The sequence below is a fragment of the Ureibacillus thermosphaericus genome, from assembly GCF_002370195.2.
GTDB lineage: Bacteria > Bacillota > Bacilli > Bacillales_A > Planococcaceae > Ureibacillus > Ureibacillus thermosphaericus.
Genome location: NZ_AP018335.1, coordinates 57672 through 173014, shown reverse-complemented (window position 1 = coordinate 173014; position 115343 = coordinate 57672). Strand labels below are relative to the sequence as shown.

108 protein-coding genes, 13 pseudogenes and 1 riboswitch (1 of these 122 only partly in view) are annotated in these 115343 nt (G+C 36.7%); of the genes and pseudogenes, 90 read left to right on the top strand and 31 right to left on the bottom strand.

Annotation, left to right across the window (positions count from 1 at the left end; genetic code table 11):
- The 15 genes from UtA1_RS00860 to cydS all read left to right on the top strand — a co-directional run.
- Positions 1-1477: the 3' portion of an adenine deaminase C-terminal domain-containing protein gene (locus UtA1_RS00860; RefSeq protein ID WP_096549745.1), read on the top strand. Its footprint begins 257 nt before the window's first position; the window shows 1477 of its 1734 coding nt (coding positions 258-1734); its start codon lies beyond the left edge, outside the window; its stop codon occupies positions 1475-1477.
- Positions 1478-1494: 17 nt separating this feature from the next.
- Complete coding sequence (locus UtA1_RS00855; RefSeq protein ID WP_016838757.1) at positions 1495-2547, top strand: DUF3048 domain-containing protein; 1053 nt, start codon at positions 1495-1497, stop codon at positions 2545-2547.
- 16 nt (positions 2548-2563) lie between these two features.
- Positions 2564-2881, top strand: coding sequence for a YerC/YecD family TrpR-related protein (locus UtA1_RS00850; RefSeq protein ID WP_016838756.1), 318 nt, complete (start codon positions 2564-2566; stop codon positions 2879-2881).
- Between the two features lie 269 nt (positions 2882-3150).
- On the top strand, positions 3151-3843 hold the full coding sequence (pcrB, locus tag UtA1_RS00845; RefSeq protein ID WP_096549744.1) for a heptaprenylglyceryl phosphate synthase: 693 nt from the start codon (positions 3151-3153) through the stop codon (positions 3841-3843).
- 65 nt (positions 3844-3908) lie between these two features.
- A complete protein-coding gene (gene pcrA / locus UtA1_RS00840) occupies positions 3909-6161 on the top strand; it encodes a DNA helicase PcrA (RefSeq protein ID WP_096549743.1) in 2253 nt (750 codons plus the stop codon).
- Positions 6162-6196: 35 nt separating this feature from the next.
- On the top strand, positions 6197-8200 hold the full coding sequence (gene ligA, locus UtA1_RS00835; RefSeq protein ID WP_096549742.1) for an NAD-dependent DNA ligase LigA: 2004 nt from the start codon (positions 6197-6199) through the stop codon (positions 8198-8200).
- 14 nt (positions 8201-8214) lie between these two features.
- On the top strand, positions 8215-9363 hold the full coding sequence (locus UtA1_RS00830) for a CamS family sex pheromone protein (protein ID WP_096549741.1): 1149 nt from the start codon (positions 8215-8217) through the stop codon (positions 9361-9363).
- Between the two features lie 202 nt (positions 9364-9565).
- The gene (gatC, locus tag UtA1_RS00825) at positions 9566-9859 is read left to right on the top strand and encodes an Asp-tRNA(Asn)/Glu-tRNA(Gln) amidotransferase subunit GatC (RefSeq protein WP_016838752.1); all 294 of its coding nucleotides are present in this window, start codon (positions 9566-9568) and stop codon (positions 9857-9859) included.
- 104 nt (positions 9860-9963) lie between these two features.
- A complete protein-coding gene (gene gatA / locus UtA1_RS00820) occupies positions 9964-11424 on the top strand; it encodes an Asp-tRNA(Asn)/Glu-tRNA(Gln) amidotransferase subunit GatA (RefSeq protein WP_096549740.1) in 1461 nt (486 codons plus the stop codon).
- A 2-nt stretch (positions 11425-11426) separates the two neighbouring features.
- Positions 11427-12872 carry an Asp-tRNA(Asn)/Glu-tRNA(Gln) amidotransferase subunit GatB gene (gene gatB, locus UtA1_RS00815; RefSeq protein ID WP_016838750.1) on the top strand — a complete coding sequence of 482 codons (1446 nt, stop codon included), beginning with the start codon at positions 11427-11429 and terminating at the stop codon, positions 12870-12872.
- Between the two features lie 917 nt (positions 12873-13789).
- Positions 13790-14353: a thioredoxin family protein gene (locus UtA1_RS00810; protein ID WP_096549739.1), complete on the top strand. Its 564-nt coding sequence runs from the start codon at positions 13790-13792 to the stop codon at positions 14351-14353.
- Between the two features lie 142 nt (positions 14354-14495).
- A complete protein-coding gene (locus UtA1_RS00805) occupies positions 14496-15410 on the top strand; it encodes a diacylglycerol kinase (protein ID WP_096549738.1) in 915 nt (304 codons plus the stop codon).
- Between the two features lie 227 nt (positions 15411-15637).
- On the top strand, positions 15638-16987 hold the full coding sequence (locus UtA1_RS00800; protein WP_096549737.1) for a cytochrome ubiquinol oxidase subunit I: 1350 nt from the start codon (positions 15638-15640) through the stop codon (positions 16985-16987).
- Positions 16984-18012: a cytochrome d ubiquinol oxidase subunit II gene (locus UtA1_RS00795; protein ID WP_096549736.1), complete on the top strand. Its 1029-nt coding sequence runs from the start codon at positions 16984-16986 to the stop codon at positions 18010-18012. Before UtA1_RS00800 ends, UtA1_RS00795 begins: the two co-directional genes overlap by 4 nt.
- Positions 18013-18026: 14 nt before the next feature.
- Positions 18027-18137, top strand: a complete 111-nt coding sequence (gene cydS / locus UtA1_RS17970; protein ID WP_408647308.1) for a cytochrome bd oxidase small subunit CydS — start codon at positions 18027-18029, stop codon at positions 18135-18137.
- A gap of 25 nt (positions 18138-18162) precedes the next feature.
- On the opposite strand, the gene UtA1_RS00790 is transcribed toward cydS, so the two are convergent.
- On the bottom strand, positions 18163-18657 hold the full coding sequence (locus tag UtA1_RS00790; protein ID WP_016838743.1) for an HXXEE domain-containing protein: 495 nt from the start codon (positions 18655-18657) through the stop codon (positions 18163-18165).
- Positions 18658-18818: 161 nt separating this feature from the next.
- Here UtA1_RS00790 and rlmD point away from each other — a divergent pair, with 161 nt between their 5' ends.
- The 8 genes from rlmD (at position 18819) to UtA1_RS00750 (ending at position 27523) form a co-directional block, all read left to right on the top strand.
- The gene (gene rlmD, locus UtA1_RS00785; protein WP_096549735.1) at positions 18819-20186 is read left to right on the top strand and encodes a 23S rRNA (uracil(1939)-C(5))-methyltransferase RlmD; all 1368 of its coding nucleotides are present in this window, start codon (positions 18819-18821) and stop codon (positions 20184-20186) included.
- Between the two features lie 193 nt (positions 20187-20379).
- On the top strand, positions 20380-20619 hold the full coding sequence (locus UtA1_RS00780; protein WP_096549734.1) for a single-stranded DNA-binding protein: 240 nt from the start codon (positions 20380-20382) through the stop codon (positions 20617-20619).
- A gap of 20 nt (positions 20620-20639) precedes the next feature.
- On the top strand, positions 20640-21383 hold the full coding sequence (locus UtA1_RS00775) for a response regulator transcription factor (RefSeq protein ID WP_096549733.1): 744 nt from the start codon (positions 20640-20642) through the stop codon (positions 21381-21383).
- 1 nt (position 21384) lies between these two features.
- Positions 21385-22764 (top strand): sensor histidine kinase, encoded by a 1380-nt coding sequence (locus UtA1_RS00770; RefSeq protein ID WP_096549732.1) that lies wholly within the window; start codon positions 21385-21387, stop codon positions 22762-22764.
- Between the two features lie 182 nt (positions 22765-22946).
- On the top strand, positions 22947-23726 hold the full coding sequence (locus UtA1_RS00765; protein ID WP_096549731.1) for an ABC transporter permease: 780 nt from the start codon (positions 22947-22949) through the stop codon (positions 23724-23726).
- Entirely contained in the window at positions 23719-25212 is a 1494-nt protein-coding gene (locus UtA1_RS00760; protein ID WP_096549730.1) for a hypothetical protein, read from the top strand. Before UtA1_RS00765 ends, UtA1_RS00760 begins: the two co-directional genes overlap by 8 nt.
- 19 nt (positions 25213-25231) lie before the next feature.
- Positions 25232-25870, top strand: coding sequence for an ABC transporter ATP-binding protein (locus tag UtA1_RS00755; RefSeq protein WP_096549729.1), 639 nt, complete (start codon positions 25232-25234; stop codon positions 25868-25870).
- A 534-nt stretch (positions 25871-26404) separates the two neighbouring features.
- Positions 26405-27523 (top strand): RNA-guided endonuclease TnpB family protein, encoded by a 1119-nt coding sequence (locus UtA1_RS00750; RefSeq protein WP_096549728.1) that lies wholly within the window; start codon positions 26405-26407, stop codon positions 27521-27523.
- 415 nt (positions 27524-27938) lie between these two features.
- On the opposite strand, the gene UtA1_RS00745 is transcribed toward UtA1_RS00750, so the two are convergent.
- Positions 27939-28643, bottom strand: a complete 705-nt coding sequence (locus tag UtA1_RS00745; protein WP_096549727.1) for a hypothetical protein — start codon at positions 28641-28643, stop codon at positions 27939-27941.
- Positions 28644-28887: 244 nt separating this feature from the next.
- Here UtA1_RS00745 and UtA1_RS00740 point away from each other — a divergent pair.
- The 3 genes and pseudogenes from UtA1_RS00740 to UtA1_RS00735 all read left to right on the top strand — a co-directional run.
- Positions 28888-30291, top strand: a pseudogene (locus tag UtA1_RS00740) (alkaline phosphatase); the annotation flags it as partial.
- 27 nt (positions 30292-30318) lie between these two features.
- Positions 30319-30840 (top strand): S-layer homology domain-containing protein, encoded by a 522-nt coding sequence (locus UtA1_RS17560; protein ID WP_331855313.1) that lies wholly within the window; start codon positions 30319-30321, stop codon positions 30838-30840.
- Positions 30841-30974: 134 nt separating this feature from the next.
- A pseudogene (locus tag UtA1_RS00735) lies at positions 30975-31320 on the top strand (transposase); the annotation flags it as partial.
- 169 nt (positions 31321-31489) lie between these two features.
- Here the strand turns inward: UtA1_RS00735 and UtA1_RS00730 are convergent.
- Positions 31490-31879, bottom strand: coding sequence for a hypothetical protein (locus UtA1_RS00730; RefSeq protein WP_096549725.1), 390 nt, complete (start codon positions 31877-31879; stop codon positions 31490-31492).
- Positions 31880-32059: 180 nt separating this feature from the next.
- On the opposite strand from UtA1_RS00730, the pseudogene UtA1_RS17965 reads away from it, so the two are divergent.
- Positions 32060-32173: pseudogene (locus UtA1_RS17965) on the top strand (IS3-like element ISBce13 family transposase); the annotation flags it as partial.
- Here the strand turns inward: UtA1_RS17965 and UtA1_RS00725 are convergent.
- The 4 genes from UtA1_RS00725 to UtA1_RS00710 form a co-directional block, all read right to left on the bottom strand.
- Positions 32134-32355 (bottom strand): hypothetical protein, encoded by a 222-nt coding sequence (locus tag UtA1_RS00725; protein WP_197722735.1) that lies wholly within the window; start codon positions 32353-32355, stop codon positions 32134-32136. The pseudogene UtA1_RS17965 and the gene UtA1_RS00725 sit on opposite strands and share 40 nt — an antisense overlap.
- 142 nt (positions 32356-32497) lie before the next feature.
- Positions 32498-32872, bottom strand: coding sequence for a YwqH-like family protein (locus UtA1_RS00720; protein ID WP_172597796.1), 375 nt, complete (start codon positions 32870-32872; stop codon positions 32498-32500).
- 114 nt (positions 32873-32986) lie between these two features.
- On the bottom strand, positions 32987-33745 hold the full coding sequence (locus UtA1_RS00715; protein WP_096549723.1) for a hypothetical protein: 759 nt from the start codon (positions 33743-33745) through the stop codon (positions 32987-32989).
- Positions 33746-33820: 75 nt separating this feature from the next.
- Complete coding sequence (locus tag UtA1_RS00710) at positions 33821-34405, bottom strand: hypothetical protein (RefSeq protein WP_096549722.1); 585 nt, start codon at positions 34403-34405, stop codon at positions 33821-33823.
- Between the two features lie 79 nt (positions 34406-34484).
- Here UtA1_RS00710 and UtA1_RS00705 point away from each other — a divergent pair.
- Positions 34485-35032 (top strand): annotated as a pseudogene (locus UtA1_RS00705) (DJ-1/PfpI family protein).
- 265 nt (positions 35033-35297) lie between these two features.
- Positions 35298-35441: a hypothetical protein gene (locus UtA1_RS16905; protein WP_172597795.1), complete on the top strand. Its 144-nt coding sequence runs from the start codon at positions 35298-35300 to the stop codon at positions 35439-35441.
- On the opposite strand, the gene UtA1_RS00700 is transcribed toward UtA1_RS16905, so the two are convergent.
- A complete protein-coding gene (locus UtA1_RS00700) occupies positions 35430-36560 on the bottom strand; it encodes a CdaR family transcriptional regulator (protein WP_096549721.1) in 1131 nt (376 codons plus the stop codon). The two genes, UtA1_RS16905 and UtA1_RS00700, sit on opposite strands and share 12 nt — an antisense overlap.
- 134 nt (positions 36561-36694) lie before the next feature.
- Here UtA1_RS00700 and glcD point away from each other — a divergent pair, with 134 nt between their 5' ends.
- Positions 36695-38107 (top strand): glycolate oxidase subunit GlcD, encoded by a 1413-nt coding sequence (gene glcD / locus UtA1_RS00695; RefSeq protein WP_063386437.1) that lies wholly within the window; start codon positions 36695-36697, stop codon positions 38105-38107.
- Positions 38107-39423, top strand: coding sequence for a (Fe-S)-binding protein (locus UtA1_RS00690; protein WP_096552345.1), 1317 nt, complete (start codon positions 38107-38109; stop codon positions 39421-39423). The genes glcD and UtA1_RS00690 overlap by 1 nt, the downstream gene beginning before the upstream one ends.
- Before the next feature lie 655 nt (positions 39424-40078).
- Here UtA1_RS00690 and UtA1_RS00685 read toward each other — a convergent pair.
- Both UtA1_RS00685 and UtA1_RS00675 read right to left on the bottom strand, forming a co-directional pair.
- Positions 40079-40417: a thioredoxin family protein gene (locus UtA1_RS00685; protein ID WP_096549720.1), complete on the bottom strand. Its 339-nt coding sequence runs from the start codon at positions 40415-40417 to the stop codon at positions 40079-40081.
- 841 nt (positions 40418-41258) lie between these two features.
- Positions 41259-41782 (bottom strand): annotated as a pseudogene (locus UtA1_RS00675) (type II toxin-antitoxin system PemK/MazF family toxin).
- A gap of 1170 nt (positions 41783-42952) precedes the next feature.
- Here UtA1_RS00675 and UtA1_RS00665 point away from each other — a divergent pair.
- The 10 genes and pseudogenes from UtA1_RS00665 (at position 42953) to UtA1_RS00620 (ending at position 54089) form a co-directional block, all read left to right on the top strand.
- Entirely contained in the window at positions 42953-43216 is a 264-nt protein-coding gene (locus tag UtA1_RS00665; protein WP_096549718.1) for a hypothetical protein, read from the top strand.
- Between the two features lie 18 nt (positions 43217-43234).
- Complete coding sequence (locus UtA1_RS00660) at positions 43235-44731, top strand: TIGR02677 family protein (protein WP_096549717.1); 1497 nt, start codon at positions 43235-43237, stop codon at positions 44729-44731.
- 47 nt (positions 44732-44778) lie between these two features.
- Positions 44779-45909 (top strand): TIGR02678 family protein, encoded by a 1131-nt coding sequence (locus UtA1_RS00655; protein ID WP_096552343.1) that lies wholly within the window; start codon positions 44779-44781, stop codon positions 45907-45909.
- Positions 45899-50050 carry a TIGR02680 family protein gene (locus UtA1_RS00650; protein WP_096549716.1) on the top strand — a complete coding sequence of 1384 codons (4152 nt, stop codon included), beginning with the start codon at positions 45899-45901 and terminating at the stop codon, positions 50048-50050. The genes UtA1_RS00655 and UtA1_RS00650 overlap by 11 nt, the downstream gene beginning before the upstream one ends.
- 12 nt (positions 50051-50062) lie before the next feature.
- The gene (locus tag UtA1_RS00645; RefSeq protein WP_096549715.1) at positions 50063-51355 is read left to right on the top strand and encodes a TIGR02679 family protein; all 1293 of its coding nucleotides are present in this window, start codon (positions 50063-50065) and stop codon (positions 51353-51355) included.
- A 198-nt stretch (positions 51356-51553) separates the two neighbouring features.
- On the top strand, positions 51554-51697 hold the full coding sequence (locus tag UtA1_RS17885) for an ImmA/IrrE family metallo-endopeptidase (protein ID WP_331854851.1): 144 nt from the start codon (positions 51554-51556) through the stop codon (positions 51695-51697).
- A gap of 445 nt (positions 51698-52142) precedes the next feature.
- Positions 52143-52325 (top strand): annotated as a pseudogene (locus UtA1_RS00635) (hypothetical protein); the annotation flags it as partial.
- Positions 52326-52345: 20 nt separating this feature from the next.
- A complete protein-coding gene (locus UtA1_RS00630; protein ID WP_331855312.1) occupies positions 52346-52612 on the top strand; it encodes a DUF2703 domain-containing protein in 267 nt (88 codons plus the stop codon).
- A gap of 5 nt (positions 52613-52617) precedes the next feature.
- Positions 52618-53670, top strand: a complete 1053-nt coding sequence (arsB, locus tag UtA1_RS00625) for an ACR3 family arsenite efflux transporter (RefSeq protein ID WP_061857590.1) — start codon at positions 52618-52620, stop codon at positions 53668-53670.
- Positions 53671-53687: 17 nt separating this feature from the next.
- Entirely contained in the window at positions 53688-54089 is a 402-nt protein-coding gene (locus tag UtA1_RS00620) for an arsenate reductase ArsC (protein WP_014097261.1), read from the top strand.
- A 99-nt stretch (positions 54090-54188) separates the two neighbouring features.
- Here UtA1_RS00620 and UtA1_RS00615 read toward each other — a convergent pair whose 3' ends face one another.
- Positions 54189-54473, bottom strand: a complete 285-nt coding sequence (locus tag UtA1_RS00615; protein WP_172597794.1) for a transposase — start codon at positions 54471-54473, stop codon at positions 54189-54191.
- Positions 54474-54543: 70 nt separating this feature from the next.
- Between UtA1_RS00615 and UtA1_RS00610 the strand changes: the two genes are divergently transcribed.
- From UtA1_RS00610 to UtA1_RS00555, 13 genes and pseudogenes are all read left to right on the top strand, one after another.
- Positions 54544-54801 carry a hypothetical protein gene (locus UtA1_RS00610; protein WP_445684098.1) on the top strand — a complete coding sequence of 86 codons (258 nt, stop codon included), beginning with the start codon at positions 54544-54546 and terminating at the stop codon, positions 54799-54801.
- Between the two features lie 259 nt (positions 54802-55060).
- Positions 55061-56554 (top strand): annotated as a pseudogene (locus UtA1_RS00605) (phage tail tape measure protein); the annotation flags it as partial.
- A 54-nt stretch (positions 56555-56608) separates the two neighbouring features.
- Positions 56609-57103, top strand: a pseudogene (gene rraA / locus UtA1_RS00600) (ribonuclease E activity regulator RraA).
- Positions 57104-57152: 49 nt separating this feature from the next.
- Positions 57153-57344: riboswitch (cobalamin riboswitch) on the top strand.
- Between the two features lie 125 nt (positions 57345-57469).
- Positions 57470-57868, top strand: coding sequence for a (2Fe-2S) ferredoxin domain-containing protein (locus UtA1_RS00595; protein ID WP_096549713.1), 399 nt, complete (start codon positions 57470-57472; stop codon positions 57866-57868).
- A pseudogene (locus tag UtA1_RS17550) lies at positions 57865-58356 on the top strand (energy-coupling factor ABC transporter permease); the annotation flags it as partial. The gene UtA1_RS00595 and the pseudogene UtA1_RS17550, both read left to right, overlap by 4 nt.
- 58 nt (positions 58357-58414) lie before the next feature.
- Entirely contained in the window at positions 58415-58603 is a 189-nt protein-coding gene (locus UtA1_RS17545) for an energy-coupling factor ABC transporter permease (RefSeq protein ID WP_232019882.1), read from the top strand.
- Between the two features lies 1 nt (position 58604).
- A complete protein-coding gene (locus tag UtA1_RS00585) occupies positions 58605-58889 on the top strand; it encodes an energy-coupling factor ABC transporter substrate-binding protein (protein ID WP_015863803.1) in 285 nt (94 codons plus the stop codon).
- Entirely contained in the window at positions 58886-59371 is a 486-nt protein-coding gene (locus UtA1_RS00580; RefSeq protein WP_232019881.1) for a CbiQ family ECF transporter T component, read from the top strand. The genes UtA1_RS00585 and UtA1_RS00580 overlap by 4 nt, the downstream gene beginning before the upstream one ends.
- Positions 59372-59680: 309 nt before the next feature.
- Positions 59681-60763 (top strand): FecCD family ABC transporter permease, encoded by a 1083-nt coding sequence (locus UtA1_RS00575; protein ID WP_408647333.1) that lies wholly within the window; start codon positions 59681-59683, stop codon positions 60761-60763.
- The gene (locus UtA1_RS00570) at positions 60760-61527 is read left to right on the top strand and encodes a heme ABC transporter ATP-binding protein (RefSeq protein ID WP_096549712.1); all 768 of its coding nucleotides are present in this window, start codon (positions 60760-60762) and stop codon (positions 61525-61527) included. The genes UtA1_RS00575 and UtA1_RS00570 overlap by 4 nt, the downstream gene beginning before the upstream one ends.
- 45 nt (positions 61528-61572) lie before the next feature.
- Positions 61573-62577 carry an ABC transporter substrate-binding protein gene (locus tag UtA1_RS00565; RefSeq protein WP_232019880.1) on the top strand — a complete coding sequence of 335 codons (1005 nt, stop codon included), beginning with the start codon at positions 61573-61575 and terminating at the stop codon, positions 62575-62577.
- A gap of 146 nt (positions 62578-62723) precedes the next feature.
- On the top strand, positions 62724-63020 hold the full coding sequence (locus UtA1_RS00560) for a transposase (RefSeq protein WP_096549711.1): 297 nt from the start codon (positions 62724-62726) through the stop codon (positions 63018-63020).
- Between the two features lie 8 nt (positions 63021-63028).
- The gene (locus UtA1_RS00555) at positions 63029-63253 is read left to right on the top strand and encodes a helix-turn-helix domain-containing protein (RefSeq protein ID WP_232019879.1); all 225 of its coding nucleotides are present in this window, start codon (positions 63029-63031) and stop codon (positions 63251-63253) included.
- 384 nt (positions 63254-63637) lie between these two features.
- On the opposite strand, the gene UtA1_RS00550 is transcribed toward UtA1_RS00555, so the two are convergent.
- Complete coding sequence (locus UtA1_RS00550) at positions 63638-63862, bottom strand: hypothetical protein (RefSeq protein ID WP_096549709.1); 225 nt, start codon at positions 63860-63862, stop codon at positions 63638-63640.
- Between the two features lie 287 nt (positions 63863-64149).
- On the opposite strand from UtA1_RS00550, the gene UtA1_RS00545 reads away from it, so the two are divergent.
- The 6 genes from UtA1_RS00545 to UtA1_RS16900 all read left to right on the top strand — a co-directional run bounded on the left by UtA1_RS00545 (position 64150) and on the right by UtA1_RS16900 (position 68722).
- Complete coding sequence (locus UtA1_RS00545) at positions 64150-65502, top strand: transposase (RefSeq protein ID WP_096549708.1); 1353 nt, start codon at positions 64150-64152, stop codon at positions 65500-65502.
- Between the two features lie 183 nt (positions 65503-65685).
- A complete protein-coding gene (locus UtA1_RS00540) occupies positions 65686-66210 on the top strand; it encodes a hypothetical protein (RefSeq protein ID WP_096549707.1) in 525 nt (174 codons plus the stop codon).
- 78 nt (positions 66211-66288) lie between these two features.
- Positions 66289-66654: a hypothetical protein gene (locus UtA1_RS17880; protein ID WP_331854826.1), complete on the top strand. Its 366-nt coding sequence runs from the start codon at positions 66289-66291 to the stop codon at positions 66652-66654.
- A 13-nt stretch (positions 66655-66667) separates the two neighbouring features.
- On the top strand, positions 66668-67489 hold the full coding sequence (locus UtA1_RS00535) for a hypothetical protein (RefSeq protein ID WP_331854824.1): 822 nt from the start codon (positions 66668-66670) through the stop codon (positions 67487-67489).
- Positions 67486-68211 carry an IS21-like element helper ATPase IstB gene (istB, locus tag UtA1_RS00530; protein ID WP_096549706.1) on the top strand — a complete coding sequence of 242 codons (726 nt, stop codon included), beginning with the start codon at positions 67486-67488 and terminating at the stop codon, positions 68209-68211. The genes UtA1_RS00535 and istB overlap by 4 nt, the downstream gene beginning before the upstream one ends.
- 310 nt (positions 68212-68521) lie before the next feature.
- Complete coding sequence (locus UtA1_RS16900) at positions 68522-68722, top strand: hypothetical protein (RefSeq protein WP_172597793.1); 201 nt, start codon at positions 68522-68524, stop codon at positions 68720-68722.
- Positions 68723-68761: 39 nt separating this feature from the next.
- Here the strand turns inward: UtA1_RS16900 and UtA1_RS16895 are convergent, their stop codons facing one another.
- The gene (locus tag UtA1_RS16895; protein ID WP_172597792.1) at positions 68762-69325 is read right to left on the bottom strand and encodes a hypothetical protein; all 564 of its coding nucleotides are present in this window, start codon (positions 69323-69325) and stop codon (positions 68762-68764) included.
- Positions 69326-69650: 325 nt separating this feature from the next.
- Between UtA1_RS16895 and UtA1_RS00520 the strand changes: the two genes are divergently transcribed.
- From UtA1_RS00520 to UtA1_RS00500, 5 genes are all read left to right on the top strand, one after another.
- On the top strand, positions 69651-71255 hold the full coding sequence (locus tag UtA1_RS00520) for an ATP-dependent nuclease (RefSeq protein WP_096549705.1): 1605 nt from the start codon (positions 69651-69653) through the stop codon (positions 71253-71255).
- Positions 71239-72357: a UvrD-helicase domain-containing protein gene (locus UtA1_RS00515; protein ID WP_096549704.1), complete on the top strand. Its 1119-nt coding sequence runs from the start codon at positions 71239-71241 to the stop codon at positions 72355-72357. The genes UtA1_RS00520 and UtA1_RS00515 overlap by 17 nt, the downstream gene beginning before the upstream one ends.
- A gap of 388 nt (positions 72358-72745) precedes the next feature.
- Positions 72746-73717 (top strand): DUF3800 domain-containing protein, encoded by a 972-nt coding sequence (locus UtA1_RS00510; protein ID WP_096549703.1) that lies wholly within the window; start codon positions 72746-72748, stop codon positions 73715-73717.
- A 249-nt stretch (positions 73718-73966) separates the two neighbouring features.
- Complete coding sequence (locus UtA1_RS00505) at positions 73967-75091, top strand: IS4 family transposase (protein ID WP_096549702.1); 1125 nt, start codon at positions 73967-73969, stop codon at positions 75089-75091.
- Positions 75092-75095: 4 nt separating this feature from the next.
- Positions 75096-75389, top strand: a complete 294-nt coding sequence (locus tag UtA1_RS00500; RefSeq protein ID WP_096549701.1) for a hypothetical protein — start codon at positions 75096-75098, stop codon at positions 75387-75389.
- Positions 75390-76377: 988 nt separating this feature from the next.
- Here UtA1_RS00500 and UtA1_RS00495 read toward each other — a convergent pair.
- The 4 genes from UtA1_RS00495 to UtA1_RS00480 all read right to left on the bottom strand — a co-directional run bounded on the left by UtA1_RS00495 (position 76378) and on the right by UtA1_RS00480 (position 81449).
- Entirely contained in the window at positions 76378-77340 is a 963-nt protein-coding gene (locus UtA1_RS00495; protein WP_033826666.1) for a VanZ family protein, read from the bottom strand.
- Between the two features lie 655 nt (positions 77341-77995).
- Positions 77996-78910 (bottom strand): NAD(P)/FAD-dependent oxidoreductase, encoded by a 915-nt coding sequence (locus UtA1_RS00490; RefSeq protein ID WP_096549700.1) that lies wholly within the window; start codon positions 78908-78910, stop codon positions 77996-77998.
- A gap of 548 nt (positions 78911-79458) precedes the next feature.
- Complete coding sequence (locus UtA1_RS00485; RefSeq protein WP_033826668.1) at positions 79459-79860, bottom strand: Rrf2 family transcriptional regulator; 402 nt, start codon at positions 79858-79860, stop codon at positions 79459-79461.
- 464 nt (positions 79861-80324) lie between these two features.
- The gene (locus UtA1_RS00480; protein ID WP_096549699.1) at positions 80325-81449 is read right to left on the bottom strand and encodes an IS4 family transposase; all 1125 of its coding nucleotides are present in this window, start codon (positions 81447-81449) and stop codon (positions 80325-80327) included.
- Between the two features lie 612 nt (positions 81450-82061).
- Here UtA1_RS00480 and UtA1_RS00470 point away from each other — a divergent pair.
- The 5 genes from UtA1_RS00470 to UtA1_RS00450 all read left to right on the top strand — a co-directional run bounded on the left by UtA1_RS00470 (position 82062) and on the right by UtA1_RS00450 (position 86915).
- Positions 82062-83627, top strand: a complete 1566-nt coding sequence (locus UtA1_RS00470) for a recombinase family protein (protein WP_096549698.1) — start codon at positions 82062-82064, stop codon at positions 83625-83627.
- Between the two features lie 140 nt (positions 83628-83767).
- Positions 83768-84010, top strand: a complete 243-nt coding sequence (locus tag UtA1_RS00465) for a single-stranded DNA-binding protein (protein ID WP_096549697.1) — start codon at positions 83768-83770, stop codon at positions 84008-84010.
- 18 nt (positions 84011-84028) lie between these two features.
- Positions 84029-84727, top strand: a complete 699-nt coding sequence (gene vanR / locus UtA1_RS00460; protein WP_033826681.1) for a VanR-ABDEGLN family response regulator transcription factor — start codon at positions 84029-84031, stop codon at positions 84725-84727.
- Complete coding sequence (gene vanS, locus UtA1_RS00455) at positions 84705-85850, top strand: vancomycin resistance histidine kinase VanS (RefSeq protein ID WP_197722734.1); 1146 nt, start codon at positions 84705-84707, stop codon at positions 85848-85850. The genes vanR and vanS overlap by 23 nt, the downstream gene beginning before the upstream one ends.
- Positions 85851-85946: 96 nt before the next feature.
- Complete coding sequence (locus UtA1_RS00450) at positions 85947-86915, top strand: D-alanyl-D-alanine carboxypeptidase family protein (RefSeq protein ID WP_096549695.1); 969 nt, start codon at positions 85947-85949, stop codon at positions 86913-86915.
- Positions 86916-87238: 323 nt separating this feature from the next.
- On the opposite strand, the gene UtA1_RS00445 is transcribed toward UtA1_RS00450, so the two are convergent.
- The gene (locus UtA1_RS00445; protein ID WP_096549694.1) at positions 87239-87448 is read right to left on the bottom strand and encodes a DUF6366 family protein; all 210 of its coding nucleotides are present in this window, start codon (positions 87446-87448) and stop codon (positions 87239-87241) included.
- Positions 87449-88088: 640 nt separating this feature from the next.
- Between UtA1_RS00445 and arr the strand changes: the two genes are divergently transcribed.
- The 3 genes and pseudogenes from arr to UtA1_RS00430 all read left to right on the top strand — a co-directional run.
- Entirely contained in the window at positions 88089-88502 is a 414-nt protein-coding gene (gene arr, locus UtA1_RS17960; protein ID WP_408647332.1) for an NAD(+)--rifampin ADP-ribosyltransferase, read from the top strand.
- A gap of 486 nt (positions 88503-88988) precedes the next feature.
- On the top strand, positions 88989-90389 hold the full coding sequence (gene abc-f, locus UtA1_RS00435; RefSeq protein ID WP_232019878.1) for a ribosomal protection-like ABC-F family protein: 1401 nt from the start codon (positions 88989-88991) through the stop codon (positions 90387-90389).
- A 446-nt stretch (positions 90390-90835) separates the two neighbouring features.
- Positions 90836-91530 (top strand): annotated as a pseudogene (locus tag UtA1_RS00430) (lipoate--protein ligase family protein); the annotation flags it as partial.
- A gap of 249 nt (positions 91531-91779) precedes the next feature.
- Here UtA1_RS00430 and UtA1_RS00425 read toward each other — a convergent pair.
- Together UtA1_RS00425 and UtA1_RS00420 are read right to left on the bottom strand one after the other, a co-directional pair.
- On the bottom strand, positions 91780-93213 hold the full coding sequence (locus UtA1_RS00425) for a DDE-type integrase/transposase/recombinase (protein ID WP_096549692.1): 1434 nt from the start codon (positions 93211-93213) through the stop codon (positions 91780-91782).
- Positions 93214-93617: 404 nt separating this feature from the next.
- Positions 93618-95054, bottom strand: a pseudogene (locus UtA1_RS00420) (DDE-type integrase/transposase/recombinase).
- A gap of 302 nt (positions 95055-95356) precedes the next feature.
- Between UtA1_RS00420 and UtA1_RS00415 the strand changes: the two are divergent.
- Positions 95357-95647, top strand: coding sequence for a DUF4064 domain-containing protein (locus UtA1_RS00415; protein WP_096549691.1), 291 nt, complete (start codon positions 95357-95359; stop codon positions 95645-95647).
- 351 nt (positions 95648-95998) lie between these two features.
- Here the strand turns inward: UtA1_RS00415 and UtA1_RS00410 are convergent, their stop codons facing one another.
- Entirely contained in the window at positions 95999-96412 is a 414-nt protein-coding gene (locus UtA1_RS00410; RefSeq protein WP_096549690.1) for a hypothetical protein, read from the bottom strand.
- Positions 96413-96491: 79 nt separating this feature from the next.
- Between UtA1_RS00410 and UtA1_RS00405 the strand changes: the two genes are divergently transcribed.
- Positions 96492-96746 carry a hypothetical protein gene (locus tag UtA1_RS00405; protein ID WP_096549689.1) on the top strand — a complete coding sequence of 85 codons (255 nt, stop codon included), beginning with the start codon at positions 96492-96494 and terminating at the stop codon, positions 96744-96746.
- The gene (locus UtA1_RS00400; RefSeq protein WP_096549688.1) at positions 96747-97106 is read left to right on the top strand and encodes a hypothetical protein; all 360 of its coding nucleotides are present in this window, start codon (positions 96747-96749) and stop codon (positions 97104-97106) included. It begins immediately after the preceding gene.
- 48 nt (positions 97107-97154) lie between these two features.
- On the opposite strand, the gene tnpC is transcribed toward UtA1_RS00400, so the two are convergent.
- From tnpC to tnpA (UtA1_RS00385), 3 genes are read right to left on the bottom strand one after another with little or no spacing between them, the layout of a single operon-like run.
- Complete coding sequence (tnpC, locus tag UtA1_RS00395) at positions 97155-98732, bottom strand: IS66 family transposase (RefSeq protein ID WP_126434373.1); 1578 nt, start codon at positions 98730-98732, stop codon at positions 97155-97157.
- A 59-nt stretch (positions 98733-98791) separates the two neighbouring features.
- Complete coding sequence (gene tnpB, locus UtA1_RS00390; protein ID WP_096549687.1) at positions 98792-99148, bottom strand: IS66 family insertion sequence element accessory protein TnpB; 357 nt, start codon at positions 99146-99148, stop codon at positions 98792-98794.
- Positions 99145-99468: an IS66 family insertion sequence element accessory protein TnpA gene (tnpA, locus tag UtA1_RS00385; protein WP_096549686.1), complete on the bottom strand. Its 324-nt coding sequence runs from the start codon at positions 99466-99468 to the stop codon at positions 99145-99147. Before tnpA (UtA1_RS00385) ends, tnpB (UtA1_RS00390) begins: the two co-directional genes overlap by 4 nt.
- Before the next feature lie 139 nt (positions 99469-99607).
- Between tnpA (UtA1_RS00385) and UtA1_RS00380 the strand changes: the two genes are divergently transcribed.
- On the top strand, positions 99608-100249 hold the full coding sequence (locus UtA1_RS00380) for a S1 family peptidase (RefSeq protein WP_331855311.1): 642 nt from the start codon (positions 99608-99610) through the stop codon (positions 100247-100249).
- A gap of 109 nt (positions 100250-100358) precedes the next feature.
- Positions 100359-100535 carry a hypothetical protein gene (locus tag UtA1_RS16890; RefSeq protein ID WP_016839467.1) on the top strand — a complete coding sequence of 59 codons (177 nt, stop codon included), beginning with the start codon at positions 100359-100361 and terminating at the stop codon, positions 100533-100535.
- 836 nt (positions 100536-101371) lie between these two features.
- On the opposite strand, the gene UtA1_RS00375 is transcribed toward UtA1_RS16890, so the two are convergent.
- Complete coding sequence (locus tag UtA1_RS00375) at positions 101372-102844, bottom strand: recombinase family protein (RefSeq protein WP_096549684.1); 1473 nt, start codon at positions 102842-102844, stop codon at positions 101372-101374.
- A gap of 206 nt (positions 102845-103050) precedes the next feature.
- On the opposite strand from UtA1_RS00375, the gene UtA1_RS00370 reads away from it, so the two are divergent.
- The 6 genes from UtA1_RS00370 (at position 103051) to UtA1_RS00335 (ending at position 108867) form a co-directional block, all read left to right on the top strand.
- The gene (locus UtA1_RS00370) at positions 103051-104166 is read left to right on the top strand and encodes an IS4 family transposase (protein WP_096549683.1); all 1116 of its coding nucleotides are present in this window, start codon (positions 103051-103053) and stop codon (positions 104164-104166) included.
- A 168-nt stretch (positions 104167-104334) separates the two neighbouring features.
- Entirely contained in the window at positions 104335-104637 is a 303-nt protein-coding gene (gene tnpA / locus UtA1_RS00365) for an IS66 family insertion sequence element accessory protein TnpA (protein WP_096549682.1), read from the top strand.
- A complete protein-coding gene (gene tnpB, locus UtA1_RS00360) occupies positions 104627-104983 on the top strand; it encodes an IS66 family insertion sequence element accessory protein TnpB (RefSeq protein ID WP_096549681.1) in 357 nt (118 codons plus the stop codon). Before tnpA (UtA1_RS00365) ends, tnpB (UtA1_RS00360) begins: the two co-directional genes overlap by 11 nt.
- Before the next feature lie 711 nt (positions 104984-105694).
- Entirely contained in the window at positions 105695-105928 is a 234-nt protein-coding gene (locus tag UtA1_RS00350) for a single-stranded DNA-binding protein (protein WP_096549680.1), read from the top strand.
- Between the two features lie 271 nt (positions 105929-106199).
- The gene (locus UtA1_RS00340; protein WP_096549678.1) at positions 106200-106994 is read left to right on the top strand and encodes a MerR family transcriptional regulator; all 795 of its coding nucleotides are present in this window, start codon (positions 106200-106202) and stop codon (positions 106992-106994) included.
- On the top strand, positions 106972-108867 hold the full coding sequence (locus UtA1_RS00335; protein ID WP_232019877.1) for an ABC transporter ATP-binding protein: 1896 nt from the start codon (positions 106972-106974) through the stop codon (positions 108865-108867). The genes UtA1_RS00340 and UtA1_RS00335 overlap by 23 nt, the downstream gene beginning before the upstream one ends.
- A 472-nt stretch (positions 108868-109339) precedes the next feature.
- Here the strand turns inward: UtA1_RS00335 and UtA1_RS00330 are convergent, their stop codons facing one another.
- Positions 109340-109696, bottom strand: coding sequence for a transposase (locus UtA1_RS00330; protein ID WP_197722733.1), 357 nt, complete (start codon positions 109694-109696; stop codon positions 109340-109342).
- A gap of 141 nt (positions 109697-109837) precedes the next feature.
- Between UtA1_RS00330 and UtA1_RS00325 the strand changes: the two genes are divergently transcribed.
- On the top strand, positions 109838-110053 hold the full coding sequence (locus tag UtA1_RS00325; protein WP_096549676.1) for a hypothetical protein: 216 nt from the start codon (positions 109838-109840) through the stop codon (positions 110051-110053).
- Here UtA1_RS00325 and UtA1_RS00320 read toward each other — a convergent pair.
- Positions 110036-110185 (bottom strand): annotated as a pseudogene (locus UtA1_RS00320) (ATP-binding protein); the annotation flags it as partial. The gene UtA1_RS00325 and the pseudogene UtA1_RS00320 overlap by 18 nt on opposite strands.
- A 170-nt stretch (positions 110186-110355) precedes the next feature.
- Positions 110356-110598, bottom strand: a complete 243-nt coding sequence (locus tag UtA1_RS00315; RefSeq protein WP_096549675.1) for a hypothetical protein — start codon at positions 110596-110598, stop codon at positions 110356-110358.
- Positions 110599-110930: 332 nt separating this feature from the next.
- Here UtA1_RS00315 and UtA1_RS00310 point away from each other — a divergent pair, with 332 nt between their 5' ends.
- Entirely contained in the window at positions 110931-111467 is a 537-nt protein-coding gene (locus UtA1_RS00310) for a hypothetical protein (RefSeq protein WP_096549674.1), read from the top strand.
- Between the two features lie 107 nt (positions 111468-111574).
- Here UtA1_RS00310 and UtA1_RS00305 read toward each other — a convergent pair.
- Positions 111575-111718 (bottom strand): annotated as a pseudogene (locus UtA1_RS00305) (transposase); the annotation flags it as partial.
- Positions 111719-111869: 151 nt separating this feature from the next.
- Between UtA1_RS00305 and UtA1_RS17410 the strand changes: the two are divergent.
- The 3 genes from UtA1_RS17410 to UtA1_RS16885 all read left to right on the top strand — a co-directional run bounded on the left by UtA1_RS17410 (position 111870) and on the right by UtA1_RS16885 (position 113981).
- Positions 111870-112064, top strand: a complete 195-nt coding sequence (locus UtA1_RS17410) for a hypothetical protein (protein ID WP_197722732.1) — start codon at positions 111870-111872, stop codon at positions 112062-112064.
- 262 nt (positions 112065-112326) lie between these two features.
- On the top strand, positions 112327-113319 hold the full coding sequence (locus tag UtA1_RS00295) for a lipoate--protein ligase (RefSeq protein WP_096549673.1): 993 nt from the start codon (positions 112327-112329) through the stop codon (positions 113317-113319).
- 518 nt (positions 113320-113837) lie between these two features.
- Positions 113838-113981 carry a hypothetical protein gene (locus UtA1_RS16885; RefSeq protein WP_172597780.1) on the top strand — a complete coding sequence of 48 codons (144 nt, stop codon included), beginning with the start codon at positions 113838-113840 and terminating at the stop codon, positions 113979-113981.
- Between the two features lie 116 nt (positions 113982-114097).
- Here UtA1_RS16885 and sspO read toward each other — a convergent pair whose 3' ends face one another.
- Positions 114098-114253: a small acid-soluble spore protein O gene (gene sspO / locus UtA1_RS00290; RefSeq protein WP_016839463.1), complete on the bottom strand. Its 156-nt coding sequence runs from the start codon at positions 114251-114253 to the stop codon at positions 114098-114100.
- 230 nt (positions 114254-114483) lie between these two features.
- Here sspO and UtA1_RS00285 point away from each other — a divergent pair, with 230 nt between their 5' ends.
- Positions 114484-114639 (top strand): DUF1540 domain-containing protein, encoded by a 156-nt coding sequence (locus tag UtA1_RS00285; protein WP_016839462.1) that lies wholly within the window; start codon positions 114484-114486, stop codon positions 114637-114639.
- Between the two features lie 101 nt (positions 114640-114740).
- Here the strand turns inward: UtA1_RS00285 and UtA1_RS00280 are convergent, their stop codons facing one another.
- Entirely contained in the window at positions 114741-114974 is a 234-nt protein-coding gene (locus UtA1_RS00280; RefSeq protein ID WP_096549671.1) for a hypothetical protein, read from the bottom strand.
- Between the last annotated feature and the right edge of the window lie 369 nt (positions 114975-115343).

Sequence of the window (115343 nt, the reverse complement as noted above, 5' to 3'; positions counted from 1 at the left end):
CCATCCGTTTCAATTATATAATCCTGTAACATTTGCAGATTACGCAGCACAATTTGGAACAACAATGTTTATAAGCGATAATCTACATTTTGCGTTACAACTCCCTAATACGAAAGCGTTTTCACTTCTAGATGAATTGAAAAAGATGCCGTTTTCTTATTATTGGTGGACTCGTTATGATGCGCAAACCGAATTGGGTAATGAAGATCAAATATTTACGAATAAATCTATTTTTGAATGGATTGGAAGAGATGACGTTTTACTTGGAGGCGAGTTAACTGGTTGGCCACGTCTTTTACGTGGTGATGACCAAATGCTTTATTGGATTCAGTCTTCAAAGAAGAATGGGAAGAAAATTGAAGGACATTTTCCAGGTGCATCTGATAAAACCCTTGTCAGAATGAAATTACTTGGAGCAGATGGTGATCATGAAGCAATGACGGTTGAGGAAGTTGAAAAACGGATTTTTCATGGTTATGGTGTAACGCTACGATATTCTTCCATCCGTCCTGATCTTCCAAATCTATTAAAAGGAATACTAGATAAAAAGTTAAATATATTTGACCATTTAATGATGACAACAGATGGTTCAACACCTTGTTTCCATCGTGAAGGTGTCATGAATTTATGCATCCAAATTGCACTTGAAGTAGGAGTCGACCCTATTGATGCATATAACATGGCTTCATATAATATCGCGAAGTATTATAGTTTATCTCATTTACATGGTTTGATTGCGACAGGAAGATTTGCTACTTTAAATATTTTAAAAGATGAATTTACTCCAAATCCGGAATCGGTATTATCAAAAGGTGTTTGGTTAAAAAAAGATGGACAAAAAGTACAAACATTACCAGAAATCGATTGGAATAAGTATTATCCATCTCTTGAACTAGAATTTGAGTTAAACGAGGAAGATTTCCAAGTATCTACACCAATTGGAATTGAATTGGTTAACGATGTCATAACAAAACCATACTCTGTGAATTTCCAATTGCATAAAAATGAAATTCTTGTAAATTCCGATGAAAGTTTATTAATGCTTATAGATAAAAACGGAAAATGGCGAATTAATGCAATCTTAAAAGGTTTTGCAACAAATGTAAAAGGATTTGCTTCCTCATACTCTAATACAGGGGATATCATTTTAATAGGTAAAAATGAGCAAGATATGATGCTTGCTTTTAATGAAATGAAAAAAATGAAGGGCGGCATTGTCCTTACAGAAGACAATGAAGTTATTATGTCTCTACCATTGACTGGAGCAGGTAACTTTTTCACTGGAAAGATGGAAGACTTAATGGAAAATGAGGCGGCATTAACAGCGGCATTGCGAGAAAGAGGTTATAAGCATAGCGATGCGATTTATACATTGTTCTTCTTACAATCAACTCATTTACCTTATATCCGAATCACACAAAATGGAATTGTTGATGTCATGAAAAAAGAAGTAATGATTCCATCAGTGATGCGCTAGCTGAAAGGATGAAGATTATGTTTCGAAAAAAAACATTGCTTTGTGTCTTAGCAAGTATCTCACTTCTTGCAGCATGTGGAGATGGTAGTGAAAAAAGCATAAGTGATAAACCAATTGAACCAGTTCAAGAAGAACCGAAAGAAATATTATATCCGACACCATTTACTGGAGAACTGATTTCTAATGAGATTACAATGAGGCCTGTTATTGCTACGATTAACAATCACCCTGCTGCCCGTCCGCAATCTGGTATTGCAAGTGCTGATGTAGTTTATGAAATGCTTGCAGAAGGGGATGTTACAAGATTTTTGGCATTGTTCCAATCGGAAATTCCTGATAGCATCGGACCAATTCGTAGTGCAAGATCCTATTTTATTGAATTAGCGGATGGACTTGACGCCTTTTACATTGCACACGGTTTCAGTCCAGAAGCAAAACAGATGCTCGAAAATGGCATCGTTGATAACATTAACGGTATGTATTACGATGGTTCCTTCTTCAAACGTTCTAAAGATCGGGTTGCACCACATAACTCATATTTTATGAGCGATAACCTAGAAGCTGCTGCAGAAAAAGTGAATGCTTCACTTCTCTATCAGAAAAAAGTATCGTATACTTATTATGATGATGAGGAAAGTGTTAAAGTAGGTGCGCAAGCAGATCGTATACATGTCCGTTATAGTAATAATGAAAACTTTAACAGCACCTATTCATATGATCCAGTGAGCAACACTTATTCCCGCTCTTCTGGTGGAACGGTAACAACAGATTTATTGACGGGAGAACCGATAAAGTTATCCAATGTGTTAGTCTTGGAAATGGATCATCAGGTGATTGACAACAAAGGCCGTAGAGAGATTGATATTTATTCTGGTGGGAGAGCTTATATTTTCCAACAAGGGATGATGCGAGAACTGCGTTGGGAAAATATTGACGGCGTTTTAACAGCGGTAGAAATCGACGGCAGTGAAGCAAAACTTATGCCAGGTAAAACATGGATTCATTTTGTACCAACAAATCCGGGAATTGCTACTTCTGTAACTTATTCAAATTCTGAGCAGCAAAGTTGAAAGGATGAGGAAGAAAATGCAGGTAGATAAAATTCGTGGTCCTCAAACAGATCAGCTTTTTAGAGCGATATTAGAATTGAGAGACCTTGAAGAATGCTATAAATTTTTCGATGACTTATGTACGATTAGTGAAATTCAATCGATGGCTCAACGATTTGAAGTAGCTCATCTATTACGTTTGAAAAAAACTTATGAAACAATCAAAAAAGAAACCGGAGCTTCTACTGCAACCATTTCACGGGTGCGTCGTTGTTTCGATTATGGCAATGATGCTTATGAAGAAATGTTAAGTCGACTTTATCCAAATGAAAAACCATATGAACCAAAAAGATAAGTTTGTTAAAATTGGGATTGTTTAGAAGTAAAAATTATCACTCAGTTTAATTGGGTGATAATTTTTTGTTTGTCGATTTTCGATTTCGTGGATGCTTTCTTCATTCCTCATACTCTCTTTTTCGGTCAAGGACAACTGAACGAGGATTGAGAAAAGTTTCTTATATAAACAGCGATTTCACTTACAGGAAAGTAGGTAGGAGTTTTCGGTAAAAGCTACTTTGAGATATACTTATAAGCACAAAATAAATAGGAATAGGTGAGGACTTTATGGACTATAAAAATTGGAGACATGTATTTAAAATTGACCCTTCAAAAGAACTTTCAGATGAAGCATTAGAAAAGGTGTGCGAATCTGGCACAGATGTCATTTTAGTAGGAGGGACAGATGGGATTACTTTAGATAACGTGCTCGAACAACTCGTTCGAATCAGAAGATATTCTGTTCCAATTGCCTTAGAAATATCAACAATTGAATCTATTACCCCTGGATTTGATTATTATTTGATACCTACTGTCTTAAATAGTACGAATACAAAATGGGTAAAAGACCTTCATCATGCGGCCATTAAAGAATTTGGTGATGTCATGGTATGGGATGAACTAGTTGCAGAAGGCTACTGTATATTAAATCCAGATTGCAAAGTAGCAAAAGCAACGGAGGCCGATACAAATTTAACAAAAGAAGACGTAATTGCATATGCCCGACTTGCTGAAAATTACTTTAAATTGCCTATTTTTTATGTAGAATACAGCGGTACATATGGTGACGTAGAAATTGTTGCTGGGGTAAAAGAAGTATTATCAGAAACTCGACTATTTTATGGTGGAGGTATCCGCAACGCTGAACAAGCAAAAGAGATGGCCAAATTTGCAGATACTGTTATCGTTGGAAACGTCATTTATGAGGATTTAAAAGAAGCGCTAAAAACCGTTGTGGCAGTAAAAAGTGTAACAAGATAAACGGTGCGAAAATGATCTCTTTGTAGTATAATTGAGAACAAATGTTTGTAATAGTGAGGTGCACCATGGAACACATAACAAAAAATTTATTGGATGGAATGAATCCACAACAAAAGGAAGCGGTCAAAACAACGGAAGGTCCCCTTCTCATTATGGCTGGTGCAGGTTCAGGAAAAACGAGAGTGCTGACTCACCGGATTGCATATTTAATTGTTGAAAAACAAGTATACCCTTCAAATATTTTAGCGATTACCTTTACGAATAAAGCTGCAAGGGAAATGCGTGATCGAATTGATGCTTTACTGGGAAGCGGTATATCCGAAAGCATGTGGGTTTCTACATTTCACTCCATGTGCGTTCGCATATTAAGAAGAAATATTGATCGCATCGGTATCTCAAAAAACTTTACGATTCTTGACTCATCCGACCAATTAACAGCAATAAAAAACGTTTTTAAACAACTCAATATTGATACGAAACGATATGATCCAAGAACGGTTTTAAGCACGATTAGTTCTGCTAAAAATGAATGCATCACTGCAGAAGAATATAAAAAAATAACCAATTCACATAATCCTTACGAAAAAATCGTAGGAGATGTGTATGAGGAATATGAAAAAACCCTTCGTAAAAATCAATCCCTTGACTTTGATGATTTAATTATGATGACGATTACTTTGTTTGAACGCGTACCGGACGTATTAGAATACTACCAAAATAAATTTCAATACATTCACGTCGATGAATATCAAGATACGAACCATTCTCAATATAAACTTGTCAAAATGCTCGCTTCAAAATTTAAAAATATTTGCGTTGTAGGGGATTCTGATCAATCCATTTATAAGTGGCGTGGTGCAGACATTCGAAACATCTTATCTTTTGAAAAAGATTATCCGAATGCAAACGTTATTTTGCTTGAACAAAACTACCGCTCCACAAAGAGAATTTTGCAAGCAGCAAACGATGTCATCTCAAACAATGAAAGCCGTTATCCAAAGAAGCTGCGCACAGATAATCCTGAAGGCGAAAAAATTGTATTCTATACCGCTCGTGATGAAAGAGATGAAGCGCAATTTGTAGTTAAAACAATTAAAGAATTAATGGAAAAAGAAGGGCGTAGTTTAAAAGATTTTGCTATACTTTACCGCACAAATGCCCAATCCCGTGCAATGGAAGAAGTTTTAGTGAAATCCAATTTGCAGTATACGATTGTTGGGGGTACGAAATTCTACGATCGTAAAGAAATTAAAGACTTACTTGCTTATTTGCGATTAATTGCCAACAATGATGATGATTTATCACTGGCCCGCATCATCAATGAACCGAAACGAAGCATTGGTCCATCAACTTTCGATAAAATTGCGACTTATGCAATTGAAAACGATATATCCATTTTTAAAGCATTCAATGACATTTCCTCCATCGGGTTAACACCTAGGGCAATGAACGCAATTGAAAAATTCCGTGAATTAATTGAAGGATTGACGAAAATGCAAGATTATTTATCTGTCACGGAATTGGTGGAAGAAGTCATTGAGAAATCGGGATATCGTGCAATGCTTGAGAAAGAAAATACGATTGAATCTCAAAGTCGATTAGAAAACATTGAAGAATTTTTATCTGTAACAAAAGCCTTTGAAGAAAGAAGCGACGATAAATCCCTCGTTGCATTTTTAACAGATCTCGCATTGATTGCAGATATTGATTCGCTAGATCAAGAAAGCGATTCAAAAGAGAGCATTGTATTAATGACGTTGCATTCCGCGAAGGGATTAGAGTTTCCGGTTGTATTCATTATCGGTATGGAGGAAAACATTTTCCCTCATTCCCGCTCAATTGGAGATAAAGCTGAAATGGAAGAAGAACGCCGCTTAGCTTATGTGGGAATCACACGGGCAGAAGAACGGCTATACTTAACTTGTGCCTCTTATCGCACGCTTTTTGGCCGCTCTAATTCAAACTTACCGTCCCGTTTCATCAAAGAAATTTCGGATGACATCATTTATCCAATTTCGAAATCATATAGCTTTGGTGATGTGGAAGAAAAATTGCCTTTCGCAGGTCAGCAGAGAGCTTCAAGTTACAAAAGAAAAATTGGTGTTGTTCAATCAAAATCGCAAATTGCTACTCTCCAATCGACTGGTGGAGAACAATTCCAATGGAAAGTTGGAGATAAGGCGATTCATGGTAAATGGGGTACAGGTGTTGTTGTTAGTGTAAAAGGTGAAGGTGACGATATGGAGCTGGATATTGCCTTTCCAGACAAAGGCATCAAAAGGCTACTTGCCAAGTTTGCCCCAATTACAAAAGGTTAAATAACATTTCACTTAACAATTAGTGGAGGATTACGATGAAAGACCTTGAAAAACGTGTAGCTGAACTAAATAAGCTTTTACATGAATATGCTCATGCCTACTATGTACTAGACAAGCCTTTAGTTCCTGATGCGGTGTATGATCAGCTAATGCAAGAATTAATGGCAATCGAAAAGGAACATCCGGAATTCATCTATCCGGATTCACCTACTCAACGGGTTGGTGGAAAGCCGCTTGAAGGGTTTAACAAAGTAACTCACAGATACCCGATGTTAAGCCTTTCGAATGCATTTTCCGAAGATGATTTGCGGGATTTTGATCGAAAAATTCGTCAAGCGATTGGCGATCGATACAACTATGTTTGTGAACTGAAAATAGATGGGCTTGCCATCGCATTAAGATATGAGAATGGAATATTTGTACAAGGCGCTACCCGCGGTGATGGTACAGTCGGCGAAGATATTACAGTAAATTTAAAAACCATTAAAGACATACCATTGCGATTAAAAGAGCCGGTAACAATTGAAGTGCGCGGAGAGGCTTATATGCCTAAAAAATCCTTTGAAGAATTAAATAAACAGCGAGCGGAAAATGGAGAAGATCTTTTTGCTAATCCTCGGAATGCAGCTGCCGGATCACTGCGCCAACTCGATTCAAAAATCACCGCTTCTCGAAACTTAGCAACATTTATCTATTCAATTGGTGGAGATGGAGAAGCATACGGTATTGATAGCCATGCAGAAATGCTTGAATACTTAGATTCGATTGGTTTCCGTGTCAACAAAGAAAGAGCAGTTTGTGAAACAATAGATGATGTATTAGCGTTTATAAATAAATGGACAGCGGAACGCCCAAACTTGCCCTATGAAATCGATGGTATTGTAATCAAGGTGAATCGATTTGCTCACCAACAAGAACTCGGATTTACAGCAAAAAGTCCTCGTTGGGCAATCGCTTATAAGTTCCCAGCGGAAGAAGCCATTACGAAAATCATCGATATTGAATTAACAGTAGGACGCACAGGTGTTGTAACTCCTACAGCAATTCTAGAACCTGTCAGAATTGCAGGTTCTACAGTGGGTCGAGCTTCCCTTCATAATGAAGATTTAATACGTGAAAAAGATATCCGAATTGGTGATACGGTCATCGTTCATAAAGCAGGAGACATTATTCCGGAAGTCGTTAGCGTCATTTTAGAACAGCGGCCAGAAGGTACTGTACCATATAAAATGCCTGATCATTGCCCTGTTTGTGAAAGCGAACTCATTCGTATTGACGAAGAAGTAGCAATTCGCTGTGTAAATCCTGCCTGTCCTGCTCAAATTGCTGAAGGAATTAAGCACTTTGTTTCTAGAAATGCAATGAATATCGATGGTTTGGGAGAGAAAATAACGGAACAGCTTTTAAAAGAAAACTATATTCGTGATGTAGCGGATTTATATCATTTACAAGTAGAAGAGCTGGCGAAATTGGAACGCATGGGGCAACTTTCTGCAACAAATTTAGTCAATGCTATCGAACGTTCAAAAGAAAATTCATTAGAACGGTTATTATTTGGCCTTGGAATTCGCCATGTTGGTGAAAAAGCAGCAAAGCTCATTGCGGAAGAATTTGAAACAATGGATCGCATCATGGAGGCAACAGTAGAAGAGCTGACGAATATTCATGAAATCGGTGAAAAAATCGCTCAATCAGTTGTTTCTTATTTCCGAAAAGATGAAGCGAAACAATTAATCGCCCGACTCAAAGAAGCCGGTGTCAACATGGTGTATAAAGGGAAGAAGAAGTCTCAAGCAGCAATTTCAGATAGCCCATTTGCAGGGAAAACGATTGTTTTAACTGGAAAATTGGAAAGATTGACACGCAATGAAGCTAAAGCGAAAATAGAAGAGTTGGGTGGTAAAGTGACAGGAAGCGTCAGTAAAAAGACAGATCTTGTTATTGCAGGAACAGATGCAGGCTCTAAACTTACGAAAGCACAAGAATTGGGTATAGAAGTTTGGGACGAAAACCGCCTTATTGAACAATTAGAAAAGTAAAGGGGATTCATACAATGAACCGATTTCGCTGGATAACGGCGATGGTCGTTGTCGCTGTGCTTAGCGGTTGTACGCCTTCTTTTCGAGAAGATACGGAAGTAGTAGGACCAAATAAAAAATCTGAAGCAGAAGTTGAAACGACTATCATCCCAAATATGCAACTGGATGAAAGATATTATAAAACATTGATTCCATATAAAGAGAGTGCAAGCAGAGGTCTCGTCGTATCAAATATTTATACGAAATACGACATTAAAGAAGCAGAAGAAGGGTTAATGCGTATTTCGCAAAACGAATTCAGCACAGATAAGTATTATTTCCAAGAAGGACAATATTTAGATAGTGATACGGTCACCAGTTGGCTTGCACGAAGCAACCAAACGGAAGATGGGTTAAATCCCCCTGCTGAAAAAGACATGGATCCTGTAAAACGGGCAAAAGAAGCGCCTGTATACTTAGCGCATATTATCGAGCAAAACTACTTAACAAAGACGAATGACAATAAAGTGACGCTTGGCGGAATCTCCATTGGACTAGCATTAAATTCCATTTATTACTATCAGAAAGAACAATATGGCGAATGGTATGATGAACCAATACCTCCTGCACAACTAGAGAAAAAAGGAAAAGAAATAGCGGAAGAGGTAATTCGTCGTTTACGTGCCCGTCCGGAGTTACAAGATATTCCTATTCTGATTGCATTATTTAAACAGGAAGCACGTAACTCCATCGTTCCGGGAACTTATTTTGCATATAGTCTATCCAAGCCAGGACAAAATAGTTTAGAAGAATGGACGTCTATCAATGAAAAATATGTAACGTTCCCTATGACAAATCCAGAGGATATTTATCGAGAAATCAATACAAACTTCCTAAACTTCAAACAAGATATACAAGATTATTTTTCAAATTATACAAGCGTCATCGGTCGAGGATTTTACCAGAACGACCAATTAGTCAGATTAAATGTGGAAGTGCCGATTCAATTTTATGGAACGACGGAAATAATCGGTTTTACTCAATATTTAACAGGCGTATTAATGAAAAGATTCCCAAATAGCCTTGATATTGAAGTGAGCATTACTTCCATTAATGGACCGGAAGCACTTATTCTAAAAGATCGCAATGATCAGGAGCCATTTGTTCATATCTATGATTATTAATGAAAAACAGTGTTACGATTGCGTAACACTGTTTCAAATTGGTTGTTTTCTCTTTGATAATGATGTTTGAAAATATGCAGTTTTTGGAGATAATTGAAAAGTAATATTTAACTGAAGGGAATTTCCTATAAAAGTGTGATTTTTCAATAAAAAAATGGTATTATTATTGCCAGGTTTACGAAATGTGGAGGTGTAATCATCAATGTCAAAATTGACGAAGGAAGAAGTAAAGCACGTAGCTCACCTTGCTCGTTTAGCAATTACAGAAGAAGAAGCTGAAAAATTTGCTGAACAGCTTGGAAAAATTACGGAATATGTACAAACATTAAATGAATTAGACACAACAAATGTAGAGCCAACGTCACACGTTTTACCGATCGTTAATGTAATGAGAGAAGACGTAGCTGAAAAAGGATTGGATCGGGAAAAAGTGTTATTGAATGTAAAAGAACATGAAGATGGTCTTGTTAAAGTTCCACCAATTTTAGAAGAATAAAAGTTAATGGATGGATTTGTTAATGGCAAAAGCCATTATTTTTTGTGTAAGTCACTAGCGAGGCTTGCATTGTTCAATATACCCATATTAAAGGAGGGAACTTCATGACGTTATTAGAACGTTCATCTAAAGAATTACAAGAAGGTTTACATAATGGCGATTTTACAATTGTTGATTTAGTGAATGAATCTTATAAAAGAATCGAAGAAGTTGATGGAGATGTGCAAGCGTTTCTTGCTTTAAATAAAGAAAAAGCGCTTGAGGAAGCAAAAGAAAAGGATCAAGTACCAAAGAACGAACGCGGCCCATTGTTCGGTCTACCAATTGGAATTAAAGACAATATCGTGACTGAAGGACTTGAAACGACTTGTTCTTCTAAAATCTTAGAAGGTTTCATTCCAATCTATGACGCGACAGTTGTGAAGAAGCTTCGAGAAGCTGGCATGATTACAATTGGTAAGCTCAACATGGATGAATTTGCGATGGGTTCATCAACGGAAACTTCATATTACAAAAAGACGAAAAACCCTTGGGATCTTGAACGTGTACCAGGCGGTTCTTCAGGTGGATCAGCAGCAAGTGTTGCAGCAGGAGAAGTTCCATTCGCATTAGGTACAGATACAGGTGGTTCAATTCGTCAACCTGCCGCATTCTGTGGTGTAGTCGGAATGAAGCCAACTTATGGCCGTGTTTCCCGTTTTGGTGCAGTTGCCTTTGCATCATCTCTTGACCAAATCGGACCAATTACACGCAATGTGTATGATAATGCGTTATTACTAGAAGTGATTGCTGGCGTGGACCCTAATGACTCTACAAGTGCTGATGTGCCAGTGCCAAACTACGTATCTAAATTAGATGGAGATATTAAAGGACTTCGCATCGCAGTTCCGAAAGAATTTTTAGGTGAGGGTGTAAGTGAATCTGTACGCAAGTCTGTTTTAGATGCTCTTGAAGTGTTCAAAGGACTTGGTGCAACAGTTGATGAGGTTTCACTTCCTCACTCTAAATACGCTTTAGCAACTTACTACATCCTTTCATCTTCTGAGGCTTCATCTAACCTTGCTCGCTTCGACGGAATTCGTTACGGCTTCCGTGCAGAAGGCGTGAAAAACTTAATGGAATTATATAAAGAAACACGTGCACAAGGCTTTGGCGATGAAGTAAAACGTCGTATCATGCTTGGTACGTATTCCCTTTCTGCAGGAACATATGATGCTTACTATAAAAAAGCACAACAAGTTCGTACATTAATTAAGCAAGATTACGATAAAGTATTTGAAGATTATGATGTAATCGTTGGTCCAACAACACCATCACCAGCATTCAAAATTGGTGAAAACATCGATGATCCATTGACAATGTATGCGAATGATATTTTAACAATTCCAATTAACTTAGCGGGTGTACCTGCAATTTCGATCCCTTGTGGCTTTGACAACGGCTTGCCACTAGGTTTACAAATCATTGGTAAGCACTTTGATGAAGAAACAGTTTATCGCGCTGCTTACGCATTTGAAAAAGCAACAGATTTCCATAAACAATCTCCTAGATTGGGGGGTAAATAATCATGAATTTTGAAACAGTTATTGGTTTAGAAGTACACGTTGAATTAAAAACAAATTCTAAAATTTTCTCTGCAGCACCTAACCAATTCGGTGCAGAGCCAAACGCAAATACAACAGTTTACGACCTTGCTTATCCAGGAGTACTTCCGGTTTTAAATAAAACTGTTGTTGAATATGCAATGAAAGCTGCTCTTGCATTAAACATGAAGATTAATCAGCATACAAAATTTGACCGTAAAAACTATTTCTATCCAGACAATCCGAGCGGCTATCAAATCTCTCAATATGATAAACCTATCGGCTATGATGGATGGATTGAAATCGAAGTACCTGCAAAAGATGGACAACCTGGATATACGAAGCGAATCGGTATTACACGTCTTCATATGGAAGAAGATGCTGGTAAATTATTACACGGAGATGGCTACTCACTTGTTGACTTTAACCGTAAAGGAACGCCACTCTTAGAAATCGTTTCTGAACCAGATATCCGTACTCCAGAAGAAGCGTATTTATACCTTGAAAAATTAAAGTCCATTATCCAATATACAGGCGTTTCTGATGTGAAAATGGAAGAAGGTTCATTGCGTTGTGACGCAAATATTTCCATTCGACCATACGGACAAAAAGAATTCGGTACAAAAACAGAATTGAAAAACTTAAACTCTTTCAACTTTGTTCGTAAAGGGCTTGAATACGAAGAAAAACGCCAAGCAGAAGTTTTAATGAGCGGTGGGGTAATCAAGCAAGAAACACGCCGTTTCGATGAAAAAACAGGAAAAACTATCTTAATGCGTGTAAAAGAAGCTGCTGAGGATTATCGTTACTTCCCAGAGCCAGACTTAGTTCATCTTGAAATTGATGATGAATGGTTAGAGCGCGTGAAAGCTTCCATCCCTGAGCTTCCAGATGCTCGTAAAAAACGTTACATTGAACAGCTTGGTTTAACAGAGTACGATGCAAATGTACTAGTAGTAAATAAAACGATTTCAGACTTCTTCGATGAAATGGTTAAACTCGGTGCAGATGCAAAACTCTCTGCTAACTGGCTAATGGGTGACGTTTCCGCTTACTTAAACGCAGAACAAATTGAAATTACAGAAACAAAATTAACGCCTGAAAACTTGGCTGGATTAGTAAAACTTATTTCTGATGGTACAATTTCTTCCAAAATTGCGAAGAAAGTATTTAATGAGTTAGTGAAAAACGGTGGAGATGCTGAAAAAATCGTGAAGGAAAAAGGTATGGTTCAAATTTCTGATCCAAACGTACTTCTTCCGATTATTATTGAAGTGCTTGACAATAACCCACAATCTATCGAAGACTTTAAAAATGGTAAAGATCGTGCTATTGGCTTCTTAGTAGGTCAAATTATGAAAGCAACAAAAGGACAAGCAAACCCACCAATGGTTAATAAAATATTACTTGAAGAAATTAATAAACGATAAATAATATGTGCCGCATAAGCTTCTTTGGCTTATGCGGATTTTTATATTAGTGGTTACAGCATGAATGAGGTGCTTGTGCAAAAGGGTGTCTAGTTGTGAAAATAGGGTTTCCATTTGTGTGGATGGGATGTACACTTGTGCAGATATGATTTCTACATGTACATAGGAGTGCTGCTTGTGTGTATAGAGAATGAATATGTGCGGATAGGAGTGCTGCTTGTGTGTATAGAGAATGACCATGTGCGGATAGGAGCATCACTTGTGCGGATAAAGTGTCATTCGTGCGGATAGGAGTACCGCTTGTGTGTATAGAGAATGACCATGTGCGGATAGGAGCATCACTTGTGCGAATAAAGTGTCATTCGTGCGGATAGGAGTGCTGCTTGTGTGTATAGAGAATGAACATGTGCGGATAGGAGCATGAGCAGCATCACTTGTGCGGATAAAGTGTCATTCGTGCGGATAGGAGTGCTGCTTGTGTGTATAGAGAATGACCATGTGCGGATAGGAGTATCACTTGTGCGGATAAAGTGTCATTCGTGCGGATAGGAGTACTGCTTGTGTGTATAGAGAATGAATATGTGCGGATAGGAGCATCACTTGTGCGGATAAAGTGTCATTCGTGCGGATAGGAGTGCTGCTTGTGTGTATAGAGAATGACCATGTGCGGATAGGAGCATCACTTGTGTGGATAAAGTGTCATTCGTGCGGATAGGAGTGCTGCTTGTGTGTATAGAGAATGACCATGTGCGGATAGAAGTGCTGCTTGTGTGTATAGAGAATCAACATGTGCGGAAGGGGTGTGCAAAAGTCATAGCACTTCATTTTTTGCAGATGCAACATCCCTTTATATAATCAAAAACATTGTAATTCTAAACTTTTCCATGCAATATAGTAACAAAAGGGAGGTTGATGACATGAAAACAGAACAACAATATTTCGAACAGGGGATTTCCATGGCAGAATACATGGAGCAAATGAAAACAAATTTAAAAGAGGGAAGTTTTGAAATATATCACAACTTCAAAATCGATGAAAATGACGAACTGATCCCGCTGCTTAAAGAGAAAAAGCCACATATTTTAACTATTACGGAAGATTGGTGTGGAGATGCCATGCTCAATAATCCCATCATGCGTAAAATTGCTGAAGCAGCCGGGTTGGACATTCGATGTGTATTCCGAGACGAAGATACAGACTTAATTGACCGCTATTTAACAAACGGAGGAAGAGCGATTCCAATTTATTTATTCCTAAATGAAGAAGGACAAGTCATAGGAAAATGGGGACCTAGAGCTCCAGAGCTGCAACAATTAGTAGTGGAAGAAAGAGCAAAATTGCCGGCTAAAGATAACCCAACATTTGAAGAAAAACAAAAAGAGTTGTATACTACTTTGCAGGAGAAATTTGTAAAAGATCCACAATGTGCAAAGTGGGTATATGAAGATATGAAAAAAGTTATAATGGAAATGTTATCTTAATTTCAAACCAAAGTTTGTTAAACTAAGAAAATTCCCTTTCGTTGGATTGGGAATTTTCTCTTGTTAATTTCATTCATCATAAGGAACATTCAAAGATACATAAACGTTTTTAATTTAAAAGAATAAATAGGATGGCGAAAACATGAAAAGAGCGAGAATTATTTATAATCCAACATCAGGTAGAGAAACTTTTAAAAAGCACTTGCCTGAAGTGCTAGAAAAGCTGGAGATTGCTGGGTATGAAACATCTTGCCATGCAACAACTGGCGCAGGTGATGCAAAAGCTGCTGCAGAAAAAGCTGTTGAACGTGGATTTGATATAGTTGTTGCTGCTGGTGGAGATGGGACATTAAACGAAGTCGTTTCGGGAATCAGCTCTTTTGAAAAACGTCCAAAGCTCGGTGTCATTCCAATGGGAACAACAAATGATTTTGCTCGTGCCCTTCATATTCCTAGGAAAATTGAAGATGCGGTTGATGTGATTGTAAAAGGTGATACAATCCCAGTCGACGTTGGATTATTAAATGAGGAACGCTATTTTATCAACATAGCAGCAGGTGGACGCATCACAGAGTTAACCTATGAAGTACCAATAAAAATGAAAACGGTTTTAGGGCAACTAGCATATTACATCAAAGGAATTGAAATGCTTCCTTCCATCAAAGCAACCAATATGCGATTTGAAATGGACGGAGAAGTGTATGAAGGCGAAGTGATGGCCTTTTTATGTGCACTCACGAACTCAGTCGGTGGGTTTGAAAAAATTGCCCCAGATTCAAGTATTAACGATGGCAAATTTACGATGATGATATTAAAAAAATGTAGTTTAGCTGATTTCATTAAAGTCCTTACGTTGGCACTTCGAGGAGAACATTTAAGTGATTCACATGTAATTTATCGTAAGGCAAGTGTCGTGAAAGTATCATCGGATGAGGACGTGTTGATTAACTTAGATGGGGAATTAGGTGGAAAAGCGCCAGTAACATTTAAAAATCTAAAAAGACATATTGAAGTTTTTGTACCAATTGATGATATTCGCGAACAAGATCGCGTTTAGTTTGACTCGAAAAAAATGTGCTAAGAGTCCTTACACCTATGCAAATGTTGTTATACAAGCATTTGCATAGTTTTTTTTTATTTACACAAAATAACTGGAGATGAAAGGAGTTTATATGAAATGTATAAAAAGCAAGAAAAATGCTTGGTGTATTTAACCTTTGGAGTGGCTATCATTATGTTTCTTTCGATGATCGGAAGGATTTTCGGTAGTTAGGAGGATGACTTTTGATGAACGAGTCCGCTGTATTTTGGAGTCGAATGTTAACGGAATTAACATTATCCTTTCACATTATTTATGCAACCATTGGAGTCGGCGTTCCGCTTATGATTATGATTGCTCAATGGGTAGGGATGAAAAATAATGATGAGCATTATATTTTGCTTGCAAGGCGTATTACACGAGGGTTTGTCATTACGGTTGCAGTTGGCGTCGTGACAGGGACGGCAATTGGGTTGCAACTATCACTGTTGTGGCCGAACTTTATGCGATTGGCTGGACAAGTGATTGCATTACCGTTGTTTATGGAGACTTTCGCCTTTTTCTTTGAAGCTATTTTTTTAGGAATTTATCTATATACGTGGGATCGATTTGATAATCAAACAAAACATATGCTGCTCCTTATCCCTGTGGCGATTGGTGCATCGATGTCTGCCGTATTTATCACCGTTGTGAATTCTTTTATGAATACGCCACAAGGATTTGAATTGGTAAATGGGGAGCTAGTGAATATTCAACCGCTTGTTGCGATGTTTAACCCATCAATGCCAACAAAAGTAGCCCATGTATTAGCCTCTGCCTATATGACATCCGCCTTCTTACTAGCATCCATTGCCGCTTTTCGTCTACTTAAAGGTTCAAACCACATCTATTATAAAAAATCGTTGTTTTTGATGATGAAGTTGGGACTAATCTTTTCGATTGCTACGGCGGTGATTGGGGACTTTTCAGGAAAGTTTCTAGCAGAATATCAACCTGAAAAATTGGCTGCTGCAGAGTGGCATTTTGAAACAGAAGAAGCAGCATCGCTTATATTGTTAGGATTTATGGATCAAGAGGAAAATATAAAGCTTGCCATTCGAATTCCTTACGCTTTAAGCATATTAGCTCATGGAAATCCAATGGCAGAAGTGATTGGTCTAAATGAATTTCCTGAAGATGAAATTCCTCCGCTTTATATCCACTATTTGTTTAATATCATGGTATTTATTGGAATGTTTATGACGTTACTTTCAATACTTTATGTTGCTGGTGTATGGAGAGGATGGCAATTCATTAAAAAGGCATGGTTCAGATGGTTGACCGTTTTAGGAGGACCATTATCCATTATTGCGATAGAAACTGGTTGGTGGCTTGCAGAAGTAGGGAGACAGCCATGGATTTTAAGAGGATATATGCGAACTGCACAAGGAGCTACAACGAGTGAACATGTCGATATGATGTTTATTTTATTCTGTATTTTGTACATCGTTTTAGGAATTGGAAGCATTGTCGTATTAAGTAGAATGTACCGTGCTAATCCAATTGAACAGGAGATCCAAGACCGAATGGCTGAAGTGGAAGGGGGCGTACGATGAATCTAGAAGTGTTAGGAATTATCGTGTTATGGATTTTCCTTTTCGGGTACGTCATTGTCGCTTCAATCGATTTTGGAGCAGGATTTTTTAACGCTTATAGTTTATTAACGAACAAATCACATATTTTATCGAATATTATTCAACGATATTTATCCCCTGTATGGGAAGTGACGAATGTTTTTTTAGTATTTTTCTTTGTCGGCATAGTTGGTTTTTTTCCGCAAACTGCCTTCTATTACGGAACGGTATTGCTCGTACCTGTAAGCATTGCAATCATTTTATTAGCGGTACGAGGTTCATATTATGCCTTTGAATCGTACGGATCAAGAGGCCATAAAGGATATGCATTTGCTTATGGAGTATCAGGCTTACTCATTCCTTCATCCCTTTCTGTTGTGTTGACGATTTCAGAAGGTGGATTTGTTGATATAATTGATGACCGCCCTCAGTTGGATTTTTGGGCTCTGTTTACAAGCCCCTTAACTTGGAGCATCGTTCTTTTAAGTATTGCCAGTGTGTTATATATATCTGCCGTGTTTTTAACATGGTATGCATGGAAAGCGCAAGATTGGGAAGCTCATGAATTAATGAGAAAGTATGCGCTCATTTGGGCAGGACCGTTAATTTTTATGGCCGTTGCAATCATCATACAAATGCAACAGCATAACCCGGACCGATTTCGAAATATGATTTCTATTTGGCCGATGTTTGGCATCTCTGGGATGTTATTTTTGATGACGGTTTGGCTGATTTGGAAGAAACGGGGGCTAGGGCTTTCAGTGGGGTTGTTGATTCTTCAATTCTTATTTGCTTTTTTTGCATACGGCATTTCCCATTATCCATATTTACTCTATCCCCATTTAACGATTTATGAAGGGTTTACGAATCAAGAAATGGCTATTTCTCTTGTCATAGCCTTTATTGCAGGACTATGTTTGCTTATTCCGTCCCTCTATTTACTGTTTCGATTGTTTTTATTTAATAAAGAATACGTTACTGGGAATCAAAAGGATTTTCATGCCTAATAGGAGGGGTTGCCATGAATGAATTCATGATATTTGTAGCGCCGTTTTTGACGGTTCTACTTTCTCTCATTATTGCCTTTTTCACAGCGCCTCTGGATAAAGGGGTTAGGGAAGAAGAAAAATAAACTCTCGCGCAGCTGCGAGAGTATTTTATTTTTGTTCACGGGAAGAAGCAATTCTTCCGCCCACTTTAAATAATAACGGTATCAGTGACAATAAAAGAGTTCCAACCACAATGGTTGATATGATAAGCTCTTTCCATGTAAAATAACTTTTTTGGAATATTTGAACGATGATGAATGAATTGATTGGAATGTTTAGGAATAAACCAGTGAGAAGTCCCGGTGCATACTTTTTCATTAAAATCGTTGCTATAAGGTGCGGAAAAATCGCATTCACAATCATGGAACCTAAAAATCCGATGAAAAACCATTTTGCCAATTCTGATGCCTGATTATAGAAAAAATAAAATGCGGATAAATAAGCCAGCATAGTAATGACAAACACTGCAAAATGAAATTCACTTGGGGTGACGGGTTTATGAAACTTCGAAGCTTGTTGTGACCATTTCGGCAACCAAACGGCTTCTTCCATGTTATGAAGGGTAATGGCAAAACAAAACAATGCGACAAGATAAAAGTCCATCATCATCCACCCGATACATATTGATAGTTCTATTTTACAAGCGGTTCGAAAAAAGGTGAAATTTAAATATATCCATTTCCTATTTTGAGGTAGAATAATATTTGTTTGATTTTAATAAAAACTCCGTGCGACAAAGAAAAACGAAATGGAGGACGGAATGTATGACAGCACCCGTAAAGAAAAATGATCGAGTAACGGTTTATATAGAAGATTTAACCCATGATGGCCTGGGCGTGGGAAAAGTGGATGGTTATCCATTATTTATCCATGGAGCGTTGCCTCAAGAAACCGCGGAAGTGCATGTATTAAAAACGTTAAAAAGCTACGGCTTTGCGAAATTAGTTGAGATAAAAGAACCTTCTCCTGACCGTGTAGAAGCGCCTTGTAGTTATTTCGAAAAATGCGGTGGATGCCAATTGCAACATTTATCTTATGAAGCCCAGTTGCAATGGAAAGAAAACATGGTTCGCAATGTCATGAAACGCATTGGAAAAATTGATGCACCAGTACGACCAATCAAAGGAATGGAACATCCATGGAATTACCGCAACAAATCGCAAATTCCTTTTGCTATGAGTGAAACAGGTCCAATTGCAGGTTTCTATAAAGCGAGAACCCATCAAATCGTTGATATGGAGCGCTGCCTCATTCAAATGAGTGAAGCGGATATCATCATGGCCAATTTGAAAAAAGAGTTGGAAAAGATCGGGATCGAGCCTTACAATGAAACGACTCATCAAGGAATGCTCCGCCATGTGATTGTGCGGACAGGAAGAGCCACTGGCGAAGTGATGGTGGTGCTCGTTACAAAAAAACGCAAATTTCCTCAGAAGGATGCGGCGGTGGAAGTGATTCGAAAGCTCATTCCGCATGTTACATCCATCGTACAAAACGTGAACAGTGAAAAAACGAATGTCATTTTAGGAAAAGAAACGATGACGCTTTGGGGGAAAGAGACAATAGAAGACACAATTGGCGATATCCGATTTGAAATCTCTGCCCGCTCCTTCTACCAAGTAAACCCGATTCAAACGGAAGTATTATACAACCAAGCTTTGAAATATGCAGGGTTAACGGGAGAAGAAACAGTGATTGACGCCTATTGCGGCATCGGAACAATATCCTTGTTTTTAGCAAAAAAAGCAAAACAAGTGATGGGGGTTGAAATTGTAGAGGAAGCCATTGAGGACGCAAAACGGAATGCGGAACTGAACGGATTTACCAATACGTATTTTGAAGCAGGGCCAGCAGAAGAAGTAATCCCTCGTTGGTATAGCGAAGGAAAAAGAGCAGATGTCCTCGTTGTCGACCCGCCGCGCAAAGGCTGCGACCAGGCATTGCTCAACACGATTATCGAATACAAACCAAAACGGGTAGTCTATGTATCCTGCAACCCTTCCACCCTCGCGCGGGACTTACGAATTTTGGAAGACGGCGGCTACAAAACGATGGAGATTACACCGGTGGACATGTTCCCGCAGACGACACACATGGAGTGTGTTGCCTTGATGTCTAGGGTGGAGAAATAAGGTCTATTCAAAGTAATTATTCTTAGTCTCGAAAACCCTTTTTTATTTATTAAGGAAACATATCGACTGTGGAAATGGGCAAAGGGTTGAGGAGATAGGATGGATAATTTTGTAGGGTGTGGAGATAGGATAGATGTAATAAATAACAAATGTCCAAACTATATCTGTTCGAAATGAATAAGGAGATGACAACATGATAGATGTTAACCAGTTACTAGAAGAAGCTATCAGAGAAACTGAAAATTTGAACGAAGGTGAAGTCTTTCTGGTTAAGGACTTATTTAAAGGTTACGTGTGGAACAGAATATCAAGAAAAGATCGACTTTTGCTTGGAACGTTATTTCTTAACCACGTAAATAAGATGAATGGCAATCTAAAGGCTATTGAAAAGACCTCATCCAACCAACAAAGATATAAAAAGATTAAAAGTTAGGCCAAGGAGGAAATGATTTTATGATAAATATTAATTCTTCGAATTTAAATAATAAGAAAATCCTATTAATCGATGACGAAAAAGATATCCTGAACTTATTGGAAACTGTCCTTATAAAAGAGGGGTTTAAAGAAATTTATGAAGCAGAAAATGGCAACAAAGGGATAGAATTATGCGAGAAAATTAATCCTGATATTATTGTGCTTGATATTATGCTTCCAGACATTGATGGATATGAAGTTTGTAAGAGAATTAGAGAATTTAGTATGTGTCCTATAATATTTCTATCTGCAAAATCTGATGATGTTGATAAACTCTTAGGCCTTGGGATAGGCGGAGATGACTATGTTACAAAACCCTTCAGTCCAAAGGAAATTGCATTTAGAATAAAGGCCCACTTTAGAAGACTTGAGCATATGCAGTTTAAAGTAAATGAAAGAAAAAGAGATGACTATAAAGAAATTATTAAATTTAAGGATATTGAAATAAATGAAAACAAGGCAGAGGTTAAAAAGTCAGGAGATGTCTTAAATCTAACTGCCAAAGAATATCAGCTACTACTGTACTTGGTTAAAAACCCGAACATGATATTAAGCAAAAACTCATTAATCGAGAACATATGGGGTAGCGAATATGAAGGGTATGATAATACCCTAATGGTTCATATTAGGCATCTTAGAGAGAAAATTGAAGATGATCCTTCAAGGCCTGAATATATTACTACTTTTAAGGGTCTAGGATACAAATTTATAAAAGGTGATTAGTTTGAGAGGAAAAATAACCCTAAGTTTTTTAGGAGTGGCAATTTTATCAATATTATTAATAATATTGATAACTATTGGAGGAATTTATTATTTTTTCTTTACAAAGGATGTTATTACCACAAATTATCCTCCAAACCTCGCATTAAGTTTTAAATTATATATTGAAGAAGATGAAGACGGTATTTCAATTAGTAGGGAAGGTCAAGAACTTCTAAAGAAGAATAAAGCTTGGATACAAGTACTGAATGAAAATGGAAATGAATTATATGAATTAGGTAAGCCAGTAGATGCTCCTAACCACTATTCGCCAGCAGACATTGTCCATTACCATATGTACCCAGATACAATAGATGGATATACTTTATTTGTTTCATCTAGTGGTAGTGATAGTAATTTTGATTATGTTATCGGCTTTCCTAGCACAACTATCAGTAAGCACATATTCGAATACGAATCCAGTACATCTGCACTTATTATAAAATCTATTTTTATAGCTTTTTCTATCTCTATCGCAGTATTTTTGATTATGGGTTTTATATTTGGAAATAAGCTTACTACACCTTTGCTTTATATCATCCAGGGGGTGGATTTTTTATCCCAAGATAAATATATAATCGACTATGAAGAAAAAGGAGTTTATGGTAAAGTATTTAGAAGTTTAAATAAGCTTACAGAAAACTTAAGAATAAATAGGAGAGAAAGAGCCAAAAATGAAAAGATGCGGGAGGAATGGATTGCTAACATTTCTCATGATTTAAAGACCCCCCTTTCTTCTATAAAAGGGTATGCTGAGATTTTGGCAAATAAGGATTATGAAATTTCCGATAAAGAAATTATTCAATATTCCAATACCATTTTAAATAAAGCAAATTATATGGAAGAATTAATAGAGGAACTAAGGTTGCACGAAAAATTAAAAAATAACGCTCTAGAAATTAACAAACGGAAAGGAAATCTCACTGAATTAATAAGGAGAATAATAATTGAAATATTAAACCATCCAGATTACGAAAACAGATTAATATATTTTAATCCCCAAAATGAGAAAATAGAATTTGACTTTGATGAAAATCTCATGCGTAGATGCATATCAAACCTTATATTTAATGCTTTAATTCATAATAAGGAAGGCACAGAAGTTGTTGTAGATATTAGAAACCAAGATAGGATAAATATTGAAATTAAAGATAATGGAAAGGGCATTAATGAAGAGGATTTAAGGAAGTTATTTAATAGATACTATAGAGGAACCAATACAGAAAGCCATAAAGGATCTGGTCTTGGGATGTCTATAGCAAAGGAAGTAGTAGAAGCCCATGGAGGAAATATATTTGTTGAAAGCGAATTAGGCAAAGGGACATCTATAAAAATAGAGTTGTAATTCATTGGAAAGGGTAGCATAAATCGAATAGCTACCTTTTTTATTTTATTCTTTACTCTTGATTATTAAAAATTAAGGAAGAATTAAGGAAGATAAAATTCTAAATTAAGATTCGTCTTCTATACTTATATTTGTAAAAAGCAAGAATAACAAACAGAATATTAAAGAGGAAGGTGAGAATTTTGAAACATTTAATTTCTATTGAATTCAAAAAAGCATTAAATAAGAGATTTATTATCTTTAGTTTAGCTCTCATATTTTTGCCGCTTATTGTCATTTTACCAATTATAAATGGTTCATATGTATTTCACAGGGCTATAGATGTACACGCCCAATTATTAACTAAATCCCCAATACCACTATTATTTCCATTACTTTTAGTACCGCTTTATGCTGGTTCTTATGCTAATGAGAAAAAAGATAATTACCTTCAGTATGTAAGGCCCAGAACCATAATATCTAAATATGTATTGGCAAAGGGGATTGTTAATGCTTTTCTAACTTTTTTAGTAGCGTTTCTAATGATTTTTGTTCCATTTTTATTCATCCAATATATAGATCCGATGATTGGTTATATATATTATGAGACAGAATTTTTTAATCCTGTTTCTATAGGAACATTTGAGGTTGTTGCCCAAAATTCGGTTTTACTTTATGGCATAGTATATTCATTATGGGTGGGCATTAATGGAGCAATATATATGACTATAGCTTACTTGCTTACAATATGCCTTAAAAACAAATTTGTTGCATTATCCATCCCTTTTCTGTGGTGGTTTATTATGAACTTTGTAACAGCAGTTCTATGGATAGAAAGATTTTCTCCTGTTTTCACAGTTTTTCCTTTTTCCATTACTGCACAGCCAATGTGGACAATATTTATTCCTTTTATAGTTTTAATCTTAATTATTGCAACTTTGATTGTTTATATAAAGAAAACTAGGAAGGTTTGGAATGAGTAGTATGATAAAGGTAAAAAACAGAATTATTTCGTGGAAATACTTAATAGCTGCTATCCCAATAGTCCTATATGCTTTAAGCAATAGGCAATCAATGCCATTCTTCGAAGAGCTTCATAATGTAACTGCTAACTTTTGGGATTATATATTTATGTCATTTAGTGATGTGTATTTATTATTATTTTATTTTTTTCCTTTGATTTTATTTATATCAACAGTGTATATAAATAGAACATTTGAATACATCGAGCTTATTCGCTTAGGTTCGTATAAAAAATGGATTTTTACGAGGTTAGAACAGTTATTTAAAATAGACATTTTCTTTATATTAATGTTTTTGGGTTCAATATTACTAACTTCATTCAATACTTCATTTTCGATGGAATGGAGTAGTGTCGGGATAATTAATGTATCAGGGAATGAGATTCTATATTATTTGCGCCATTATTTCCCTACACCTTTTGTAGCGTTGGTGTTACAGATAGGATTGTTACTATTGACAACAATAACATTTCAATTAATGCTATGTATCCTTTATGCGAGATTTAAAAAACCATCGCTATTGTATCTATTAAATGGGCTAATGTATTTATATGGCTCAATTAGCTTTAAAGTATTTCCAGCTTCAATGAAATTAATTGTAATGCCTAATTATTTAAGCTTATTTCATGGAGTTGCTTCTTTTGATAGTATAATTATGCCGTTTGTAATAGTACTTTCTGTGTTACTGTTCTTAATATTTATAGCTAATAATATAGATCGAGATTACAGAAATAGTAGAAATTATCTAGTGAAAAATTTACCTGTATTAGGATATGGATTGCTATGCCTAATGGGAATTTTGTTTCATATAAGTAAACAATCAAATGGGGAATTGTCAATTTGGGACGGTTTTATAGTTACATTTATGGGAACCACTAATGAAATATTTACCCTTATCTCCTTCACATTTTATATAGTGGTTTTTTTAGGGGCGGTTTACTTCGTTCAACTACGATTACAAAGGTATTTATCAGAGATGAGCTACTATACCATGATAAGATACCGCTCTATTAATAAATGGTTTTTAAGCTGGTTTCCGGGAATCTTGAAAATAATAATGATACTTCTCCTAACACTACTTGCTGGAACAATATCTATAGCGATGCTAAAAGGGTACTCTATTACTGTGCCAGAGAATTTATTTGAAATCCTATATCATTTTATTGTTAATGGATTTTTACAGCTTCTATTTTATGTAATTTTCGTTATCATAATATCATTTGCTACGAAGGATGTATTTAAAAGTTTTATAACTCTTTTGACGCTAACGGTATTTATGCTTCCAGGTTTTAGACTAAACAATCTAATGCCAATAGGATTAAATAGCATGGGCTATGTACTTGAAGGGTATCCAGTTTTTTTAATATCAATTAAATTAGCAGTTTATATCGCAGCTGAAGTAATAGTTTTACTATACCTATTTAACAAGAAAGACTATATTGTGTAAAAAGGAAAGGTGAGTAACGATGAGTTTGATAGAATTAAGGAATGTAAGTAAATCATTTAAAGGATTATCTTTATTTGAGAATTTATCAGTATCCTTTGAAAAGGGAAAGATATACGGAATAGTGGGCCATAACGGTTCTGGAAAATCAGTGCTCTTTAAAATGATGTGCGGTTTTATTTTTCCAGATCAAGGAAGTGTTATTGTAAATGGTGAAGAGCTTGGGAAGAATAAAAGATTTCCGGAAGGTTTTGGAATCATTATAGATAAGCCAGGATACTTAGGTGACAAAACTGGCTTTGAAAATTTAAGATATCTGGCCGATATACAAAACAAAATATCTGATGAAAAGATAAAAGAAATTTTGGAAAAGGTAGGACTTAGTCATACTATAATGCAAAAGGTTAAGAACTATTCTCTTGGAATGAAGCAAAAATTAGCTATTGCGCAAGCAATCATGGAGGATCAGGATATATTATTACTTGATGAACCTTTTAATGGTTTAGACGTTGATAGTGTAGAGAATATTAGAGATTTGCTAAAAAGTTTAAATAACCAAGGAAAAACAATTTTTTTAACTAGCCACAATAACGAGGATATAGATATTCTTTGTGATCATGTGTTTAGGGTAAGAAATTATTCCTTGGAACAGCTGAAATAATATTATTGATATGTTCCCGTCTACCGATAGTGCAAAAAATGTCGTGGATATGTTCCCGAGAACGGACATACTCAAATGACATTCATTCTGTCCTCTCAAGCCATGTGGAGTGTGTAGCGAAAACTAGCCTTGAAATTGTAGAAACGGAATAAACTTGTGCGAAAATGAAAATAAAGTTTTGCGAGAAAAAAGGGAAAGGGAAGGGAAATCCTTATTTCTCAAGCCCTTTCCCCTTTTCCATGTCAAAAGTTTATTTTTCGGTCTTTATTCTGTTTGACAACACTTTTCGAAACCATCATAAATGCAAAACGAGCGAAAACTAAAACTATAAGTTAAAGTTAATGAGTTCTGCTGCTCAACAAACATTAAAGCAATTTAACTTTTTCCGACAGAAGTCTCCCATCCTCAAGGAATGTGAAGGGCGATAGCCCAATGAGTAGGTGGGAGATGAATGTCGGTTGGCGATAGCCAAAACTTATGGTACAATAAATGAAAAGGGAACTAGTGTTCGTGATTAAAGTGAGGTGATTTGATATGACCAAGCAAAATAAAGCCTTCAAGTTTCGCATATATCCAAATAAAGAACAGAAAGAGTTATTGGCAAAAACGTTTGGTTGCGTTCGTTTTGTCTACAATAAGATGCTGGCAGAACGTAAAGAAATATATGAAAAGTTCAAAGACGACAAAGAGAAACTTAAAGAACAAAAGTTTCCGACACCAGCAAAGTATAAAGATGAATTTCCATTCCTAAAAGAAGTGGATTCTTTAGCTTTAGCCAACGCACAAATCCATTTACAAAATGCTTATAAGAACTTTTTTGAAGGTCGTGCAGAGTTTCCTAAATTCAAAAGTAAAAAACACAAGCAATCCTATACAACCAATATGGTCAATGGAAATATTAAGATTGAAGATGGTCATATCAAATTACCAAAGTTCAAAAATCCGATGAAAATGAAGCAACATAGAGAGATTCCTACTGACCATAAAATCAAATCTTGCACTATTTCTAAAACAAAAACAGGTAAATACTATATTTCAATTTTGACAGAATATGAGAAAGATATCCGTCCAGTAAAAATTCAGAAAGTAGTTGGTTTAGATTTTGCGATGGATGGTCTATATGTCGATAGCGAGCAGGGTGAGAAAGCCAATTACCCACGTTACTATCGGCAAGCTTTAGACAAATTAGCAAAAGCACAACGAATTCTTTCTCGAAGAAAGAAAAGTTCTGCGCGATGGGAAAAGCAACGCTTAAAAATAGCTAAACTGCATGAAAAAACAGCGAATCAGCGCAAAAACTTTCTTCATCACAAGTCAAAAGAATTAGCCGCAAACTATGACGCTGTGATTATTGAGGATTTAAACATGAAAGGCATGTCTCAAGCCCTCAACTTTGGAAAAAGCGTTCATGATAACGGATGGGGCATGTTCATTACATTCTTAGAATACAAACTAAAAGAACAAGGGAAGCAGCTTGTGAAAATTGATAAGTGGTTTCCTTCTACTAAAAAATGTTCATTTTGCGGCAAGGAAAAAGAAATTGCGTTGTCTGAACGCATATATAAATGTTCTTGCGGTCTTGTATTAGATCGTGATCACAATTCAGCAATCAATATCAAAAATGAAGGATTGCGCTTGTTAGAATTAGCATGAAAATACAAACTCCCGGAACAGGAGGGTTAGCTCGGTCAATTTCCTGTCAATAGATGGGATTACCCGAGAAGCCCCCACTTCAAGCAACCCGAAAGGGTGGTAAGTGGAGGGTAGTTCACTAAAGACGAATTTTTCGAATGAAGTTATTCGCAATTCAAATACAAAAAGGCAGAACATTTCATATTCCAATGTCACCGGCTTTTAAGAAAAAGCAAGTTGTAGATGATCTATGCAAAAGAGTATGAAAGTCGGACAATTGAGAGGGAAAGTCCTCTCTTGTCTAAAGCTGATTCATTCTGACGGCAAGATGACAGGTTTTCTTGGCTAAACTTCTATAAACAAGTACACCTATTTCATTCAGCTTTCAGGCTGATCAATGAACTTCACTCTTCTTTTCAAAGTTAAAGTCGCACTATTAGAATTTTATTTCTATTATTTTTTTGCCGGCAATTTCTTTATGTTCTTTATTTAGCACTTCACTTGTCATTAGTTTGATCCATTCTAAATGATTACTCTTAGCTTTGTCTTCTTGCCCATGAACATGGTTATTTAAAGGAAATCCCATGTTGCCTATCTTCTCTTCGCTGCCGCTATACATGCCGTTTAATTCTTCAAGATAAAAATCATTTTCCCAAGTCATCTTTTCCCCTGAGCTTGTTTCTAATAAAGCGATTGGTGCGAAGTATACTTCTTCATTTGTTGTATTTTTAATCTTCATCTGCACTCTTATAAAATCAAAGTCTTCTGCTTCATGTGTAAATCCATGGAAAAAATCAATTAAGTTATATGCTGGAAGATAATGAAGTACTTTGACATCTAATATGGTTAACTCTATAGGACCGATTTTATACGTTTTGTTCACCTCTTTTATGTCTTCTAATATCAATTTTCCTTTTTCATCCCAAAACGAATCACCGGCTTTTTGTAATGACGAATCGTCTGTAACTTGAGGATTACCGCTATATTCTGTCTTTGAATACTCGGTCTTATTTGCTTCGTTTTCTCTTATTTCGCTTTGATTAGCAGCTTTTGCCCGGGTTATTTCTTCTTTTTTATCTTGATTGGCTGAACATCCAAATAACAGCATAAAACTTAAAATCAATGGAACATATTTCACCATTCGTGTTCCTCCTAAAACGAAATTTTTAAGTAGCATAAATTTATGATAATAAAGAAATATGAATTTTCTTTTAATATAAATTAAATGAATGTAAATTGGTGTAAAAATAATGGCATATCTCTTTGAAGCTTTACGTTTAGAATGAACAGTTTTTGTACAGTTGGTCAAGTTTAATTGTTATTGTATTTTCGGAAATTTTACAAATATTAATAGAAAATTCATAATCTATTAATACAATCGTTGTATGTTTATTATTGATATAAAACATTGTAAGGAGGTTTTGTATTTGGACAAGAAGAAGTTTTTTAGAGGATTAACGGCGTTCACGTTAGCTTCTAGTTTAGGAGTCAGCAGCTTAGTAACGAATCATGATGTTGTCAAAGCTGAGACAAAACCGAAGCAAGTTAAAAATATCATCTTTATGATAGGGGACGGAATGGGGGTTTCTTACCTAACAGCACATCGTTATATGAAAGATAACCCTGATACATTTGTTGTCGAAAATACAACATTTGATGACTACTTAATTGGTATGCAATCTACATATCCAGAAGATGAACATCAAAATATCACGGACTCTGCTTCTGCAGCAACAGCGATGTCAGCCGGTATTAAAACGTATAATGCGGCTATCGCGGTTGATAATGATAAGACGGAAGTAAAAACGGTATTGGAAGCAGCAAAGGAAAAAGGAATGTCGACAGGTCTTGTAGCGACATCAGAAATTACGCACGCAACACCGGCTGCTTACGGTGCCCATGATGTGAACCGAAAGAACATGAATGCGATTGCGGATGACTACTATGACGAATTAATCAATGGCCAACATAAGATTGATGTCATGTTAGGCGGAGGACTTAAGAACTTCATTCGTGAAGATCGGAGTTTAGTCGAAGAATTTAAAAAAGATGGATACAGTTTTGTGACAAATGAAGATGAATTGTTAAAAGACAATAACGAACGTATTTTAGGATTGTTCGCTGAAGGCGGTCTTCCTAAACGTATTGACCGTACTGAAGAAACTCCGGATCTAGAAGAAATGACAAGAGAAGCGATTGAACGTTTAAGTAAAAACGAAAATGGTTTCTTCTTAATGGTTGAAGGAAGCCAAATTGACTGGGCTGGACATGATAATGACATTGTAGCGGCAATGTCTGAAATGGAAGATTTCGAACAAGCTTTTAAAGTAGCTCTTGATTTTGCGAAAAAAGACGGTGAAACCTTAGTCGTATTAACAGCAGACCATTCTACAGGGGGATTCTCATTAGGAGCTAATGGTATTTATAACTGGTTCCCAGAGCCAATCAAAGCAGCGAAAAGAACACCTGATTTTATGGCAGAAAAAATCGTCAATGGTGCAAATGTGAGAGAAACATTAAAGAAATATATTGCTCTTGATTTAACGGAAGAAGAAATTAAATCCGTAGAAGACGCTGCGCAAACGAAAGACCTTAGAACAATTGATGATGCGATTGAAGCAATTTTTAATACCCGTTCTGTTACTGGTTGGACAACAGGCGGTCATACTGGAGAAGATGTAGCGGTTTATGGATACGGACCGCAAATTGAACGTTTTGCTGGTAAAATTGACAACACTGATCATGCGAAAATTATTTTTGACATTTTAGAAAATAAAAAAGTGAATAAACCAAAAACAGGACAAACTCCTGCCGATATGAAAGAGGGTCAATTTGCTTATAATGAAATTCAACATTTAATCAGTCAAAATGTCATTTCTCTAGATGATAAAGGAAACTACTATCCAAACAAAGCGATTACACGCGCTGAGGCAGCTGTTATGTTGCAGAGTGCATTAAATCTTGAGATTCCAACTGATTTAAACGCTTTTAAAGATGTGAATGAAAATCATCCATATGCTAAAGAAATTGCTGCAACAAAAGCAAAAGGCATTTTTAAGGGAAAAGCAGATGGAACATTTGGTGTTAATGATGTATTAACCCGTGAACAAATGGCGACTATTTTAGTTCGTGCGTTTTCTTTAAAAGCTCAAAACCATGTTCAAGTAAAATTATCTGATTTAAAATCCGCTTCGCCTGCTCATCAAGAAAATATAAAAATCCTTTATCAAAATGGGGTAACAACTGGTAGAAAAGGTGGAATGTTTGATCCACGTTCTAAAACGACACGAGCTGAATTTGCAGTGTTCTTATATCGTGCGTTAAATTTAAATAATTAAGGTACATGATAGATTATAGAAGAAAGCCTGAAAACCTTAGTTCCACTACACATATAGGGAACTAAGGTTTTTATTTGGTTATATGTAAATTATTAGGTGTTGGATATGAAGTGTACTTCTTTTATGTTAGGCCCATCCTCCGGCGTTTTCGCTATTTTCAGCGAGCTTGCGGGCTTCGGGAAGTCCCTCCTCGTTTTTCCGCGCGGCGAAGTGGTTGAGAACAGGGATTTCCTGTTTTTCGCGCACAGCTGCTCAAAGATTTAGAAGTACGGTATCCCCAAATTGTGTGGATCCGACAGCACGGAACTTCGAAGTAGTTTTTACGATTCGCAAGCAAAATGAGGAGCGGCCACCCGATACCACTGGTTTAAAGGATATAAGCTCCATCTCTTCACCACTGCCGAGGGAATCATTTTATCTCCTGTGTTGACCACAGCGAATCGGAATGATGCGGCAGTAGCACCAGAATTGCTTGTTTCAGGATATAGTTCTAAAGAAATAACATCTTGAACACGGGTATTAAGAAAACAGCAAACACTATCCACTTCTGAATAATTGTTCTTACTGTATAGTCAACACACGTTGAGTGCGTTTCGCAGATAGTTTTAAAATGAAAAAAATGAGGCAAGATAAGGTTTCTCTCTTGCCTCTATTCAATTTTTGGTGTGGTAAACCGGTAATGAATTATTGGTGTACCGTCCTCTTTTACCTCGATTCGATTAATCAGTCGATGGAGAATATCCTCGGTTAATTCATCGAAATTTAGGAATTGAAGTAATTCCTTTTTGAGCTTTTCAATTGTTTCGATTACATCCTCGCTTTCCATCAATGAAAGAAGTTCATTTTTCTGTTCCATTAATTCAGTTAAATCCTTGTTCGTTGCTTCAATACTCTCTTGATATTCTTCATTGGTAATGATTCCGTCAGCTAACAGGTTGATGAATTTCCTTTTTCGATTTTTTAAAACATCCATCTGTTTGTTAATCTTATTGATTTTCTTTTGAGAATCCGATTTTGTACTTTTCGATTTTCTCTCCATCTTCTTTATATATTTCTCTTTATCAACTTGTTGAATTAAGGTTTGGATGTCATCTAGGATTGTTTCTTTTAGAAAATCCTCTTTTATCGTGTGGGCGGTACAAGTAGATGTAGTATAGATTTATGGACACAACTTGGTTAAGTCATTAATATTAAACTAACGAAAGGTTGTGTCCAAATCATGAGTCAAAAACGGTATAATCAAGAATTTAAACAAACAGTAGTTGAGCTTTATCGCTCAGGCACTCCAGTCAGTCAACTCTCTAGCGAATATGGTGTTTCAGAAGTAACGATTTTATCTAAGAACTTCGCCTTTTTTATCAAGCGGATCGCTCTCGCTTTTTCTCTTAATCTTATTTCCTCCTTAAGTAGCCCATACAAGAATTGTTCCGGAGTTTCAAACGGTATTTGCTCGTATACATCCGCAACATAAGCTAACCTCAATGACTTACACAATTCTTTAATGTCCTGTTTCAATTGACAGCCTCCTCTCTAGGAGCTAATGAATCGTATTTACTCCAGTCCACTTCATAAGGATTATTATCACTAGGTAGCTTATCCTGTGCAATTAATTCATAGAACTCTTCATTAATCTTCTTCATGTTTTATTTCACTCATATTAATTCATTCCCCCCTCGTTTTTTAATTTTGTCCTTAGATTATATAAATCACTTCTTCGGTTTTCGTATTTATTAATATCTTCTTTTAAATTTTGAATTTGTTGATTTAAATCATTAATTTTTGTTTCTATTTTCGATACAATGTCACTTAATTGATTTTGATAAAGGTATCGATAATTTGAAACTAAATCTCCCAGACGAAATGAATGGAATTCAGTAGCTAATTTTCCGTGCCAAGTGGTTGATGTGAATTCTGGTTCTTTTGTTCGACGTTCATAGTTAGAGAACTCACCTTTGATATCTAGTAATTCTGACTTTACATTCTTTAATCGTTGTATTTTTTCCTCTTTATTCCCAATGCTTACGTTAGTCAAAGATATTAAATGGTTATAATATTGAATTTGCTAATTTACATAAGATAATGACATAAGAATCACCACTTTTTTATAAAGCTACTTTTTTAAATTATTTATGTTTTACAGATTTAATTACTTAATAATAATTTCTTTCCCTTTTTTTCGCATTTCTTTAATTTCGCTTTTAGAAGGTTTTAATAAATGAACGAAACTAGGGTTTGCTTTCATGAAAAAATATCGGTGGAAAAACTTAGCGCCAATGTATGCATAAAAGAAGGACATTAAATAAAAGATTAAAACAAGAATCCCAAGTGCTAAATCATCAGATTTAATAATCCAATTATGTGCAACAAAATAACCTAAAGCAGGAAAAATAGCTGCAACTGAATAATACTTTTCTTTTCTTGCTTTAATAAGTTCCTCCAATGCCCTTTCTTTATTGTTGACTGGTTTTATATTTGAATATTTTTTTATTTGATAAATAATCAATGAAACGACGGAAATAATAAATATAGCAAAGGAAATGAAGTAATAAATGGGTTCTGTGATATTTACGTAGTGATACGCCATTTTAAGCGCAAGTAAATAATAAGTATAGGAACCAATCGAACCAATCGAACCAATGAAAAGAATCAGTTCATATTGAATGGAGTAGCTATTCTTAAATAGTAGTCTTATCGCCCAAATATTAATGAAAATTAAAAAAGGCAATAATACAAAATGAAATAAGTTATTAGTTGGGTAAAACAAAGGAACTGCGATCAACACATCCAGCCCTGCAAAGGTGATTCCTGCAACTAAGCCGTTTTTTTGGAGCGAATCAAAAAACATTAAATGTTCTTGAACATATGTTGGTAAATGTTCTTTTTTTATTTCTGTATCGATTTTCATTGTCATCCACCTTTAATATTAGTATTACAAAATTGATTCCGTGGTTATATTGCTGTATCAGGCTCAATAATTTTTTTAAAATCCAAACCAACCAGCAACCGTACTAACAGCATTTTTTGCACTATTAGCTATAGAATTAACGGCATCTTTAACATGGTCGGTGATACTCTTTCCATTAATTTTGACACTTTCAAGTAATACAGAAATTCCTACGGATACTGCAGCAGCTACACCTGCACCAACAATAACTGGAGCCCCTAAAGTCCCAGCAACTCCTGCAACAACTCCACCTAATACCAATGTTCCTGCACCGATACCAACATCAACCGCTGCATCCCCAATAATTCTTGTTGCATCTTCACCATTATTTACATTTTCAACTACATTTTCTACAGTTGAAATCCCTATACCTATCCAACCTGCTTTACTTTTTAATGCACTTACTGCACTTGCTCCAGGACGAACATATGAAGACACTTTTGGTGGATTGCCCTGTCTTGCTTTTGCCTTTAAATCATCTTCCCAATATATTTTTGATTTCCTTCCATTTCTCGGAGGAGAAACGCCGATCAATTCAGGTTTATATAAACGATACTGGACTCTATTGTTACTTTTTACAATTCTTTCAATCTTAAATCCTTTTCGTACCTTATCATACACTTGATAAAATGCAATTGCCTCAGCAGTTATTCCAAACTGTTCACCTTTTTCATCAAAAGCTGCTTCTAGTTCAAAATCAATTGAAAAATTTTCTTCTTTCTCTGCAACTTTTTATCCTTATTATCGTTGTATTGAAGAAAATATTAATTGTACAATTGCCTCACCTGTTAAAAAGAAGCTCCAGACGGTTGTCCATGATTTCCTTCCTGAAATGGAGACTTTTACAGAAAAATGGGCATATAAAATCGAATCTCATGCATCAGTAGATGAGATTAATCCTGCCGACTATGATGGATTAATTATCCCAGGAGGGCGTGCGCCTGAATATATTCGTATGAATCCAAAGGTTCAGGAAATTGCTGCTCACTTTTTAAAAGAAAATAAACCTCTTGGGGTGATCTGTCATGGACAATTAGTCTTAACAACTGTAAGAGAATATATCAAAGGAAGAGAGATGACAGCTTACACTGCTTGTAGACCAGAAGTGGAAGCACAGGCGCTACTTATGTGGAAAAAATGCTTCATGTGGATGGGAACATTGTATCGGGCCACGCTTGGCCGGATTTACCGGGATTCATGAGAGAATTCTTTAAATTGTTGAATGTAAGAGAAAAGTCTGCTGTTTAAAACATAAAAGGGCTGATGTATTTGAAAATGCAACCCGAATATCGGATACTTGAAAAAAGTTCGATATTCGGGATTTTTTGTTTCATCAGGAAAAATACGTTTGTCATCGAATCCAAGATGTAAGCGGAGGAAATCCAATGAGGATGATTTTGAGTGACGTTCAAATGAGACAGTTAGAGAAAATCATTGGAATGTCAAACATGTGTCCAGACGTTCTCCACATTTAGAGCAGTTCTTAATTACTTGTCTAAAAGGAAATTGCCCATTGAAAGACACTATGGAATTAATGCTTGCTGTATGGCAGCAATCCCAAAGTTTTCCTGCCGGTCGTCTCCCCGAACAACATTTGCCGATTGTCTTTTTTCATTCACTCCCGTTTCGATCAAATTATACGGACTTAACGGTTTAAAGAATTTAATAACAGTAACGATATATAAAATATGACAATTCCTTCTGTTGTTTTAGGGTTAATTCCTGTCAGCTCTTCGATTTTATTTAAACGGTAGTGCAGTGTATTAATATGGATATTCATTTCCTCTGCCGTTCTTTTGATCGATTGATTATTGTTCATATAGTGTTGTAACGTTTCGATTAGAATTTGATCTTTTTCCATCATATGAATGGTTTGCTTCAAAAAATCCTTTTGCATCTCTGTTGGGATATCATCCAAGATGATTTCTAATATAAGATCCTCATAAAATACAATGCCTTTATTTTTTCGCGCTACCTTTAATGCTTTTTGTGCTTCTTTAAAAGATTTATTGATCATGTGTTTGCAAGCTGTTTTTCCTATGCCAATAGCTAAAGTGCTTTTGTATCTGTTTTCGAATCTTTTTTTTAAATCGTTTAACTGACTGTAAAAATAATTTTGTTTATAAGAAGCATCCATCTTTTTTAATACTAAAAAGCGCTCTTGCCCCCATCGAACAATAAAATGTTTTTCTTTCCCGAAGATAGAATAAAACAATTCTATGATTTCTTTTTGAATTCGATGAATATCGTAATTATTTAATGTGTGTATCTCCAATTCCATGAGTGTGCAAACATGAGTGTCATACACAGGAATGCCTAACATAAACCCGCGCTCTAAAAAATCTTTATCCACAGATGAAGCATTGATCCATTCATAAAGATACGATTCTATTCCTCTTATTTCCCATTCGTTTCTTTCAGTATAATATGCTTCTTGTATAATGAGCTCTGTCATTCTTCTAATTAAGTCCGCATAAGGCTCCACTTGTTTCGGTTCGCCAGTTATTCCGATCACTCCAATTACCTTCTTATGAAACATAATGGGCATATTGATTCCTACTTTGACTCCTTTCAGCACTTGTGCTTTGATTTGATCAATGTAAAGCTTTTGTTTGGACTTAATAACAATCGTAGCTCCTTCATGAAAAGAGCCGATCCGACTCTCATCAGTGGAGGATATGATGATCCCATTAATATCAACTAATATAATATCCTCTTTGACTACGTCCTGAACCTCTGAAATAATTTTAGCAGCCAGCTTTGGGGATAATTGCAACTCGTATCACCACCCTTTTGGTTAAAAAGACAATAAAAAAGGCATTTTTGGTATGTTAATTATATCATCATACATAGATAATATGACTCTCATTCTTTATAATAAAACGAAAAGAATAAAAGTGAGGGGTTTGAATGATTGCTCCTGATATAAAGAGGGAATTCATAAATATTGTAGGAGAAGAAAATTTTGAAGATTCGGAAGTTGAAAGGTTAGTATATTCGTATGATGCGACTCCAAATTTTCAATCGATTCCGGATGCGGTCGTTTCGCCTAGAAATACAGAGGAAGTATCTAAAATATTGCAATTATGTAATGAAAATAAAATACCGATTGTTCCGCGGGGCTCTGGTACGAACTTATGCGCCGGCACTTGTCCTGTTGAAGGAGGAATCGTTCTTCTATTTAAACATATGAACAAAATTTTAGAGATCGATGAGGAAAACTTAACCGTCACATGTCAACCGGGAGTTATCACACTTGATTTAATCCATGCGGTGGAACAAAAAGGTTTGTTTTATCCACCAGACCCAAGCTCAATGAAAATATCTACAATTGGGGGAAATATTAACGAAAATTCTGGAGGATTAAGAGGACTGAAATATGGAGTAACTCGTGATTATGTGCTGGGGCTAGAGGCGGTTCTTCCTAATGGGGAAATTGTTCGAACAGGAGGAAAGCTAGCGAAAGATGTGGCAGGGTATGATTTAACGCGCTTATTTATAGGTTCTGAAGGAACGTTAGGAGTGATTACAGAAGCGACATTAAAGCTGATCCCACTGCCTGAATCAAAAAAGACAATGCTTGCTTTATTTCAAGATTTAGAAGCTGCTGCGCGTTCCGTATCGAAAATTATTGCCAATAAAGTAATTCCGGCAACTTTAGAGTTTTTAGATCAGCCGACGCTAAAAGTAGTGGAGGACTATTCACAAATCGGACTGCCAACAGACGTTCAAGCCGTATTACTGATTGAACAAGATGGAACGCCTGAAAATGTGAGTAAAGATATGAAGGTCATGGAAGAAATATGCAGGAGTGAAAACGCCGTATCTGTACAAATTGCCCAGTCAGAAGAAGAAGCTGAAGCTTTACGAACAGCGAGACGCACCGCTTTGTCCGCCTTAGCCAGACTAGCACCAACTACCATTTTAGAAGATGCGACTGTTCCAAGATCAGAAATTGCCAAAATGGTCAAAGCCATTAATGAAATAGCCGCAAAACATAACGTAAAAATATGCACGTTTGGTCATGCGGGAGACGGAAACCTTCATCCTACCTGCACGACAGATATTCGGAAGAAAGATGAGATGGAACGGGTGGAAAAAGCTTTTGCTGAAATATTTGCAAAGGCCATTGAACTGGGAGGAACAATTACTGGAGAACATGGAGTAGGAGCCATGAAAGCGCCTTATTTAGAATGGAAGCTGGGGAAATCTGGCATCGATGTGATGAAGTCGATCAAAGCTGCATTGGATCCAAACAATATTATGAATCCTGGGAAATTATTTGCAAAGGATACACGAAAACGAGTGGTGATCTCAAAATGATGACAGAATCAGAAAAGCAAAATATCCAAAGAGATTTCAAGGAACGCATGGACGAAGATGAGCTGTTAAATTGTATGAGATGCGGTTTTTGTTTGCCATCTTGCCCAACTTACATTGTGTCTGGATATAAAGAAAGCCAATCACCAAGAGGAAGAATTGCCTTAATGAAGGCAGTTTATGATGGGGTCCTTCAACCGGATGATGAATTTGAAAAGTCTTTAAACTTGTGTTTAGGATGTCGTGCGTGTGAGCCGGTTTGTCCATCAGGTGTGAATTATGGACATTTATTAGAAGAAGCAAGAGACATAATTAACCAAAATAAAAAGCATTCTTTACCTGTGCGGGCAGTTCGAAATGTGGTTTTTAAACAACTATTTCCTAAAAAAAGTAATTTAATCAACATAACTAGCTTAGTTGGATTTTATCAAAAATCTGGACTTCAAAAAGCGGCACGTAAAATAGGATTTATGAAACTGTTTCCAGATCATCTCCGGGAAATGGAAAAAATATTGCCTGATGTTCCTGAGAGAAAGACACTGAAACAGCGATCTGAATATTTCCCGCCAAAAGGAGAGAAAAAAGCAACTGTTGCTTTCTTTTCCGGATGTTTAATGGACACGTTGTTTCTCGAAACAAATCATGCAACCATTCAATTATTGCAAAAAGCCGGGTGTGAAATTGTTATTCCTAAAACACAAGCATGCTGTGGAGCTTTGCACGGTCATAGCGGAGAAAAAGAACTAGCGAAAGAATTAGCAAAACAAAATATTGAAGCGTTTGGAAAAAACGAAGTAGATTATATTATAACAAACGCAGGTGGCTGCGGCGCTTTCTTGATTGAATATGATCACTTATTAAAAGATGATCCGCAATGGTCAGAGCGCGCTGAAAAATTTGTTGCAAAAATAAAAGACATTACGTCCATTTTATATGAGCTTGATTTTCACAAACAATTTCGCCTTTCACTTCCTGAACAAGTCGTCACATATCAAGATTCCTGTCACCTGAGAAACGTCATGAAAACGTCAAAAGCTCCTAGAGAATTGCTTCGTTCAATTAAAGGAGTAACATTCACAGAAATGGAAAATGCCGATAACTGCTGTGGCTCTGCAGGCATTTATAACATTGTCGAACCGAAAACATCCATGGAAATTTTAGATCAGAAAATGGAAAAAATGAAAAAAACCAAAGCCACTACAATAGTAACAGCTAATCCAGGATGTTTCATGCAAATGAAGCTAGGAATTGAAAGAGAAGGATTAAAGGATGTAAAAGCTGTTCATATTGTGGATCTATTGTTAGAAGCAGCGAAATAACGAACAAGCACTATATTTGATGTAATTTTGAAACTTAATGTGAATGTTTAATTGCTAAGCTGCAGTTTTTTGTTCAGATGATTATGGGGGGAGGACTTTCTCTAAGAAGTGGACTTGTTTGAAGTAGCTTCTACTCAAGTTTCTCAGACCTTCGGAAGCATCTGTGTCTGATTTTAAGTTAAATTCAACATAAAATGAAGAAAAGAAACGGAATGTACCGCGCATGCATTCCGTTATTTCAACCGCCATCAAGATAGATTTTACGGTTGTGAGAACATATAGATTTTTCATGAATGAAATAACTAAACGTTTCTTTTTATTCCAGATTTCATTTTTATCATTGGAGATTTTTCTTGCGGCGTTGGCAAGTTTGCTTTCGTTTGATGATCCAGTCTAACTTTAAGCAGGCTCATTCCCTTTTAGAACAAGAATATTTTTTTGGGCTGTCCAGAAAGTCAAAATCCACTGAAAATGAAACATCATAAGCATTGATATATCAACGTTTCTAAAATATTAAAGGGGCGTCTATAAGCCGGAAAATCGACTTATTAGACAGCCCCTATGTGTAGAAGACTCCGCTCATGGAATACATTAGTTAGCATTCCGCCTCTGTGAAACATCTCAGCCAAAAGGTGCCTATCACCACGCAAACAAGTTACGATTGTTCCGCTAAAAAATAAATTTTCTTCACTTTCTCCTTAAATTGTTCAACATGAACAAACCTCTCTTCTCGCAAAACCTCTTTTCCATCGACATACAAAATTAAAACAGGTGCGGTAAATATGGATAAGTGACCGGCTATGCTCGGAATATCATCGACGTTGATAAAGCCCATTTGAATCTTTGGAAACTCAGCCAGCACTTTTTCCACCTTTGGCAGCAAAGCATGACAAACACTGCAATTTGTTTTGGATATATATAAAAATGCCAAATGATGACTATTAATAAATTGCTCGACATCTTCTATGGAAAATAAATCATGGTTTGTCTGCAAAATTCATTTCGTCTCCTTTCATGATCAAAAAACTTACTTCATTATACCATAGGAAGGTATAAAGAAATTGAACAGATGCTTCACACGTTGAGAAGCAGGAGATTCACTTGGAGGGGCTTTAGAAGATGTGTATTGACGGCTTCTATTCTTTAATCGTTTGAATAGAAATATTTGAAAAACTGATTATGAACAAAAACTGGAAGTGATGAATCAAATTTGAGAGTAAACGTTCGATGATTTCAAATTGTGCGGATGATATCGCTTACCTTAACAGGAAAGAACACGGAAAAACGAATTGATGTTAGAAGTCTTTCTTGTATATAACAAAGAAATTTTAACTTATTGCCCTTTGTATTGTTCTTGTTCGTTGATCTGCTGGGCAAAAATACCTTTTTCTATTTATTAGGCAGCTGGCAGCAAAATCAACGGATGCTCTTTTCTACCCCTTGTAAGTGAACACGTACATTAATTATGTTGAATTACACAAGTCATTCAGCTGCTTTGATACGAAATTATTCAACATTGCAGACCTTTATGTAAATTTTCTTCGCAAGAAATCTTCTCCAATAAATACATTAACCCCCAGCACCTAAGTACTGGGGCAATAACCATGAATCCCCCGCTGACGGGGTGAAATGGCCTGCGACGCGGCAGGCAACTTATCATTAAGTTATGAGTTTATTGTTGATATTATGCAATGAGAGAAACCATTTAGGGCTCCTCTCCGTTGAAAACACAAACGAATCCACGTTTTTTTCACGTGTGAAATGGTCTGTGACGAGACAGACAACTTATTTTGTATTCTAAGTATAGAAAAATCTTGGGAAATGTCAATACATGATCAATACACTGTCAATACGTTACAGATAAATACCCATTTTACACGGTTCATAATCTTATTTAAATCATCCTTGTTTATATTGCCGATATGTTGCTTTAGCCTTACTTTGTTAACTGTCGTTAATTCTTCCACCTTTACGGCAGAAGTCTGCGTTAAAAACGGATAGACTTCCTTTTTGAGAAAATAATGTGTCGCAAGTTTTGGCGATACCTTTGTTTTTCCTTTCCGATCTGTTATAGTTTTGGTTTTTAACTTTGTAGTCAGCGGAGCTATCTTAACATTACCGGATGTACGGTTAATTCTGTTATTAGAAAGGACAAGCACCGGTCGTTCTCCGTTTTGCTCTGTGCCGATATTTTCCCCGAGTTCACAAGTGAAAATGGCCCCTTGAACGATCAGTCGTTTCATTTGCGTTTGCTCATTCTCAATCCATTCATTAGCTAATGTGATCTTATTGGGATACATTCGTCTAGTTTAGCTTTTTTTAAACGTAATCGTTCACGTTTTACTGCATCTGATTCCATCTTCTTCTCCCTTTCCCTTTGTTTTATACCGTTACACTCATGATTGTATCACGTCATGATCTTAAAGTTTGTTAAAGCTTCAATATTTTTTCGCTATACATTCCCATCATTTTGTCGCTTGCAGGGTATGCCGAAACAGCAATAGAATGATTATATAACAGTGTAATAACAGAATGTATCGGTGTTTTGACTAGTGATATAGACGAAGGACTAATATTGATTGAATCGAGAGACGTGTGTACCTAATTAAGAATGAAGGAATCTGCTTTAAGAAAGTATGCTCTCATTCTCCAAGCAAGACGCGGGTGGGAGCGAGGCTATTTAGAAAAGACATTATATTCTCTTGAAGCGTTTTATGGAGATAAAACAGAGCAGCGATATGACGCCAGAAACAAGCGGCAGAAGCAGTAATGGCATGTGTTCGACAATCAAACGTAGCAGTTTGCGAAATGAAGACAAAACGGGAATTAGATCGTTATAACGATAATATACAAAAGTGATGGTGCCAAACAAAACGATCTGCTAAAGTACTCATGATGAGGTTAGATCAACAACAGAAATACATAAAGGAAAGGGATGAACTTCTCACGCGGTTTCTAAAGGAATCCATGGAGACACGCAAAATGATCACTGTGGCCAAAGAGGAAGAGCAAAAGAAGAAAAAGTGTTTTGGTCTCTTCATCTCTTTTGTGATTGTTCATTTCGCATGCATCCTCTTTTCCCTCAAGTTCAGTATTCATGCGAGAATCAAAATTGTACATTTATTAAATTAGCATTCATATGCATTTTCGCTCTGTATGAGTAAAATGTTTGTTGGAGAAAGATAAGATCCTTCCGTTAGAAGCAGGAGTTTCTCTTAAATGGTAGGGGGAAAGGCAAAATAAATGCAAAAAGGACTCTCCTCCTGTATTGTGATAAGTGCACAAACCAAACACAAGGAGAAAAGAGAGGTGGGCAAACATTAAAAGAGATCGAAATGGAATTATTTTCGATGATTCAAGAAACCTTCGGGGAACTGCTTCAACAGGTGTTGGAGTACATCGATCATGAGTGCCCTTGGTAAACAAACGTCACTATGTGCATCAGACGAAATGAGCCGGTGTAGGAAGGGCTTGAAAGGTTTATGATGGAAGAATACAGCTATGACCCGATGATGGACTGGTTTTCTCAATGGAGATAGAACCGCGTGAATCACCGCTTGCCGGGAGTATTTCGGAAAACGGCAGGAACACCGATTTACAAGCATTAAAAGTGTTGAAAGGATTTAAAAAAACAAAAGAGGCACATACAAACAGGATGAGATGGTTGGCGAACGCTTACAAAACAGATCGTAAAAACGAAATATACCCAAAAAATCAAAACAGCAAAAAAATCCCCATCAAAATCTTGTCTCAATCTCTCTGCAAATCTATTACAATAGAAATAAAAACATAATTTATAAGGTGATGCTTAATGGATTCTTCATGGCTGAAGCCGATTTCTGAGGCAAAGTATTTGGCAACGGACAATGCTTATCGCTATCGGGCGATTTTACGATATTTTTATATGCAGCATGAACGAATGCGGCAATATTTGTTTCCTGAAGAAGTATTTGCATTTTTAAAAGAACATAAGGAGTTTCAGAACTATACGGAAGACGATCTCCAGCAGGATTTAGATCAGCTTGTCAAATGGAAAAACTTAATTGCTCGGCAAGAGACGGTGAATATTCGCACAATCGAAGAATTTAAAAAGAAACGGTTTCGTTATCAATGCAGTCCTTACACGGTTGAAATTGAGAGGATGATCCGCACGTTAGAGAAGCTAGGGGATTCATTCGGAGGATCTTTAGAAAAAACTCGTTTTGACCGTTTATACTCTTCACTCGTTCGAATAGAAAATATTATACAAAACGATTTTCAAGAAAAACGAGAAGAGATTAATCAAATTTGGGAAGAAACATTCGATTATTTCAAAAAAATCATTCAAAATTCTGCGGATTACATCGCTTACCTTAACAGTGAGAACACGGAAGAACGAATGATGTCGGAAGCCTTTCTTGTATATAAAGAAAAATTTACGACATATTTACGCGATTTCATCGTTGCCTTACAGAAAACATCGTTAAAAATTGAAAAGTTGTTGGAAGATATCGCAGAAGATGATGTTCACAAACTAGTCGCAATTGTTGCTGATTATCAAATGACGATTCCTCGATTAGAAGAAATGGAAGTGACGAAAGAACAACTTGAAGAAGATTTATTCGAAAAGTGGAGAGGTCTAAAAGAATGGTTTTTAGGCAGAGAAGGACGTGAAAGTGAATTGTATTTTCTTCAGCACCAAACGAATGAAGCCATTCGCCGCATGACTCGGGTCGTGCAAAGGCTGGGGGAACGTCATCACAATTTCCGCAGCCGCAAGAAAGATTTTCTCCATTTAGCAAAGTGGTTTTCCGAGCTTCCGAGTTTAGTAGATGCCCACCGACTATCCTCTGTTGTTTTCGGCTGTTTCCATACAAAGCATCTCATAACAGAGAACGATGCAACAGAAAACTTTTATCGCGATATTTGGGAAGAAGAGCCGACAGAATGGACGGTAAAGCCTCGCGTTCGCCATTACCGTGAAAAGAAAAAGCCGGAAGCGATCGAAACACATGAAAAAGAGAAACAGGAGATGAAGGAGAAATTTTTGCTGGAGAAAAAACGTGAGAAAGAAGAGTTAGAGAACCTCATTCAAGACAATAAAATCGTATTACGAGAGTTGCCGGTGATCGAACCGCACATTCGAAAAACATTGTTAAGCTGGATAGTAAAATCAATGACAAAACAAGACGGAGTCGTAAAAACGGAAAACGGGTGGAAAGTGAAAATCTTGCAAAAGGATTCTTCCTCGATTCAATTGAAAGCCTCTGACGGTACACTTACGATGCCGAATTATGAACTTTATGTCCTCGAAAAGGGAGAGATGTAACATTGGAAAAGACGGAGCAAGGGTTTGATGAAAAAGCGAAAGAAGCCATGACAGCCCTGTTTGAAAACTTCTGGATTGTCCGGGAAGAGGAACCAGAGCTTTATCAAAAGATTAGAGAACGTGAAAAAGTATTGAAACGTTACTTGCAAGAAAAGTTTGGATATCGGCTAATCATTCACCGCTATTTTGCAAAGCTGGAGAAAATCCCGGCTGAGCCAGAATCGTGGATGGGTATTCAAGATTTTCAAGATATATTAGATTATGCCCTGTTTTGCTGCTTATTAGCATATTTAGAGAGCAAAGCCGTCGATGAGAAATTTCTTCTGTCCGATTTATGTGAAGAGATTCAAGTGATGTATCCCGGGGAACTGCCTATCGATTGGACGAATTATCAACATCGGAAGTCGCTCATTCGGGTGCTGAGGACGTCGGAGCAAATTGGTATCGTAAAACGCGTCGATGGGGATCTTGAAGGGTTTGCAAATAAAGAAGACCATGAAGCACTCTATGAAGTCCCCGTTGTATCCCGCTATTTTATGAGATCATATCCGAAAGACTTGTTTCAATATGAAACGATAGAGGAGATTTTAGAAGAAGAATGGAAAGCGTCCCCGCAAGACTATCGCCGCCATCGGATATATCGGCAACTATTTTTATCGCCAGCCATTTATCGAAGACAAAAAGACGATCCTGACTTTTATTATTTAAGAAACTTTCGCCATCGCTTGCGGGAAGATATTGAAAAACATACTGATTATCACTATGAACTTTTTAAAAATGCGGCACTTTTAACTTTACCGGAACGTCAAAGCCGCTATACGCTGTTTCCAGATCAAAAAGGTACTTCGGAGATTATTCTTCATTTTTCCAAAATTATTCGCCAGCATCTTGATGTTCACATGCCTGATGAATATGGACAAATCCGCTTAACACCAAATGATTTTTTAGGTCTGTTAAAAAAATGCCGTGACGAATTTTCCGAAGGATGGAGTAAAACATACCGCGACATGACAATCTCTCAGCTTTCTGATGAAGTATTGAGTGCATTAAAGGAGTGGAAAATGGCAGAACGTGAAGCGGAGACTGGGATGATTATTCTCTACCCCCTTTTAGGTCGATTAGTCGGAACATATCCTGATGATTTTCTAATGAAAGGAACGAATGAAGATGACGAGTAAATGGGAGTTATATCGAGCGGGAGTGTTAAATTTTTGGTATTATGATGAAGAATTTTTTCATTTCGCAGACGGAAAACTTCTATTGCGTGGAAGCAACGGCTCCGGCAAATCGGTGACGATGCAAAGTTTTCTTCCGGTTCTGCTTGATGGAAAAAAGAGTCCTGATCGCCTCGATCCGTTCGGTTCCCGAGCTAGAAGAATGGAAGATTACTTGCTTGGGGAAAAAGAACTCGTCGACAGGGACGAACGAACAGGCTATTTATTTTTAGAATATAAGCGAAAAAACTCTGAACAATATATCACAACGGGTATCGGCTTACGGGCAAAACGGCAGAAAAATATGGATTTTTGGGGATTTGTCGTTTTTGACAATCGGCGCATCGGCAAAGACTTGCGTTTATATAAAGAAGAAAAGACAGACGGGAAGACGCAAAAAATTCCTTTAACGAAACGGGAGTTGATCACTGTTATTGGTGAAGGCGGTACGGTTGTTGATTCGCAACGTGAATATATGGAGTTAGTGAATAAATATATTTTTCGATTTGAGTCGCTTGATGCGTTCCACGAATTGATTGAATTACTCATTCAATTACGCAGTCCGAAGCTTTCAAAAGATTTTAAGCCAACTGTGATCTACGAAATATTAGAAAGCTCGCTGCCAGCACTTACAGATGAAGAGCTGCGACACTTGTCAGAAACGATAGAAAACATGGATCAAGCAAAACAACAATTAGAACAGCTTGAAAAAGACGAGAAGGCTCTAAAGCATCTTTGCCAGCATTATTCGACTTACAATGAGTATATGTTGGCTGAGAAAGCGAATGAATATGTAAAATCGGAAAAAAGCTTTAAAAAGTTAGCTGAAGAAAAGAAACAGTTTGTCGCACAACATCGTGAATATGAGGAAACACTTGCGACATTGAAAGAAGAGACTCAACAATTATCGATTGAACAAGAAGTGCTGCGTAAACGGGAACTTGATTTATCCAATCATGAAGTGTTTCAGGCAGAAGAAAAGCGTAATGAAACAGCGGAAAAACTGCAGAATGTAAACAAAGAGCTCAAAAAGAAAGAAAGATTTATAGATGAAAAACGAGAGCAAGAACGGAAAATTGAACAAAACTTAAACATGTATGAAGAACGTTTCGAACAGTTGTTGAAAAAGCTAACAGAACAGTTAGAAATGATGCGGAACGATGCGTTAGAAAGCTCTTTTTCCGAGCATACAATCAACGAAGAAGATTTTCAGCGGAACCGAGAATATGAATTTGATTTTACCGTATGGAAACGGGAAGCTAATGCACATTTTGATCGACTGGAGCAAATTAACGGACTTTGGAAAGAACATGATGAAATTCAATTACGTTATGAAGAAACGTATAAAGAGCTCGGCGAATTAAATAGGGAATTAGATCAACTAAAAAATGAAGAGAAAAAATGGTATGAACTGGTTGAAGACGAAAAATCCCGTTTGCAGGAAAGCGTGTTTGAATGGAGCAAAATGTATCCGGATATAAAGGTGGATGACGAAGCATTTCAAGTATTTTTACAAAGGTTGAACGAGCTTTATGAGCGCTATCATTTCGAAGAGGTGAAACAACCGTTTACGAATCAATATTATCAATCTTTAGAATCGTGGAAAGCGGAAAAAATTAAAAAACAGCATGAAATGAAATTGATAGAAAATGAAATTCGTGAAACGGAAGAAAAATTACGCTATTGGAAGGAACAAAAAGATCCTGAACCAGAACGAGACATGCAAACGGTGCAAACAAGGGCGTCGCTAAAAGAAAAAGGAATACCTTTTGTTCCGTTATATGCGGCGGTGGAGTTTCAAGAGCACGTGTCCGAAGAGTTGAGGGAACGGATCGAATCTACATTAAATCATGCTGGATTGCTCGACGCTTTAATTGTGGAAGCGGATTTAGATATCCAATATGATCGAGTAATCATGCCAAACCCGGCAATGATGGCACACACGCTAGAGGATTATTTAAAACCTGATGTAGAGAATGACTCAGGTGTTACTAAGGAACGAATCGAAGCGGTATTGCGCAGTATAATCGTATCGGACGAACAGCAAGGTAACGAATATTTTGTCATAAACGAATCCGGACAATATTCACTAGGACTTTTAAAAGGACATGCCCCTGAAAGGGAAAAGGCAAAGTATATTGGAAGAGCCGCACGGAAACGGCTGCGTCTTGAGAAAATTCAGCAATTTGAGGAAGAATTACAGCTTTTAAACACTCAACTAAGAGAAAAACGAGAGCAGCTCGCGGCAGTGGATGAACGAATTCGCCATATTACGGAAGGGTTTCAATCGTTTCCAACTGACCAAAATGTCAAATATGCCTATGACCAGTGGAAGGAAACGAAACTCAAAGTAGAGAGCAAAGAAAAAGAAACAGAAAAGAAAAATGAAAAATTAGGTCAAATTGCTCGAAAATGGCAGCAAGTGAAAAATACTTTGCGCAACAAGACAGAAGGACTGGACCTTAAGTTTTCAAAAAAAGGGTACGAAGATGCTTTGTCTTATATGAAATCATATTTAAAAGAGTTAAATGACGTACAAATTACTCATGGAAACATTGTGCACACCGATGAAATGATCAAAAATCTAAATGATCAGCTTGAAACATTACAAAACGAAATAGACGAAGCGAAAGGCGAAATCAATGTTCTTCTCGATCAACAACAGCGGGTATCACTTGAACTTGAGCATATCGAATCGATGTTAACGAAAATGGGAGCGGAACATATTCGCCAAGAGATTCAACAGATTCGAGAACGATTAACGTTTTTAAAAACGGAAATTCCTGAGATAATTAAGAAGCAAGAAGGTATAAGGAATCAACTTTCAAACATGGAAAACAAATTAAGCAGTTTAGAGAGAAAACTGGAATTTGCAAAGGTTCTTGTCCAAGCATGGGAAGAGCTATTTGCCAAAGAATTGGAACGAGGGCTAGTGTTTGTTGACGAAAATGAAACAGGCTCACTTTTGGACAAAGCAATAGACATTTCCAAGAAATATGGTTCTGTATTAAAAGAGAATACACGACTTTCTGTCACCGAACGATTAAACCGAATATTTTTCCAAGAACAACCGAATTTAATCGAATATCGTCCGACACAGGAACCTGCCGATTGGAACAAACAAAATCCGTTCGTCGAGCTTTCATTAGATGAGGAATCGGAGCTAAAAGCGAACGATTGGAAGGAAAAAGCAGGACGTATCATCATTTTACTAGACTACAAAGGACAACGCGTCACACCATATTATGTATTAAAAGAGATTGAAAAAGATATATTGCTGCAAAAAGAATATATTAACGAACAGGACCGCGAATTGTATGAAGATATTATTTTGAAAACGATCGGGCGAATATTGCGAAGCCGCATACAGCGTGCCGAACGCTGGGTAAAAGATATGAACGCATTAATGGAAAAACGTGATACTTCTTCAGGTCTGACGTTTTCAATTCAATGGAAGCCGAAGACCGCGGAAACCGAAGAAGAAATGGACACGAAAGATTTAGTCGAATTGTTGCGAATGAATTCGCGGCTGCTAAAGGAAGAAGATTTGCAGCGGGTTACAATGCATTTCCGCTCAAAAATCAACCGAGCGAGAGAAATGCTTGAAGAAAGTGGGCAGGGCAATACGCTTCACCAAGTCATTAAAGAAGTGCTCGATTACCGAAAGTGGTTCTCGTTTACGCTTTATTACCAAAAAACAAATGAACCAAAGCGGGAATTAACGAACCAAAAGTTTTATAAATTTAGCGGCGGAGAAAAGGCGATGGCGATGTATATTCCTCTTTTTGCCGCGGCATATTCACGATATCAAGAGGCTGCAGAGTATGCTCCATATATTATTTCGTTAGATGAAGCGTTTGCCGGCGTTGATGAAAATAACATTCGTGATATGTTTGCTTTAGTCGAAGAGCTTGGTTTTAACTATATCATGAACTCTCAGGCGCTTTGGGGAGACTACGACACGGTACCATCGCTTTCTATTTGCGAGCTAGTTCGTCCGAAAAATGCACCGTACGTTACGGTTATTCGTTATCATTGGGACGGAAAGGTGAAACGACTTGCGTCAAATCCGAACGAAGAATTTACTTTTACATCATCCATATAGGAAGGATGGTTCATGTTGGAACAAAAAGTAGCGGATGCTGTTGAGTTTTTTCGCGGTGAACCTGGCTTTCACCGCCTTTTTTTGCTGATGAAAAAGAAATATCAATCACTCGGGAGAATCGGCGGAACGGTCAAATTAGACGGTTTTTCCTTTGAAGAAAAAGAAGCGCTCGGGGCGTTTTTTGGGAAGGATTTTCATCAAGAATCTACTCCTTCGGTTTCATTAAAAATGTTTGCCGAACAATTAGAGAAAACGCGCTTTGCCGGTATACCGCTCGTTACGTTACTTGAGAATTATTTTGGTGAAGACATTACAACCAATCAAGAGAAGAGGGAAACAGATCGGAAGAAAAAAGAAGAATTTTTTCAAAACCTTATTCATCAATATCCCGAACAAGCAAGGCTTCTGTCTTTTATAGCTGAATCAGCTCCCCAAAACCGCTTTATTCATATCGCCTATTCGCAAGATCGGGAACATTTGGAGACTGTTTTAAAGAATGTGTGCACTGCGCTTCAACATTTGCCGAAAAAAAGTGATTATGAACGTCTTTCAATTTTTTCACAAAAAGTGCTAAAAGATCCGCACGCATTTGACTTGCATACGTTTCAAGGAAAAGTATTTCTTCATGCACTTCAATTTTACTCTGATCAAGACTATGACTTATCCTCAGTCGAGGAAGTCAATGAGCTCCTGCAATCATTTGGCATTTTACGGGAAGATATTTTAAACTTTGTGACATGTGCGGGAATTTTGACAGAAACGGAACAGGGAATTCATTCTGTGTTTGCTTCTGCTGTAAAAACCAATACAGTACTCAATGTGCCATTGCGGGAAATATTGAAGTTAAAGCGTGCATATCCTGCTAAGGGGCAGACCGTATTTGTCGTTGAGAACTCAGGCGTATTTTCCGCTTTGTTGGATTTATTTCCTGACGCTTTCCCGCCGCTGATTTGCACAAATGGGCAATTTAAACTAGCGTCACTGATGTTAATAGACTTAATCATCCAAGAAGGTTGTCAAATATATTATTCTGGAGATTTTGATCCTGAAGGACTAAAAATGGCGCAGCGATTAAAGGAGCGGAATCAGGAGCATATTCATTTATGGCATTTCCAATTAGAAGATTACTTAGCGTCATCTCCAGAAGTTTTGTTGTCGGATGACCGAGTAGCGAAACTAGAAACTGTTACGATCGAAGAATTGCAGCCGATCAAAGAGAAAATGCGGGAAATAAAAAAAGCTGGGTATCAAGAAGAAATCCTGAAGAAGCTTTATGAAGATATTTGTCGCCACATGTGGGATTAGGCTGGAAACATAATTTGCGAGTCTGTTCCCATTCGATTTGCTAACAATGTGCGAATGGGGACAGGTGGTTACATAGTAAAGAAAATACACGTTTGGATAGACGTACTTACTTTTCGAGTTTATATGATCATATTTCATTATTTGAGGTTTTAAGCTTTTTGTTGGTTTTAAATTAACTCGAATGTCTATTTCTTTATTATGATGAGCTTGCTCATTTTGGTGCAAGTGGTCAATAATTCCTATGTTGAAATGGAAAGACAAGCGAATTATTTTGCAGCTGCTCTAATATTGCCGTGGAAGCTCTTCCTATACTTATATAAGTTAGAGGGGTTTATTAATTGAAAGAAATTTTGGATGGTTTCTATAAATGCGATGATTGTAAGAAGTTATCATATATGTTTAATAAGTTATAATTCAATACCAATGCCAGCAAAAGCAAATGTACAAAAGGAAATAAAAACACTCAGTTGAAATTAAGTTGGACCGCCAAACTCTAATGGAGAAAAGATTTGAAAGTACCAAAACAAGATTAATCTAGATTTAGAAATTTTGCATCAACTCTTTCAAGGAAATTCAAAAAATTCGCGGTTAAAATAAACCAGATTTTACAAGCTCAAGCATCTGAAAGGATCGGATTTGAAATTGGCTAGTATTTTTAACCCATCCATTTTTACACAATTATACGGACTTAACTCTATTAAATAGATGTATGACTGGAAATGATATATATTGTAAAATTTATGATAAAATAGCACTATATACATGTTCTTATGGGTGAGGTGTGTATATGTCGCAAAATTTTCGCTTTTTAGAAGAAAAATGGGAAGTTCTCGCCCGTGTTGGGGAAACGGCAGAACGAAATGTCTATCAAAATCCCAATGTGGCGATAAGTGAGCTTAGAAAATTTGCTGAAACTATAACAAAATATATTTTAGCGTTAGAAGAAATAAAGGAAGAACGTAGAACTGATCATTTTTAAGTTCTCCAACAATTCGTGTAAATGCCAGGGATATTGCTCTTGAGGTTAAGGAATCTTCCTGTAAGGAATGTGGGGATCTGTGTGGTGACTCTGTGGATTGCAGGGTTTGGGTGCAGGATGGTATAGAGTATACGGAACCTCCAAAATCCATGATTATCAACGCAATTTTGAAAGAAGTTTATAGTGGCCATGGTTCAATCCCTTTATCAAATGATAAATATGAAATCCCACAAAACTTAATTACATTTTTTGATAGCTTAGAAAGAAAGGGGGATTGATTTACATGAGTAAGGAACGTAATAGTGGAATTGGATTTTTTGAAAAGTACTTAACCGTATGGGTTATTTTATGTATGTTTGCAGGGGTATTGATTGGAAAGTTTTTACCTGGAATCCCAGCGTTTTTAGGACGTTTTGAATATGCAAATGTATCAATACCTATGGCGATTTTAATCTGGCTTATGATATATCCAATGATGCTAAAAGTAGATTTTCAAAGTATTAGAAATGTAGGCAAAAATCCTAAGGGGCTTTTTGTTACATGGATAACTAACTGGCTGATAAAGCCTTTTACCATGTTCGGCATTGCATGGCTGTTTTTCTTTGTAATTTTTAAATCTCTAATTCCGGCAGAATTGGCACAAGACTATCTTGCGGGAGCAATACTTCTTGGAGCGGCACCGTGTACAGCGATGGTATTTGTATGGAGTTATTTGACTAAAGGCAATGCGGCTTATACCGTCGTGCAAGTAGCAACAAATGATCTTATAATTCTCATAGCTTTCACGCCCATAGTTGCGTTTCTTCTAGGTGTGGGCGGTGTAACCATACCCTGGGACACTCTTGTTTTATCTGTAGTATTGTTTGTTGTTATCCCGCTGGCTGGTGGTATAATTACCCGTAATTACATCACAAAAAAGCGAGGACTCGATTACTTTGAAAAGAGTTTTATACCGAAGTTTGGGAATATCACTACCATAGGTCTATTGCTAACATTAATAATAATCTTTTCATTCCAGGGCGATGTAATTCTGAATAATCCACTCCATATTGTTTTAATTGCTATACCATTAATTATTCAGACTTTCCTAATCTTTTTCATTGCATATCTAGCAAGTAAGGTTATAAAACTACCTCATGAGATAGCAGCGCCTGCTGGTATGATTGGTGCCTCTAACTTTTTTGAACTGGCAGTTGCCGTTGCGATTGCATTGTTTGGAACACAAAGCCCAGCTGCACTTGCTACCATTGTAGGAGTTCTAACAGAAGTGCCTGTTATGTTGATATTAGTAAAGATAGCGAATAATACAAGACACTGGTTTCCAGAAAAAAGCTAGAAAGGAGGTAATGCTTAGTGAGTAATAAACTAAAGGTCGCATTTATATGTGTTCATAATTCATGTCGAAGCCAAATAGCTGAGGCACTTGGTAAGCACTTTGCAGGAGATATATTTGAAAGCTACTCTGCTGGCACAGAAACAAAACCTCAAATTAACCAGGATGCTGTGCGCCTAATGAAAGAGCTTTATGATATAGATATGGAGAAAACTCAACATTCAAAGTTGCTTGATGAAATACCTCCAGTAGATATTGTTATTACAATGGGGTGTAATGTGGAATGCCCTTACCTTCCATGTAAACACAGGGAAGATTGGGGGTTGGATGATCCTACAGGTAAGAGTGATGAGGAATTTAAAAAAGTAATATCAACTATAGAAACAAAAATAAAAGAGTTAAAAGCAAAACTAAAGTCGTAATAATTATAAGTTCTTTGTCAAATGGTGTTGGTGAATAAATGTTAGTGACATTATTTGGTAATATGTAATCGGATGGCTTAGGGGAAATTCGAGGTTCCCCTAAGCTGTTTTGATTTTCGCTAAGTTTTGGGTAATGAATATTCGGTTTCTAAAGTGATAGAAGGATCGATAACCGAAAGAAATGCGTTTCATCACTTTGATTTTGTTATGAATCCCCTCTAAAATGCCGTTATTATAATCGTACTTTAGCGTATTCTCGACGTAATTGATGTAGTTGTTGATTGTCTTGATGGCGGTTTTCATATAGCTGGAAACGATATTTTGTTTATTCTCTAATGTTTTCTTTAGGAGCTCAAAGTCTTTGATTTTTATGCAATGTTGCACGTATTGATATAACTCATAGGGGGAAATTGCAAAAAGGTATGGGGGCTTAGAAGATTTAGGTGAAAAGTTAATGAAAGCTGAAAACTTTGAGATGGCTTTAGATGAAATTGTCTGGTTAATTACCTTACTTGCCAATCAAAGTATTTATATCCATAATCGATTGAACGAAGAAAAGAAAGAATTGTTAACGGAAGATGATGTGGAACTGTTAACATCTCCTGCTGAGATGGCAACTTTTAAAGATGCAATTATGGAAGCAATGTTTAAAGGGACAAAACGATATATTGAGTCGGAGGAAACCGATACAAAAAACGAAGTGGTCGAGTAAACGATGAAGAAATGTTTGCTCGACTTATTTATTATGGAGTCACGCAACTAAAAAGGACTGAAGAAGAAGTGTGGTTAATGCCTATTGGCCATTTACTTGATCAATGGGAAATCCACAAACAATTCACAGGTCTCACAAAACCTAAAAATGAACTTTCAATTGATGAAGTTATTCCATATGGTATTTAAATATAAAGTTTCTACTAGTACCTCAAATCAAAGAGGTGCTTTTTTACTTGTTATGGATAGGAGGTGGCAGTATGGCAGACAATTTTGGTCTTAAAATTGGTGTTGAAGGGGAACGAGAATTTAAGAAATCTCTACGGGAAATTAACCAATGTTTCAGAGTGTTAGGCTCAGAAATGAAATTAGTGACATCAGAATTCGATAGAAATGATAAATCTATTAAAGCAATAACAGCAAGAAATGCAGTATTGAATAAAGAAATTGATGCACAAAAGGAAAAAATATCAACGCTAGAAAAGGCCCTTGCCAATGCTGCTGAATCCTTTGGAGAAAATGATAGAAGAACACTTTCTTGGCAAACCCAGTTAAATAATGCGAATGCTGAGTTAAATAACTTAGAACGTGAACTGAAGGACTCACAAGAAGAAGTAAAGAATCTTAATCGAGAAAAAGTAGAAAAAATTGTGAATGGTTTAAAAACAGCTGGTGAAATTGCGGGTAAAGTATTGGTGGCAGGTTTAAAAGCAGCTGCGGCTGCCATGGCGGCAATTGGAACTGGGGCAGTCGCATCAGGTAAATTTATTAAGGACTCTTTAAATGTTTACGGTGAATATGAAGATGCCATGAAGCAAGTTCAGGCAACAATGGGACTTACAGGCGAAGAAGGGGAAGAAGCCTTTAATAAATTATCTCAAGCAGCAAAAGATGCGGGAGCAAGTACACGCTTCTCGGCATATGAATCAGCCGAAGCGTTAAATTATCTAGCTTTAGCGGGATATGATACAGAACAGGCGATAGGAGAACTTCCAGGTGTGCTTACACTTTCTGCCGCGGGTGATATGGATTTAGCAAGAGCATCTGATTTAGTGACAGACTCGATGGCTGCCTTAGGTCTTGAAATTGCTGATATGGATTTGTATATGGACAAAATGGCAAAGACATCACAAAAGTCCAACACAGATGTACAGCAATTAGGGGAAGGTATACTTGTTGCAGGTGCAACAATGAAAAATGCTGGGCAAGATTTAGCTTACGTGACTGCCGCCACCGTGCCTGGTCATCGTATTTTGATGGAGCGAATCGAGCGTGTTCAACAGCGAGTAGGATATTCTCCTAAAGAAATCGTGTTAGACGCTGGCTATTATAACGCCCGACTAGCAAGAGAATTAGAGAAAAAAGGGATTTTGGCGTATATGTCGTATCGACGTTTTCATCGAAAGGAACATCCCGATTGTCGTTCCGTAAAGTTCCAGCAAGTCACAGACGATGTGTATGCGTGTCCCTGTGGTGTAAAGTTCACGTATTCCACGTCCACCCGTTCTGGATATCATGAGTACAAACCAGCAGTAAAAGGAAGTTGTGTGGGATGTCCTGCCGCAAAAGGCGCAAAGGATCGTGTATTTCGAGTTTCCGTTCATCAAGATATCTACGAACGAATGCGGAAACAACGATTATCGATGAGAGGAAAAGTGTTGCGATCGGTACGTCCATCGACGATTGAGCGAAGTTTCGCCGAAAGCAAAGAACTCCACGGTCTTCGTTTCACACGATACCGTGGAGTCCAGCAGAAGGAGTTTTGATAAAGGATGTCAAATATAAGACATGGCAAGGAGGAGATTGTGATGAAAACAGCTGATTTATGCGATGAATTTTTAAGTGAATTGCAAGTATGCCAGCTGCCGATGCAATCTTACGGCGGCAAAGCGAAATTTTCCGGACCGATCGCGACGGTCGATGTATTTTAAGATAATGTGCTCGTTCGTGAGGCGCTCGAAACTGTTCCAGCGGGCACCGTATTGGTCGTAGACGGAAAAGGTTCGCGAAATTGCGCGCTGCTCGGAGACCGTCTTGCCCAGATCGCTTGTGAGCGCGGGTTTGCCGGGGTGATTATTCACGGATGCATTCGCGATTCCGCAAAAATCGCCAATATGCCGCTTGGGGTGATGGTGATTGGCACTTGCCCGGTGAAAAGCAAAAAAGAAGGAAAGGGAAAACGGGACGTTGCGCTCGAATTTGGCGGCGTTCGTTGGGAGCCAGGCGCCTATGTGTACACTGATCAAGACGGGATTGTATTGGCGAAAACGGACTTATTGAAAAAAGTGGTTGACGATGTTTGAAAATTTGTACTACTATGAATAACAGAAATGTTCTTTGAAAAATCGACATTATATGCCAAACAAATAAGGTGCCTTTCTCATTAGAGAATAGGCTTAAAAGGGAAGTACGGTGAAAATCCGTCACGGTACCCGCCACTGTGATGGGGAGCTTTGTTGCATCATGTCACTGAAGGAAACTTCGGGAAGGCGCAATAAAGCGATGATCCTAAGTCAGGAGACCTGCCTTATTTGTTCGGACGGATACCTACGGGATTATAGGTAGACGTGCGGGAGAATGGTATACTTTTTTTGCTATATTTGTATGCATTTTTCTGCACCTCTGCGTATAGAGGTGCTTTTTATTTTGCAAAAAAGGAGAGACTCAACATGACAACATGGAACTTAATCGGAATGAAACATCATGTGCTGATTTGCAATGGAGGCAGCTGCATGCGTAAAGGGGGAGAAGAAGTAACGCTTGCCATCCGCGAAGAAATCGCGATGCTGGAGTTAGATGGCATTGTACATACGACGCGGACTCGCTGCAATGGCCGTTGCCAAGACGCGTGTGTAGTCATCGTTTACCCTGAAGGCGTATGGTACAACGGTGTGACGCCGGAAAAAGCAAGGGAGCTTGTGCAAAGGCATTTGCGAGATGGGGAATGGTTGGAAGAAACGATAACGTACCGTTATGAAGAGAAGCAAGGATTGATGATGACAAAACAATCAAACACCCCTCTAGGAATCTCGAAATTATGTAAAGCAACGGGAGGAACGAAAGCATGAAAAAATGGAAAGTCGCCCTTTTCCTTTGCGGTTTAGTCGTCTATTTTACGTTTACCGGCAGCACATCGGCATTTGCGATGCATATTATGGAAGGATTTTTGCCTGTTGGATGGGCGATTTTTTGGTGGCTTGTTTTTTTGCCATTTTTGATCATCGGTATGCGTTTACTAATTCGGATTACACGCGAGCATCCGGAACTAAAGCTGCTCATTGCGCTGTCCGGGGCATTTACGTTTGTGCTGTCCGCCTTAAAAATTCCATCCGTTACTGGGAACAGCTCACATCCAACGGGGGTAGGACTCGGTGCGGTGCTGTTTGGCCCATGAACGATGGTAGTGATGGGAAGCATTGTATTGCTGTTTCAAGCGTTATTGCTGGCACATGGCGGATTGACGACATTAGGGGCAAATGCCATGTCCATGGCAGTCGTCGGCCCGCTTGTGGCTTACGGCATTTATCGTTTTGAAAAAAATGGAATATATCGCGACGCTGGACGATTTTTTTCGCTGCATTTTTCTCTGATTTGGCACATATGTTGTCACCTCATTGCAATTAGCGCTGGCGTTCCCGGATGCGACAGGTGGGGTTTTCGCTTCGTTTGCCAAATTTGCCGGCATTTTTGCTATCACGCAAATACCACTGGCGATTACAGAAGGGCTGCTTACGGTCGTCGTTTGGAATTTCTTAACCACTTACAGTAGCGGCGAACTAAATCAGTTAGAGAGGGGAGTGTAATATGAAGCGAAGTCTTTTTCTTCTTGCTATTGCTGTTTTACTGGTAGTAGCGCCGTTATTGTTCATTCATCACTCTGATTTTGGCGGCACGGATGGCCAGGCGGAAAAAATGATTCAGAAGCTCGCTCCTCATTATCAACCTTGGATGGAAACCATATTTGAGCCGCCAGGCGGAGAGGTGGAAACGTTGCTGTTTTCTGTGCAGGCGGCAATCGGTGCCGGAATTATTGGCTATATTATCGGCGTCTATAAAGGCCGGGCGAACCGAAAAGAGGAAGCAAAATGATCCGGCAGTTTGACACCATCGCTTACGATAACCGCCTGCGGACAATACGCCCCGAACAAAAAGTGATATTTGCGCTTCTGTTATTAATGATGGCCATCACAGGAAACTGGAAAACGCAAGTAATGATGACGATTTGGCTTGCCATTTGGATTATCGGTTATGCGCGTGTTTCGTGGAAGGTGTACGCCAAAGCCCTCGGAGTCGTGGCATTGTTTCTGATGATGAGTTTTCCAGCTTTGCTTGTTTCGATAGACAAATCTTTTCATGTTTCCATTGACCGTTCGAAAATTTTCATCGCAATGTCTTTGCTCTCTCGTTCGGTCGCGGCATGGTCTTGCTTATTTTTCCTCTTGATGACTACCCCGTTTCCAGAGATATTGTATGTGCTCAAACGAATGAAAGTACCATCCATTATCATTGAGTTGTTGTTTTTTATGTATCGGTTTGTATTTGTTTTCGAGAAAGCAGCAGAAGAGCAATGACTTTACCATGTGATTGTTACATGTATAGCGTGAGTCTAAAAGAAAACGGTTTTAAAAGTCATAAGTAAAGGGGCTTTGCCCCTTTTTGTAAGAGTATGTTGCTGGGAAATATTTATAATATTTGGGAAGGAGGGGTGTACGAGAGATGAAAAGATGATTCTTATCTTATTTTGTATTGTACGATCTCGTTGTTCTTATCCATAGGAATGAGGATTTTTTATGTGTATGAAGGTACTCTATGTTTAAGAGGATTACAGATAGGGAGGTTTGCTTCGTTTGCTTCAGAATCATTTAAAGAAAAAAGAAAAAATTGTTCCACAAGTTCCATTTTCAGATTACCACCATAAACGAGGGTTTCGTTTGATTTTTTTGTTTCTTTTTTGTGCGCTTTTATTGTCCATTACATTTGCTGTTACACTTGGTCCGGTCAAAATGTCTCCCTTCACAGTATGGAAAATTGCTCTATCACATCTTTCTTTTTTGGGTGATCACATTGAAGTAAATTGGAGCAAAGCACAAGAACGAATTATTTGGGATATTCGATTACCTCGTGTCTTACTTGGAGCTGTTGTAGGAGCTGGACTTTCCGTTGTAGGAGTAGTCATTCAAGCATTAGTACGTAATTCACTCGCTGATCCGTACATACTTGGCATTTCTTCTGGTTCCTCTGTTGCAGCAACACTTGTAATTCTATTTGGCGCACTACCATTTTTCGGTCAGTATGCCTTGTCGCTTGGAGCTTTTTTCGGTGCAATGTTAGCGTTGGTGGCTGTTTATTTGTTAGCTCAAGTTGGAGGAAGAATTCAGACAACACGCCTTCTGTTAGCTGGGGTTGCTGTTTCTTTCATCATGTCAGCTTTAACAAATTTTATTGTGACGCTCGCACCAAAAGAATCGGGCATTCGTGAAGCAACGTTTTGGATTATGGGTAGTTTAGCTGGAGCTAAATGGGAGTACTTAACTATTCCAAGTGTTGTGGTGATAGTTGGCTTAGTATATCTATTATTTCAATATCGCTCTTTAAATATTTTATTAATGGGAGAAGACGTTGCAGCAACACTTGGAGTCAATATCGATACGCTTCGTAAAGGACTCATCATAATCACATCGCTTATCACAGGAACAGTTGTAGCAGTCAGTGGTTCAATTGGTTTTATTGGTTTAGTTGTTCCACATCTTTCACGTTTGCTAGTCGGATCTGACCATAAACGAGTGCTTCCTACGAGTATATTAATTGGAATGATTGTCGTTATTTGGTCTGATGTATTTGCCCGCTTGGTACTTGCCCCTCAAGAGCTTCCTATTGGTGTAGTGACAGCGCTTTTTGGTGGCCCTTTTTTCATTTGGCTTTTACGTCGCAGTACGTATTCATTTGGAGGTGACAGTAAATGAAACTAGCCATTGAACATGTATCCTGTACCATTATGGAAACATCAATTATTCAGGATATTTCCATTCATATAAAGGATGGACAGTTTGTTGGCATAATTGGTCCAAATGGCAGTGGAAAATCAACACTTTTAAAAATCGCCTCACGTATTTTGAAACCAAATGCTGGTGCCGTTCGATTAGATGGTCAACATTTATATGAACTGTCACCTAAAAAAGCAGCTCAAGAAATAGCGGTGGTTAGTCAAGAAACATCCTTAACATTTGATTTTTCTGTTCAAGAAATCGTTTTAATGGGGCGTAATCCACATAAGCGGTTATTTCAATCGGATACAGATGAGGACCTTCGCATTGTCAACGAAGCTTTGGAGCGTGTTGGAATGCAAGGATATGAGGAGCGAAGTTTTATGAGTTTATCAGGGGGTGAGAAACAACGAGTTTTGATCGCAAGGGCGCTTGCTCAGCAGGCGAAACTTATCATTTTAGATGAACCGACAAACCACCTTGACATCCGTCATCAACTTCAATTAATGGACCTTGTAAAAAAACTTAATGTCACTGTTTTAGCGGCATTGCATGATTTAAACCTTGCATCCAATTATTGTGATTATTTATATGTAATACAAAATGGACAAGTTGTTATGTCTGGCACACCAGAAAGCGTGCTAACAAAAGATCGAATCAGAGAGGTATTTGGAGTAGAAACAGAAATCATTATTCATCCTTTAACTAAAAAACCTTATATCACTTTTTTAACACACGTTTAAACATGGCAATGAAACATATATAAATTTGGAAAGAAGAGGAAAATTATGGAGAAAAAGAAAAACAACCACATGTTTTGGCTAAGTATTTGTTTACTTGTAATGATGATGTTGGCAGCTTGTAACAGCTCAAATGAATCTGTTGCCAAAGAAGAAAAGCAACAAAAAGACAACAGTGAATACAGTGAAGTAGTGATCAATAACATGGGGCGTACTGTTAAGTTTACAGAACCTCCAAAACGAGCGATTACATTAAATCAACATGCAACAGAAATTATGCTTGCATTAGGATTGCAAGATTCGATGGTTGGAACAGCTTACTTGGATGATCAAATTTTACCAAAGTTCAAGGATGCTTATGAAAAAATTCCTGTGCTCTCAAAGCAGTACCCATCAAAGGAAGTCTTTTTAGCAAAAGAACCAGATTTTGCGTATGCAGGTTGGAAAAGTGCTTTTACAGAGAAAACGTTAGGAACAGTTGAAGAGCTCGAAGAGTTAGGCATTAAAAGGTATATTCAAGAATCTTCAAATAAGGTAGCACCAACATTAGAAGATGTGTACAAAGATATCGAAAATATCGGACGTATTTTTCAAGTGGAAGCAAAAGCAAATGAAGTGATAAATCAAATGAAAAAAGACATAGAAGAAATAACAAAGCAAATTGGAACAGTTGAAAAACCGCTGAAGGTGTTTGTGTATGATAGTGGAGTTGATAAACCGTTCACAGCAGCTAACAACTATTTAACTCATTTAATCAAAATAGCAGGCGCTAAAAATATCTTTGATGATATTCAAAAAGGATGGGCCGACGTCAGCTGGGAAGAAGTTGTAAACCGTAATCCAGATGTAATTGTCATCATTGACTATGGAGATACAACAGTCAAACAGAAACAAGATTTATTGCTTTCTAAAAAGGAACTTGCTGATGTTACTGCTATTAAAAACAAGCGATTTATTATTCTTCCTCTTTCAGCAGCAGCAGAAGGAATTCGTGCTCCAATTGCATTAAAGACACTAGCTGAAGGGCTATATCCAGAAAAATTCAGGAAATAACAATGGAATAATAAGGCACAAACCTATCTATGTTTCATGAAATGATATGATGTTGTAAGAAGGCTAAGCTTTTTTGATATGATCCCCTTATAATAGACAGAAAAAAGAAAGCCAATTAATCTGTCTACTATGGAGGGGATTTTTCTATGGGGAAAATACGAAAAACATATGATGCAAAGTTTAAAAAGAAAGCTGTGGATTTATATTTGAAAGAGGGCATGGGATACAAAACGGTGGTGAAAGAATTAGGGATTAGTCATTCCATGGTAGATCGATGGGTGAAACGCTATGAAAAGGAAGGAATACAATGTCTGGAGGAAAAATGTGGTAAAGCGAAAGGACCAAATAAAGGAAGACCGAGAACTCGTCTGGAAGATCCTGAAACGAAAATCAAGCATCTTGAGGCGGAAGTAGAGATGCTAAAAAAGCTCTTAAAGAGGTGAAAGGGGGAATGGAAGCAGTACCAGCCCACAAGAAGTTCGCGATCATTCAAGAAATGGCCGGGTGTTATGGTTCTATTCAACAATTATGTGAGATTGCAGGCGTGTCTCGAAGCAGATATTACAAATGGGTAAAACGACAGGAACACCCTTCTCAGAAGCACTTGGAAGACGAGCAGCTAAAGGAAAAAATCAAAGAGTGCCATGAAGAAGTGAAAGGAATACTGTGTGTTTAGTCCGCCAACCAAATCAAGATGAACCAATAATAAAAGTTGATGAAAATGGCTCTTTCCTTGAAGAATAAAGGGAAGCGCTATTTCGTTTTAAAGGCCATATTCGAAAAGATATTGTTAGGAAAAGGATATCCAACAACAGTGGAAACTTTTAAATTAAACTTAAATAACGATAGAAAAATGAACTTTATTTTCAGATGTGCAAATGGCATTATTCTATTATTAGATTATAGTAGCAACGTTTATTAAGAATAGTAATTAATATTTTTATTTGACGTAATAAAAAATAGGCATCTACATTGTAATCGGGTAGATGCTTTTCTTATGTTTCACTTCCTCCAAGATCTTTCTTTTTGAAAGGTGTGTCTGAAAAGTTCCATCACTTGATTATTTTATTTTATCAGCAATATGAATTGTATATCCCTCACTATTTATTTGATAACTAACACTTGTTGCAAAATGTCTATTTTTCGGATAAATCAGCTTCAAATGGATTTTTCCATTTATTTTACTATTTGGTTTCACTGTCACATATCTAATTACATCATTTTGGATTCCGCTCGGTACGTTAATTCCAGAACTAATATAAAATTTTGTGATAGGCTTAGCCACCCTAATTTCATCATCGGTTTGATTATAAATTCTTGTTTGAAATGTGGTGATAAATAGTAAATAATTATTAATTTTTACTTCAACTAAAACCCCATTCTCTTCACCTAAATATACATATTCCTTATGAAGAAGCTTACTAGAAAATAAAATAAAAAATATAATGGAGTTAATTTCATAACTCCAAACCCTTGTCTCACAAGGGTTTCAAAACAATAAAAAACGAGCACCTCCCCAAAATGGTATAATTTAAGTGACCAAACCAAAATTATCCACGAGGTGAATGCCCTATGACTATTGTAAAGCAAATGCGTCTATTTGACATCCATGAATTAATGGAAATGGAAAGTTCTCGTCGTTTCGATGCGATTTTAGCCACATTCGACTTACAACCGATTTTTCAGCTATTTCGTAAAAAGACGATGTATGGCGCACCACGAGAATTAAACTACGGTGCGATGGTGCAGTCACTTGTCATTCGGATTGTCGAGCGTATTCCAACTGTGAAAGATTTGGTCAAACGGTTGAAATATGACATTCTATTTCGTTTAGATTGCGGTTTTCTGCTCTCTGACTTTATTCCTTCTGAAGCCTCTTATTCACGTATGGTCAACGTGATTAGTGATTCGGATGCCTTCGTACAAATGAATGATCGAGTGATTCAAGCCGCTTTCACAGAAGGCTTTTTAAACGATGCGCATCTAACAGAAGATGCCACACATTTCGAAGCACGTGACGCAGCGAAGCCAACAGAAAAAAAGGAAAAAACACCAAAGAAACGCGGGCGCAAATCAAAAGCAGAGCGCGAAGCCTGGCTGTTAGAACAAGCAGAAATCGAAGCGAATCAGTCAACTTATGAAAAGAAAATGGAAACACAACTCACCGTGCCCACTGCGACACTTTTACAAGACATGCCCATCGAACCGAAGTGGGGCGTGAAGAAAAATAGTGACGGTAAAAACACGTTTTGGTTTGGCTATAAAGCGCATTTAGCCGTGTCTACGAAAAGCCAGTACATTGTCGCAGGTGTGATGTCTTCTGCTAATTTAAGCGACAGTAAAGCAGCCATTCCTTTACTGAAAAAGGTAGCGGACGTTTTACCGAATCAGTTTACGACCGTGATTTTAGACAAGGGGTACGATTATGAGCCTATTTACCGTCAAATCTTAAATCAAGGGATGAACCCTGTGATTCCTTATGTGAAACGGCGTGAATCCGAGCTACTAGGCTTTGACGAACATTTCCGTCCAACGTGCGTGCGCGAACATAGCTACTGTTACGATAGCTTCGACAAGAAATATCAAAGCTTAAAATTCACACGCCCAAAGGAATGTGGAACCTGTCCATTACGTGACGATTCACTGTGCCAAAAAGTCTTTAAAATCAAGTGTAAAACCGATATCCGCAAATATACGTATCCGGCAAGAGGTTCGGATTTATGGAAGCAACTCTATAAAGAACGCTCAGCTGTCGAACGTGTAAATGCGTATTTAAAAGAATACTTTCAATTAGATAATGTCCGTCATCGTTCTGGGAAAAAAGCAAAGCTGCATTTCCAGATGGTGATGTTTAGTTATAATGCCTGCAAGTTAGCAGCAGATCGAGTAAACGCCCAATTACAAAACCAACAGTCAGCAGCCTAATTTTTAAAAATAGCTATTTCGAAATTGGGTTCGTCTAAGCTATTGAAAAAAGTGACTTATGAAATTGATTCAATGATAATTAAATAAAATTTTTTTTCATTTAATCACCCTATTTTCAAATTTTTTGTTGATTTCTATATACCAATATTATACAATTTAGGTAAAAAAAGGGAGGTATTTGAGATGAGATTAATTAATCATTTACTAGTATTTTTTGTTACTTTTTTTCTTTTTTTCACTAGTACATCTTTTGTAATGGCTTCCGAGATTAATAGAAATCCGACTCAAATGGAATTGGAGAAAAACATTAAATTAAGGAAAACCCTTGGATTTGATATAAATAGAAATCATGTATTATCAATTTTAAATGATGAAAACAAAGAAGAACGCTTTTCTTATGGATTTACAAAAGAAGAAGCAAAAGAATTTGATAGACGAATGAAATTCCAAAAAGATGAAGTACCGAAGATTAAGCAGAAGGTCTTTGAAAAAATTAATGAGAATAACATTGGTTCATTTTACATTGATCAGAAAAATAACGGAAAACTAATTTTGGGAATTACAGTAGGTACTCCAAAATCAACAATTGAAAAAATAAAAAAAGAGATTAATGAATTAACAACGGAATCTGAATGTGTATGGCAAAATAAAAGTGCAGAGCTTTGCAAAGGAAAAATGCAGAGTCCTGCACTAAATTTTTGTGCATAAACAAAAAAAGACTTGCCAGTCACCCCAAGTCCCACTACAGTAATTGTGTCAAGCAATTGGTAGTGGAGGTAAGAAAGGATGCTAGCAATGTCTGATATTAATTGTATCAAACATTTAAGAAATAACAAAGGTTTATCTATTTCAGAAATACAAAGAACAATGGGAATTAATTGGCGAACAGCTAAGAAGTATGCGGATGAAGATCAACTCCCTAAACAGAAATCATTTAAAAAGAAAGGGATGATGTATGAGGAAAAGTGGGGAGTAATTGTTTCAGATTGGCTTTTTGAGGATTTAAAGTTAAGGAAAAAATTAAGAAGAACAAAGAAACAAATATTTGAAGAACTAAAGGAAATGGGTTTCCAAGGTTCTTATCGTACTGTTTGTTACTTTATCTCTGAATGGATGAATACTCACCAAGAAGAAAAGGATAAGAATCGATAATTTGACCCCCGCTGTGAAGAAAAAAAGGACAAAAAATGAAGAAGCACAATTAACTGATGAATTTGTTCAATTTCAGAATTATTATGGCTTTGATGTGCAGGTATGCAATCCAAGAAGTGGCCATGAAAAAGGAAATGTTGAGAATAAAGTTGGATATATACGCTATAACTTTTTTACTTCAGCTCCAATAATGGACAGCTATGAGGGTTTAACTAATCAATTATTTCATAAATTAGAGGCGGACAGAAATAGAATTCATTATGCCAAAAACGTACGTATTGAGGACTTATGGCAGGAAGAACGGGATTATCTTCTAGCATTACCGGAAAAGCCCTATCCTGTATTTAAAGAGCATCTTGTTAAAGTAAACAAATATAATGAAGTGAAAGTGGATCAGACGTTGGTTCATGTCCCTAAGGGTGGCAACTATAGTCAATTACAAATGATATTAACATGGGATCAATTAAAGATTGTTTCACCTAATGGGGAGATATTATTGGATGACTATCGGCCATATATGAAAAAGCGAAAAGCTTTACCATGGCTTTCAATAATTAAAACATGGATTCATAAACCAAGGGTTGTAGAATATTCGCGCTATAATAAGTATTTACCGGGAAGAATTAAAGAATTTTTGTTGGTAGATAATTTAATTATTCGACGAAAACGATTAGAATCTCTAGCTAGTTTATTAGTTTCTCATGACATGAAGAAGATTAATGAAGAGTTCTATGAATTAATTGCACAGGATAAGCTACCTAGTGATAATAATCCTTATGAAGTGGTCTGGAGTAAATACGATTCATTAGCTCCTAGAGAGGAGGCTGTCAATTGAAACAGGACATTAAAGAATTGTGTAAGTCATTGAGGTTAGCTTATGTTGCGGATGTATACGAGCAAATACCGTTTGAAACTCCGGAACAATTCTTGTATGGGCTACTTAAGGAGGAAATAAGATTAAGAGAAAAAGCGAGAGCGATCCGCTTGATAAAAAAGGCGAAGTTCTTAGATAAAAAGAGTTTACATGATTACGAGTGGACCGAACAACTTCGGTTCCCTCCTCACTTAACCAAAGAGGATTTGTGTAGCCTACAATTTATTGAGAATCGAGAAAATGTAGTTTTAGTTGGTTCACCCGGGACAGGGAAGACTCATTTAGCCACAGGACTAGGGAAAAAAGCTTGTGAACTAGGTTATGAGGTTCGTTTTTACCGTGTTGCCCACCTAGTTGAGGAATTAGAGCAAGCTTTACGTAACAACCGTTTATCAGCATTTAGAAAACGGATGGAGAAGGTTGATTTGGTCATTTTAGATGAAATGGGATACTTACCATTTAGTAAAGAAGGAGCTGAATTATTATTCCAAATTATATCGGAGTTTTATGAACAGAAAAGCGTAATTATTACATCTAACTTAGAATTTAGTCAATGGAACCGGATCTTTACAGATTCTCGTTTAACAGCAGCGTTAGTGGACAGGCTAATTCATCACGCCCATATCATCTCTTTTCATGGCGAGAGCTATAGACTGTCCCACGCATTGTCGAAAAGGAATTAAATGGGTGGCAAACCTCTGCATTTTTAATTGCATTTCTCTGCACTTTTCTATTGCAAAATACAAGTATACCTTAATCGGGAAAATGAGCAGATTGTAAATTAGGCTTTCGGTAAAGTACTCATCGAAGTATCCTTCGATGCTTGCTTTACCGAATGTTATTATCAAGAATCCCTTGATATCAAAGGGTTTAACCAGTTCTTGTATTTTACTCAATAAGCTGACCGGTGAATTACTCGGTAAAGTAAGCAGTGATAAGATAAATTATTCGGTAAAGTAAGCAGATATTTTTTTGTATTGGAGGGATATGAAAGTGAGAGATCCGAAGAGGATTCCAAGAATTTTAACTCTGTTGTTCAAAATATGGGAGCAGCAACCGGATTTGCGATTTAATCAGTTAGTTCAAAATCTACAAGCTTTATATTCCCAGCAAAATAATAACTTTGGTAAAAGAAATTTCTATGAAAAGGATGGAGAGATTTCTTGGTATACCTATAAAAAATCTCATTGGTAACTTAATTATGTTTTTACCAATGGGAATTTACTTACCTTACTATATTAAAAAGATAAACAAGGTAGGTAGATTTACGTTCTCGATGATTATATTGTTATTTGTTATTTTTGTATAATTATGAATATCTTGTTTGAATCGACCAATTAATTCGGATTGCATTTCATCTTCTGACAAAAGATCAATCTGTTCTCTTGTTGTGTGGTATTCCTGTATTTCGTTTGTAGTAGATAATATTTGCATTTCAAAGATTTCCTTTAACTCCTGATAATGCTCATTATTTTTATCAAGTGTCAATAAAAGATATTTTATCTTTTCAAGATTTTCGTTCAAGTCATTGATTTTTTGTTCCAGCCCTTTTTTCCATCGATTTAAGATTTTTTCTGTTTGCTTTTCATAATATTTCAATTCCCTGCCCCATCTTAATGAAAAATCAGCAAATATACTTTCATGAATTTTATCAGTTGATATTTTCTTTTTACACGAAGGGCAACAGTAATACATATATTTTTTCTTGGACTTAGCTGGAGTTGAATTTCTCGTTACCAGTTTTTCTTTACACTCATGACAATAAATTAAATCCCGCAAAATAAATGGACTATCCATGTGATCTTTATTATGTTTATAATTTCTAAAAAAAGGAAGAAATACATCGAGGCATCTCTTCCTTATCTGAACTACAAGTTGCACTAACAACTTATTTTTAATTTTTGACAAAAAGAGTGCGATATATTAGTCTTTTAACATTTAATTTAATGAATGAATTGACAATATTCGCTAATAATTTCAAAATAGTAAGAGGAAAGTAATTATTTCATATAACAGACTAATACTTATACATCATGATGGGCAGAAGTACGCTTTTAAAGTGTCTTCTGCTTCTTTTTTGAGCAATGGGTTTTAATTATAAAAATTGAAAGGGGTTAATGCAGTGATAGAAAAGGTAATCATTCAAAACTATAAATCTATTAATTATCTTAATTTAAAATTAAATGACGAAATGAATATTCTTGTGGGTAATAATGAACAAGGAAAATCTACAATATTAGAGGCCATTAATTTAGCGCTAACTAGTACATTAAATAAAAGAAATATACATAATGAATTAAACCCATTTCTTTTTAATAAAAACATTGTTGAAGATTACATAAAAAATATTAGAAAAGGTAAGTATGATGCTCCTCCTAGTATACTTATAGAAATATATCTAAAGGAAAATGATCAGACTGCATTTTTGAAGGGTACGAATAATTCAATCAAAGAAAATGCATGTGGCATCAGATTATCCGTAGAGTTTGACGATGATTATACAGAAGAATATGAACAATATATAAATCAATCTAATAATCTAAAAAATATACCGATTGAGTATTACAAAGTTAATTGGTATTCATTTGCATCTAACCCGATAACTTCACGAAGCAATCCTGTTAAATGTGTATTAATTGATCCAACGGAGGGAAAACATTGGAGCGGTACGGATAGATATATTTCAAGCGTAATTGGTGAAACGTTGGATCCGAAACAACGTGCAACATTAAATTTTAATTTTAGAGATATTAAAGAAAAATTTTCTGAAATTGATTCTATAGCACAGATTAACCGTACACTATCGGAAAAAACTGGGGAAATATCAGATAAAGAATTGGCTATATCTTTAGACATATCTCAAAAAAACGGATGGGAGTCTAATTTAACAGCATATCTAGACGATATACCTTTTGATTTCATCGGAAAAGGTGAACAAAATTCAGTGAAATTAAAGTTATCACTTGAATCAACTTCTGAAGAAGCTCAGGTAATTCTTATAGAAGAACCAGAAAATCATTTATCCTATTCAAATATGTATAAACTAATTAACCAGATATCTGAAAAATGTGAAGGGAAACAGCTAATAATTACTACACATAGTACTTACGTTTTAAATAAACTAGGTTTAGATAAAGTAGTGTTAATGAATAACGGCCATCATATGACATTAAAAGATTTAAAAGAAGAAACATACAATTATTTTAAAAAACTACCCGGTTACGATACACTTCGATTATTGCTAGCTGATAAAGCGATTCTAGTCGAGGGGCCATCGGACGAGTTAATTGTACAAAAAGCCTATATTCAAAAATATAATAAACTTCCAATTGAAGATGGAGTTGATGTTATAACAGTAAGAGGTTTGTCATTTAAACGCTTTCTAGAGATTGCAGATTTACTAAAAAAAGAAGTTTCAGTTGTTACCGATAATGACGGAGATGTTAATAAAAACATTATTGATAAGTACGGTGATTACTATCTAAACCATCCTACAATCAACATTTGCTATAGTGAAGACACAAAATATCCAACATTAGAGCCGCAGTTAGTATCGGTAAATGAGCTGTCTGTTTTAAATCAAATTTTTGAAAAAGATTTTAAAACAAAGGAAGAGATGATTAAATATATGACAAGTTCAGGAAATAAAACTGAGTGTGCAATGCGTATTTTTGATTCAAATCAAGAAATTGTTATTCCGGAGTACATAAATGAAGCCATTAAATAATGAGCTAATAATTGCTGCAGCAGGGTCAGGGAAATCAACTCAATTAGTAGAAAAAGCATTGCACTACAATAATAAGCAGATACTGATTACTACATTTACAATCGACAACACTAAAGAAATTGAGAAAAAGTTTTTCAAGAAGATAGGATATATCCCTAAAAATGTTGTTGTTCAGACTTGGTATTCTTTCTTATTAAGGGAATGTGTAAGACCTTATCAAAATTTTTTATATGATAAAAAAAGAATTGAGAGTATAGCTTTTGTTAATGGCCAATCTACACAATATATAGCTAAAAAAGATATTGAAAATTACTATTTTAGAGATGGGAAATACATTTATACTGATAAAATTTGCGATTTTATAATTGAGGTAAACTCAAGATCAAACGGATTAGTAATCGAACGTCTAGAGAACATATATGATATCATTATGATTGATGAGGTTCAGGATTTAGCTGGGGCAGATTTAGATTTTCTATATTTGTTATTACATTCAAAAATACATAGTATTATAGTTGGAGATAATCGACAGGCTACTTATTTCACCAATAATTCAAGGAAAAATAAAAAGTATAAAGGAGAAACCATTTTTGATTTGTTTAGGAAATGGGAGAATGAAGGTTTGTGTTCAATTGAATATAAAACGGAATGCTTTCGTTGTAACCAGTTAATTTGTGATATAGCAGATTCATTATATCCTGATATGCCGAAAACTATTTCAAAGAATACCAAGAGAACTGGACATGATGGTGTTTTTTATATTCGAAGTACTGAAGTTAATGACTATGTAAGAAAGTTCTCTCCAGTTGTCTTGAGATATGATAAAAGGACTAAAAATATTCCAGAAACTTTATCACCAATAAATTTCGGGAAGTCTAAGGGACTTACTTTTGATAGAGTACTTATTTATCCGAATGGTCCTATAAAAAAGTTCTTAGAAGGTGATTATGAGGCAGTAAGTAGTCCGAAAACTAAAGCAGGCTTATATGTTGCTTTAACTAGAGCAAGATATAGTGTTACATTTGTAACAGATCAAAAGGTAATTTCAAATAAATATGTTGAAAAATTTACAATGAACAATAGTGAAATTATAGAGGTTTAAACAATTTTGTCTTTATTGGAATTACTGTATAAGTTGAATAGAAGACTATAAAATTTTTAACCCTTTGTATTTCTCCCAGATTTTAATCAAAGGAAGAGATAAATTAAGTTCAATGGGGTTTTAAACCTAAGAATAGTTAGAATAACCGATACTACTGTTTCCCAAAATTTATAAAAGATGTAGAAATCGGCGTAATTTTGATAAAAAGGTGAATGGATTTGGATTCAAAACAAATTTAAAGTGAAAAAAGACCACTCCTGTCAAAACGGTGACTGGATGGTCTCTTTTTTAAAAACTCCCTATCAAAACGGTGACTGGAAGTAATACATACTATATTGTATGTAAATTATAAACAAATATTCATTTATAGTCAAGAAGGTGATAACTTTTGAAATACAATATCTTTTTCGACGAGTCAAATAAATTAGATGCAGAGAAAAAATATTCTTACTATGGTGCTTTTGGTGTTGAACAATCTTTATGCGACAGTATAGTGATGGATATCAACAAGATTTTAAGAATAACAGGTAAGAAGAGTGAATATCACTTTACTGAATATAAAAATGACAAGGATATTGCTCCCTACATATATTGTTTACACCATTTCATAAAAACAAACTTACAAATTAACATATTTGTCGTAGATAACGCTATTGCATTTGATTTTGCTAGAAATGCCGATATTACAGTTACAGAATTACGTAATTTATTTTATGTTAAAATTCCAGAAAGACTCTTTTATGGATTAACTAGAGGTCTTTCAAACGATTATAGAACAGTTGAAATTGTAGTCGATCACAGTCCTGAATATGGAAGCATGAGGGTATATTCAAAGTTAAAGCAGCAAATGAATGCACATGCAATTTATCGTGGTATGAAATATTATGTTAATAAAGCATGGTATAAAGAATCACATAAATCTATTCCACTTCAAATAGTTGATTTATTTATGGGAATTGTTGTCTTTCTAATGGAAAAGTCATATTTAAATATAGATGACGATAAACCGATCATTAAGACTGATCTTATTTATCGTTTTTTAATTGAAGAAAATAATATAGATTTATTTCAACAACATATAAATATTTTTAAATGGGATGGACAAAAAGATATTATTCATGAAGTAAATATTTCAGATTATTTATCACAATTTATGGCATTCAAAACACAGTTTGATATTAATGAAATGACAAAGATAATGAGAATTAGAAAACCCAATGATTCCACTAAAGATATAAGATTAAAAATGGGCTATTCAAATAATCAATTAAGAATGCTACTTGGATATCTTGATCAGCTAGATGGTAAAGGAAGAAACACATTTATCATGAAAAATTATTATAAAAATTTCAAAACATGAATAGAACAATTTCCTATTAAACGAACGGGTTTTATTTCTGTTCAATCTATGCTGTAATTTTTACAACATAATTTTAATTTAATGAGGTAATTAAATTTTCAAGATGTTACACATCACTAGCGTCGCATTAAAATAATTTAACACCTTCAAATAAACCGAATTTTCTGAAATATAATCCAAACACAAAAAAATCCTTTATAATGGTTGGGTGGTAGTAAACCATCCAAATCCAATACAAAGGACAAAACCATGGATAAGTTTACACGAAAAACATCATTTGAACAATGGTTTTCACCGATTCATCGTCCATTATTTGACGATCTAGTGAAAACACATCAATTAAATCACTATACCAAGAAGCTTTATATGGCTTCATTTATGAAACTGCTTTTGTATGCCCAACTCCATGAAACCGAGAGTTTACGGGCGTTGAGTGACGCTGTCTTTTTAGAAGAATTACAACGAGCAACGGGATTGGAATCGATTAGTTTTTCACAGTTAGGGAGACGAATCAATACCATCCCAACTGAGTTCTTTCAAACGATTTTTCTCGATTTAGTGGCACAAATTCATCGGAAAACCAATTTCCAAACAAGAAGAAAAGTGACAACGCCTTTGAAAATCATTGATTCGAGTACATTACCGCTTAATTTGACCAATCATAAGTGGGCAGAGTTTCGAAAAACAAAATCAGGAGTAAAGCTTCACTTACGACTTGTTTTTATGGAAAAAGGACTCTCCTATCCAGATAAAGCCGTACTCACGAATGCCAACGAACATGATCGTGGTCAACTAGAAGTATTTGTGGATGACAAAGAATGTATGTACGTGTTTGATCGTGGTTACTTGGATTATGGGCGCTTTGATCAAATGACGGAAGATGGCTATTTCTTTGTGACCCGTTTGCGCAAAAACGCTGTTGTCCGAGTGTTAGAATCCTTTTTGTTACCAGAAGATTCACCCGTATTCTCTGATGAAATGGTTGTCATTGGAACATCACAAAATCGTTCTGAAAACGTGTTTCGCTTACTCAAATTGCATGATACAAAAGGAAATGAGCTTCATTTACTGACAAGTCGGTTTGACATGGACGCAGATGAAATTGCAGAAATCTACCAATCACGTTGGGCAATCGAACTTTTTTTCAAATGGATGAAACAACATCTGAACATTAAAAAGTTTTTTGGTCACAGTGAACAAGCTGTGCATAATCCAGTGTACGTAGCCATGATAGTGTACTGTCTGAATGTTTTAGCTCAGTTGAACACAAATAGCGAACGCAGTTACTTACAAATTAGTCGCTATTTAAAGGCTTCTTTGTGGAAATCCGCTCACATTTGGTTACGAAAAATCGAAGGAAACGGCGTCCCATAAAGGTTTGCCAGTCGTTGTTGCACAAGTCATAGGTTATAGTAAAAAAATGGATGTTTACTACCCTCGCTTAGGTGTTTTCGTTTTTTCTCTAAAGTCCAGAAAAAATAAAACTGAAAATTCAGACATCATTTATGCGACGGTAGTGAACATTGCTAATCATATAAAAAACGATATTTCTGAATCCTCTTCAGCATTAAGTAGAAAAGAGGTTTATCACTTGGATCAAACACTTAAAGTAAATAACAAGTTAGATGAAATACTGAAATTATTGAAGGAAACTAAAAGCGATAGGCCTTAAATAAAAAGTACCCTAATCATCCTTTTCAGCCCCCTAATTATGATCTTCTAATTCGTCTGTAAAGCAGAGAAGAATTATCGATTAAGTTAAGGGTCTTCGTTCTTCGGATCTTTATGAGTCAGCCAAGTAGGATAAGGTGCGTAATAAAGTAATTAACGCTTTTAACGCACCCTAATTCATTGGGCTTCCACACCCAAACATATTAGAAATATTTACTGTTATATGGGAAAAGAGAAAGATTTCATAGCACTACTCCATTATATAAAAGAAAAAGATAATCTACAGGCCATATTAGTGCGATTGTTCAAATGAAGCAAATCATTTCGGATTATATTTCGACAGAGAGAATTCAATTTATATGCGAGCAATCAAACGGTCATTCTTCTTCTATGGACGAGAAGGATGAGATTACTTGACAGGCCGAATCAAACCTGGAGGCATATTAGAATAGGAAATTCTTTTTGCAAAACTTAGCCTTAGAAAACTTAACATATCACGGATTCGCGGCTTTTTTGTTTTTCTTGGAATTGCAAGATAAAGCATGAATTTGAACGTATTTGGCTTAATTATTAAACTCCATAAGGAAAAATCTAAAGCCTAAATTAACAAAGAGTAGAATTTACTTTTCCAATAACAATAGAGACCTTTTGGCGTTTTTTCTACTTTTATATCCCTCGATATTGATTAAATGAATTTATTTTGTGAGAAAATGCGCTAGTATAAATAAGAATTTAGGAGGAACCGAAACTATGACAGTCTCAATGCGTTTAAGAAATGCTTGCAATAAAAAAGGCAGAATCTATCCCCGTTGACAAGCTCTATCGTTGTGCTTACCTTTACGATATTAAGTATTCACTAGTTTCGGTTTCGGATATTTAACTATATGTTTATTTAGCTAAATCTTTAATATGAGTTTTCAAGGTCTTTCCTCAACCACCGCATGTTTGGGGTGGAAAAAAAGACCATTATCTTGAACAAAACGTTTGGATCAATTCCAGAAATATTTCATTTCCCTAAACCCTACATCCCAAAGCTTTATATTTCCCTTAACGACTATCATAATCTTGCTTGTACGTTCAAGTGGAATTTCAAACATTTGTGGGAACAATTCCGGATAATTCATTTGCTCCGTTCCAGAGCCGGATAATACCTCACGACCATCGACTAAAACTCGTATACCTCCATCACTATCCATTAAGTCCGGTATTCCATAATAAAATGAAAAAATAATCTCCTTCTTGGACGTATACGTGTAGGTTTCACTTCCTTTGCTTTTGGCGTCAAATACATTATATTCAGGTTCAACGTTTTGACCGCTAACTTTAAAGCTGTACGGTTTTGTTCCCGCTGTTGTATGCCCGGAACTATCTTTCAGTTCATTTAAAGCTATAAAGGGACCCTCTGCTTTGGTCAACGTTTTCTCCACAATTCCGCAAATTGCTAATACCCCGATTAGAAGAACAATACACGAGATACCGGTAATAGCCATATTTAGCCAAAAGTTCTTTGTCCGATACCCCAGTTTGTACGCTCCGAATCCAATGCTTGCGCCTAGAGAGTTTTGAATGGCATCGTTAATATCAAAGCTTCCGAGCAAAGTTAGTGCCTGTATGGTTTCGATCACGAGAATAGACAGGAAGAACAATGAAAAGAAACGAATAAACTTCACACGGAATAACAATGGAATCAATATGCCGAATGGAATGAAGGCTGCCACATTCCCTAGATCTACGAAATCCATCAGAGTAGGATGCAGAAAATCAGAAATCTTTGGCAAATGGTAGAACTCAATCGGAAAGAAAATAAAGGTGACCCCAGTCGTGCTTGCAGATGCACCTATTCTGCCGAAAGCGAAAAAAATAAAATATAGTATCAAAATAGTATAAAGAATAGTTACGGTAAAAATAACTGTACGTTTTTGTGGCAATGTTTTTTTGCCCTTGGCAGTCATATAAAAACACCTCCTGAAACAGTGTATCAAAAGTCATGTGTAAAATACATAGTATTGGAGAAAGCTGGATTACAAAAGAGGAGGACATTAAGACAAAATAGACTTCTGCAAAATGTATATGAAGATATTGACGTATATGGAACTCTTCAAGTAGAGTACAGGAATTGTTACTGAACTAAAGGGGGCTTCACAAAGAAGGAATGGCTACTTTTTTGTGGAAATAATCGCATCTCTGGTTGTCTATCCGCTTCGTGGACAGAATTATCCTCCACACCGACTAAAAATATTTACGGTTATTTCCACAAATTGACACGCCTGTTTTAGGACCGTTTTGCACAGTGGCAAACCGTGCAGGAGTAACCCTGCCACCTTTTCTAAAGAGTTGATTTATAAATGGTTCTGAACATAACTCACTACGAGTATATATTTTCATTTTTGTAAGCTATTATCACTTCATTTTTTTCAAAAATTACCATTGTTGAAAATGCTCCCCAAAGATAGAAGGAGATTTTTATTTTTAATCTGTCTACCAATGAGGAGTATTTCATAGTGCTGGAATCACTTTCTTCAAGTAGCTCGGCCTTATAAAAGTGTCTTTTACAAAGGGTACATTATAAATTTAAGGTCCTCTTCATAAATATATTTAGAATTTGAATCAAACGTTGCTCTTCTGCCATTCTTCTCGATTTAATTCTCCGTTTATTGCGGCTGCGGATACAGCGCCTGAAGCAGCTGCAACAATAGATTGGTGCAAGTGTGTAGTTGCATCCCCCGCTGCATAAACACCAGGTACACTTGTTTTTCCAAACTCATCGACTTCAATTATTCCTGTATCCGATATACGGCAACCAAGTGCGACTGGCAATTCCGATCCAATTACCAATTCTGATTTGAAGAAAATTCCTGTGCACGGAATTTCTGTTCCATCTTCAAGCTTAACATGGTTTACCATGCCCTCATTTGATTGGATTGAATGAATTGGCGTATTGAATACCGGGATATTATGTGCACGCAATTCTTCACGTTCTGCTTCACTCAATTCATCAGGACCATTTGTACAAACTACTAACTGCTTCGACCACCCAGAAAGCAATGGGACAAAATGCATTAATGTCGCTCCTCTGTTTATGACAACTAATTGCTGATCCCTTAGTTCCCAGCCATCACAATACGGGCATACAAACGCACTCTTACCATAGACCTCCGCCAACCCTGGTATACCAAGATCACGATCCTTCATTCCGATAGCAAACAACAGTTTTCTTGCGGCTATCTTCACCGCTGAAGCAGTTTCCAACAAAAATTGTCCATCTTCACCTACTATCAACTCGACCGTATCTTCCAAATGGGAAACCGACGGATACGTGCGAAGCTGTTCTTTTGCAATATTTCTAAATTCATGTGGGCTAATGCCATCACGTGTTAAAAAGGCATGAGCCTCTCTAGTGACTGCATTACGCGGTTGCCCCTCATCGATAATCAATGTCTTCTTCCTAGCTCGTCCTAATATAAGTCCAGCACTTAAACCAGCAGGACCTCCTCCAATAATAACAACATCAACTTCCTTCATGATTAACTCACTTCCTCTTATTAGATTAACTTTCCAAATGTGTATACGCCCAATAATTACTCTGTACATCTCATATGTTGTTAAGACCTAACCAGTACTACTGAAAATAACCATAATTCAGTTTATACTGTATTCTAACTGTGCTACGATGATTACATTACATGTTGGCATCACCTCCTTACATAAGAACTCATCCACTAGCTCATTTGACTTTTAAATAATTCGCACATCTTTGAAACACCATCGATAGGCGCTGATTTTCTCTGTATATGGATTTTTCAGTCATAAATCCCTAGTAAAATTCGATGACAGTTAGCGATATGAATATGCAGACTACGTACAGAAACTCCTCCTTAACTTTCGATTTTTTTCCTATAATCTTTCGGGGACATCGTTTTACAATACCGGATTAAAGATCGCTGTATCTTGAATCAACTTATACGGTACTTTTATACATGTTCATTTTTGGAATCTCCTAATTTTTTTTTATAATTTCATTAAAGATTTTAGAGATATATATTATCTATAATTGGTTGAAAGAATATGTGCTAGAAAACGATGTTCATTTCCTGCACAAGATCGGACATTTTTTTATTTCTCAAATGCTCTTCCATTTTTTCCTCTGCTGCCAATACTACTCTTTGAATCGGACAATCTGGCCCGTGATCGAAACTACAATCAAACAAAGAGGCTGATCCCTCAATCGCATGAATAATGTCAAGAAATGAAATATCTCCCCAATTTCGTTTCAGCCTGTATCCACCATTCACTCCTGTTATGGATTCAATCATACCAGCCTTTACTAGCTTGGTCAGTATCTTGGACAGATAAGTTGGTGACACCTTTTGCTTCTCAGCAAGCAGCTGAACGCCAACAGGTTTATCCGGAGTCGCTGCAGTAAGAAAAAGCATCGTATGTAGAGCATAATCTGTAGCCTTTGAAAACTTCATTTATCATCACCCTAATTAAGGATTTTATTTATCTATAATAACTTGAATGTTGTTAGACGCCAAGTATAATGCATGGGCTATTATATTATAGTAGTTAGTCGAACTTCTTGAAAATGCTCTAATCGTGACTATAAATCCCCATTTCTCTCGTTATGAATGGTAATGCTTCTCTTATATATTCTTCTGCAGACACATTACTATGATATTGTCAATCTATTGTTACTCTATGCACCCAACTTAGTATAACAGCTTATAACCTATCCTTCTTTCTAATAATAGCTTGTAGAAATATTCTTTTAGTTCTTTTTTTATAATTTTTCACTACCGTCGCATAAATGATGTCTGAATTTTCAGTTTTATTTTTTCTGGACTTTAGAGAAAAAACGAAAACACCTAAGCGAGGGTAGTAAACATCCATTTTTTTACTATAACCTATGACTTGTGCAACAACGACTGGCAAACCTTTATGGGACGCCGTTTCCTTCGATTTTTCGTAACCAAATGTGAGCGGATTTCCACAAAGAAGCCTTCAAATAGCGACTAATTTGTAAGTAACTGCGTTCGCTATTCGTGTTCAGCTGAGCTAAAACATTCAGACAGTACACTATCATGGCTACGTACACTTGATTATGTACAGCTTGTTCACTGTGACCAAAAAACTTTTTAATGTTCAGATGTTGTTTCATCCATTTGAAAAAAAGTTCGATTGCCCAACGTGATTGGTAGGTTTCTGCAATTTCATCTGCGTCAATGTCAAACCGATTTGTCAGTAAATGAAGCTCATTTCCTTTTGTATCCTGCAATTTGAGTAAGCGAAACACGTTTTCAGAACGATTTTGTGGTGTTCCAATGACAACCATTTCATCAGAGAATACGGGTGAATCTTCTGGTAACGAAAAGGATTCTAACACTCGGACAACAGCGTTTTTACGCAAACGGGTCACAAAGAAATAGCCATCTTCCGTCATTTGATCAAAGCGCCCATAATCCAAGTAACCACGATCAAACACGTACATGCATTCTTTGTCATCCACGAATACTTCTAGTTGACCACGATCATGTTCGTTGGCATTCGTGAGTACGGCTTTATCTGGATAGGAGAGTCCTTTTTCCATAAAAACAAGTCGTAAGTGAAGCTTTACTCCTGATTTTGTTTTTCGAAACTCTGCCCACTTATGATTGGTCAAATTAAGCGGTAATGTACTCGAATCAATGATTTTCAAAGGCGTTGTCACTTTTCTTCTTGTTTGGAAATTGGTTTTCCGATGAATTTGTGCCACTAAATCGAGAAAAATCGTTTGAAAGAACTCAGTTGGGATGGTATTGATTCGTCTCCCTAACTGTGAAAAACTAATCGATTCCAATCCCGTTGCTCGTTGTAATTCTTCTAAAAAGACAGCGTCACTCAACGCTCGTAAACTCTCGGTTTCATGGAGTTGGGCATACAAAAGCAGTTTCATAAATGAAGCCATATAAAGCTTCTTGGTATAGTGATTTAATTGATGTGTTTTCACTAGGTCGTCAAATAATGGACGATTAATCGGTGAAAACCATTGTTCAAATGATGTTTTTCGTGTAAACTTATCCATAGTTTCGTCCTTTGTATTGGATTTGGATGGTTTACTACCACCCAACCATTATAAAGGATTTTTTTGTGTTCAGATTATATTTCAGAAAATTCGGTTTATTTGAAGGTGTTAAATTATTTTAATGCGACGCTAGTGATGAAAAACAAATTGATAAAATATTAATTCATATTAAATAGCCTAATCAAAAAGGTATGTTGACTTGACGGAAATGATGGTAAATTACGTAAATACAAGCGTTATTTCTGTTAGACAAAGATGTGTAGAATAGCCTAAGTACATCATGTTGAGTGCGTAGTATTGATGTCAAGGGTTGAGAAATAAAGATACTTTAAGCACTTATAGATAAAGGGTTTCCTGACATTGAATTTTTCTCATGACATCTTTGTCGAGGACGTTAATGTCGGGAAACCCTTATTTTTATTCTTTGAGGAAACATATCAACTACCATGAAAGTGATAGGGGTTGAGTTGATAGGTTAGATTTTTTATTGGGGTTGAGAAGGCAGGATAGATAATTAAAAAGATACCATAGAACAAGTAATTCAGAAGTATACAAATCCTTTTACACAAGCGGAATATGTATACAGCTTAATAGAAAGTGAGGTGCAGCAAGATGGCAGTTAACAAAAATGTAATGATTATACCTGCAATAAAACGTGTAGGCAACAATCGAAAAGAAGATGAAACACCAAAACTTCGGGTCGCTGCTTATTGCCGAGTTTCTACAGATAGTGATGAGCAGGCTAGTAGTTACGAAGTGCAGATTGAACACTATACAGAGTTTATTAAAAAGAATTCAGAGTGGGAATTTGCAGGGATCTTTGCTGATGATGGTATCAGCGGCACAAATACAAAAAATCGCGACGAATTTAATCGAATGATTGATGAGTGTATGGCTGGGAAAATTGATATGGTTATTACCAAATCAATAAGCCGATTTGTTAGAAATACCTTGGACTGTCTACAATACATCAGAAAACTTAAAGATAAAAATGTTGCGGTATATTTTGAGAAAGAAAATATCAATACACTGGATGCCAAAGGTGAAATTATGCTTACCATTATGGCATCCTTAGCGCAACAAGAGAGCCAGTCATTAAGCCAGAATGTAAAGCTTGGTTACCAATACCGATACCAACAGGGAGAGGTAATGGTCAATTGTTCTAGGTTTTTAGGATATACCAAAGATGAAAATAAGCGATTAGTAATTGTGCCGGAGGAAGCTGAAATTGTTAAAAGGATTTACCGAGAGTATCTTGAAGGCTCAAGTATGGATAAAATCAAAAAAGGACTTGAAGCTGATGGCATACTTACGGGAGCGGGGAAAAAAAGGTGGCATACCAGTACTATAAGGAAAATATTAAGCAATGAAAAATACATTGGTGATGCATTGCTCCAAAAAACTTATACGGTAGATTTTCTTACAAAAAAGAGGGTTGTGAATAACGGAATCGTACCTCAGTATTATGTAGAGAATAACCATGAAGCCATTATCCCGCGTGAAATCTTCATGCAGGTACAAGAAGAGTTAGTTCGTAGAAGTAGAGGACATATAAGTACTAGTGGAAAGAAAAGGAACTTTAGTTCAAATCATGTATTTTCACAAATTATCTTCTGTGGAGAGTGTGGCGAAATATACCGTAGAGTTCATTGGAATAACCGAGGTAAAAAATCGATTGTTTGGAGATGCGTCAGTAGACTTGAGAATACAGGGTTAACTTGTCATTCCCGAACCGTGCTGGAGGATATGATAGGTATTGCTACGGTGGATGCGATTAATAAACTAATAGGGCAAAAGGATGGCTTTTTAACTATCTTAAAGGAAAATATAGAAACAGTGATAAGTGAAACGGACAATAATATTGTTGCCGAGATAGATAAAAAGCTAGAGGAATTACAAAAAGATCTTTTGAGACTGGCTAATTCCAAAGAAGATTATAACGACATTGCCGATGAGATTTATAGGATCAGAGAAGAAAGGCATAAGGCTTTAGCAGAAGAAGCAGGCAAAAAAGGTTCCAAGCAAAGACTAGAAGATATGGAAAAGTTCCTAAATGAACAATCCACCCTCCTTGAGGAGTATGATGAGCAACTAGTAAGGAAACTTATAGAGAAAATAACGGTTTATGATGACAAACTAACTATTGAATTTAAATCTGGTGTAGAAGTAGATGTATAAACATAACCTTCATGAATGACCACCATTCAGGAGATATATTCTCTTGATTGGTGGTTTTCTTTCATTGACTGGAATTGGTAAAAGACACATAATTTTATTAACAATGTTGTTGATATTGTTATTGATAAGGAGATGACAACATGGGTGATGTTAATGAGTTACTAGAAGAAGCTATTAAGGAAACTGAAAACTTGAATGAAGGTGAAGTCTTTCTTGTTAAAGATCTGTTCAAGGGTTATGTATGGAATAGAATACCCAGAAAGGATCGACTTCTGCTTGGGACTTTATTTTTAAACTACGTAAATAAAATGGAAGGTAATATAAAGGCTATTGAAAAGACTTCATCTAATCAGCAGAGGTATAAAAAGACAATTGGCAAGTAGAAAGAAGGGAAAAAATTTATGAGTATCAATATTTTAGTTGTCGACGATGAACAAGCTATAGCAGATCTAATTGAAGTTTATCTGAAAAATGAAGGTTTTACAGTTTACAAATTTTATAACGGTCAAGATGCGTTACGATGTGTTGATTCAAAACAGTTGGAGCTTGCGATACTTGATGTTATGCTACCAGATATTGACGGTTTTACTATATGTCAGAAAATTAGGGAAAAGCATAATTTTCCAATTATCATGCTGACAGCCAAAGAAGAAGAAATCGATAAGATTACCGGACTGACATTAGGTGCTGATGACTATATCACTAAACCATTCCGTCCTTTAGAACTAGTTGCTCGTGTAAAGGCGCAGCTCAGGAGATTTACCAAATATAATTCTCCAGAGAAAAAGCAGGAAGAACACCTGATTGCTTTTTCCGGATTGGTATTGGACATAAAGAGCCATGAATGTACACTGAATGAAAAAAAGTTATCTCTCACTCCTACAGAGTTTTCAATTCTTTGGGTTCTTTGTTCCAATCGAGGACGAGTGGTAAGCTCTGAAGAATTGTTTCGCAAGGTATGGGGAGACAAGTACTTTAGTAACAGCAATAATACGGTAATGGTTCATATTCGGCATTTAAGAGAAAAAATGGGCGATAGTGCGGAACATCCAAAATATATAAAAACGGTATGGGGAGTTGGCTATAAAATTGAAAAGTAACAGAGATAAGAGAAGGGATTATTATGCAAAATTAAAAGGGAAAATATTTTTTCGAATGCTCCTTACTGTTTTTGCCACAGTCGCAACTGTTATTTTCTTGCGTTTTGTAATTCAAGACAACCTCAGTGTTGGAGAGAGCATTGTAGAATTTTTAAAGAATAAGTTTTACTTGAGTGAAAGCGATGCTGTAATAATTTATCGGTATACATTTCTTTATAATGAAGATATTATCACACTTATTGTGATTACCATATTCTTAGTTATTTTGCTTAGATTTTCAATTTCTTGGTTTACTAAATATTTCGATGAAGTAATTAACGCAATGGATAAACTTGTTGAAGAATCCGATAATGAAATTACATTATCACCGGAATTGGATTTTATGGAAATTAAGATTAATCAGATAAAAAACAACTTGGAAAAACAAAAAAAAGCTGCACTTGATGCCGAGCAGCGCAAAAATGATTTGGTCGTTTACTTGGCTCATGATATAAAGACACCTCTGACCTCCGTTATAGGATACTTAAATCTACTGGATGAGGCTCCTGATATGCCACCTGAACAGAAGGCAAAATATATCGGAATTACCTTGGAAAAAGCTTATCGATTAGAACACCTTATCAATGAGTTTTTTGAGATCACAAGATTCAATCTTCAAACTATTGTTTTGAATAAAGAAAAAATAAATTTACTGTTCATGCTCCAGCAAATGGCAGATGAATTCTATCCAATGCTGGCTCCACAGGGAAAGCAGATATCTGTCAATGTGCCTGACGGACTCACTCTGTGGGGAGATGCAGACAAACTAGCCCGTGTATTCAATAATATTCTGAAAAATGCCATAGCCTATAGCGATGAAAATAGTGTCATTGATATTTCTGCATGGCAGCAGGACGAAAATATTGTTATAACTTTTATGAATCAGGGAAATCCAATTCCACAGACAAAGATTGATACTATTTTTGAAAAATTTTACCGATTAGATTCTGCACGTTCCACAAACACCGGTGGAGCAGGCCTAGGTTTGGCAATCGCACAAGAAATTGTCACAGCTCACGATGGAACGATTTCTGTAGAAAGCAACCCGGAAAATACTACATTTACAGTAAAGCTTCCGTCTTAAGAAAATCTTAAGAAGTTCATAAGATTGAATTCCAACATAGCTTCTTGTTCTGTGGTTAAATAATACTATCATCGCAGAATAAGGAGTTGATTTATTATGGTACGAAAAGTGAAAAAGAAAAAGTCTGGAATACGCGTATTTGTTATATTTTCATTGATAGTTGTTGTTTTTGTTTTCAAATTCATCATTACTCCAGGAAACCAACATAGGTTTGAAACAGAATATGACGATAATACAACGCTTGTTCCCTCTGCAGAGATAGAACCCGATTCCTCTGTTTCTATATCTCTCGATAAACTAAACAGTACTAATGCGATCCTAATCCGTTTAGAAGATCAAACTATTCTGATGCAAAAAAGTAGCGAAGAAAAGATCTATCCTGCTTCGTTAACTAAAATGATGACAGCTATTGTTGCAATAGAAAATTTGACAAATTTGCAGAAAGAAATACAACTAACCCATTATACCTTTAATGGTCTTTATAGTGCCAATGCTTCTATGGCCGGTTTCCAGCCAGGTGAGAAGGTAAGGGCTATTGATCTTTTATACGGGGTGATGCTTCGAAGTGGTGCAGAAGCTTGTATTGGTCTTGCGGATCATATTGCTGGTTCGGAGCAAGACTTTGTAACGATGATGAATCAAAAGGCGGCAGATCTAGGGATGTACAACACCCATTTTGAAAATACCACAGGACTTCACAATGAAAACCATTACACAACAGTCAAAGATTTGGCCATTCTTTTAAACTATGCTTTGCAAAATGAAACTTTCAGGGAGATTTTTACTGCGTCTCGTCATTCCACACAACCCACGAATAAGCACCCTGAAGGGATAACCTTTTACCATACCATGTTTGAAAAACTCAACAATCAAAACATTATTGGCGGAGAAATTTTAGGAGGGAAAACTGGATATACCGATGAAGCTGGTCTGTGTCTTGCGAGTCTTGCAAAAGTGGGTAACCAAGAATATATATTGATTACAGCTGGTGCAAAAGGAGATATCCATTCTGAACAGTATAATATTACTGATGCATTAGCTGTATACAATAGTATTGGGAAATAATAAGTTTTTCATAAGATTTTGATTTGTTCCCGCCTACCGATAGTGCAAAAAGTGCCTTTGACTTGTTTCCGACTACCGACAATGTAAAAGACATCAATCCACCCCGCTCGTTGCACGTTGAGTGTGTATCGCAGTTAATTTTAAAATGAAAAATAAGGCAAGATGAGGTTTTCTTATCTTGCCTCTACTTTATTTGGTGCAGAAAATCGATTAATCGGTAAACCATTTGCTCTTTTAAATCTCATGCCGTATTAAAAATTTTTATTATAACTGTTTACTTTCCAGTGAGCAGTTCAGCCTTTGTTTGTACTTATTAAATAAATTCAAAATAAAAGTTGGTATATTACAAAACCAATAAATAATATCAAAATTAATATTCCGATACCTTTCCATCCTATGCCTTCTCCTAAATTTCCTAAACTCCCATTTTCAGCTCGATTAAATCCATCATTTAGTGTACCTGTTGGATTTTTTTTAAGCTCTTCAAATCTCATTCTTTCTCTTGTCTCTTTGGGAGAATTCTTATGTTTCATCTAAAAATCACCCACCTTAATAAAATTAGGTAGGGGCGTGGATATCATTCAAGTCACCAGCAGGGCCAAATATTCTCTTCCCAATTTAATTATAACATGTATAAAATGGCGAAAATAGACTGTTTATTCTGAATTTCGACTGTTATACTTCGAAAGTACATTAGCGATATTTCTCAGGGATTCGATGTTCATAATTTGGTCTGCTCCATTAAGTGAAGAATTAGCAAAGGGTAAAGCCAATGGAGAAGTTTTAAGAAGTTAGCTTCTGTATATACTCATCATAACGATTTGGAGGAAAGTTTAAATGAATAAAATATTTGATCCAAATAACGCTATTATTAAACTCTGCATAAATGGGATGGCATTGGAGGAAAGGGGAAACAGTGAGGATGCAATCAAGATGTTTCATAAAGCATGGGACGAAGCTACTGATGACTATGAAAGATTTATCGCATCTTATCATATAGCTCGTATACAAAAGAGTGTTACAGACAAATTAAAATGGATGGAGACTTCTCTACAGTGTGCCCTAAAGATCAATGATGATAATGTTAAAAGTGCATACCCAACGTTATATTTACACATTGCCAAATGTTATGAGAAGTTGGGTGATTCCGAGAATGCAAAAAGAAATTATGAATTGTCCAATTCAGCTAAGGCTGCACCTACTGATGAAGGTCCATTTTATCATGGGACAAAGGCAGATTTGAAAATTGGTGATCTACTGACAGCGGGTGGAATTTCAAATTTCAATTCTGAAATTAAAATGAACCACGTTTATTTCACTGCTAATATTAATGTTGCTGGACTAGCAGCAACATTAGCAAAAGGAGAAGGAAGGGAACGCATTTATATAATAAAACCAACAGGTGAATTTGAAAACGATCCAAATGTTACGGATAAAAAATTCCCTGGTAACTTAACACGTTCTTATCGCTCGAAAGAACCTTTAAGAATTATAGGTGAAGTAACAGAGTGGATGAAAATGACAACTACTCAGCAACAAGAATGGCGTGAAAAAACAGCTAAAAACAAAGGCGAAATTATTAACTAAATGCATTTAATGGTGTGATAGTTAAATAACCTTATATTACATTGAAACTTGACAGAAAAGTTAAATATTTATTATAATTGCAGTCAATAGGCTATAGGCTAATGAAGAGCCTAAGAAAAAATTTAAGAAAGGTAAGGTATCTGCAGAAAATGTACAACTAATTCACTTAACTAGGAAGGAAAATGTAATGAAGTTTTGAGAAAGTCGTTGGAAAACGGCTTAACAATCATGCATTTTTTACCAGTGAGTGGATAGTACTGACTTCTGTAGATAGCTTTCGATAACTATACTTTGCTGTAGATTCTGTTGCCTGAGAGAGTACTTATTTTTTGTTTTTTGGCTTATGGCATGGGCAATAGAAGATATAGTTTTTTTGGTATGGTTATGGTCTGATAGATACTATCCTCTCCGGTAAATTTAGGAGGGGTTTTTATTTTATTAGTCGAATGTAGAAATCTAAAAAAATCTTTTGGAGATCGTCTTATTTTGGATATTGAAAATCTCTGCATATATGATCAAGATCGTATTGGTATTGTGGGCGTAAATGGGGCAGGAAAAACAACACTATTGAACCTTTTAAGCCAAAGAATAGAGCCTGATGAAGGATGGGTAAAACTTTATGGGGAATGCGCCTATATCTCCCAACTAGAGCCCCCTGAAGAAAAAACAATAAAACAAGAGACGGCTTCAAAATTTAAAGTTCCCCAAACCTATCGGGAGAGTATGAGCGGAGGAGAAAGAAACCGCTTTAAGCTGGCGGCCAGCCTAGGTCAAAATCATGCCATCATTTTCGCTGATGAACCCACTAGTAATATGGATATTGAAGGAATTCAATTAGTCGAAAATTCCTTTGCCAACTTTTCTGGTGCCCTAGTCTTGATTTCTCACGATCGAGATTTGCTAGATAGCCTTTGTAACAAAATAATCGAAATAGAAGAAGGGAAAATCAAAACCTATTCCGGTAACTATAGTGAATATATTAAGCAAAAAACTGAAGAGCGAGAGCTAGCACAATTTGAATATGAGCAATATGTTAAGGAAAAGAAGAGACTAGAAAGGGTTATAATTTCTACACGAGAAAAAGTAAAATCCATTCGAAAAACTCCCCGAAGGATGGGTAACTCTGAGGCTAGACTCCACAAGGTGGGCAATCAAAGAGCAAAAGCGAATTTGGATCGCGCTATTAAAAATGTGGAGGCAAGAATTCAACATTTAGAAGTTAAGGAGAAACCCCCAAAAATCGAAAAAATCAAATTTGACATTGGGGACGTACAGAAAATATATAGCAAAGTAATCATTGAAGGAAATGGGATTAACAAGAGTTTTGGGGATAAAGTGATCTTTAAAGATGCTCAATTTCATTTAGAAAACGGAGCTAAGGTAGGTTTAATAGGTCCCAATGGATGTGGAAAAACTACTCTGCTAAAAATGATTCTGAACCAAGAGGCCCCAATCAAAATTGCTCCTAACGTAAGGATTGGTTATTTCAGTCAGGAGTTAAGTATCTTAGATGAAAATAAGAGTATCCTCGACAATGTGATGGCAGAAAGCGTTTATGAGGAGAGTTTTGTTCGAATATTATTGGCTCGTCTTCTTTTCAAAAGAGATAGCGTGTATAAAAAGGTTAGGGTTTTAAGCGGAGGGGAGCGAGTTAAGGCTTCCTTTGCCAAAATAATATGTAGTGGCTTTAACCTATTGATTCTTGACGAGCCTACAAACTATCTAGATTTAAACTCTCTGGAAGTGGTGGAAGAAGTTCTACGAGAATATGAACACACCCTGCTCTTTGTCTCTCATGATCGGCGCTTTATAAATTCAGTAGCGAATCAGATTATGATTATCGAAGACTGCAAACTTAAAACTTTCAAGGGCAGCTATGATGAATAAATGGCTAGCAAGACTGAAGTTAAAGACAGGAAAAAAGAGCAGATTAAGGAAGAAATTTTACGATTAGAAATTCGGTTGACGGAGGTAATAAGTAAAATTTCTATGCCTTCCAAAAAGGATGATCCTAAGCTTTTAGAGGTACAATGAGATTTTAGGAGAAATCCATCGTTTGAAAAATCTCCTTCAATAAAATGAAATACAAAATCTACGCCAATCATAAAAATAGCCCTCAGTCCGAAAAAATCGTGATTGAAGGGCTATTTGTCATGTGTCCTAAAAGAGCAGGTGTTTTTTATTCGTCTCACTTGATTCGAGCTTACTTTAATTTGATGACAACGATAATAGTTGTCATTTTTTATTTTGATGAAAAATTCTATCGTACTAAAAAAATCAAAATGATCCTTTTTTCGTGTAAAATAAATATGGACATAAAGGAGGATATGCACATGTATTTCGTTGATAATAAAGGCATTACAGACCCTAGAGTGAACTTGGCAATGTAAGAAACATGGATGTTGAGCAAGATGATTTTTTACTGTTCTATATCAATCAACCGTCCATTATTATCGGTAAAAATCAAAACACATATGAAGAAATTAACACAGACTACGTTGAAGAAAATGGAATCATCGTCGTTCGGCGACTTTCTGGTGGCGGAGCGGTATATCACGATTTAAATAATTTAAACTTCAGCTTTATCACAAAAGATGATGGAAACAGCTTCCACAATTACAAAAGATTCACCCAGCCTGTAGTAGATGCATTGGCAAAATTAGGGGTGAACGCGGAACTGTCTGGTCGCAATGATATTTTAGTGGAAGGACGAAAAGTTTCAGGAAACGCGCAATATGTAACACGCGGCCGTTTGGTTAGCCACGGCACATTGATGTTCAATCTAGATCTGGATGCGGTGGTAAATTCATTAAAAGTAAAGCAAGACAAAATTGAATCAAAAGGCATTAAATCCGTACGTTCACGTGTAGCAAACATCATTGATTTCTTGCCGGAAAAAATTACGGTAGAACAGTTCCGAATGGAAATTTTGAAATCGATTTTCGGTGGCGAGGAGAATATCCGATATTACGAGCTGTCAGAACAAGATTGGGAAAATATTCATACGATATCGAAAGAACGCTACCAAAGGTAGTGTCAAAAGTTCTATGAAAAACTAGCACGGTTCATACTACCTACCATTTATTAGGTGGAAATGCCACGCTATCGCTCTTGACAAACACACCAATGGTTTATTCAGAGGTCAATCAAGGGCGAAGGGAACAAAAGAAGGCATGCTAAATAAACCCTTGACTTTTTCCATTTTAAACCATTGGTAAGTTCGGTTTGTCAAGAGTTCGCTTCGCCGATAGCTGAATAGGGCTCAGCTAAACAAAAGTTAGGCTGACTGTTGTTGAATCCAGTCTTGAGCTAGCCTAATAAGGGCTGTCCATCTCGCTGGCATGGTTGGTAGCTTTTCTAATTCTGGAATTGTTACTGGCACTTTACCTTCAAGTGAAGAATGTGGGCGCAAGAAGTTAAAGTAAGCCACAAACAATGTCACAAAAGAAACAGAACCTTGTTCAGAACCAAAGCCGTGTGTCGATCGATAATTTCCTTTAAACGTGCGATTTAGTCTCTCGATGATTTGCTTGAGAGGTCGATACTCTCTGGAGACATCATCTTCATTTGTTAGCCCGATGACCTGTTTTACGTCAAACGATATGTGGTTTTCTGCGAAGAAATGCTGTGCCAACAAGTAAATAGGGTTACCATCTACTACAAATTGTAGGTTTTCGGGTATTTCTTTCAGCTTCACTAGTACTTCATCAATCGCTCGTATTGCTGTTGCGGTGTCGCGATTTGGTGACACTGGATACGAAAGAATGACTTTCTTGACCGCATCAAAAAAGAAAAACAGATAATGCCAACGACCGTTGACCCGGATGTACGTTTCATCCCCACAGAATTGATCCGACAGCTCATACGGAAAGTAGTCAATATAAGGCTTGAGCCATAATGCGACGCTGTTTTCGTAGTTTAGGATACTTTGATGGGAGACAGACACGCCGTGAATATCCTTCATGATCGCTGCCGTTTTACGGGCCGATAATCCGTAATTGACATGGTACGTCAAGATGAGCCCAAGTGTATGCGGTGAAACATACAATCTTGATAAATCGACTTTTGGCTGCTTTGGTGATTGTTTGGATAACGGTTGATAGTCGATGTGGAACTTCCGGTAAATGTAGCGAACTTTCAGCGATTGTGGATCTTCTTTAAACTGTTTTTTCTCTTTTTTAGTCATGGCGCTCAAGTTTTTTTGATAATAGGTACACATATCATTTTTGCACTTAAACACGTGAAAATCTTTTCGTTCTTTAATTTTTTCAAGCGTTTTAAGGCAGTGAGGACACTTAAGAATGGCCTCTTTCTGATAACGACTTTTTTTATTGAAAACACACGCACACACCTTACACTGATATTGTCCTTTTCCTCCGTTATTTGCGTACAAATACGCAGAAGGAGCACCACACTTCGGACAACATAAGGTAGACGGTACGGGCGTAGAATTGGCTCGACGGCGTACTGGTTTTAACGGTTTTCCTTTGGATTGAAGATATTCCGTTAATAAAAGCTGATAATCGAGCTTTTCTACCTTTTCAATGATAGGTAAATCATCAATTTGAAGCTTTCGATAAGGCTGATTAACAGGAGCTTCTTTGGGTTTATCGAACATGCTTCTTCCAATTAGTAGGGTAAGTAGAGTTCGAATAATTTGTTCTTGAAAGTTTATAAAAGTAAGTAAATAGGTTATAATTTGAGGTAACAACTTGCCACTTCTCCTTTCTAGGGATTTTGTGTTGGTGTGGTTACCTCACTAATACCCTAGAATTTAGGGGGTGGCAAGTTTTTTGCTTATAAAGCCCTCTAATATAGGATTCTATAACCTATTTCTATATAAAGTTTTGACAATACGCATATGGTGGTAGTGTCAAAAAATCTATGAAAACTTAGTTTTGGAGGGATGTGATCTAGCGAAACTAGAGGAAATGCCGCCGCAATCGCTCTTGACAAACACGTCAATGGTTTGATTTCGAACCAACAAGGGCGAAGGGAACAAAAAGAAGGCACACCAAAGAAGCCCTTGCCAATTCCCATTTTAAACCATTGACTGGTTCGGTTTGTCAAGAGTTCGCTTCGCCGATGCTGGTAAGGGCTCTGCTAAACAAAAAGTTAGGCAGTTTGCTCTACTAGCCATTGTTGAGCTAAACCAATCAGTTTTGTCCAACGTGCAGGCATATTCGGCAGTCCTTTTAGCTCTGGAATAACTACAGGCACTTTGCCTTCCAGGGCTGAATGTGGCCGCAAGAAGTTAAAATAAGCCACAAACAAAGTCACATAAGAAACGGATCCGTGATCGGATCCAAATCCGTGTGTCGATCTGTAATTGCCCTTAAATGTTCGATTCAGTCTTTCAATAATTTGTTTTAGCGGTCTGTATTCCGTTGAAACCTGGTCTTCGTTGGTTAGTCCAATGACCTGCTTCACATCAAACGTAATACCGTGCTGGGCAAAAAAGTGTTGTGCTAAAAGGTAAATCGGATTGCCATCTACGACAAAGGTGAGGTCTTCCGGGATCTCTTTCATCTTCTATAAGGCCTCATCAATCGCACGAATGGCTGATACCGTATCACGATTTGGAGAAACAGGGTAGGACAGAATAATTTTCTTTACCGCATCAAAAAAGAAAAAAAGATAATGCCAACGACCATTCACCTTAATGTATGTTTCGTCTCCGCAGAATTGATCAGAAAGCTCGTAAGGATAATGATCCACATAAGGTTTGAGAAGAAGTGCTACGCTGTTTTCGTAATTCAATATACTCTGGTGAGAGATGGGTACGCCATGAACATCCTTCATCAGTGCAGCTGTTTTCCGAGCCGATAAGCCATAGTTTACATGGTAGGTTAAAATGAGCCCCAATGTGTGCGGTGACACATGAAGCCTGGACAAATCCACTTTTGGCTTCTTAGGTGAATGTTTGGCTAACGGCTGATAATCAATTTGAAACTGACGGAATATGTATCGAACTTTAAAAGACGGAGGATCCTTTTCGAACTGCTTTTTCTCTTTTTTAGACATTCCTTGCAGTTTCTTTTTGTAATACGGACAGTCATTGTTTTTGCACTTAAATACGAGAAAATCTTTTCTTTCCTTGATCTTCTCGAGTGTTTTCGAACAGTGTGGACATTTTAGTATAGCCTCCTTGGCATATTGATTCTTTTTATTAAACAGACACGCACACACCTTGCATTGATACTGTCCTTTACCTCCGTTATTGGCATAAAGATAATCTGACGGAGCACCACACCTTGGACATTTCATGGATGAAGGTACTTTACCTTTTGAATTGGAACGCCTCTGAACAGGTTTGAGAGGTTTCCCGTTCTTCTCCAAATATTCTTTGAGAAGAATTTGATAATCGAGCTTTTGTAGAGTTTCAATGATTGGCAGCTCATCCACCTGGAGTTTTTGATAAGGCTTATTGACAGGCTTTTCAGTTGGCTTATCAAACATGTTTTTTCCAATCAGAAGGGTAAGTAATGTTCGAATCATTTGATCTTGGTACTTGATATATTCAAGCAAATAGGTTAATAATTGAGGTAACAACTTGTCACTTCCTTTATTAGGGATTTTTGAGTGTGTGGTTACCTCATAAATACCCTAATTTTAAGGGGGTGGCAAGTTTTTTTTATATAAAACTAGTTATATCAACAAAAACGTAAGTTTTATTAAGTAATTTTTGACAATACGAGTATATTAATGGAGGAATAAATATGAATAGAACTGTAGAAAAATTATTAGGGATTATCGGGCTGATAATTAACATTTTATCGGCAGTTCCGATTTTTTTTATGTTATTTTTTTAAATGGGATTGCAGATGATCCAATGTTTGAAAGAGAATTAGAAGATGCGTTATATTCAACCGGTTTTACTGAAGCGGATCTATCTTCAGTTTGCAAATGATTTCTTGGCATGGTTTAGTGGATTCAGTTGGTTTATTGGGATACTAACAATTATTGCAATTGTTCTTACGATTATTGCCCTCGTTAAATTAAAGAGTAACAGCAAACAGGCTGGAATTCTCTTTATTATTTCTGGTGTGATTTCCGGATTTATTTCGATTCAAGGTATTTTATTATTAATCGCTGGTACTGTGTGTTTAGTCCGCCAACCAAATCAAGATGAACCAATAATCTAAATTGATGGAAAATGGCTCTTTCCTTGAAGAATAAAGGAGAAGCGCTATTTCGTTTTAAAGGCCATATTCGAAAAGATATTGTTAGGAAAAGGATATCCAACAACAGTGGAAACTTTTAAATTAAACTTAAATAACGATAGAAAAATGAACTTTATTTTCGGATGTGCAAATGGCATTATTCTATTATTAGATTATAGTAGCAACGTTTATTAAGAATAGTAATTAATATTTTTATTTGACGTAATAAAAAATAGGCATCTACATTGTAATCGGGTAGATGCTTTTCTTATGTTTCACTTCCTCCAAGATCTTTCTTTTTGAAAGGTGTGTCTGAAAAGTTCCATCACTTGATTATTTTATTTTATCAGCAATATGAATTGTATATCCCTCACTATTTATTTGATAACTAACACTTGTTGCAAAATGTCTATTTTTCGGATAAATCAGCTTTAAATGGATTTTTCCATTTATTTTACTATTTGGTTTCACTGTCACATATCTAATTACATCATTTTGGATTCCGCTCGGTACGTTAATTCCAGAACTAATATATAATTTTGTGATAGGCTTAGCCACCCTAATTTCATCATCGGTTTGATTATAAATTCTTGTTTGAAATGTGGTGATAAATAGTAAATAATTATTAATTTTTACTTCAACTAAAACCCCATTCTCTTCACCTAAATATACATATTCCTTATGAAGAAGCTTACTAGAAAATAAAATAAAAAATATAATGATAATTAAATAAAATTTTTTTTTCATTTAATCACCCTATTTTCAAATTTTTTGTTGATATATACCAATATTATACCATTTAGGTAAAAAAAGGGAGATATTTGAGATGAGATTAATTAATCATTTACTAGTATTTTTTGTTACTTTTTTTCTTTTTTTCACTAGTACATATTTTGTAATGGCTTCCGAGATTAATAGAAATCCGACTCAAATGGAATTGGAGAAAAACATTAAATTAAGGAAAACCCTTGGATTTGATATAAATAGAAATCATGTATTATCAATTTTAAATGATGAAAACAAAGAAGAACGCTTTTCTTATGGATTTACAAAAGAAGAAGCAAAAGAATTTGATAGATGAATGAAATTCCAAAAAGATGAAGTACCGAAGATTAAGCAGAAGGTCTTTGAAAAAATTAATGAGAATAACATTGGTTCATTTTACATTGATCAGAAAAATAACGGAAAACTAATTTTGGGAATTACAGTAGGTACTCCAAAATCAACAATTGAAAAAATAAAAAAAGAGATTAATGAATTAACAACGGAATCTGAAAATGTTGAATTTATTTTTGTTGAAAACTCACTAATTGAATTAGAGGAATTACGTGACAAAATTATTGAAGAAAGTGGAAATTTATTAAATCAAAATATAAAAATTTTAGATATAACACTTAATATGAAATTTAATAAATTAGTAATTGGAGTAGAAGATAAGTAAGCGTAAAATAGTCCACACCTACCTTTAGATGTGGACTATTGTTATGATTTATTTAGCTTTATTAGGAACACGACATTCTTCTGGAATTGTTGTGGACCAAGGAAGGAGTTGATCTAATTTTTCTTTGTCAGTCAGATTAATATTTGGAAGCTGTTCAAATAAATATTTAAGGTAATTGAATGGGTTTAATCCGTTTTCCTTCGCAGTCTCCACAATGCTATAAATGATTGCGCTGGATTTAGCTCCCTTTATGGTATTGCTAAACAGCCAGTTTTTCCTCCCGATTACAAACGGTTTAATGGATCGTTCTGCGCGGTTGTTATCAATTTCTAAACGACCATCCTCTAAAAAAGCTACTAAACGGTCCCATTGATTACGACAATATTTAATGGCTTGCCCAAGTGCACTTTTTGGCAACACTCTTGTGGCTTGTTCACGAAGCCATGCCAAAAAAGCCTCCAATACCGGTTGGCTGCGTTCTAAACGTTTCTTATAACGTTCTTCAGGACTAACGTCCTTTAGATCCCGTTCTATCGAGAAAAGTTGGTTACAGAATGCAAGACCTTCTTTGGCTTTAACGTGAGTAGTTTTAGCCGATTCAGGAAGAGCCTGCAAAGCTTCTGTGAATTTACGTCTGGCATGAGCCCAACAACCGACCAGACTGACATCGGGGATTCCGTTATAACCGGCATACCCGTCCACATGTAAATATCCACGGAAACCTTCCAAAAATCGTAAAGGATGTTTGGATGCACGGGTTCGCTGGTAGTCATACAATACAATTGGAGGCCCCATTCGTCCTGTCCGATAAAGCCACATAAATGATTTGGAAGTCGCTCGTCGGTCAGGTTCTGAAAGAACCTGTAAGGTGGTCTCATCCGCATGGAGGATATCCTGATTCAATAGATGGTTACGCATTCGGTCGTAAACAGGACTCAACCAGGTGTCGGCTCCATACAAAATCCAATTGGATAAGGTTTGCCTGGAAATGAATATGCCAAATCGCTCCAGATGTTTTTCCTGGCGATACAAAGGCATACTTTCAACGTATTTCTGCGTCATCGTATAAGCCATTGACGATGGAGATGCCAGACTTCCCGGAAAAACAGGAGCCGGCATTTTCGCCGTGACAATAGGCGTCTCGAGTTCATGGCGTTCACAATGACGGCAACTATAAACATATTGGACATGCTTTTTCACTTTTACTTGTGCTGGAATAACTTCTATTTCTCTGCGTACCTGCGTACTCATTTCGTGTAGCGGTCCAGCGCAACACGAACAAACCTGTTCCTCAGCTGGCAAACGGTATTCCACCGTTTCAGTAGGCAGGTTGTCTAGTTTTTCATCTCGACGATTTCGCTTCTTCTTGCGTGTATATGTAATGGTTTCAATCGTCGGCTCTTCTTCATCAGGATTTGCGGTAGCTTCAGCTTCATTGAAAAGAGACAGTTGGTCTGAATTGATCTTCTCACTGGAAGAACCAAAACGACGTTGTTGACTTAACCGAAATTGCTCCTCATACCATTTTAGCTTTGCTTCCAAAGCTTCCTTTTCTATTTCAAGCTTTTCGGTACGCGCTTTATAGTATTCAATTGTTTCTTGAGTTTTCATGTCCATGTTTTTCATAGTTCCAGTATACGCAAAAGAATCCGGCTTGACCAGTCGGATTCTCAAATTTTTTAATTTTAAAGAATGGTACGAGCTTTCACTGCGGGATGCGCTTGTTTTTGCTCAATAGATAATCCGTCCAATAACCAACGAAGTTGGCGTGGACTAATATTCATTGGTGTCCCATCCTGATCGGATGGCCAGTCGAATGTTCCTCGCTCTAATCTTCGATAATGGAGCCAAAACCCATTATTATCCCATTGTAGGATTTTAAGTTTATCCCTTTTCCGATTACAGAAAACGAATAAACAAGGGGAAAAAGGATCCAAATCGAAGCATTCTTTGACGATGACTGCGAGACCATCTATCGATTTCCGGAGATCTGTGCTTCCACGCGCAAGGTACACTCGTTCAAAATTTGCGTTGGATATCATCGTTTTTGGATCACACGCACTACATCAGAAAGTAGATTCAAATCGGTGCCCGGACGTACTTCGATGGACAGAGCACCGTAATGAATAAGCACAGATTCCTGACCCGTATGATGGGAGGAGATATCTTGGACATCCACCGTCAACCATTTTGTTTGATGCTCATTCGTAGAAATTTCTTCCTCTCTAAACTTTCGTATCCAGTAGTACATTTGATGCTTTTTTACATCGTTGATGCGAGACCACTCAGCAGCACTCAACCCACTTGTTTTCCAAGCATCGTACCTAGATTTCCATTCTATTCTTTTGTCAGCATCATTCATAGCATAACCTCCAGCATTTTTTCTAAGGAGATTATCTCACGGAACATTCACAACTAGAAGGTGCTGAGTATTTGACGCTTACGAAGATAACAATTCATATGTAACAAATACTCTTAAGAATTTATATGGAGAAAAACGAATTGATGTTATAAAAGTATCACCTTTACAAAATGATTCACGTACAGATTATTATTACACTTTACAAGGCGGACTTAGAATTGTAAGTGAAAATAAGGATTCATGTACATCTAATGTAACTGTTTATGATAGTAAAAATAAGTATTATCTTTTAACTGCTGGACATTGCTCAAAAGTAGGGGTTAAGTGGACTCAAGGTGGGAAAGATATTGGTACTATGGTTTCAAGAATATATTCTGGAAACACCGATGCAGCAATTATTTCTATGGATAGTGGAAGAAAGGGAAAATATATTTATGCACATAAACCATCAGATATAAAGATTTCAGGTGTGCAGAGTTTATCAGGAGAAACCGTAGGCGATATTGTATGTAAAGCTGGTGCAACAACTGGTTTTAGTTGTGGCGAACTATTAGATAAAAACTACTCAGTATATGATCTTACACAATGGTGGAAAGGTTTAAGAAAAGCAAGTTATAGTTCTGCTGGTGGTGATAGTGGTGCACCGGTTATCACAACGAATGCAACAAATTATCTAATCGTTGGAATTCATAAAGGCAAGGATAATTCTAATGGTTATACCATATATACTCATATTCAAAATGCACTCAATAATTTTGGAGGTCTAAAGGTATATTATTAATAGAGGTCATGTATATATTACAAAAATGATGAAAACAAAGAAGAACACTTTTCTTATGAATTTACAAAAGAAAAGGCAAAAGAATTTAATAGACGAATGAAATTCCAAAATGCCATCAGAAACATCCTATTCACATATCATTCAAGTGATTAATGAATCAGATGTCTTAGACAAAATGAATGATATACTCAAAGAAACGGCTATTCTTGAAAGTTTTCTAGAGGATGAACATGTCGCATTTATGCGAGCCATTTTGAAACGCGTGATGCTTCTAGTCCATCAATAAAGAACCTAAAAATCTTGGATGTAAAACAAAAGATGAACGAGATGTTTAGTTAGCTGAACAGGTAGAAAAAGTGCCAAATCAATCAACTTACGAATAAGAATTAAAAGAGCAACTAGATATTCCATTGGGAAACCTTTGAATGATATACCCACCGAACCCAAATGGGTTGTGAAAAGAATAGTGAAGGTAAAATACATTCTAGTTTGGCTAAAAAGCACAGTTAGCAGTTTCAAAGAAGAGTTATTATATTGTCACTCGGATGATGTCTTTAGGAAATTTAAGTAATAGTAAAACTGCTATTCCTGATATTGATGAACTAGGGAATCCGTATCCGCTGCTCTATATGCATTTATAGAAGTAAATGGAAGTCGGCTCTACTGCATAAGATGATAATATCATAAGCCTCTTTTTTTAATTTTTTGCATTCTTAAAATAAATATTTGTATTATTGTGTAAGAAATAAAGCCCGAAAAGTCTTGAAAATATTAGGTTTAATCACAAGAGTTTAAAGCTGTCAGCTCAGCTTATACCATCAATGTGTGTCCATGGACCATATTGATGGTATTTTTTTGCCCTTAATTAGGTAGGATCGAGGATAATACAAGTCGTCAGCTGGTCCAAAGATCCAAATATACCACTCCAAATTTAATTATAACATCTATAAAATGGCAGAAATAGACTGTTTATTCTGAATTTCGACTGCTATACTTCGATAGTACATTATTGGTATTTCTTCGGGGGAATTTGCCATACTAATAATTTGGTCAGCTCAATTAATTGAAGAATTAGCTAACTGCAAGCCAATGGAGAAGGTTTTGAGAAGTTAGCTTCTGTATTTACTCATCATAACTATTTGGAGGAAAGATGAAATGAATAAAATATTTGATCCAAATAATCCTATTAAACTCTGTATAAGTGGAATGGAATTGGAGGAAAGTGGAAACAGTGAGGATGCAATCACGATGTTTCATAAAGCATGGTGTACCGTCCTCTTTTACCTCGATTCGATTAATCAGTCGATGGAGAATATCCTCGGTTAATTCATCGAAATTTAGGAATTGAAGTAATTCCTTTTTAAGCTTTTCAATCGTTTGGATTACATCCTCGCTTTCCATCAATGAAAGAAGTTCATTTTTCTGTTCCATTAATTCAGTTAAATCCTTGTTCGTTGCTTCAATACTCTCTTGATATTCTTCATGTGTGATAATTCCGTCAGCTAACAGGTTGATGAATTTCCTTTTTCGATTTTTTAAAACATCCATCTGTTTGTTAATCTTATTGATTTTCTTTTGAGAATCCGATTTTGTACTTTTCGATTTTCTCTCCATCTTCTTTATATATTTCTCTTTATCAACTTGTTGAATTAAGGTTTGGATGTCATCTAGGATCGTTTCTTTTAGAAAATCCTCTTTTATCGTGTGGGCGGTACAAGCCTTTTTGCCATGACGGGCATAATTTCCACAGATGTAGCCCCGACGATTACTTCTATACCACATTCCCGTACCACAGTCAGCACAATAGAGAATGTTGGTAAAAAGATGTAATTTGGGTGCTGTAATATATTTTCTTCTCTGCTCTAATTGATTTTGGACAGCATCAAACATTTCCCTTGATATAATTGGCTCATGTACATTTTTGATAATAAACTGTTCTTCTTTAGGAACGTTTTTTCTTCTTTTATTTGTTACACTTACTGTCGTTGTTCTTCCTTGAACAAGATCCCCGACGTAATGGGGATTTGTTAAGATACATCTAACTGTAGAGTCATGCCACTTATTTCCTGCATTTGCCTTTCCAGCAACTTGAGCAGGTGTTGGAATCCCTTCATTATATAGGCGTCTCGCAATACTTTGTCGTCCGTTTCCTTCAAAATATTCTTTGAAAATTCGTCTAACAATATTTGGTGTTTCATCGTTTCGAATATACAGTTTTCCATCTCGTACTTCATACTCATATGGAGGATTTGATCCTTTGAAAAGTCCATTTTTTGCACGGGTTTTTAATGTCTCCTTAACACGATTACTCATGTTTTGAGATTCTTGTTCGTACATCCATGCATAAAGGCCAAACACATGAGTGTTCCCTGTTAATGTATTGATCGCATTATCTAAAGTAATGATGTGAATCCCTTGGTTTTCACATAAGTTTTTGATTTTATAGGATAATTCTCCATTTCGGGCAAGGCGTGATAACTCTTTGGCAAGAATGATATCGAACTTCTTATCCTGAGCATCTTCAATAAGTTTTTGAAGTTCTTCTCTTTTTGCCGTCGTCCCGTAAGCGCCAAATATCCCACACCTTCTAACCATTATGATGTTTTGTGATAATTAGATCAACATCAAAAGTTAGGAGGTTTTTATTTTTATGTCCCCAGACACTAGCATTGCACTAATTAAATCTGATGATTCAAAATACTAAGAATGTTCAATTTTTTATTGATTTCGAAACAAAAAAATCCTTTACAATGGAAGTACAGGTGGTTCCTGTCCAAATCCAATCGTAAAGGATAAACGTTATGGACAAGAATACACTAATTTCATCATTTGGTAAATGGGTTTCACCCATAAATATTCAAAAACTTAGCGAACAAGTCAAAGAATTGAAACAGGACTATTACACAAAAAAGCTGACAACAGAAGCCTATATTAAACTTTTATTGGTAGCCCAGCTGCTCGAATTTAAGAGCTTAGAGGAAATGAGTGATGCACTTGTAGACGAAGATCTTCAAAAAGCACTCGGATTTGAATCGATAAGTGCCTCTCAGCTATCCCGAAAAAACAATCAGATCAACCCACTAATTCTTGCAAATTTGTTCTTGGATCTTGTTTGGAAAATTCAACGGTACCATTATAAAACCGGAAAGAATATGCCACTGAAAATCATTGATTCAAGTACACTCCCGTTGAATTTGACCAATTATAAATGGGCAAAATTCCGTAAAACAAAAGCTGGTGTAAAGCTACACTTACGGCTCGTTTTCATGGATAAAGACACCGTCTATCCTGAAAAAGCAGTGATTACGACAGCAAAAGAACATGACCGAAATCAACTCGAAGTCCTAGTGGATGATAAAGAAGCCATGTATGTGTTTGACCGCGGTTATGTGGACTATGAACGTTTTGATCGGATGACAGATGATGGCTATTTCTTCGTTTCAAGACTGAAGAAAAACGCAGTCATTCGTGAAGTCTATACATTTTCACTTCCTGATGATTGTCACGTTCTATCCGATAAAATGGTCTACATTGGTACCACACAAAATCGTACTGAAAATGTCTTTCGTCTACTAGAAGTTATGGACACAAAAGGGAACTTACTTCGTTTCATCACCAACCGATTTGATTTAAAACCAGAAGAGATAAGTGATATTTACCGATCTCGCTGGGCTATTGAACTCTTTTTCAAATGGCTCAAGCAACACGTAGAAATTAAGCACTTTTATGGAATGAGTGAAACAGCTATTCAAAATCAAATTTTCTTAGCCCTTATCACGTATTGCTTACATGTTCTCATTCAATTGGAGATGAAAAGTAAGAAATCTCTACTTCGAATTACTCGTTGGTTAAAGAGAGCTCTGTGGAAACCAGCTTATGTTTGGTTGCGAAAATTTGATGGGCGAGCCAGTCCATAATCTCCCTTTTGTCGTTGTCGCTCTGGTTTAACTGTATATATTTACCAAATGGGCAGTGCCACCTTTCTTTAGGTTTTGTCTTTTTGGCACAAATTCACAAAAATTAATTAACAGAAAATTCTAACTATATTTATGCAATGCTAATGGTCCCCAGATGAACGAAAACAATTGTGGCAACAACGAATCGAATCTTATCGATCTAGTGGAGAGTCAAGTATAAAAGCTTGGTGCAAACAAAATCAAGTAGATCATCAAAGTATGTATAAATGGATGAAAAGACTAGAGTTAGAGACAACTGAAACTTCACGGACTTCCCCTCAATGGCTAACTGTTGAAGTATCCCATCCGTTGGATGAAAAAAACTCCCCGCTCATCGTTAACATTGGGGAATTTTCCATCGAAGTAAAAGAAGGTTTCAATCCACTCCTTTTCAACGAAGTGGTTCAGGTGCTGAAAACACATGTTAAGTAAAACATCCATTCAACATGTTTATTTAGCAGCGGGGGCAACGGATTTACGCAAGTCGATTGATGGATTAGCAGCCATTGTTCAAATGAGCTTTCAGTTAAATCCTTTCTCTTCTAATCTCTTTGTTTTCTGTAATCGGAAACGAGATAAATTGAAAATTCTCCATTGGGATCACAATGGGTTTTGGTTGTACTATCGTCGTTTAGAGAAAGGGGTCTTTCAATGGCCTGATGAAAGAACTCCCGGCCCTTTATGCATCACTCCCCGCCAATTCAGTTGGTTGCTCGATGGTCTTTCATTTGAACAAAAACAAGCACATGAACAAGTATCAGCTAAAATCATGGTTTAAAAGGAATTTGACATTGACCTGTCAATTCCTTTCCTTTATGTGCGCCCGGAATGTACATGAACTATAGGGTGTAAGTCCCGAACCCCGAAGACAGAAGCAGAGGTTAGCTCAACGAAAGGGTGTCCGTGGTGACGCGGAATCTGAAGGAAGCTGGAGGCAAAACACCGGTCCGAGGAACACGAACCTCATATAAGGCTAGGTATGATTGAGTGAGTTTGCATCACAAAACAAAGCTCTTTCTGTCGAAGGTCATATCGAGTAAATGAGGCGGATAGATGGTGTGAAAGTGCATGTACTTACCCGGGGAGGTCTGGCGGATAGGTGAAGTACTCTTCATAACCTACTTAGTGATAAGTAGCTGAACCGTCAGAAGTCAGCAGAGGTCATAGTATTAGTTGGTTTAGAACTACTAAGAAGGACCGAACAATTAAGAGAGAATAGCCCTTGGCATTCAGTGAGTCATGATGAACACAGAAAACGTAGTACCTCACTTGAGGAAGGAAGCGGTGAATCCCGTGGGGGACTCTTTTCGAACAATTACCATTGATAGATCACAATGATGTAGAAGCCATCGATCAACTCCTTCCTTGGTCGAAGACAATTCCAGAAGAATGTCGCATACCAAATAAAACTAAATAGAGCATATAATAAACGCCCACGAAAAAACACGTGAGCGTTATTTTACGCTTACATTGATAAGGAGATGACAACATGAGTGATGTTAATGAGCTACTAGAACAAGCTATTAAGGAAACTGAAAACTTGAATGAAGGTGAAGTCTTTCTTGTTAAAGACCTGTTCAAGGGTTATGTATGGAATAGAATACCCAGAAAGGATCTACTTCTGCTTGGGACTTTATTTTTAAACTACGTAAATAAAATGGAAGGTAACATAAAGGCTATTGAAAAGACCTCATCTAACCAGCAGAGGTATCAGAAGGTTTGAGGATATAGCAAAGCTATTATGAAGGGCAATAAAAAACTATAAATTATATTAGGGTGTATGAGGTGGATCTTTGCTTAATTTAAGGCAATTAGTAGATGACTTTTTCTTGTTTGTTCAGTCTAAGAGCATTGAAATTTATAATGAGTTTAGCCTCCAGCATGAGCTGGGGATATTCCTACGTGAAAAGCTTACAAACGAAATTATGCAAATAAAGAAACGCTTGATTCTTACGTTACGTAAAGTTGTACAATGAATTCGGAGGTTGATTGAGATGATGAAAGAGCAAATGTCCATTGGAGAATTCTCCCGTATAGCCCGTGTCAGTCCACGCACGCTGCGATTTTATGAAGAGCAAGGCTTGCTCAAGCCAAGCTATATTAGTGATTCCGGGAGAAGGTATTATCGCCCGGACGATCTAATTCCGCTACAGCAAATCATTGCATACAAATATCTTGGTTTTTCATTGAAAGACATTAAAGGGATCATGTCCGGACAAGCGGGGGACAGCAACGCCTTGCTACGATCTTTGCGAATGCAGAAACAGGCTTTGGAGCATAAACAGCAACACATTCAGCAAATTTTGAAAGCGATTGATCATGCTGCCGCGGTACTTGAAGCCGAGCATAGGATAGATCCGCAAGTGATCTCCTTCTTGATTCACAGCATCGTGACGGAGCAGCAGCAGATGGAATGGATGTCTGATTGGTTTCCAGAGCCGTTGATTCAGAGAATAAAGGAAAATTTCGCGGACGAAAGCAAAGAGCGGGACTGGAACATGCGCTCGACATTGATCCTTCAAGACCTCAAACAAGCATTGCGCAACCATCGTCCAGACTCCGAAGAAGTCCAGCAGCTCATCGAGCAATTTATGGCTCTCGCTAACGAACTGATGGGCGACAATTGGTACTTTATGAATGAATATGCGGATCACTTAGAAAATATAGAACTGCCCGCTGCTATCGGCACCCCGTTTACAGAAGAGGAAGAGAAATGGTTTACAGAAGCGTTCGAGTACTATTCCATAAAGAAAGGACTGTTTTCAGATGGACACAGAGAGAGTGAATAATCATGACCAGGGACGACAATGGCGGAAGTTTTTGCGAATGTTGCGCAGTGCCGTTCCCAGGAGAGGGCTGTTTGCCGTTGCCATCATCCTAAGTGTATTGGAAGCTGCAGGCGGCTTGATTGTGCCGCTTTTCACCCGTGATTTGATTGATCAATTTGCGGCTAGTGGTCTCGATATCGGCGTCATCATTTGGCTCATAGCGGCGTTTTTTGTGCAGGCGGCTGCGGGCGGATTTTCCTACTATTTCATGACGTATATTGGCGAGATGTTCGTGAGAAACATCCGATTGCGCTTGTGGAATCACATTCTCAAACTCAAAGTTTCCTACTTTGACAAGCACGAATCCGGCGAGCTGATCAGCCGTGTTACACAGGATCCGAACACGCTTAAGACACTAATAACGAACCATCTCGTCACCTCCATCTCCGGCATTCTTTCGATCATCGGCGCATTAGCGATCCTGTTTGTCATCGACTGGAAAATGACACTCATTATGCTTTCCGCAGTGCCAGTGTCCATGCTGATTTTGGCTCCATTAGGCAGACTGGTGTACAAAATTTCCTTGCAAATGCAAGATGAGCTTGCCGCTTTCAGCGCGGGACTCGGTCGCGTGCTCAGCGACATCCGTCTTGTGAAATCGCACAATGCCCAGTCCGTTGAGCGCGAACGGGGCGAGCGAAAGATTGCCAGCTTGTTTCACTTCGGCATGAGAGAAGCACGCATCCAAGCATTCGTCTCACCACTAATGACAACCGTGATCATGGCCGTGCTGGTCGTCATCATCGGATACGGTGGAGCGCGCGTTTCCGCCGGTGATTTGTCTGCCGGAACACTGGTTGCTGTCATTATTTATATGTTCCAGGTCGTAGTGCCATTCAGCATGCTGGCACAGTTTTTCACCGCCTTTCAAAAAGCGATGGGAGCGACCGAGCGCATCCAAGAGTTGCTATGCACTGATCCAGAGCAGTCAACAGGACGCATACAGCAAAATCAGCAAAATGATGATCCTGACCATCAGGAGCCAGACCGTCAATCGAAGTCTGATTTCGCAACCGCGTTAACGCTGTCTGCGGACTGGGAGCAATCGGAAGATGTGTCATACCAAGTCGATTGGAATCAGCCCATCCACTTCCAGGACGTATCCTTTGGCTATGGGCAAGAGGACGAGGTGCTGCGCAGCTTAAACTTCACGATTGAGCCGGGGCAAACTGTCGCCTTCGTCGGGCCGAGCGGTGCCGGTAAGACAACGATCTTCTCCTTGTTGGAGCGGTTTTATGAAACGTCGGCGGGCAGCATCATGCTCGGAGAGCAGAACATCGAACAAATTCCGCTTCACGCTTGGCGGGAAGGGATCGGCTACGTCCTGCAAGAAAGCCCGCTCATGTCAGGTTCGATCAAAAGCAATATCACGTACGGGCTCACGCGTCCGGTTACCGACGACGAAGTGCGCGAGGCTGCGCGTCTGGCTAATGCCGCGGCATTTATCGAACAATTGCCGTCAGGATACGACACCGAGGTTGGCGAACGGGGCATCAAGCTTTCCGGTGGTCAGCGCCAGCGCATCGCCATTGCTCGCGCTCTGCTGCGCGATCCAAAGCTGCTACTTCTGGACGAAGCGACGTCGAATCTGGATAGCGAATCGGAAGCACTTGTCCAGGAAGCACTGCAAAACTTGATGCATGGTCGCACGACGCTTATCATCGCGCATCGCTTGTCAACCGTCGTTGATGCAGACCAAATCATCTTCCTGGAGAATGGCATCTTGACTGGCCAAGGAACGCATGCTCAATTGATGGATGGACATGCATTGTACCGTAAGTTCGTTCATCAGCAGATGAAGCAAGAATCCAACTTCAGCGTCTATACATCCTAGGGACGCAATCGGCGATGTATTCATTTTTTCGATATGTAAAAATTAATCGATATATTCCCGCCTACCGATAGTAAAAAAAGTGCCTTTGACTTGTTTCCGACTACCGACAATGTAAAAGACATCAATCCACCCCGCTCGTTGCACGTTGAGTGCGTGGTATTGATGTCAAGGGTTGAGAAATAAAGATACTTTAAGCACTTATAGATAAAGGGTTTCCTGACATTGAATTTTTCTCATGACATCTTTGTCGAGGACGTTAATGTCGGGAAACCCTTATTTTTATTCTTTGAGGAAACATGTCAACTACCATGAAAGTGATAGGGGTTGAGTTGATAGGTTAGATTTTTTATTGGGGTTGAGAAGGCAGGATAGATAATTAAAGGTTCTTTGTCAAATGGTGTTGGTGAATAAATTTTAGTGACATTATTTGGTGATGTGTAATCGGATGGTTTAGGGGAAATTCGAGGTTCCCCTAAGCTGTTTTTATTTTCGCTAAGTTTTGGGTAATGAATATTCGGTTTCTAAAGTGATAGAAGGATCGATAACCGAAAGAAATGCGTTTGATCACTTTGATTTTGTTATTAATCCCCTCTAAAATGCCGTTATTATAATCGTACTTTAGCGTATTCTCGACGTAATTGATGTATTTGTTGATTGTCTTGATGGCGGTTTTCATATAGCTGGAAACGATATTTTGTTTATTCTCTAATGTTTTCTTTAGGAGCTCAAAGTCTTTGATTTTTATGCAATGTTGCACGTATTGATATAACTCATAGGACGCTTTTAATTCAGAATCTAAATCAATGAGATAGTGGAGTGTGTATGGCAAAATAAAAGTGCAGAACTTTGCAAAGGAAAAATGCAGAGTCCTGCACTAAATTTTTGTGCATAAACAAAAAAAGACTTGCCAGTCACCCCAAGTCCCACTACAGTAATTGTGTCAAGCAATTGGTAGTGGAGGTAAGAAAGGATGCTAGCAATGTCTGATATTAATTGTATCAAACATTTAAGAAATAACAAAGGTTTATCTATTTCAGAAATACAAAGAACAATGGGAATTAATTGGCGAACAGCTAAGAAGTATGCGGATGAAGATCAACTCCCTAAACAGAAATCATTTAAAAAGAAAGGGATGATGTATGAGGAAAAGTGGGGAGAAATTGTTTCAGATTACTGCTTCCGTTAAGATTGGATCACCAAAGACATTATTCCACTGGCTAAACTGTAAATTTGTTGTGACAATGATACTTTTGGTTTCATAACACATGGAGATAACCTGAAATAACAATTCTGCCCCTTGTTTATGCAAAGGAATGAAAAGAATCCATTTTGTTCACTCTTTTTTCAAAAATGGATTCTTTTTGATTCTCACCAGATAAGGATTCTAATTCAAACGTAGCATTAATTATTGCATTATCAAATGTTAATGGATATTGATATTTTCCCGAACAGAATTATTGTCGAAAACTCATTTACTAAAATCCATATTCATTCAGATTGTTTGATAATTTTCAATTGATAAAATCCTATGCTACATACAAAAATGCCTAAAAATAAAAAGAATGGGACAAAAAAATTGTCTAGAAATTTTGGATAAAAAACGGTAAGGTCAGCTCCAGATGCACTTCCAATCCACATAACATACGTTGATAAATAAGCGTTTATTCTCTCCAAAGTATAAAGTAAACCCCCAAACATCATTAAGATAGATCCTAAATAGATAAATTTCAATGTGTATCCCTCCATTCAATTTTATTATAATAAAAAGTAGAAAAAACAACATTTAACATATTTATAATAATTAACGAATAAAGTAAAATGTTACTAATAATAGATTAGCAGGGAAAATATATGAAAAAATTAAAGTTGCTACTTTAGGTTTTTCTGCATTACTTCTTGCTACTGCTCCACTTGCATCAGCACAAACTAATATTGAACCTACATTAACACCTTTAATTCAATCTGAAACTCAGGATACAGTTGTTTCAGCTTATGGAAAAAAATTTATTATTTCTCCTAGTGCGGAAGGACAAATTACTGATGAAGAACTAGAAGCAATTTCAATGCAAGCTACTAGCGACGAAATCATTATTAATAATGTATATACTTCATTAAATGATAATAATTTACGATTAGGAGGAGCTTCACCAGAAAGAGAAAATAATAATGTAATTTCTCCTAATGCTTGGTATGATCTTTCAATCAAATGGTCTGTAACAAAATTTGTAAAACAAACAGATACCCCATTACAAGCCAAACAAATCGCAACTGTTCCAGCAGGTGGTACTAAAAAAATATCTACTAAATATACAACAAAATCCTCATTTACTGTTAGTGGTTCTGCAAAGGAAAAGGGTTTAACTGCTGCTGTAGAAAGTAATTTAACTGGTGATTTGACTTACACAATCGAAAAAACCTACACAGGACCATCAATTGATTCTGGATATGTTTCGTATGTTTTTTGGCTAACTCCATTTGTAAATCGTGGTACTTGGACTGCAAAAGGTACAGGAGTTCCATCAGGCGATGAATATGGACCATACAATGGATCATATGAGGAACCGACTAAGTTTGTAGAATGGACTCAACCTATAAAATAATATGTAATTAAGAGGTTGGGACATAAGTATTTTTCAACCTCAAAAATAAGGGGTGAGTTGTTTGAAACAACTCATCCTTTTACAATTTCATCCAATTTATGAGAGTTTTACACCCCTCGTAGTGCATATTTTCTTAAATTTGTGGCCATTAGGGCAATTCCCATTTCAATTTTTACTTTGAATTTTCCTCGAACGGAAAATCGTGTGAATCCCAAAATAGCCTTCAAAAATCCAAAAACTGGTTCTAACTCTCTGGAAGTGGTGGAAGAGGTTCTTCGGGAGTATGAACACACCTTGCTTTTTGTCTCTCATGATCGGCGCTTTATAAATTCAGTAGCGAATCAGATTATGATTATCGAAGACTGCAAACTTAAAACTTTCAAGGGCAGCTATGATGAATAAATGGCTAGCAAGACTGAAGTTAAAGACAGGAAAAAAGAGCAGATTAAGGAAGAAATTTTACGATTAGAAATTCGGTTGACGGAGGTAATAAGTAAAATTTCTATGCCTTCCAAAAAGGATGACCCCAAGCTTTTAGAGATAGAATACAATGAGATTTTAGGAGAAATCCGTCGTTTGAAAAATCTCCTTCAATAAAATCGAAATACAAGATCTACGCCAATCATAAAAATAGCCCTCAGTCCGAAAAAATCGTGATTGAAGGGCTATTTGTCATGTGTCCTAAAAGAGCAGGCGTTTTTTATTCGTCTCACTTGATTCGAGCTTACTTTAATTTGATGACAACGATAATAGTTGTCGTTTTTTATTTTGATGAAAAATTCAATCATACTAAAAAAATCAGTATGAGCCATTTTTCGTGTAAAATAGATATGGACAATTTGTATAGGAGGATACATAAATGTATTTCGTTGATAATAAAGGCATTACAGACCCTAGAGTGAACTTGGCAATTGAAGAATATCTTGTAAGAAACATGGATGTTGAGCAAGATGATTTTTTACTGTTCTATATCAATCAACCGTCCATTATTATCGGTAAAAATCAAAACACATATGAAGAAATTAACACAGACTACGTTGAAGAAAATGGAATCATCGTCGTTCGGCGACTTTCTGGTGGCGGAGCGGTGTATCACGATTTAAATAATTTAAATTTCAGCTTTATCACGAAGGACGACGGAAACAGCTTCCACAATTATAAAAGATTCACCCAGCCTGTAGTAGATGCATTGGCAAAATTAGGGGTGAACGCGGAACTGTCTGGTCGCAATGATATTTTAGTGGAAGGACGAAAAGTTTCAGGAAACGCGCAATATGTAACACGCGGCCGTTTGGTTAGCCACGGCACATTGATGTTCAATCTAGATCTGGATGCGGTGGTAAATTCATTAAAAGTAAAGCAAGACAAAATTGAATCAAAAGGCATTAAATCCGTACGTTCACGTGTAGCAAACATCATTGATTTCTTGCCGGAAAAAATTACGGTAGAACAGTTCCGAATGGAAATTTTGAAATCGATTTTCGGTGGCGAGGAGAATATCCGATATTACGAGCTGTCAGAACAAGATTGGGAAAATATTAATACGATATCGAAAGAACGCTACCAAAAATGGGAATGGAACTATGGAAAATCACCGCGCTTTAATATGCAAAAGCAAAAGCGCTTCCCATCCGGGGAAATTGATATTCGTTTAGAAGTGAACAAAGGAATCATTGAAGAAATTAAGATTTTTGGTGATTTCTTTGGCATGGAAGACGTAGAACAAATCGAGCAACGTTTAGTTGGTGTACGCTATGCTTATAAAGATATTGAAGAAGCTTTGGCGGATGTTGATATTTCCAGATATTTCGGCGGCGTAACGATGGATGATTTCTTACAATTAATTTATTAAGTAGTTAAAGTTAAGCTAACAGTTGAATATTAACAGCAAAGGCTGAAATAAAAAAAGAACGAATTTCTAAATTAAAGAAGTTCGTTCTTTTTCATGGTGCGCCCGGCATGTACATGAACTATAGGGTGTAAGTCCCGAACCCCGAAGACAGAAGTAGAGGTTAGCCAAGAGCAAGGGTGTCCGTGGTGACGCGGAATCTGAAGGAAGCTGGAGGCAAAACACCGGTCCGAGGAACACGAACCTCATATAAGGCTAGGTATGATTGAGTGAGTTTGCCAAACAAAACAAAGCTCTTTCTGTCGAAGGTCATATCGAGTAAATGAGGCGGATAGATGGTGTGAAAGTGCATGTACTTACCCGGGGAGGTCTGGCGGATAGGTGAAGTACGCTTCATAACCTACTTAGTGATAAGTAGCTGAACCGTCAGAAGTCAGCAGAGGTCATAGTATTAGTTGGTCTAGAACAACTGAGAAGGACCGAACAATTAAGAGAGAATAGCCCTTGGCATTCAGTGAGTCATGATGAACACAGAAAACGTAGTACCTCACTTGAGGAAGGAAGCGGTGAATCCCGTGGGAGACCTCTTGGAGGGTGGAGTGACCACTGGCATAAGAAGACAAGCTATTCACGGAAGTTATGAAAACTTGCGTCAATTATCTTAATTGAACCGCCGTATACGGAACCGTACGTACGGTGGTGTGAGAGGACGGGAGTTAATCGCTCCCTCCTACTCGATTGTTCAACAATTATTTTTATTGAATGAATAGCCGAGGATAACTTATTGTCGCTTTTTAGTTTTCTTATTATTATGTTTTTCTTGCGGTGTTAAAGGTTCGTTTGCAAGTTCATGATCAAATTCTCTTGATAGTTCTTTTCTTACTGCCTGCTCATCACTGAAGTTGCCACTTAAGTTTTTCTTTTCTCTGTTACTCATCATCACACCTCCATGACATTAGTTTGTCATTAGGTGTCTTAACTATGCATTTGAAAAGAGATAAAGTCCTTTTTCATCTGTTGGTTTATTTCATAATTGAAAGGGTATTGAAGAAGAAAATATATAGAAACCGATCAATGTTTGTGTAAAATATTTGAAATTTAGTATGACAAAGATAGTATTAACCAATTCAAATCTGTCAATGATAACAAAAGAGGAGGTGTGAGATAATGCAACAAGAGATTCTTTGCGAAGTAAATAACTGCAAGTATTGGGCTGATGGAAACAAATGTAGTGCTGAAAGAATCTATGTAGTAAGTCAAAAAGGAAAAGAAGCATCCAATAGTGAAGAAACAGATTGCAAAACATTTACACCAGAGAATTAATTTTTATCAGGTAACCAATGAAAATTGGTTACCTTTTATAGTTATAGTATTGATAATAACTCTCATTTTCATTCGTTTTTATTGAATTATTTTTAGCTTTTCTAATTGTTAAATTTTTTTATAAGCATAAAATAGGATTTCTCCACTTTATCTTCAATATAGTCTAACGAATAACAACCGAATGGATCCGCTAATTCTCCAATAGCACGAGAAAGGTTGTCAATCACAAAGTTCAAATCTTCAGATTGTTTTTGTTCTGCTTGTGAATTTATTTCATACATAATTTCATGAGCTAAACGTTGTATACGCTGTAAACGCATTTCTTTTATCAGCACAGATTTCCTCCTTTTTTCAGCATACACAAAACATTATATGGTAGAGGTGTAAAGTACATGAAAATGTTTCAAGACGATTTTCTCTCCTGGGGAGCAGGATTAATTAATGCATAAAAAGAAGTACATCCGAAATGAACGATAAGTTTTCGTATAGCGGAAAATTAATGGTATGATTTATGAAAGGAGGAAACGATAATTGAGGATGACTGGATTAGTATTAGGGGGAATCGCTTGGATTTTCAGCATCGGGTTTGTCTTTGTTTTTTATAATCCTTATTCGTCTACAGTTATTGAAGCCGGTCCAGCAATTAATACTTTTCTGATGTTATGCCTCCCAGCCTGTTAAGCAATAATTGCTTTAATTATTCA

Bases quoted from the DNA above. Each gene is read 5' to 3' on its own strand.
- UtA1_RS00855 (WP_016838757.1), top strand. From the start codon at position 1,495: ATGTTTCGAAAAAAAACATTGCTTTGTGTCTTAGCAAGTATCTCACTT.
- UtA1_RS00850 (WP_016838756.1), top strand. From the start codon at position 2,564: ATGCAGGTAGATAAAATTCGTGGTCCTCAAACAGATCAGCTTTTTAGA.
- pcrB (WP_096549744.1), top strand. From the start codon at position 3,151: ATGGACTATAAAAATTGGAGACATGTATTTAAAATTGACCCTTCAAAA.
- pcrA (WP_096549743.1), top strand. From the start codon at position 3,909: ATGGAACACATAACAAAAAATTTATTGGATGGAATGAATCCACAACAA.
- ligA (WP_096549742.1), top strand. From the start codon at position 6,197: ATGAAAGACCTTGAAAAACGTGTAGCTGAACTAAATAAGCTTTTACAT.
- UtA1_RS00830 (WP_096549741.1), top strand. From the start codon at position 8,215: ATGAACCGATTTCGCTGGATAACGGCGATGGTCGTTGTCGCTGTGCTT.
- gatC (WP_016838752.1), top strand. From the start codon at position 9,566: ATGTCAAAATTGACGAAGGAAGAAGTAAAGCACGTAGCTCACCTTGCT.
- gatA (WP_096549740.1), top strand. From the start codon at position 9,964: ATGACGTTATTAGAACGTTCATCTAAAGAATTACAAGAAGGTTTACAT.
- gatB (WP_016838750.1), top strand. From the start codon at position 11,427: ATGAATTTTGAAACAGTTATTGGTTTAGAAGTACACGTTGAATTAAAA.
- UtA1_RS00810 (WP_096549739.1), top strand. From the start codon at position 13,790: ATGAAAACAGAACAACAATATTTCGAACAGGGGATTTCCATGGCAGAA.
- UtA1_RS00805 (WP_096549738.1), top strand. From the start codon at position 14,496: ATGAAAAGAGCGAGAATTATTTATAATCCAACATCAGGTAGAGAAACT.
- UtA1_RS00795 (WP_096549736.1), top strand. From the start codon at position 16,984: ATGAATCTAGAAGTGTTAGGAATTATCGTGTTATGGATTTTCCTTTTC.
- cydS (WP_408647308.1), top strand. From the start codon at position 18,027: ATGAATGAATTCATGATATTTGTAGCGCCGTTTTTGACGGTTCTACTT.
- UtA1_RS00790 (WP_016838743.1), bottom strand. From the start codon at position 18,657: ATGGACTTTTATCTTGTCGCATTGTTTTGTTTTGCCATTACCCTTCAT.
- rlmD (WP_096549735.1), top strand. From the start codon at position 18,819: ATGACAGCACCCGTAAAGAAAAATGATCGAGTAACGGTTTATATAGAA.
- UtA1_RS00780 (WP_096549734.1), top strand. From the start codon at position 20,380: ATGATAGATGTTAACCAGTTACTAGAAGAAGCTATCAGAGAAACTGAA.
- UtA1_RS00775 (WP_096549733.1), top strand. From the start codon at position 20,640: ATGATAAATATTAATTCTTCGAATTTAAATAATAAGAAAATCCTATTA.
- UtA1_RS00760 (WP_096549730.1), top strand. From the start codon at position 23,719: ATGAGTAGTATGATAAAGGTAAAAAACAGAATTATTTCGTGGAAATAC.
- UtA1_RS00755 (WP_096549729.1), top strand. From the start codon at position 25,232: ATGAGTTTGATAGAATTAAGGAATGTAAGTAAATCATTTAAAGGATTA.
- UtA1_RS00750 (WP_096549728.1), top strand. From the start codon at position 26,405: ATGACCAAGCAAAATAAAGCCTTCAAGTTTCGCATATATCCAAATAAA.
- UtA1_RS00745 (WP_096549727.1), bottom strand. From the start codon at position 28,643: ATGGTGAAATATGTTCCATTGATTTTAAGTTTTATGCTGTTATTTGGA.
- UtA1_RS17560 (WP_331855313.1), top strand. From the start codon at position 30,319: ATGAAAGAGGGTCAATTTGCTTATAATGAAATTCAACATTTAATCAGT.
- UtA1_RS00730 (WP_096549725.1), bottom strand. From the start codon at position 31,879: ATGGAGAGAAAATCGAAAAGTACAAAATCGGATTCTCAAAAGAAAATC.
- UtA1_RS00715 (WP_096549723.1), bottom strand. From the start codon at position 33,745: ATGAAAATCGATACAGAAATAAAAAAAGAACATTTACCAACATATGTT.
- glcD (WP_063386437.1), top strand. From the start codon at position 36,695: ATGATTGCTCCTGATATAAAGAGGGAATTCATAAATATTGTAGGAGAA.
- UtA1_RS00690 (WP_096552345.1), top strand. From the start codon at position 38,107: ATGACAGAATCAGAAAAGCAAAATATCCAAAGAGATTTCAAGGAACGC.
- UtA1_RS00665 (WP_096549718.1), top strand. From the start codon at position 42,953: ATGGAGATAGAACCGCGTGAATCACCGCTTGCCGGGAGTATTTCGGAA.
- UtA1_RS00660 (WP_096549717.1), top strand. From the start codon at position 43,235: ATGGATTCTTCATGGCTGAAGCCGATTTCTGAGGCAAAGTATTTGGCA.
- UtA1_RS00655 (WP_096552343.1), top strand. From the start codon at position 44,779: ATGACAGCCCTGTTTGAAAACTTCTGGATTGTCCGGGAAGAGGAACCA.
- UtA1_RS00650 (WP_096549716.1), top strand. From the start codon at position 45,899: ATGACGAGTAAATGGGAGTTATATCGAGCGGGAGTGTTAAATTTTTGG.
- UtA1_RS00645 (WP_096549715.1), top strand. From the start codon at position 50,063: ATGTTGGAACAAAAAGTAGCGGATGCTGTTGAGTTTTTTCGCGGTGAA.
- UtA1_RS17885 (WP_331854851.1), top strand. From the start codon at position 51,554: ATGATGAGCTTGCTCATTTTGGTGCAAGTGGTCAATAATTCCTATGTT.
- arsB (WP_061857590.1), top strand. From the start codon at position 52,618: ATGAGTAAGGAACGTAATAGTGGAATTGGATTTTTTGAAAAGTACTTA.
- UtA1_RS00610 (WP_445684098.1), top strand. From the start codon at position 54,544: ATGAAAGCTGAAAACTTTGAGATGGCTTTAGATGAAATTGTCTGGTTA.
- UtA1_RS00595 (WP_096549713.1), top strand. From the start codon at position 57,470: ATGACAACATGGAACTTAATCGGAATGAAACATCATGTGCTGATTTGC.
- UtA1_RS00585 (WP_015863803.1), top strand. From the start codon at position 58,605: ATGAAGCGAAGTCTTTTTCTTCTTGCTATTGCTGTTTTACTGGTAGTA.
- UtA1_RS00580 (WP_232019881.1), top strand. From the start codon at position 58,886: ATGATCCGGCAGTTTGACACCATCGCTTACGATAACCGCCTGCGGACA.
- UtA1_RS00570 (WP_096549712.1), top strand. From the start codon at position 60,760: ATGAAACTAGCCATTGAACATGTATCCTGTACCATTATGGAAACATCA.
- UtA1_RS00565 (WP_232019880.1), top strand. From the start codon at position 61,573: ATGGAGAAAAAGAAAAACAACCACATGTTTTGGCTAAGTATTTGTTTA.
- UtA1_RS00560 (WP_096549711.1), top strand. From the start codon at position 62,724: ATGGGGAAAATACGAAAAACATATGATGCAAAGTTTAAAAAGAAAGCT.
- UtA1_RS00555 (WP_232019879.1), top strand. From the start codon at position 63,029: ATGGAAGCAGTACCAGCCCACAAGAAGTTCGCGATCATTCAAGAAATG.
- UtA1_RS00545 (WP_096549708.1), top strand. From the start codon at position 64,150: ATGACTATTGTAAAGCAAATGCGTCTATTTGACATCCATGAATTAATG.
- UtA1_RS00540 (WP_096549707.1), top strand. From the start codon at position 65,686: ATGAGATTAATTAATCATTTACTAGTATTTTTTGTTACTTTTTTTCTT.
- UtA1_RS17880 (WP_331854826.1), top strand. From the start codon at position 66,289: ATGCTAGCAATGTCTGATATTAATTGTATCAAACATTTAAGAAATAAC.
- UtA1_RS16895 (WP_172597792.1), bottom strand. From the start codon at position 69,325: ATGGATAGTCCATTTATTTTGCGGGATTTAATTTATTGTCATGAGTGT.
- UtA1_RS00515 (WP_096549704.1), top strand. From the start codon at position 71,239: ATGAAGCCATTAAATAATGAGCTAATAATTGCTGCAGCAGGGTCAGGG.
- UtA1_RS00505 (WP_096549702.1), top strand. From the start codon at position 73,967: ATGGATAAGTTTACACGAAAAACATCATTTGAACAATGGTTTTCACCG.
- UtA1_RS00495 (WP_033826666.1), bottom strand. From the start codon at position 77,340: ATGACTGCCAAGGGCAAAAAAACATTGCCACAAAAACGTACAGTTATT.
- UtA1_RS00490 (WP_096549700.1), bottom strand. From the start codon at position 78,910: ATGAAGGAAGTTGATGTTGTTATTATTGGAGGAGGTCCTGCTGGTTTA.
- UtA1_RS00485 (WP_033826668.1), bottom strand. From the start codon at position 79,860: ATGAAGTTTTCAAAGGCTACAGATTATGCTCTACATACGATGCTTTTT.
- UtA1_RS00480 (WP_096549699.1), bottom strand. From the start codon at position 81,449: ATGGATAAGTTTACACGAAAAACATCATTTGAACAATGGTTTTCACCG.
- UtA1_RS00470 (WP_096549698.1), top strand. From the start codon at position 82,062: ATGGCAGTTAACAAAAATGTAATGATTATACCTGCAATAAAACGTGTA.
- UtA1_RS00465 (WP_096549697.1), top strand. From the start codon at position 83,768: ATGGGTGATGTTAATGAGTTACTAGAAGAAGCTATTAAGGAAACTGAA.
- vanR (WP_033826681.1), top strand. From the start codon at position 84,029: ATGAGTATCAATATTTTAGTTGTCGACGATGAACAAGCTATAGCAGAT.
- UtA1_RS00450 (WP_096549695.1), top strand. From the start codon at position 85,947: ATGGTACGAAAAGTGAAAAAGAAAAAGTCTGGAATACGCGTATTTGTT.
- UtA1_RS00445 (WP_096549694.1), bottom strand. From the start codon at position 87,448: ATGAAACATAAGAATTCTCCCAAAGAGACAAGAGAAAGAATGAGATTT.
- UtA1_RS00415 (WP_096549691.1), top strand. From the start codon at position 95,357: ATGCGTTATATTCAACCGGTTTTACTGAAGCGGATCTATCTTCAGTTT.
- UtA1_RS00410 (WP_096549690.1), bottom strand. From the start codon at position 96,412: ATGAAAAAAAAATTTTATTTAATTATCATTATATTTTTTATTTTATTT.
- UtA1_RS00405 (WP_096549689.1), top strand. From the start codon at position 96,492: ATGAGATTAATTAATCATTTACTAGTATTTTTTGTTACTTTTTTTCTT.
- UtA1_RS00400 (WP_096549688.1), top strand. From the start codon at position 96,747: ATGAAATTCCAAAAAGATGAAGTACCGAAGATTAAGCAGAAGGTCTTT.
- tnpC (WP_126434373.1), bottom strand. From the start codon at position 98,732: ATGAAAAACATGGACATGAAAACTCAAGAAACAATTGAATACTATAAA.
- tnpB (WP_096549687.1), bottom strand. From the start codon at position 99,148: ATGATATCCAACGCAAATTTTGAACGAGTGTACCTTGCGCGTGGAAGC.
- tnpA (WP_096549686.1), bottom strand. From the start codon at position 99,468: ATGAATGATGCTGACAAAAGAATAGAATGGAAATCTAGGTACGATGCT.
- UtA1_RS16890 (WP_016839467.1), top strand. From the start codon at position 100,359: ATGCCATCAGAAACATCCTATTCACATATCATTCAAGTGATTAATGAA.
- UtA1_RS00375 (WP_096549684.1), bottom strand. From the start codon at position 102,844: ATGGTTAGAAGGTGTGGGATATTTGGCGCTTACGGGACGACGGCAAAA.
- UtA1_RS00370 (WP_096549683.1), top strand. From the start codon at position 103,051: ATGGACAAGAATACACTAATTTCATCATTTGGTAAATGGGTTTCACCC.
- tnpB (WP_096549681.1), top strand. From the start codon at position 104,627: ATGTTAAGTAAAACATCCATTCAACATGTTTATTTAGCAGCGGGGGCA.
- UtA1_RS00350 (WP_096549680.1), top strand. From the start codon at position 105,695: ATGAGTGATGTTAATGAGCTACTAGAACAAGCTATTAAGGAAACTGAA.
- UtA1_RS00340 (WP_096549678.1), top strand. From the start codon at position 106,200: ATGATGAAAGAGCAAATGTCCATTGGAGAATTCTCCCGTATAGCCCGT.
- UtA1_RS00335 (WP_232019877.1), top strand. From the start codon at position 106,972: ATGGACACAGAGAGAGTGAATAATCATGACCAGGGACGACAATGGCGG.
- UtA1_RS00325 (WP_096549676.1), top strand. From the start codon at position 109,838: ATGCTAGCAATGTCTGATATTAATTGTATCAAACATTTAAGAAATAAC.
- UtA1_RS00310 (WP_096549674.1), top strand. From the start codon at position 110,931: ATGCAAGCTACTAGCGACGAAATCATTATTAATAATGTATATACTTCA.
- UtA1_RS17410 (WP_197722732.1), top strand. From the start codon at position 111,870: ATGGCTAGCAAGACTGAAGTTAAAGACAGGAAAAAAGAGCAGATTAAG.
- UtA1_RS00295 (WP_096549673.1), top strand. From the start codon at position 112,327: ATGTATTTCGTTGATAATAAAGGCATTACAGACCCTAGAGTGAACTTG.
- UtA1_RS16885 (WP_172597780.1), top strand. From the start codon at position 113,838: ATGATGAACACAGAAAACGTAGTACCTCACTTGAGGAAGGAAGCGGTG.
- sspO (WP_016839463.1), bottom strand. From the start codon at position 114,253: ATGAGTAACAGAGAAAAGAAAAACTTAAGTGGCAACTTCAGTGATGAG.
- UtA1_RS00285 (WP_016839462.1), top strand. From the start codon at position 114,484: ATGCAACAAGAGATTCTTTGCGAAGTAAATAACTGCAAGTATTGGGCT.